This window comes from Pseudomonas sp. 2hn (genome assembly GCF_019646095.1).
GTDB lineage: Bacteria > Pseudomonadota > Gammaproteobacteria > Pseudomonadales > Pseudomonadaceae > Aquipseudomonas > Aquipseudomonas peradeniyensis.
In genome coordinates this window covers 391590-505000 of sequence record NZ_CP081016.1, presented here as the reverse complement: position 1 = coordinate 505000, position 113411 = coordinate 391590, and the positions used below count along the sequence as shown (strand labels likewise).

Sequence of the window (113411 nt, the reverse complement as noted above, 5' to 3'; positions counted from 1 at the left end):
TATAGCTACACCACCAGGCGATCACTCCGCCTTGAGGCTGACCCGGGCAAACGCCTTCTTGCCCGCCTGGCACACATGGGTCGCGCCAATCACGAACATGAAGTCGCGGTCGACCACCGCACCATCCACCTTGACCGCGCCAGCGCCAAGCAGATCCCGCGCCTGCGCCGAGTTCTTCACCAACCCAGCCCGGTTCAGCACTGCGGCGATTGGCAGATCTTCAGCGGCAGCCACTTCGATCTCCGGCAGATCCTCCGGCAACTCGCCTTCCTTCATGCGGTTGCCCGCGGCACGGTGCGCATTGGCCGCAGCCTCTTCACCATGGAAACGAGCCACGATCTCCTCGGCCAGCTTGATCTTGATGTCGCGCGGATTGGCGCCATTCTCGACATCCGCCCGGAACTGATCGATCTCCTCCATCGAACGGAAGCTCAGCAGCTCGAAGTAACGCCACATCAAGGTATCGGGAATCGACACAAGCTTGCTGTACATCACCCCGGGCGCTTCCTGGATGCCGACATAATTACCCAGCGACTTGGACATCTTCTTCACGCCATCCAGCCCTTCGAGCAGCGGCATGGTGACGATGTTCTGCGCCTCCTGACCATAGGCGCGTTGCAGCTCGCGCCCCATCAGCAGGTTGAACTTCTGATCGGTGCCACCCAGCTCGACATCGGCCTTCAAGGCGACGGAGTCGTAGCCCTGCACCAGCGGATAGAGGAACTCATGGATCGCGATCGGCTGGTTGGTGGTGTAGCGCTTGTCGAAGTCGTCGCGCTCGAGCATGCGCGCCACGGTGTACTGCGAGGCCAGGCGAATGAAGTCGGCAGGGGTGAGCTTGTCCATCCAGGTGGAGTTGAACGCCACCTCGGTCTTGGCCGGGTCGAGGATCTTGAACACTTGCTGCTTGTAGGTCTCGGCGTTGTCCAGCACCTGCTCGCGGGTCAGCGGCGGACGGGTGGCGCTCTTGCCGCTCGGGTCGCCGATCATGCCGGTGAAGTCGCCGATCAGGAAGATGACCTGATGCCCCAGCTCCTGGAACTGGCGCAGCTTGTTGATCAGCACCGTGTGCCCCAGGTGCAGGTCGGGCGCGGTTGGATCGAAGCCCGCCTTGATGCGCAGCGGTTGGCCACGCTTGAGCTTCTCCACCAGTTCCGATTCGACCAGTACCTCTTCCGCACCGCGCTTGATAAGCGCCAGCTGCTCTTCAACCGACTTCATAGACAGACCCGCAACGCTAGGATTCAAGGGGAGCCAACCATACAAGATCGGCCATCAAATACAAGTTTCGCAAAGGATTGTGACCCGAACTGCGCACCGCAACGTCTACGCGCCCTTGCGTGAGAATGGATTTGGTTATATTTTATACAGTTATTTCATCTTCATCATGTCATTCATCTTTTCCATTTCACCTTTTTCAAAGTCACCTCACCTATGACCAACGAAACGCCTAAAGCGCCCCCGCTTTATCCGAAAAGCCATCTGTTGGCCGCAAGCGGCATTGCCGCCCTCCTCAGCCTGGCCTTGCTGGTCTTCCCTTCCAGCGAAGTGGAAGCCAAGAAAACCACCCTCAGCCTGGAGCTCGAGAGCCCGGCAGAACAGCTCAAGGACGAGTCCCGCAGCGCCCCCCTGGTAGAGGCCGGGCAAAGCAGCGACTCGCCATTCGCCCAGATCGACGGCGCCGAGCCCGAAACCGCCAAGGCGGAACCGGCGCCGGCCCCCGCCGCCAAGCCGGAAGAGAAAACCCCGGGCCACCGCGAAGTGGTGGTCAGCCGCGGCGATACGCTTTCCACCCTGTTCAACAAGGTCGGCCTGCCGGCCAACGTCGTCCACGACGTGCTGGCGAGCAACAAGCAGGCCAAGCAGTTCAGCCAGCTCAAGCATGGCCAGGTGCTGCAGTTCGAACTGGACAAGGACGGCCAGCTGACCAGCCTGCACAGCAAGGTCAGCACCCTCGAGACCATCCGCCTGAACAGGACCGACAAGGGCTTCGCCTTCGAGCGCGAGGTCAGCAAGCCGGTGGTCCGCACCGCCTACGCCCATGGCGTGATCAAGAGCTCGCTGTCCGCCTCCGCCCAGCGCGCCGGCCTGTCCCACAGCATGACCATGGACATGGCGCGCATCCTCGGCTACGACATCGACTTCGCCCAGGACATTCGCCCTGGCGACGAATTCGACGTGGTCTACGAGCAGAAGATGATGGACGGCAAGGTGGTCGGCACCGGCAACATCCTCTCCGCCCGCTTCACCAACCGCGGCAAGACCTACACCGCCGTGCGCTACACCAACAAGCAGGGCAACACCAACTACTACACCGCCGACGGCAACAGCCTGCGCAAGGCGTTCATCCGCACCCCGGTGGACTTCGCCCGCATCAGCTCGCGCTTCTCCGCCGGGCGCAAGCACCCGATCCTCAACAAGATCCGTGCGCACAAGGGCGTCGACTACGCCGCGCCACGCGGCACACCGATCAAGGCCGCCGGCGATGGCCGCATCGAACTGGCCGGCCGTCGCGGCGGCTACGGCAACACCGTGATCATCGCCCATGGCAATTCGTACAAGACCCTCTACGGCCACATGCAGGGCTTCGCCAAGGGCATCAAGACCGGCTCCAGCGTCAAGCAGGGTCAGATCATCGGCTACATTGGCACCACCGGCCTGTCGACCGGCCCGCACCTGCACTACGAGTTCCAGGTCAACGGTGTCCACGTCGACCCGCTGAGCCAGAAGGTGCCGATGGCCGACCCGATCGCCAAGGCCGAGCGCCAGCGCTTCAACCAGCAGAGCCAGCCCCTGATCGCTCGCATGGATCAGGAAAAGGCCACCCTGCTCGCCGCCAACAAGCGCTGACATGGCGCTCTACCTGGGGGTGATGTCCGGCACCAGCCTTGATGGCCTGGACATCGCCCTGATCGAGCAAGACGAGCAGCTGCGGCTGCTCGCCACCCATTACATCCCCATGCCCGTCGACCTGCGCCAGGACCTGCTCGGCCTCTGCGCCAGCGGCCCCGACGAGATCGCCCGTGCGGCCCTGGCGGAAAACCGCTGGGCCACCCTGGCGGCACAGGGCATCAATCATCTGCTGGCCGCCCAGGGCCTGGCGCCCGACGCCATCCGTGCCATTGGCAGCCACGGCCAGACGGTTCGCCATGAGCCGGCCCGTGGCTTTACCGTGCAGATCGGCAACCCGGCCCTGCTGGCCGAGCTCACCGGTATCTGCGTGGTGGGCGACTTCCGTCGTCGCGACGTGGCGGCGGGCGGCCAGGGCGCGCCCCTGGTACCGGCGTTTCACGAGGCCCTGTTCGGTCATCTCGGCCAGCGCCTGGCGATCCTCAACGTGGGTGGCTTCAGCAACCTGAGCCTGATCGAACGCGAGCAGCCGGTGCATGGCTTCGACTGCGGCCCGGGCAATGTGCTGCTGGATGCCTGGATCGAACGCAAGCAGGGCCAGGCTTTCGATGCCGACGGCGCCTGGGCGGCCAGCGGCAGCGTCCGTCAGGACCTGCTGAGCGCCCTGCTGAGCGATCCGTTCTTCGCCGGCAGCGGCCCGAAGAGCACTGGCCGCGAAGTCTTCAACCTGCCCTGGCTGGACGCCCATCTGGCGCGCCTGCCGGCGTACCGTGACGAAGATGTCCAGGCCACCCTGCTGGAACTGACGGCGCGCAGCATCATCGACTCGCTGCGCCAGGCCCAGGACGACACCGAGGCCCTGCTGGTCTGTGGCGGAGGTGCGCGCAACGGTGCATTGATGGCGCGCCTGGCGGCCCTGCTGCCGGCTGCCAAAGTTGCAAGCACCGCCGCACATGGCGTGGACCCGGATTGGGTCGAGGCCATGGCCTTCGCCTGGCTGGCCCATTGCTGCCTGGAGGGCATCCCGGCCAACCGCCCCAGCGTGACCGCCGCCCGCGGCCTGCGCATCCTCGGCGCGATCTACCCCGCCTGAACACCCGCCAGAATGCAAAACGCCGCGCAATTGCGCGGCGTTTTCACAGCAGGGCCCGGATCAGATCGAGAACGACGAACCGCAACCGCAGGTGGTGGTGGCGTTCGGGTTCTTGATCACGAAGCGCGAACCTTCCAGGCCTTCCTGGTAGTCGACTTCGGCGCCCGCCAGGTACTGGTAGCTCATCGGGTCGACGACCAGCGCAACACCTTCGCGCTCGACGATGGTGTCGTCATCGGCCACGTCTTCATCAAAGGTGAAACCATACTGGAAGCCCGAGCAGCCGCCGCCGGTCACGAACACACGCAGCTTCAGCCGCTCGTTGCCCTCTTCGCTGACCAGGGTTTTCACCTTGTGCGCAGCCCCGGGAGTGAACTCCAAAGCCGTGGGGGTGAAGGTTTCGACGCTCATGTTGATTCTCCCGGCGCAGTGCCGCCATAAAACTCGATGGCGGGTATTATCCGCTTGTCCGAGAAAATCGGTCAAGAATTGTGCGGCTTTAGTCGCCCCCATGAAAAAGGCCCGCGCGAGGCGGGCCCTGGCAACGACCGGCGGCTTACGGCAGCAGCCCGGCGTGGGACAGCCCCATGCGCTCGTCGAGGCCGAACAGGATGTTGAGGTTCTGCACCGCCTGGCCCGAGGCGCCCTTGACCAGGTTGTCGATCACCGACAGCACCACCACCAGGTCACCGCCCTGAGGCCGGTGCACGGCGATACGGCAGACGTTGGCACCGCGCACGCTGCGGGTTTCCGGATGGCTGCCGGCTGGCATCACGTCGACGAACGGTTCGTTGGCGTAGCGTTTCTCGAACAGCGCCTGCAGGTCGACCGAGGTATCGGCGACCGTTGCGTACAGGGTGGCATGGATGCCACGGATCATCGGGGTCAGGTGCGGCACGAAGGTCAGGCCGATGTCCTTGCCCGCCGCCTGGCGCAGACCCTGGCTGATCTCCGGCAGGTGACGGTGGCCCTTGACCGCGTAGGCCTTCATGCTCTCCCCGGCCTCGCAGAACAGCGAGCCCACCGCAGCGCCGCGGCCGGCACCGCTGACGCCCGACTTGCAGTCAGCGATCAACCGCGACGGGTCGGCCAGGCCGGACTCCAGCAATGGCAGCAAGCCCAGCTGGGTGGCGGTCGGGTAGCAACCCGGCACGGCGATCAGGCGCGCCTGACGGATCTTCTCGCGGTTTACTTCGGGCAAGCCGTAGACCGCGTCCTTGAGCAGCTCGGGCGCGCCATGGGGCTGGCCGTACCACTTGCCCCATTCGGCGGCGTCCTGCAGGCGGAAGTCGGCGGACAGGTCGATGACCTTGGTGCCGGCCGCCAGCAACTCACCCGCCAGGGCGTGGGCGACGCCGTGGGGCGTGGCGAAGAACACCACATCGCAGGCCGCCAGGGTCTTGGTGTCCGGCACGCTGAACGCCAGGCCATCGTAATGGCCGCGCAGGTTCGGGTACATGTCGGCAACCGCCACGCCCGCTTCGGAGCGCGAAGTGATGACCGCCACTTCGGCCTGTGGGTGCTGCGCCAGCAGACGCAGCAGTTCGACACCGGTGTAACCCGTGCCGCCGACGATACCGACCTTGATCATGACGCTTGCCCCTTATCAACGAGACCACTGGAAAGCGCACGATAATAGGGGCCAAGGGCGCCTGTAACAACTCTTGGGATGACCCTTCGGGCCCTTGGCCTCTACTATCTGACGACCGTGAAAACCTGAAGGAACTCCCCATGCTCTATCTATGGATCAAGGCGCTGCATATCGTCAGCGTGGTCTGCTGGTTCGCCGGCCTGTTCTACCTGCCACGCCTGTTCGTCTATCACGCCCAGAGCCAGGACAGCATCAGCCTCGAGCGCTTCACCACCATGGAGCGCAAGCTGTACCGGGGCATCATGAACCCGGCGATGATCGCCACCTACGTGTTCGGCGGCTGGATGCTGTACCTGAACCCCGGCTGGCTGAGCCAGGGCTGGCTGCACGCCAAGCTCACCCTGGTAGCCCTGCTCACCGTCTACCATCACATGTGCGGCGCCCAGCGCAAACGCTTCGCCGCCGGCACCAACACCCGCAGCCATGTTTACTACCGCTGGTTCAACGAGGCACCGGTGCTGATGCTGCTGGGCGTCGTAATTCTCGTGGTGGTCAAACCGTTCTGACGATATCCACCCGCCTACAGGAGTTTCGCCATGTCCCTGCCCGCCTCGCTCGAACAACGCCTGCGCCTGCCCCTGGTGGCGGCGCCGATGTTCCTGATCTCCAATCCCCGGCTGGTGCTCGCCTGCTGCGCCAATGGCGTGGTGGGCAGCTTCCCTGCCCTGAACCAGCGTGACAGCGCAGGGTTCAAGGCCTGGCTGGAGGAGATCGAGGCCGGGCTGGCCGAGCTGCAGGCGCCTGCGCCCTATGCGGTCAACCTGATCGTGCACCCGACCAATCCGCGCCTGCAGGCCGACCTGGCACTGTGCGTCGAACATCGCGTGCCCATCGTCATCACCAGCCTCGGCGCGGTGAAGGAGGTGGTCGACGCGGTGCACGGCTATGGTGGCCTGGTGTTCCATGACGTGACCACCCGTCGCTACGCCGAGAAGGCCGCCGAGGCCGGCGTCGACGGGCTGATCGCCGTGGCCGCCGGCGCCGGCGGACATGCCGGAACCTGGAGCCCGTTCGCCCTGGTCGCGGAGATCCGCCAGTTCTTCGACAAGACCCTGCTGCTGGCCGGCTGCCTGAACCATGGCCATGAACTGCTGGCCGCGCAATTGCTGGGGGCCGACCTCGGCTACATGGGCACCCGTTTCATCGCCACCCGTGAGAGCCAGGCCCAGGACGCCTACAAGCAGATGATCCTGGGCGCCGGGGCCGCCGATATCGTGCATACCCCCGCAGTGTCCGGCATCCCGGCAAGCTTCCTGCGCCAGAGCCTGGAACAGGCCGGCTACGACCTGGCAGCGCTGAAGAGTGGCCATGACGCCGGCAAGCTCAAGCCACTGGATGACGAGGCCAAGGCCTGGAAGACGGTCTGGTCGGCCGGCCAGGGTGTCGGCGAGATCCATGACCTGCCCGGCGCCGGCGAGCTGATCGGGCGCCTGCAGGACGAGTACCGGACCGCCCTGGCGCGCAGCCAGCAGCTGCGCAGCAACGCCTTGTAGCAAATCGGCCAGGCTGTACACTAGGCGCCCCTTACGCCCCAGGAGCCTTGCATGACCCGTTACGCCATGATCACCGGAGCTTCCAGCGGCCTGGGCCTGGCCCTGGCGGAAGCCCTGGCACGGCGCGGGCGCAACCTGATCCTGGTGGCGCGCCAGCGCGAGACGCTGGAGCCAGTGGCCATCGAGCTCACCCAACGCTTCGGCGTGGAAGTGCTGTTCCGTGCCTGCGATCTCAGCCAGCCTCTGCGCCTGTCGGGCTTCGTCCTCGAGCTGGAGGAAGGCGAGCGGCGCATCGACCTGCTGGTGAATTGCGCGGGGCAACGCAGCTATGGGCCGTTCCTGGCCCATGAATGGGCCGATGAGCAGGACCTGCTGGAGGTCAATATCCTTGCCCTGAGCCGCCTGTGCCACGCCATTGGCAACCTGATGGCGATCCAGGGTGGCGGGCAGATCCTCAACGTCGCGGGACTGGCCGGGGTCGCACCGGGCCCGTGGATGGCTGCCTACGCGGCGAGCAAGGCCTATGTGCTGAGTTTCTCCGAGGCGCTGCGCGAGGAACTGCGGCGCACCGGAATCAAGGTCTCGGTGCTGTGCCCGGGGCCGGTGCGCTCGGCCAGGCGCCGCATCCCACGCCTCGACGGCAACAGCCGCTGCCTGAGCCCCGAGGAAATCGCCCTGTACACCGTCCGCGCTCTGGACAAGAACCGCGCGCTGATCCTGCCCGGCCGGCGCAACCGCTGGCTGGCCTTCGCCCCGCGCCTGCTGCCGCGCTGGCTGACGCGCAAGCTGGCCGGGCTGATCCATCGCCGCTATTGCCCGATCGGCATGGAATAGCCACTGGGCGAGCGGCGGCGGGCTCAGTACACTCAGCCCGGACACTCACCATGGAGCAAGTGCTGTGGAGACTATCTTCACCAAGATCATCAACCGGGAGATTCCGGCAAAGATCATCTACGAGGACGACCAGGTTCTGGCCTTCCACGATATCGCCCCCCAAGCGCCAGTGCATTTTCTGGTCATTCCGAAAAAGCCCATCCGTACCCTCAACGACCTGACCGAAGAGGACAAAGGCCTGGCCGGCCACATCCTGTTCACCGCCCAGCGCCTGGCCCGGGAGCTCGGCTGCGAAGAGGGCTTCCGCGTGGTGATGAACTGCAACGAGCAGGGCGGCCAGACCGTCTACCACATCCACATGCACGTGCTTGGCCAGCGCCAGATGCACTGGCCGCCGGGCTGATCCAAGGCAAGCCTGCCCAGGGGTATTGAGGTAGACTGTCGGGCATCACTTCAGCGGAGGTGCCCGATGGCTACCGAACGTCACTACTCGCCGCTCGACCGCTTGTTGCTGCAGGCCGATACCGCCATGCGCACCTTGCTGCCCTTCAGCGGCCAACCCGCCCGCCCATCCCCGGCGATCATCCAGCCGGACGCCGAACTCGACGAGCAGCAGACCCGCCATATCGCCGGCCTGATGCGCATCAACCACACCGGCGAAGTCTGCGCCCAGGCGCTGTACCAGGGCCAGGCCCTGACCGCCAAGCTGCCCCAGGTGCGCAAGGCCATGGAGCATGCGGCGGAAGAAGAAATCGACCACCTGGCCTGGTGCGAGCAGCGCATTCGCCAGCTCAACAGCCACCCCAGTGTGCTCAACCCGGTGTTCTACGGCCTGTCGTTCGGCATCGGCGCCCTCGCCGGTCTGGTCAGCGACAAGGTCAGCCTCGGCTTCGTCGCCGCCACCGAGCATCAGGTGTGCAAGCACCTGGACGAACACCTGGAGCAGATCCCCGAGAACGACGGCAAGTCCCGCGCCATCCTCGAACAGATGCGTGTCGACGAGGAACACCACGCCGAGTCCGCGCTGGAAGCCGGCGGCTACCGTTTCCCGGCCCCCGTGCGCTTCGGCATGAGCCTGCTGGCCAAGGTCATGACCAAGAGCACCTACCGAATCTGAGACGCGCACCATGGAACGTTTCGACGCCAGGGACCTGGCACGCGCCGTGAGTGCCGGCGTGCTGCACCCGGGGCAGGACCAGGCCTTGCTGGCCTTCCTGCGCCAGCAGCCGGAAAGCCGCGCCAGCTTCCAGCTGGCCCATGTGGCGTTCTATTTCGGCGCACTGCTGATCATGGGTGCCATGGGCTGGCTGCTCACCGAGGCCTGGATGCGCATAGGCGACGGTGCACTGCTGGCCATCGCCCTGCTCTACATCGCCGGGATCACCCTGTTCGCCCTGTCGCTGCAACGACGCAACCAGCCTGTCGCCGCCGGCGTGCTGGCCGCCGTGGCGGTCAGCATCGTACCGCTGGCGGTGTTCGCCATCGAGCGCCTGGCAGGCTGGTGGCCACTGGACGACGCCCAGGGCGACTACCACCAGTACTACACCTACGTGCAGGGTGGCTGGTTGGCAATGGAGGCGGCGACGGTACTGGCCGGGATGCTGATGCTGCGCCTGATTCCCTTCCCTTTCATCGTCATGCCGATCGCGGTGGCCCTGTGGTTCATGTCCATGGACCTGAGCGAGTGGTTCCATGGCGACCTGTTCAGCTGGGAGCAACGGCGCACGGTCTCGCTGTGGTTCGGCCTGGGCCTGCTGTTGGTGTTCCTGGTGATCGACGGACGCACCCGCCGGGACTATGCCTTCTGGGGCTATCTCGCCGGCCTGGCGGCGTTCTGGGGCGGGCTGACGCTGATGGACAGTGGCAGCGAGTGGGGCAAGGCGCTGTACTGCCTGATCAACCTGGGACTGATGGGCCTGGCCGTCCTGCTGCGCCGCCCCGTGTTCATGGTGTTCGGAGCGATGGGGGTGGCGGCCTATCTGGGGTATCTGTCCTACGAGGTGTTCGCCGATTCCCTGCTGTTCCCGGTCATACTGACCTTGATCGGCCTCGGCGTGATCGGTCTTGGCGTGCTGTACCAGAAGCGACGTGAGGCATTGAGCGAGCAGCTTCGGGCACAGCTACCCGAACGTCTGTTGCAGCTGCTGCCGGCATTGCGTCGCTGAACATGGGACGATCGCTCGCCCGGCTGCTGCAGGGCCTTAGCCTGATCCCGGTCGCCTATCTGTTCGTTTGCCTGATGGTCGCCAGTGTCGGGCAAAGCACTTTCAGCCTGGAACTGCCGACGCTTACCGACCCTGACAGCAACAGCACCGCCGAGCTGATGCTCGGCACACTGCCCGCGCAGTTGCTGTTCCTGCTGCTCAGCGCGTTTTTAGCCAGCCGCCAACTGCTGGTCGGCACGTTCGTGCTCGCTGGCACGTTGGCTGCGTGGCTGCAGTGCCAGGTGTTTGCCGAACACTTCGGCACCACCTGGAGCAGCAGCGAAATCCTCATCCTGCTCGGGGTGAATACGCCCTGGCTGGTGCTTGCGCTGATCCCGGGGCTCGCGTTGCTGCTAGGTGTCGAACGCCTGCACAAGCAAAGCGCCTGACCGGCAGGTGCTGCCTTCGATCAACCGAGTTCGACGATTTCGTAACCGTGCGTGATCTCGACGCCGGCGCGATCCAGCATGATCGAGGCCGAGCAATATTTCTCCGCCGACAGCTCGACCGCACGCTTGACCTGCGCCTCCTTCAACCCGCGGCCCTTGACCACGAAGTTGAGGTGGATCTTGGTGAACACCTTCGGGTCTTCACTGGCGCGTTCGGCTTCCAGGAAGGCCTCGCAGCTTTCCACGGCCTGGCGCGACTTCTTGAGGATGCTGACTACGTCGAAACTGCTGCAGCCACCCAGGCCGAGCAGGAGCATCTCCATCGGGCGCACGCCCAGGTTGCGACCTCCGGCTTCGGGTGGGCCATCCATAACCACGACATGGCCGCTCCCCGACTCACCGAGGAACATCGCTTCACCGGCCCACTGGATGCGTGCCTTCATCTATCCGGACTCCCGATTTCGTAAAAGGGTGTCAGCTTAGACCTTGCGAGGCTGTCGGAAAAGCTCAAGCCGCGTCGCTTTTGTGCCGATTCAAGTTGAAGTGTCTGATAAGCTGGCGCCAAATGACTGGCGCGTGCTGCCAGGCGCCTTTATAAAAAGCCAATGCGTCGTATCGAACAGGATTTCGTGATGGTCTCCTCAGCCCTGCCACCCAAGATCAAGAACATCGACAAGTTGCTGGCCCACTGCCAGCGCCGTCGCTACGCCGCCAAGAGCAACATCATCTGTGCCGGCGACCGGGCCGAGACCTTGTCGTTCATCATCAAGGGCTCGGTGACCATCCTGATCGAGGACGACGACGGCCACGAGATGATCATCGCCTACCTCAACAGCGGTGATTTCTTCGGTGAGCTGGGGCTGTTCGAGCCGGCCGGCCAGGAACATCAGCGCAGCGCCTGGGTGCGCGCCAAGACCGAGTGCGAAGTGGCCGAGATCGGCTACGACAAATTCCGCGAGCTGGTACGCCTGGAGCCGGAAATCCTCTATGCCCTGGGCAGCCAGATGGCCCAGCGCCTGCGCAACACCACCCGCAAGGTCGGTGACCTGGCGTTTTTCGATGTCACCGGGCGGGTCGCCCGCTGCCTGCTCGACCTGTGCAAGCAACCCGACGCCATGACCCACCCCGACGGCATGCAGATCAAGATCACCCGCCAGGAGATCGGTCGTATCGTCGGTTGTTCACGGGAGATGGTCGGCCGCGTCCTCAAGGACCTCGAGGAGCGCAGCCTGGTGCAGGTCAAGGGTAAGACCATGGTGGTCTACGGCACCCGTTAATCCTGTGGCAGCTCCGCCAACACTTGCTCATAGGCCTGGCTCAAGCACTCGAACCAGGGGGCGGCAGGCGCCACCTCGTGCAGGGCGATATGGCTGTCGGCACGGCAGCGCTGCTCCAGCTCGCAGCACTCATTGAAGCGGTTGACCGCCGCGACCATCGATTCGCGTTCGTTGTCCAGCAACAGGGCACCATGCACCAGCACCACCGGGCGCTTGCCCCCCAGCCCCTGGCGCCAGCGCTGGGCCGTGCCGACCAGTTTGCGGCCATTGAGGTTGACGTTGTAGCGGCCATCGCAAAAGGCGCCGTCAATCTCCCCCACCGAGGCAACACCACCCCATTCGCGCAGGACATCGCACAGCGGCAGGCACAGACGCTCGTAGGCATTCTCAATGCGGCCCTGATCACCCTCGCTACGCGGGGCCACATAGACCAGTGCCACGTTGACGGTCGCATGGGATTGCGGCACCGGCTCGCCACCGGTTTCGCGCAGCAGTACTGGCCAGCCGGCGATGGCCAGCTCGGCGCAAGCGGCCTCGAAGTTGTCCAGGCGGCTCATGCGCCGGGGCATGACCAGGGCATGGTCGGTCGGGCGCCAGAACAGCACGCCGGATTCGCGTTCGCCGCGGCAGACGGCGGCCAGCAGGTCCTGTTCGGCGTGCAGGCCCTGTTCGACGGTAAGGGCCAGGGGTTGATCGGTCATTGATCCACCTTTGATGTGATGTTCACCGGCCTCATCGCGGGGCAAGCCCGCTCCCACGTTGGGACTGTCTCACGATGAAGCCCTCGAATAGAAAAAGCCGGCAAACGATGCCGGCTTTCTGTTCGATCAGTCCAGTTGCTGAACGGTCTTCTTCACCTGTTCGGGGAAGAACAGCCGCTGCAGCTCCAACCCTGGCTGCTCGGCGCGCATGAACGCCTCGCCGACCAGGAACGAATACACCTCGTTGATTTCCATCAGCTCGACATCGGCACGGTTGAGAATGCCGCTCTCGGTGATGGCCAGGCGATCGCGGGGGATGCGCGGCAGCAGGTCGAGGGTAGTCTCCAGGCTGACTTCGAAGGTATGCAGGTTGCGGTTGTTGACCCCGACCAACGGTGTGTCGAGGGTCTTCAACGCACGCTCCAGCTCATCGCCGTCATGCACTTCGACCAGCACGTCGAGGCCGACGTCCTTGGCGGTGGCGGCCAGCTCGGCCATCTTCACGTCGTCCAGCGCCGAGACGATCAACAGCACGCAGTCGGCGCCCAGGGCACGGGCTTCGACGATCTGGTACGGATCGACCATGAAGTCCTTGCGGATCACCGGCAGCGAAACGGCGGCACGCGCCTGCTGCAGGTAGACGTCGGCACCCTGGAAGTAGTCCACGTCGGTCAGCACCGACAGGCAGGTCGCCCCACCCTTCTCGTAGCTGACGGCAATCTCCGCCGGCACGAAGTTTTCGCGGATCACGCCCTTGCTTGGCGAGGCCTTCTTGATCTCGGCGATCACCGCCGGCTGCTTGCGCGCAGCCTGCTCGATCAATGCCCTGGCAAAGCCACGGGGCGCATCGGCCGCCTTGGCCAGGCGCTCAAGTTCACCCAGGCTGACCCGCGCGCTGCGCTCGGCCACTTCCTGGAACTTGCGGGCGATGATCCTTTCCAGCACCGTCGGGACACTCATGCTTCGTTCTCCACCTTGAATACCGCGGTAAAGGCGCCCAGCTCCTGCAGTTTCTCCCAGGCCAGGCCGGTGTGCAGCACATCGTGGGCCAGTTCGACACCCTGGGCCAGGGTCATCGCGTGGTCGGCGGCGTACAGCGCTGCGCCAGCGTTAAGAACGATCATCTCGGCGGCCTTCTGGCCGTTCTCGGTCTTGCGTCGTCCCAGGGCGTCACGGATCAGCTCCAGCGAAGCCTGCGGCCCCTCGACCGCCAGGCCGTGCAGGCTCTGGCTCTTCATGCCGAGGTCTTCCGGCTCGACCCAGTACTCGGTGATCTGGTCATTCTTCAGTTCGGCGACGAAGGTCGGCGCGGCCAGGCTGAACTCGTCCAGGCCGTCCTTCGAGTGCACCACCAGCACGTGCTTGCTGCCCAGGCGCTGCAGCACCTCGGCCAACGGGCGGCACAGGGCCTGGGTGAAGACCCCGACCACCTGGTGTTTCACGCCGGCCGGATTCGTAAGCGGGCCGAGCATGTTGAACAAGGTACGCAGCCCCAGGTCGCGACGAGGGCCGGCGGCGTGCTTCATGGCACTGTGATGGGTCTGGGCGAACATGAAGCCGATGCCAAGGCTGTCGATGCAGCGGGCGACCTGCACCGGGGTCAGGTTCAGGTAGATACCGGCGGTTTCCAGCAGGTCGGCGCTGCCGCTCTTGCCGGAGACGGCACGGTTGCCATGCTTGGCCACGGTGCAGCCGGCCGCGGCCAGGACAAAGGCCGAAGCAGTCGACACATTGAAGATGTTGGCGCCATCGCCACCGGTGCCGACGATATCGACCACGCCGTCGAGGGTCTTCAGCTCGACCTTGTCGGCCAGCTCACGCATCACCGACACCGCGCCGACGATCTCGTCGATGCTCTCGCTCTTCATGCGCATGCCCATGAGGAAGGCACCGATCTGCGCCTCACTGCACTGGCCGGTCATGATCTGGCGCATGACGTCACGCATTTCCTCGGTGGACAAATCCAGGTGGCCGACGATACGGCTCAAAGCGGTCTTGATATCCATGATCGGTCCTTAACGGCGTCCGCCGGTCTGCTTGAGGAAATTGGCGAACAGCTCGTGGCCCTGCTCGGTGAGGATGGATTCGGGGTGGAACTGTACCCCTTCGACATTCAGGGTTTTATGACGCAGGCCCATGATTTCGTCGACAGTGCCATCTTCGTGGGCGGTCCAGGCGGTCACTTCCAGGCAGTCGGGCAGGGTTTCGCGCTTGACCACCAGCGAGTGGTAGCGGGTCACGGTGAGCGGATTGTTCAGGCCGGCGAACACCCCCAGGTCACGGTGCAGCACCGGGCTGGTCTTGCCATGCATCACCTGACGAGCGCGCACCACGTCGCCGCCGAAGGCCTGGCCGATGGACTGGTGGCCCAGGCAGACGCCCAGGATCGGCAGTTTGCCGGCAAAGTGCAGGATGGCCTCGATGGAGACCCCGGCTTCGCTCGGCGTGCACGGGCCCGGGGAGACGACGATGCGCTCGGGGTTAAGGGCTTCGATCTGGGCGATGGTCATTTCGTCATTGCGAATGACCTTGACCTCGGCACCCAGCTCGCCAAGGTACTGCACGACGTTGTAGGTGAAGGAGTCGTAGTTGTCGATCATCAGTAACATCTGCAACGAACCTCTTGAATACTGACTTTTGATTCGAGCCTTCCGCTGCCGCTCATGAATGCGGCCGAACCCGCACGGGGCGGTTGACGGAACAAGTGGGGAAGGCAAACGGGGGCGGGCCGGGCGAACCGGCAGGAGAAAAAGTCAGGCGCGCCAACGCCAACGGGCGACGGCCTTGATAACGCGCATCAAGAGTTTGCTGACGATCAACACAGGGTAGGTCTCGTTCATACGTTCCGGGACAGTAACCTACCGGGGCGGCGGGTGCAATATGCCCATAAACACGGGGAAACGAACGCAACGGTAGGCAAAGACCGGGAATTTGCTAAGGTCATCCGGCTTGCCCCGATAAAAACAATGAAAAGGATATCCATGCATGCTCAAGGCTCCCTTCCTGCGCACTTCCCTCGCGACCCTCGTGTTCGCCTGCAGCCAAGCCATCGCGACGCCCTCCCCCTATAGCGCCTTGGTCGTCTTCGGCGACAGCCTCAGCGACGCCGGGCAGTTTCCTGACCTGACCGGCGGCACGCCAGGCATGCGCTTCACCAACCGCGATGCCAATGGTAACTACGCGCCGGTATCGCCGATGATCCTGGGTGGCAGGCTGGGCTTTTCCGGAACCAGCCTGGGCCCCTCGACGTCGCTGACCAACCAGCTGCAAGGCACGCCGGACGGCAACAACTGGGCGGTGGGCGGCTACACCACGCAACAGATCCTCGACTCGATCACCGACACCTCGCAAGCCGTCATCCCACCAGGTCGCCCCGGCGCGGGCACTGTTCTGCGCGAGCGTGACGGCTACCTGGCCAACGGCCTGCGGGCCGATCCCAATGCCCTGTACTACCTGACCGGTGGCGGCAACGATTTCCTCCAGGGCCTGGTCAACAGTCCCGCCGACGCGGCCGCCGCCGGTGCCCGCCTGGCGGCCAGCGCCCAGGCGCTGCAACAGGGCGGCGCGCGCTACATCATGGTCTGGCTGCTGCCGGACCTGGGGCAAACGCCGAACTTCAGCGGCACGCCCCAGCAAGGGCCGCTGTCGCAGCTGTCCGGCGTATTCAACCAGTCGCTGGTCAACCGGCTCGGGCAGATCGACGCCGAGATCATCCCGCTGAATGTCCCGGCACTGCTGCGCGAGGCCCTGGCCAGCCCCGCCCAGTTCGGCCTGGCCGCCGACCAGAACCTGGTCGGCACCTGCTACAGCGGCGACGGCTGCGTGGGCAACCCGGTCTACGGGGCGAACGGCACGACGCCGGACCCGACCCGGCTGCTGTTCAACGACTCGGTGCACCCGACCATCGCCGGCCAGCAACTGATTGCCGACTATGCCTATTCGATCCTCGCCGCGCCCTGGGAGCTGACCCTGCTGCCGGAAATCGCCCACGCCAGCCTCCGCGCCCACCAGGATGAGCTGCGCAACCAGTGGCAGACGCCCTGGCAGGCGGTCGGTCAATGGCAGGCGTTCGTCGCCACCGGCGGTCAGGACCTGGACTTCGGCAGCCAGCGCAGCGCCGCCAGTGGCGACGGGCGCGGCTACAACCTGACCCTCGGCGGCAGCTATCGGCTGGATGACGCCTGGCGCGTGGGGCTGGCGGCGGGCGTGTACCGGCAAAAGCTCGAGGCAGGCCAGGAAGATTCCGACTACAAGCTCGACAGCTACCTGGCCAGCGCCTTCGCCCAGTTCCGCCAGGATCGCTGGTGGGCCGACGCGGCACTGACCGCCGGGCACCTGGACTATCGCGACCTCAAGCGTACCTTCGCCCTGGGCGTTGGTGAGCGCAGCGAGAAAGGCGACAGCGATGGCGAGGCCTGGGCCGTCACCGGCCGGGTGGGCTACAACCTGGCGGCCGAGAGCAGCCGCTGGCAACTGGCGCCGTTCATCAGCGCCGATTATGCGCGGGTCAAGGTCGATGGGTATGACGAGAAAAGCGGCCGCTCCACTGCGCTCGGCTTCGACGATCAGGAGCGCACGTCACGCCGGCTGGGGGCCGGCCTGCTGGGGAGCGTGCAGCTCCTGCCGACGACCAGGCTGTTTGCCGAGGTGGCCCGCGAGCACGAGTTCGAGCACGATCAGCAGGACCTGCGCATGCACCTGACCAGCCTGCCGGCGAACGACTTCACCTTGACCGGGTATACGCCACACAGCAACCTGACCCGCGCCAGCTTGGGGCTGACCCATGAACTGGTGCCAGGGGTGAACCTGCGGGGGAACTACAACTGGCGCAAGAGTGATGAGTTGCGCCAGCAGGGCGTGAGCGTGGCGTTGAGCCTGGACTTCTGAGTTGTCGGGGCCGCGTTGCGACCCCGATCCATTTACTTGGAGGTCTGCTCGGCCAGCGCCACCGCGCGGAACATCGCCCGGCGCTTGTTGATGGTTTCTTCCCACTCCAGCGCCGGCACCGAGTCGGCGACGATGCCGCCACCGGCCTGCACATGCAGTTCACCGTCCTTGATCACCGCAGTGCGGATGGCGATGGCGGTGTCCATGTTGCCGTTCCAGGCAAAGTAGCCCACCGCGCCACCGTAGACGCCGCGCTTGACCGGCTCCAGTTCGTCGATGATCTCCATGGCGCGGATCTTCGGCGCGCCGGAGAGGGTACCGGCCGGCAGGATCGCCCGCAGTGCGTCCATGGCCGTCAGCCCCTCATTCAGCTGGCCGGTGACGTTGGACACGATATGCATGACGTTCGAGTATCGCTCGATCACCATCTTCTCGGTCAGGCGCACACTGCCGGTGGCCGACACCCGGCCCACGTCGTTGCGACCCAGGTCGATGAGCATCAGGTGCTCGGCGATTTCCTTGTCGTCCGACAGCAGGTCGTCTTCCAACGCCCGGTCGGCTTCTTCGGTGGCCCCGCGCGGGCGGGTACCGGCGATCGGGCGCACGGTGACCAGGTTGTCCTCGACCCGCACCAGCACTTCCGGCGAACTGCCGACCACATGGAAGTCGCCGAAGTTGAAGAAGTACATGTACGGCGTCGGGTTGAAGCAGCGCAGCGCCCGGTACAGGTCGATGGGCGCGGCCTTGAAGTCGATGGACATGCGCTGGGACGGCACCACCTGCATGCAGTCGCCGGCCAGGATGTACTCCTTGATGCGGCCCACGGCGCTTTCGTAGTCGGCTTGTGTGTAGCTGGAGCGGAACGCCGGCTCGGCGGCCATCGGCCCGCTCAGGTCCAGGCCACGGCGCGGGGTGATCGGCTGGCGCAGGGTATCCAGAAGCCCCTGCAGGCGGGCCTGCCCTTGTTCGAAGGCCTGCGCCTCGGCCGGGTCGACCAGCACGATGGCGTGCATCTTGCCCGCCAGGTTGTCGAACACCACCACGGCATCGGAGACCATCAGCAGGATATCCGGTACCCCCAGTGGGTCCGGGTTGGGGCTGGCACCCAGGCGTTTTTCCACATAGCGCACGCAGTCGTAGCCGAAATAGCCCACCAGGCCACCGTTGAAACGTGGCAAGCCAGGAATGTCGGCGACCTTGTAGCGATCCTTGAACGCCTCGACAAAGGCCAGCGGATCCTCGACGTCATGGCTTTCCACCTCGACGCCATCCTGCAGGATGCTGACGTGGTAGCCGTGCACGCGCAGCACGGTGCGCGACGGCAGGCCGATCATCGAATAGCGGCCCCACTTCTCGCCGCCCTGCACGGACTCGAGCAGGTAGGAGTTGGGTTGGTCGGCCAGCTTCAGGTAGATCGACAGCGGTGTGTCGAAGTCGGCCAGGGTTTCGCAGGCCAGGGGAATGCGGTTGTAGCCGGCAGCGGCCAGGCGCAGGAATTCTTCGCGGGTCATGTGTAGCCTCGGGGCAAGCAGCAAGGGGGAGCGGGCAAAGGATGTACCGGCAGGCGCCGGTGGGCAGGCGTCAGGCGCGCCAGCGCCAGCGGGCCAGGGCCTTGATGACTTTCATCCAGAATTTGCCGGTAACCACCACGTTGTTGTCTCTGCTTTGCGGGGCTTGAAGGTCCGCCAACGTTATCCCAGTGTCGGTGACTAAGCAACCGGGCAGCAGCAGGCGTAGGTCGTCGATGACCAGGCTGGGCGACTCGTCGTCGATCGGCCGGCCATGGTTGTAGCCGTAGCTCAGGCCGACGCACTGGACGCCGGCGGCCTTGGCGGCCAGCACGTCGCTGCGCGAATCGCCGACGAACAGCGATTGTTCGGCGCTGACGCCGGCCATCTTCATGACGAACAGCAGCGCCGCCGGGTCGGGCTTCTTCTGCGGCAGGGTGTCGCCGCCGATGATCCAGCGGAAATAGCGACCGATCTTCATCTGGTCGAGCAAGGGGGCGACGAAGCGTTCGGGCTTGTTGGTGATCAGCGCCATCTCCACGCCCTGCTTGCGCAGCCAGCGCAGGGTGTCGCGCACGCCGGGGTAGACCACGGTGAGTTCATGGTTGTCGGCATAGGCTTCCATGAACAGCGCCAGCGCGCGTTCGGCCAGCTCGTCGTCCACCGCGGCGTGATCGATATCGCCGGCCAGGGCCCGGCGCACCAGCACCTGGGCGCCGTTGCCAACCCAGTGGCGCACCGCCTCCAGGCCTGCGGGCGGTCGCCCGAGTTCGAGCAGCGTGCGGTCGACGGCTGCGGCCAGGTCGGGTACCGAATCGATCAGGGTGCCATCCAGATCGAACATCACCAGCCTGGGCAGTGTCCCCGGGAACAACTGCTCGAAGCCGCTCATGCGCGTGCCAGCGCCATTTCGGCACGCATCTTGTCGATGACTTCCTTGTAGTCGGGGGCGTTGAAGATCGCCGAGCCGGCCACGAAGGTGTCAGCGCCGGCGGCGGTGATCTCGCGGATGTTGCCTACGTTGACACCGCCGTCGATCTCCAGGCGGATGTCACGGCCACTGGCGTCGATCAGCGCGCGGGCTTCGCGCAGCTTGTCGAGGGTACCGGGGATGAACTTCTGCCCACCGAAGCCTGGGTTGACGCTCATCAGCAGGACCATGTCGACCTTGTCCATCACGTACTTCAGCGCATCGAGGCCGGTGGCCGGGTTGAATACCAGGCCGGCCTTGCAGCCGCCGTCGCGGATCAGTTGCAGCGAGCGGTCGATGTGCTGGCTGGCTTCCGGGTGGAAGGTGATGTAGGTGGCGCCGGCCTCGATGAAGTCGCCGATGATGCGGTCGACCGGGCTGACCATCAGGTGCACGTCGATCGGCGCGGTCACGCCGTACTTGCGCAGGGCGCTGCAGACCATCGGGCCGATGGTCAGGTTGGGCACGTAGTGGTTGTCCATGACATCGAAGTGGACGATGTCGGCCCCGGCGGCGAGGACCTTGTCGACGTCCTCGCCCAGGCGGGCGAAATCGGCGGACAGAATGGAGGGGGCAATAGCGTAGGGCTGCATGGCGCACCTGTTGGGCAGAATCACGGTGGCGCGCATTGTAACTCAGGGAAGCGGATCGGGGCTGATTGGTATCAATCCTGTGCCGGCCCTTCGCGGGTAAACCCGCTCCCACAGGGACTGCACAGTTATAGAGAACTGCACAAATCCTGTGGGAGCGGGTTTACCCGCGAAGTGCCGGTAAAGCAACAAAGAATCAGGCCGGCTGCTGGGTCCTCAGCTTCTCGCTACGCCCGCGCAGCCACTCCAGGGTCAGCAGCAGGATCACCGAGAAGGCAATCAGCAAGGTGGCCGCCGCCGCAATGGTCGGGCTCAGGTTCTCGCGAATGCCGCTGAACATCTGCCGTGGCAGGGTCGCCTGCTCGGGCCCTGCAAGGAACAGGGTCACCACCACCTCATCGAACGATGTGGCGAAGGCAAACAGTGCCCCGGAGATCACCCCGGGGGCGATCAACGGCAAGGTCACCCGACGGAAGGCCAGCAGTGGCGAGGCCCCCAGACTGGCCGCCGCGCGCACCAGGTTGTAGTTGAAACCCTGCAGCGTCGCCGACACGGTAATGATCACGAACGGTACACCCAGCACCGCGTGCACCAGGATCAGCGAGGTGAAGCTGTTGCCCATGCCCAATGGGGCGAAGAACAGGTAGCTGGCCACGCCAATGATCACCACCGGCACCACCATCGGCGAGATCACCAGCGCCATCACCAGCGACTTGCCGGGGAAGTCGCCGCGGGTCAGGCCGATGGCCGCCAGGGTGCCGAACACCATGGCCAGCACCGTGGCCGCCGGGGCGACGATGATGCTGTTCTTCAGGGCGCGCATCCATTCGGCGGAAGCGAAGAAGTCCTGGTACCAGTGCAACGAGAAACCTTGCAGCGGGTACACCAGGAAGCTCCCGCTGTTGAACGACAGCGGGATGATCACCAGTACCGGCAGTACCAGGAATAACAGGATCAGGCCGCACAGGATGCGCAGGCTGTAGAACCACACCCGTTCCACGGGCGACATGTAGGGGCTCAGCATGACAACGCTCCTCAGCTCAGGCGCAGGCGGCTGGCGCCGACCAGCCAGCTATAGATCAGGTACAGCAGCACGGTCGCCAGCAGCAACAGCCCGCCCAGGGCGGTGGCCATGCCCCAGTTGATGCTGGTGTTGGTGTAGAAGGCGACGAAGTAGCTGACCATCTGGTCGTTCGGGCTGCCCAGCAGCGCCGGGGTGATGTAGTAGCCGATGGCCAGGATGAACACCAGCAGGCAGCCGGCGCCGACACCGGCATAGGTCTGTGGGAAGTACACCCGCCAGAAACTGGCGAACGGATGGCAACCCAGGGAAATCGCCGCGCGCATGTAGCTGGGCGAGATGCCCTTCATCACGCTGTACAGTGGCAGGATCATGAACGGCAGCAGGATGTGCACCATCGAGATGTACACGCCGGTGCGGTTGAACACCAGCTCCAACGGTTGGTCGATGATGCCGATGGCCATCAGCGCGCTGTTGATCAGCCCGCCCGACTGCAACAGCACGATCCACGCCGCCACCCGCACCAGGATCGAGGTCCAGAACGGCAGCAGCACCAGGATCATCAGCAGGTTGCTCTGCCGGGTCGGCAAGTTGGCCAGCAGGTACGCCAGCGGGTAGGCCAGCACCAGGCAGATGGCGGTGATCACCACGCCCATCCACAGGGTGCGGGCAAAGATATCCAGGTAGATGGCCTGGTCCGGCGTGGCCTTGGCCAGTTCGCCGAGGTCGTCGATGCGGTGATCGACGGAGGCCAGCAGGTAGAAAGAGGTGACCGTGCTGGTGTTGCGGCGGATCGCCTGCCAGTAGGCCGGGTCGCCCCAACGTTCGTCCAGGGCTTGCAGGGCCTCTTTATAGGACGCGGGCTCGCCCTTGAACGGCAGCGCACGCGCGGTCTTGGCCAGCAGGCTGCGGTAGCCGGCCAGTTCCATGTTCAGGCGCTTGGAAAGGTCGCCCAGGGTCTGGTTCTTGCGCGACTCGGCCAGGTCCTGGCTGAGGGCCTTGTAGACCTCCTCGCCGGGCAGGCTCTTGCCGTCCCACTGCGCCACCGCCTCGACGGTACGCGGCAGGCCGGCGACCACCTCGGGGTTGCCGACGCTCTTGTACAGCAGCGCCGCGATCGGCACCAGGAACACCAGCAGGAGGAACAGCGCCAGCGGCGCGATCAACGCCTGGGCCTTCCAGCGGTTGACCCGCTCGGCATGCTTGAGGCGCTGCTTGAGGCTTTTACCCGCGCCTTCGTTGAGGGGCACTGCAATGGCCATGGCGAACTCCGGGAAATCAGGGAAACATTGAGGCCGCTTCAAAAGGACAGCGGTGATCTCAGGCTTGACGCGCTAACTGTAGGAGCGGCCTTGTGCCGCGAAAGGGCCGCGAAGTGGCCCTGGGATCTCAGCCGTGATGCACAAGATGCTGCGGGCTGCTTTGCAGCCCTTTCGCGGCACGAGGCCGCTCCTACAGGCCTCAGGGATCGTGCCCTTACTTCTTCGCCGCCCAGGCGTTGAAGCGTTGCTCCAGCTGTTCGCTGTTGTCGGCCCAGAAGGCCACGTCGATCTGCACCTGGTTGGCGATGTTCTCAGGCGTGGTCGGCATGTCCTTCTTCACCGCATCGGCCAGCAGCGGGACGGCCTTGGAATTGGCCGGGCCGTAGGCGATGTTCTCGGAGTAGGTCTTCTGCTGCTCGGGCTGGACGGTGTAGGCGATGAATTTCTTCGCCTCTTCCACATCCTTGGCGCCTTTCGGGATGGCCCAGGCGTCGAAGTCATAGATGCCGCCGTTCCATACGACCTTGAGGTTGCTTTCTTTCTGCACTGCGGCTATCCGGCCGTTGTAGGCCGAGCTCATGACCACGTCACCCGAGGCCAGATACTGTGGTGGCTGGGCACCGGCTTCCCACCACTGGATGCTCGGCTTGAGTTCGTCGAGCTTCTTGAACGCGCGGTCCTGGCCTTCCTTGGTGCCGAGCACCTTGTACACCTCTTTCGGTGCGACGCCGTCGGCCATCAGGGCGAACTCGAGGGTGTACTTGGCGCCCTTGCGCAGCCCGCGCTTGCCCGGGAATTTTTTCGTATCCCAGAAATCGGCCCAGCTGGTGGGTGCGCTCTTGAGCTTGTCGGCGTTGTAGGCCAGGACCGTGGACCAGACGAAGAAGCCCACGCCGCACGGCTGGATGGCGCCTTTCACGTAATCACTCTCGTTGCCGAACAGGGCCGGGTCGAGCTCCTCGAACATGCCCTCGTCACAACCACGCGCCAGCTCCGGCGACTCCACCTCCACCAGGTTCCACGACACGCTGTTGGTGTCGACCATGGCTTTGACCTTGGCCATCTCGCCGTTGTACTCCCCGGCGACGATCTTGCCCTTGCCGGCCTTCTCCCATGGCTCGTAGAACGCCTTGACCTGGGCCGCCTTGTTGGCGCCACCGAACGACACCACCGTCAGGTCCGCGGCCAGGGCCTGGCCGGCGGCGAACAGCCCCAGGGCCAGGGCGGTCAGTTTCAACTGCTTGCGCATTATTATTCTCTCCACAGTTCAGGGTTGGTGAAGCAAACCATCAATGGGCTTCGGCAATCGGATCGAGCGCGCGGGCGTGCTCCACTTCCCAGCCCAGTGGGACCACATCGCCCACGGCCAGGGCCGGATCGAGCTCGGCGATCGGCTGCTTGACGAAGAAATCGGCCTTGCCGCAGACCTCCAGGCGCACCCGCACGTGGTCGCCCAGGTAGATGAACTCGGCCACCCGGCCGGAGAAGCGGTTCACGCAGCGTTCGCTGTGACCGTTCAGCCGCACGCGCTCCGGGCGGATCGACAGGGTCACCGGCTCGCCGGCCTGGCCGACATTCACAGCCAGCGCCTCGACCCGCTCGCCCCGGGCCAGCTGCACCTGGCAACGCTTGCCGTCACTGGCCAGCAAGGTGCCGTTGAGGCGGTTGTTCTCGCCGATGAAGTTGGCGACGAAGGTGTTGCGCGGCTCTTCGTAGAGGGTGCGCGGGTCGGCGATCTGCTGGATCTCGCCCTGGTGGAACACCGCCACCCGGTCGGACATGGTCAGCGCCTCGCCCTGGTCGTGGGTCACGTAGACCACGGTCACGCCCAGGCGCTGGTGGATATGCTTGATCTCCATCTGCATGTGTTCGCGCAGTTGCTTGTCCAGGGCGCCGAGCGGTTCGTCCATCAGCACCAGCTGCGGCTCGAAGACCAGGGCACGGGCCAGGGCCACGCGCTGCTGCTGGCCCCCGGAGAGCTGGCCTGGGTAGCGCTTGGCGAAGGCATCGAGCTGGACCATGCCAAGCACGCGCTTGACCCGTTCGCTGATGTCGGTCTTGCTCAGGTTGCGTACGGTCAGCGGGAAGGCCAGGTTCTCGGCCACGGTCATGTGCGGGAACAGCGCGTAGTTCTGGAACACCATGCCGATGTCACGCTTGTGCGGCGGCACATTGTTGATCGAGCGTCCGGCCAGCTGGATTTCACCGGCGGTGGGGGTCTCGAAGCCGGCCAGCATCATCAGGCTGGTGGTCTTGCCCGAGCCGGACGGGCCGAGCAGGGTCAGGAACTCGCCCTTGCGGATGTCCAGGTTGAGGTCCTTGACGATCAGCGATTCGCCGTCGTAGCTCTTCTGCACACCTCGGAAGCTGACCAGCGTCTCGTTCGAATTCGCCTCGCTCATGCCCTGCACCTTCTTGTTGGAATGACTGCGTGGGCACAGCGTAGAAGAGGCGCAAGCGCCCGCAAATCGGGGGGGCTGAGAGATTGCCATCATCCGGATGGAAGACTTGCTGTAGGGATTGCCCTACAAGGATGACGCTTTCAGGACAGACACATCCCTTGTAGGAGCGGCCTTGCGCCGCGAAAGGGCTGCGAAGCAGCCCCGGGTTCAGCTTAAATGCACATATTACTGGGGCTGCTTTGCAGCCCTTTCGCGGCACAAGGCCGCTCCTACAAAGAACCGTGTCAGCTGGGCGCTTGTCGCAATCAGACCAGCTTGTGCTCCATCGCATACTTCACCAACTCCGCCAGCGAGTTGACCTTGAGCTTCTGCATCAACCGCGCCTTGTGGGTGCTGATGGTCTTGTTCGACAGCGCCAGCTGCTGGGCGATGTCGTTGACGTTGGCGCCCTGGGCCAGGCGCTCGAACACCGAGAACTCACGCTCGGACAGCAGCGTGTGCAGCGGCCGGGTTTCGGTCAGCCCCACCTCGAAGACCATGCGGTCGGCCAGGCTCGGGTCGATATAGCGCCCGCCCCCGGCAACCCGGCGAATCGCGGTGAGCAGCAGCGCCGGGTCGCTGTCCTTGGTGGCATAGCCCGCCGCCCCGGCCTTCAGCGCCCGCGCGGCCATCTGCGCCTCGTCGTGCATCGACAGCATCAGGATCGCCGGCGGGTTGTTCAATGCCAGGATCCGCGGGATGGCCTCCAGGCCGTTCACCCCCGGCATGGAGATATCCAGCAGCACCACCTCGCAGGGGGTATGGCGCAGGGTCTCCAGCAACTGCTCGCCGTTGCCCGCCTCGCCGGCGACCTGCATGTCCTTGGCCAGGCCAATCAACTGCTTGATGCCCTCACGGACGATGGTGTGGTCTTCCGCCACCAGCACTCGAATCACGATCGTTCTCTCCTACGCCAAAGGAATCGCCACGCTCAGGCTGGTGCCTTCGCCGGGCTCGCTTTCCAGGGTCATGTCGCCGCCGAGCATCAGCACGCGCTCACGCACCCCCACCAGGCCGAACGAAGTCGGCCGGGCCGCATCGACGGCGAACCCCACGCCATCGTCGATGACCGTCATGCGCAACTGCCCGCCCTCCTCGACCAGGGCGATCTGCACGGTGTGCGCCCGAGCATGGCGCATGACGTTGGTCAGCGCCTCCTGGAGGATGCGGAACAGGCCGATGGCCTTGGCATCGCTCAAGGGCGGCAACTGCTCCGGGACCTCGACCAGGCAGGGGATCTGCGTGCGGGCCTCGAAACGCCGTGCCTGCCACTCGATGGCCGAGGCGATCCCGGCATCGAGAATCGGTGGACGCAACGCGGTGGCCACATCACGCACCAGCTGGAACAACTGGGCGATCAGGCGCTTCATGCTGGCCAGGCGCTCATGCAGCCCGGAATCCAGCTCGGCGTAGGCCAGCTCGCACATCGACACTTCCAGTTTGAGCACCGTGAGCATCTGCCCCAGTTCGTCGTGCACCTCGCGGGCGATGCGCGCCTTTTCCTCCTCGCGCACACTTTCCAGATGCGCCGACAATTCGCGCAGCTGTTCCTGGGAGGCGGCCAGGGCCAGCTCGGCCTGCTTGCCCTGGGTGATGTCCCAGACCACACCATCCCACACCATGCGCCCATCGGCCAGGCGCCGCGTGGTGGCCTTGATGTCGGCCCAACGCTGTTCGCCCTGGCGGGTGAGGATACGGCCTTGCCACGACCAGTCCTGGTCGCTGGCCAGGGCCAGGTCCTGGACCCGGTGATAGTCGGCGCGATCCTCGGGGTGGACCAGGTTGCGCAGACCCATCTGCGGGTGCTGGATCGCCGCCGGGGTATAGCCGACCAGCGCCTCGCTGCCTTCGCTGATATAGGGGAACTCCGGATCACCTTCGGCCGGGTCGCGCTCCAGGCGGAACACCAGCCCCGGCACGTTGCCGGCAATGCCCTTGAGCCGCGCCTCGCTTTCGCGCAACGCGGCCAGGTCGCGCTGGCGCTCGGTGACATCGGCGAGGAACACCACCAGGTACTCCGCATCGCGAAAACGCAGGAACGACAACGACAACTCGACTGGAAACAGGCTGCCTTCGGCGCGTCGACACTGGCTTTCGAACTGCTGTTCACCGCCGTCCCCGGTGCGGGCGCGCTTCCACAGCTCCAGCCAGCGATCCATCTTCAGGTTGGGTTCGATATCGACCAGCGGCCGCTCCAGCAACGCCCCCTCGGAATAGCCCAGCATGCGTTCTGCGGCATGGTTGGCGTAGCGCACATGGCTGTCCCAGTTGACCCAGAGGATGCCCACCGTACTCTGGTCAATGGAGAACTGGCTCAGGCGCAACGCCTCCTCGCGCACCTGACGCTCCACCAGGCTCTCGCGGGCCGCCAGCAAGCCCCGCTCCAGGCCGCGCTGCTGGCGACGCTGCCAGACCAGGGTAGCCAGGGCACACAGCAGCAGCAGGCCGAACAGCAAGGCGAGGTTCTGCCAGAAGCCGGCGGACTCGGAAAAGCGTGGGTATTTGGGCTGCAGCCAGCGCTGATGCATTTGCTCCAAGGTCTTGGCCGGCAGGGCCTGCAAGGCGCGTTCGAGGATATCGGCGAGCACGGGCCAGTCTCGCCGCGAGCCAACCCGCAGCAACTGCGGCAAGCCGATATCACCCACCACCGCCAGGTCGGCGAACTCGCCTTCGCGGGACAGCCGGCTCAGTTGCGCCTCATCCAGCACGGCGAAGCTGGCCTGGCCGCCCAGCACCAGCTGCAGCGCCTCCCGCTCGTTGGGCACGCCCTGCAGGTTGAGATTGCCGTAATTGCTCCGCAGGTAGTCCGCCAGGGCACCTGGCATGCGCACAGCCACCCGCTCGTTGGCGGTCAGTTTCTCCAGGTCCACGGCCACTGCGCCGCTGCGCATGCCCACCACCAGTTGCGGCACACGCATGTAAGGGTCACTGAACAGCCACAGCCGCAGGCTGGTGGGCGTCTGGGTCAGGCCGGGGGCGAAATCGATCTCGCCTGTCTGCAACGCGTGCTCCAGCGCCGCCTGGTCCGGGAAGCCGCGCCAGGTGAGGTCTAGCCGCAGTGCCTGGGACAGCGCGCCCACCAGCTCGACGTTGGCCCCGTAGAACTGCTGCAGACGGCGGTCGAACTGGGCATAGGGTGCCTGCAGCACCAGGCCGACGCGCAGGCCGCGGTGCTCATCCAACCACTGCTGCTGGGCCGGGTCGAGCACCACGGACGGGGGCGCCTCCGGCTTTGCCAGGGCGATCAAGGGTAGACACAACCAGCCGATAACCCACAGGCAACGCACTCGCTTCATCTCTACGCTCGTCTTGGCAATGACGGCCGCCTGGCGTGGCCGTCGCGGGCAAATACCATTAGGCTGCCGGTATGATTCTGGCCTTGGATTGATCGATGTTCACACTTTATCGCACGACGCTGGCAATGTTCTGCCTGGCTTCGCTCCTGCCGCTCGGCGCTCAGGCCGCCGACGCCGAAGCACCGCAGGCCGCCACAGAAGCGGCCACCCCCGTTCCCCGTGCACCGCTGCTCGAACGCAGCCAGGACGACGCCCTGGCCCTCGAGCGCCAGGTGCCCAAGGCCGAGCAACAGACCTTGCAGGCCAATGGCGAGAACTTCCTGGCGCTGTGGAAGCCGGCCAACGACAGCGATCCGCAAGGCGCGGTGATCATCGTTCCCGGTGCTGGCGAAAGTGCCGACTGGCCAACCACCGTCGGGCCGCTGCGCCGTGGCTTCCCCGATGTCGGCTGGAGCACCCTGAGCCTGAGCCTGCCCGACCTGCTGGCAGAACGTCCGCAGGCCCGGGTCGAAGCCAAGCCGGTGGTCGAACCGAAAAAGGAAGAAGGCGAGTCGGCCCCGGCCAAGGACACGCCAGCCGATGCCAACGCCAACGTGGCCCAGGCCACCGCGCCCGAGGCGGACGCGGCCGACAGCACCGATGCGGTCGAGGCCGACGAGCACACCAGCGAGGAGGATGCCGAGCGCATCTTCGCCCGCCTCGACGCCGCCGTGGCCTATGCCCAGCAGCAGAAAGCACGCAGCATCGTGCTGCTGGGCAACGGCAGTGGTGCTTACTGGGCCGCGCGCTACCTCAGCGAGAAGCAGCCGCCCCAGGTACAGAAGCTGGTGATGGTCGCCGCACAGACACCAGCGCGGGTGGAGCACGACCTGCTGAGCCTGACGCCGACCCTGAAAGTACCGACGGCGGATCTTTACTACACAACCCGAACCCAGGATCGACTGGCCGCCCAACAGCGCCTGCAAGCCAGCAAGCGAGAGAAAAACAGCCAGTACCGGCAGCTGTCGCTGATGGTCGTGCCGGGCAACAAGGCCGCCGAGCAGGAGCAATTGCTGCGCAGGGTACGCGGCTGGCTGAAGCCCAAGGAAGAGTGAGGCGTATCGAGGGACAAGCCAACTCCAGCAATCTGGGAGCGGGCTTGCCCCACGCTGGCAAACCTAAAGCCCGCGTCGCTTGCGAATCATGGCATAGGCCTGATGCAACTCGCGGGTATGTTCGGTCGCCTCGCGTACCTTGGCCTCACTGGCGCCACTGCCCACCAGCTTGTCCGGGTGATGTCGGCTGAGCAACCGCCGGTAGGCCTGCTTGACCTTGTCCGCTTCGGTATCCGGCTCCACTCCCAGCAGCCTCAACGCCGCCGCATAGGTCATGGCGCCGCCTTCGATCGCCGATTTGCGCGGTTCATATTCCAGCGACATAGCCTGCACCTGGTTGCGACTGAGCCCCAACTGCTGGCCCCAGCCCAACAACAGGTCGCGCTCCTGGCGACCGGCCTTGCCATCGGCCCAGACCATGCGCCAACAGGCACGCAGGGTACCCTCGGCGCCGTGCGGCTGCAGCTTGATCCGGCGCAGGTAGTGCCCCAGCCGGCCCTTGCCCGATTTGCCGCGGTTGAACGCGGCAATCGCCCGCATCCGCGCAGGCTCCGCCAGGTCCAGCCGTGACATTTCCTGGCGCGCCTGCTGGATATGCCCCTCGACCACTCGGCCGTCGCTCTTGGCCAGGCGTCCGAGCAGGACGAACAACAGTTCCTCGTCACGCAGCGCCGGGCGCCCCCCCAGGCGCTCGCGCACATCCTCCCACCCCTGCAGTCGCAGGCGCCGATCCATGGCCTGTCCCAGCAACGCCCCCAGCAATGCCCCCGGAATGCTGGCCACGGCGAAACCGGCACCGGCACCAATCACTGTGCTCGGCCACCACATGTCAGGCACGCTCGCCGATCAGGCGCTCGACATCGGCCAGGCGCTCGAGGGTACCGACATCGATCCAGTGGCCACGATAGTGCTCGCCGCTCACCCGCCCTTCGGCCATGGCCTTGCGCAACAGGGGCGCCAACTTGAACGCGCCGGACTGGCAGCCTTCGAACAGCGCCGGCGCCAGCACCGAGATACCGCTGAAGGTCAGCGTTCCCGGGGCGTCGTCACCATCGCTCACCTGGCCATCCGCCAGGCGGAAGTCGCCACGGCCGTGATGACCGGGATTGTCCACCAGTACCAGGTGCGCCAGCCCTTGCAGCGGAGCATTCAGGCCAGTGAAGTCGTAGTCGGTCCAGACGTCACCGTTGACCAGCAGGAACGGCGCATCCCCCAGCAGCGGCAACGCCTTGAAGATCCCGCCCCCAGTTTCCAGTGGCTCGCCCTCCGGCGAGTAGCGGATGTGCAGGCCGAAGCGGCTGCCGTCGCCCAGGTGGTCTTCGATCTGCTGGCCGAGCCAGGCGTGATTGATGACCACTTCGCGGATACCGGCGCGGGCCAGCGCCTCCAGGTGGTATTCGATCAGCGGCTTGCCGGCGGCGGGCACCAGCGGCTTGGGCGTATGCAGGGTCAGCGGGCGCATGCGCTCGCCCTTGCCTGCCGCCAGGATCATCGCCTTCATGAACGCGCCTCGCCCTTGAGCTCGGCAATCAGTTGCCCCAGCTCGGCCAGTTCGGGACGGCGGGCGATCACTTCATCTATATAGGCAAAGAAGCGCGGCACGTCGGTGAGATAGCGCGGCTTGCCGTCACGGTGGCAGATGCGGGCAAAGATACCGATAACCTTGAGGTGGCGCTGCACACCCATCAGGTCGCTGGCACGGTGGAACGCCTCGAAGTCAGGCTGAACCGGGATACCGGCGACTCGGGCCTTTTCCCAATAACCACGCAGCCAGCCTTCCACGCGCGGCTGCGGCCAGCTGAGGAAGGCGTCCTTGAACAGGCAGGTGATGTCGTAGGTCACCGGGCCGTAGACGGCATCCTGGAAGTCCAGCACGCCTGGGTTGGGGGCGCTCTGCATCAGGTTGCGCGGCATGTAGTCGCGGTGCACCAGCACCTTGGGCTGAGCCAAGGCGCTGTCGATCAGCACCTGGCTTACCCGTTGCCAGGTGGCCTGCTGCGCTTCGGTGAAGTTCAGGCCAAGCTCGCGGCCCACGTACCACTCGGGGAACAGCTCCACCTCGCGGCGCAACAGGGCAACGTCGTAGCTGGGCAGCGGCGCGTCCATCGGCAGGCGCTGGAACGCCAGCAGCGCATCGATGGCATCGGCGAACAGTGCGTCAGCGTTGTCCGAATCAATGATGTCCAGGTATGTCTGGCGACCCAGATCGCCCAACAACAGGAAACCACGCTCCAGGTCCTGGGCATGAATGACCGGCACGTTCACGCCCGCCGTGGCCAGCAGGTGATCGATATCGACGAACGGACGGCAATTTTCCTGCGGCGGCGGCGCATCCATGATCACGAAGCTGTGGCCGGCGCCCTCCCAGCGGAAATAACGGCGGAAACTCGCATCGCTGCTGGCGGCGGTCAGGCTGCCGGTGGGCACTTCGCCCCAGGCGTTGCTACGGAACAGGCTCTCCAGTTGCCCGGCGAGCCAGGCGGTCAGTTGTTGCAGGCGTACATCGTGATCGGGCATTACGAGGGTTCTCCGACGGCCCTAGCCGTCAAGCGGGTCATGCTTTATTATCCAGCATCTTTTTCAGACCATCGAGAGGCGTGCGGCCCCCACACGCGGGCAGATGGCACGCAGGAAGCCCGGACTAATAAGATGGCATTGAAATCCCCCGCGTTTCGTAGAAAGTTTCCATTGCTGGTGACAGGCGGTCTGCTGGCCCTGCAACCCCTGGCCACGTCGTACGTGGTGGCGGCCGAGCAGTTCGACTGCCAAGTGTCCGCCGCCGGTGGCTGGGACTGCAAGCCCAAGACCTCCGCCAACCTGCCTCCGCGCCCGGTACATCCGGGCGCTGCCGCTGCCAGCTCGGGTGCCGAAGCGCCTGGCGAAGCCGCCGCGACCGAGGCCGAGAAGCCGATGCTGGTCACCGAGGCCAAGGGCCGCGGCCTGAAATCGCGCAGTGAAGACTACAGCCACCTGGACTGGGTCCCGCGCGAGAAGCTCACCGCTGCGCAGCTGGCCGAGACCGGCCCGTATTGCGGCGGCGCCTACATCGAGCCGACCCGCCCGGGCATGAACGACTCCACACCCAAGGACGAGTCGCCCACCTACATCAACGCCAAGGTCTCCAAGTACCAGCAGGAGCAGCAGATCGCCACCCTCGCCGGTGACGTGGTCATGCGCCAGGGCAGCATGCAGGCCGAGGCCGACGAAGCCAACCTGTACCAGGCCGAGAACCGGGGCGAGCTCAAGGGCAACGTCAAGATCCGCGACAACGGCTCGCTGGTGGTCGGCGACGAGGCGCAGATCCAGCTCGACACCGGCGAAGCCCGGGTCGACAACGCCGAATACGTGATGCACAAGTCGCACATCCGCGGCAACGCGCTGTACGCCAAGCGCGCCGAGAACGCCATCATCCGCCTCAAGGACGGTACCTATACCACCTGTGAGCCGGGCAGCAACGCGTGGCAGCTCAAGGGCAACAACATCACCCTTAACCCGGCCACCGGCTTCGGCACCGCGACCAACGTGACGCTGCGGGTCAAGGATTTCCCGGTGTTCTACACACCGTACATCTACTTCCCGATCGACGACCGTCGCCAGTCCGGCTTCCTGCCGCCGTCGTTCAGCTCCAGCAGCGACACCGGCTTCATGCTGGTCACGCCGTACTACTTCAACCTGGCGCCGAACTACGACGCCACGTTGTACCCGCGCTACATGGCCAAGCGCGGCATGCTGATGGAAGGCGAGTTCCGCTACCTGACTAAGTCCAGCGAAGGTCAGTTCGGCGGCGCTTTCCTGAACGATCAGGACGATGACCGCAAGAAGCAGACGGACTACAAGAAAGACCGCTGGATGGTCAACTGGCAGCACAAGGGCGGGTTGGATGAACGCCTGATGGCCGAGGTGGATTACACCGATATCAGTGATCCGTTCTACTTCCAGGACCTGGAAAGCGACCAGATCGGCATCAAGACCCAGGACATCGTGAACCAACAGGGCGCGCTGACCTATCGGGGCGACAGTTATACCGCACGCCTGAATGTGCAGGCCTACGAGATGGCGACCATTTCGCAGATCACCCCGTATAACCGTCTGCCACAACTCAACCTTAACGGGATGCTGCCCTTCCACCCAGGTGGATTGGACTTCAGCTACGAGTCCGAGGCAGTACGTTTTGATCGCGACCTGAAGAATGACTTCGTTCTAGACAAGGACGGCAACCCAGATGCTTCCGCAGGTCTTCCAGGCCGCCGGTTGGACGAAAACGTGTTCGGTATTGCCCGCGCCAACGGCACCCGCCTGAATCTCGCCCCCTCGATGAGTTTGCCTCTCGAGGCCAGCTACGGCTTTTTCAAGCCTAAGCTCAAGTACTCTTATACACATTACGACCTTGACCTCGACAGCAAGGGCAAGAACGACGTAGCCGACAACCCTGGCATGCGCACGCTGTACGGCGACTACAAGAGCAACCAGAACCGCGATATTCCAATTTTCAGTATCGACAGCGGCCTGTACTTCGACCGCAACACCCAGCTGTTCGGAACGAATTATCGCCAGACCTTGGAGCCACGCCTCTTTTATCTCTACGTTCCGTACAAGGATCAAACCGACATCCCGATCTTCGACAGCGGCGAGAATACGTTCAACTATGCCTCTCTGTTCCGGGATAATCGTTTCAGTGGGATCGATAGGATCGGTGACGAGAACAAGCTGTCGCTGGGCGTGACCAACCGCTGGGTCGAAGACAACGGTTTCCAGCGCCAGCGTTTCAGCATCGGCCAGGCACTCTACTTTAAAGATCGCAAGGTACAGTTGCCAGGCATCGACTACCGCACCAGGGCGGACAGCAAGTCGGATGTTTCGCCTTATGCGCTGGAATATGAGTACGCATTCAATCGCGATTGGCGCTTCAACTCGGACTTCAACTGGGATCCGGACTCCCGCAGTACTCGCTCGGGTAGCGCCATGTTCCACTACCAGCCTGAAGACAACCCGAACAAGGTCGTCAATCTCGGCTATCGCTACCGGAACGACCTGATCACCTACGACGCTCAAACCGGTAACTGGCGAGTCGGCGGCGGTGACTATGGCACTCCGGGAACCCCGGGTTACATCAAGGATTACTACAAGATCCAGCAGCACGACTTCTCGGTCATCTGGCCAATCGTGCCGCAATGGAGCGTCATTGCCCGCTGGCAACATGACTACAACCGCAACCGCACCTTGGAAGCGATGGGCGGCTTTGAATATGACAACTGCTGCTGGAAACTGCGTCTGATCAACCGCTACTGGATCGATTATGACGATTTCAGCCAAGCTGTACCGGAAAACGAAAAAGGCGACCACGGGATCTTCTTGCAGATCGTGCTCAAGGGGCTCGGTGGTGTAGTCGGCAACAAGGTCGAATCGTTCCTGGACCAAGGCATTCAAGGTTACCGTACACGTGAAGAGCAAGCTTATTGATCGTCTGCGCCCGCTGATGCTGGGCGCCGCAATGCTGAGTGGCGCGGTGCATGCCGCGGTGCAACCCATCGACCGCATCGTGGCCACCGTCGACAATGACGTGGTCATGCAGAGCCAGCTGGACCAGCGCGTGCGCGAAGTGCAGCAGACCATCGCCAAGCGTGGCGGTGGCGTGCCGCCTGCCGCCGCCCTGCAGCAGCAGGTACTGGAGCGCCTGATCGTCGAGAACCTGCAACTGCAGATCGGCGAGCGCTCGGGTATCCGCATCACCGACGAAGAACTGAACCAGGCCGTCGGCACCATTGCCCAGCGCAATGGCATGTCGCTGGAGCAGTTCCGCGCCGCCCTGGCCCACGACGGCCTGTCGTACGACGATGCCCGCGAGCAGATCAAGCGCGAGATGGTCATCAGCCGCGTGCGCCAGCGTCGCGTGGCCGAGCGTATCCAGGTGTCCGAGCAGGAAGTGAAGAACTTCCTCAACTCGGACCTGGGCAAGATGCAGATGTCGGAAGAGTACCGCCTGGCCAACATCCTCATCCCGACGCCGGAAGGCGCCAACTCGGAAGCCATCCAGGCCGCCGCCCGCCAGGTCGGCGATGTCTACCAGCAACTCCGGCAGGGCAAGGACTTCGGCCAGATGGCCATTGAACGCTCCGCCAGCGAGAACGCCCTGGAAGGCGGCGAGATGGGCTGGCGCAAGGCCGGCCAGTTGCCACCCGACTTCGCCAAGATGCTCAGCAGCATGGCCATTGGCGATATCACCCAGCCGATCCGCATCCCCAACGGCTTCATCATCCTCAAGCTCGAGGAGAAGCGTGGCGGCAGCGAGAGCATCCTGCGCGACGAAGTGCATGTGCGCCACATCCTGATCAAACCGAGCGAGATCCGCAGCGAAGCCGCCACCGAGCAACTGGCCGAGCGCCTGTACGATCGGATCCAGAATGGTGAAGACTTCGCCGAACTGGCGAAGAGCTTCTCGGAAGACCCGGGCTCTGCGCTCAACGGTGGCGACCTCAACTGGGTCGACCCGAACAGCCTGGTGCCGGAGTTCCGCGAGCAGATGGCCAACGCCCAGCAAGGCGTGGTGACCAAGCCGTTCAAGACCCAATACGGCTGGCATGTGCTGGAAGTGCTGGGCCGCCGCGCCACCGACAGCACCGAGCAGGCGCGCGAGCAGCAGGCCATGAACGTCCTGCGCAACCGCAAGTACGACGAAGAGCTGCAGAACTGGCTGCGCCAGATCCGCGACGAAGCCTACGTTGAAATCAAGCTGCCTGGCGCCGACCAGGCCGCCCAGTGAAGCCCCAGCGCTTCGCCGTCACGCCCGGCGAGCCGGCCGGCATAGGTCCCGACCTGTGCCTGCTGCTCGCCGCCGAGGCCCAGCCCCACCCCCTGATCGCCATCACCAGCCGTGACCTGCTCGCCGAGCGGGCCGCGCAGCTGGGGCTGGCCGTCAGCCTGCTGCCCGTCACCCCTGACAGCTTCCCCAGCCTGCCAGCCCCCGCCGGCAGCCTGTACGTCTGGGACACGCCACTGGCCAACCCAGTGGCGGCCGGACAGCTGGACAAGGCCAACGCCGCGTTCGTGCTGGAGACGCTGACCCGGGCCGGCCAGGGCTGCCTCGACGGGCAGTTCGCCGGGATGATCACCGCCCCCGTGCACAAGGGTGTGATCAACGAGAGTGGCATCGCCTTTTCCGGGCACACCGAATTCCTCGCCGACCTCACCCACACCGCGCAAGTGGTGATGATGCTGGCCACCCGAGGATTGCGCGTGGCCCTGGTGACCACCCACCTGCCCCTGCGCGATATCGCCGACGCCATCACCGGCGAACGCCTGGAGCGCGTCACCCGCATCCTGCATGCGGACATGCGCGACAAGTTCGGCATCGCCAGCCCACGCATCCTGGTCTGCGGGCTCAACCCGCATGCCGGAGAAGGCGGCCACCTGGGCCGCGAAGAAATCGACATCATCGAGCCGGCGCTGCAGCGCCTGCGCGCCGAAGGCATGGACCTGCGCGGTCCACTGCCGGCCGATACCCTGTTTACCCCCAAATATCTGGAGCACTGCGACGCGGTGCTGGCGATGTACCACGACCAAGGCCTGCCCGTACTCAAGTACAAGGGCTTCGGCGCTGCGGTCAACGTGACGCTGGGCCTGCCGATCATCCGTACCTCGGTCGACCACGGCACCGCCCTGGACCTGGCCGGCACCGGCAGGATCGACACCGGCAGCCTGCGCGTCGCATTGGAAACCGCCTACCAGATGGCCGAGAACCGACCATGACCGAGCACTACCAACACCGGGCGCGCAAGCGCTTCGGCCAGAACTTCCTGCACGACGCCGGAATCATCGATCGCATCCTGCGGGCGATCAACGCCAAGGCCGGCGAACACCTGCTGGAGATCGGCCCGGGCCAGGGCGCCCTGACCGAGGGCCTGCTGGGCAGCGGCGCACAGCTGGACGTGGTGGAGCTGGACAAGGACCTGGTGCCGATCCTGCAGCACAAGTTCGCCGGGCGCGGCAACTTCCGCCTGCACCAGGGCGATGCCCTGAAGTTCGACTTCAACCAGTTGGGCGTGCCTGAGCGCAGCCTGAAAGTGGTCGGCAACCTGCCCTACAACATCTCCACCCCGCTGATCTTCCACCTGCTCAGCCATGCCGGGCTGATCCGCGACATGCACTTCATGCTGCAAAAGGAAGTGGTCGAGCGCATGGCTGCAGGCCCGGGTGGCGGTGACTGGGGCCGTTTGTCGATCATGGTGCAGTACCACTGCCGGGTCGAGCACCTGTTCAACGTTGGCCCTGGCGCCTTCAACCCGCCGCCGAAAGTGGACTCGGCCATCGTCCGCCTGGTGCCGCACGAAGTGCTGCCACACCCGGCCAAGGACGCGCGACTGCTGGAGCAGGTGGTACGCGAGGCGTTCAACCAGCGCCGCAAGACCCTGCGCAACACCCTGAAAGGCCTGCTCGACAGCGCGGCCATCGAAGCTGCCGGCGTCGATGGCAGCCTACGCCCCGAGCAGCTGGACCTGGCCGCCTTCGTGCGCCTGGCTGACAAACTGGCCGAACAGCAGGCCTGACCAAGTGCCCGCTCCCTCCGTGGGAGCGGGCTTGCCACGCGATCAGGGATAACTGGCCTCCACCCCCGCCAATGGCCTAGACTGCGTTATTGCGTCAGTTCGCCCAAGGCCCTTGCATGTCCGACCCCCGCTATCAGATCGACGTCAGCGTCGTGACCCGCTACCTCAAAGACCAATCCGATCCCGAAAGCAGCCGTTTCGCCTTCGCCTACACCATCACCGTGCAGAACAACGGCACGGTCAAGGCCAAGCTGATGTCCCGCCACTGGCTGATCACCAACGGTGACGGCGAGGTCGAGGAAGTGCGCGGCGCCGGCGTGATCGGCCAACAGCCGCTGATCGAGCCCGGTCAGAGCCACACCTACAGCAGCGGCGCGGTCATCAGCACCCGCGTCGGCACCATGCAGGGCAGCTACCAGATGTTCGCCGAGGACGGCAAGCGCTTCGACGCCACGATCGCCCCGTTCCGCCTGGCCGTGCCCGGGGCCCTGCACTGATGGCCACCTACGCGGTCGGCGACCTGCAAGGCTGCCTGCAACCGCTCAAGTGCCTGCTCGAACGCGTACGCTTCAACCCGGCGGTCGACCGCCTGTGGCTGGTGGGCGATCTGGTCAACCGCGGCCCCGAGTCCCTCGAGACCCTGCGCTACCTGTATTCGATCCGCCATGCGCTGGTCTGCGTGCTGGGCAATCATGACCTGCACCTACTGGCGGCGTGGCACAACGTCGAGCGCCTGAAGAAAAGCGACACCCTGCGCGAGATCATCGAGGCCCCGGACGCCGACCAGCTGTTCGACTGGCTGCGCCAGCAGAAGCTGCTGCACTACGACGAGGCCCGCAGCATCGCCATGGTCCATGCTGGCATTCCACCGCAATGGACCCTGGGCAAGGCGCTGGAGCTCGCTGCAGAGGTCGAGGAAGTACTGCGCGACGACGGCCGCCTGAAGCTGTACCTGGACGGCATGTACGGCAACGAGCCGAACAAGTGGAGCAAGGACCTGGCCGGCGTCGAGCGCCTGCGGGTGATCACCAACTACTTCACCCGCATGCGCTTCTGCACCGCCGCCGGCAAACTCGACCTCAAGACCAAGGAAGGCGCCGACAGCGCCCCCAAGGGCTACAAGCCGTGGTTTGCCCACTCGGACCGCCGCTCGCGCCATGTGAAGATCATCTTCGGCCACTGGGCCGCCCTCGAAGGCCGCGTTGATGTGCCCGGCGTGATCGCCCTGGACACCGGCTGCGTCTGGGGCGGCGCGATGACCCTGTACAATGTCGACAGTGGTGATTTCCACCGCTGCGACTGCACCCGCGAGGGCACCCCGCGCCCGCCGGCTCCACTCAACGAACACCCCTGAAGGAACCGCACCCATGAGCGAATTCAAGCGCATTACCCCCGAGCAAGCCCTCGCCCTGCGTGCGCAAGGTGCAGTCGTGGTCGACATTCGCGACCCGCAAGCCTATGCCGCCGGGCATATTGCCGGCGCCACTCATCTGGATAATCACTCGGTCGCCGATTTCATCCGCAACGCCGACCTGGACGCGCCTACACTGGTTGTCTGCTACCACGGCAATTCCAGCCAGAGCGCCGCCGCCTACCTGGTCGGCCAGGGCTTCTCCAACGTCTACAGCATCGACGGTGGCTTCGAGCTGTGGCGCAACACCTACCCGGCGGAAACCGCCCAGGGCAGCGCCGAATAATTTTTTCATTTTTCCTCCAGCCCGCGCTTGGCGCGGGCTTGCGCCCGACCTGACGAACGGTCGCAGGCGTCTTCTCGGCTCCCCGCCCTTGACCTTGCGTATAACCAACTATCCTTAAGCCCAGGCCATCCAAAAAAGGGGAGAGCCGGTACACCGGCGTGCGGGTCATCGGTAGCGTTCCAAGGTGTTCTGGGGGGTATACAGCAATCGGCGAGCCCGGTTGCATGCCAGCATCAGCTGACTGATCCGGCGTCGTCTCCACGTATCGAGCGAGGTGACGTCATGAGCATTTTTAGCCACTTCCAACAACGTTTCGAGTCCACCCGCCAGGAAGAACTTTCGCTGCAGGAGTACCTCGAGCTGTGCAAAGAGGATCGCAGCGCCTATGCCTCGGCGGCCGAGCGGCTGTTGCTGGCCATCGGCGAACCAGAGCTGATCGACACCTCAAGCAACTCCAGGCTGTCGCGGATCTTCTCCAACAAGGTGATCCGCCGCTATCCGGCCTTTGCCGACTTCCATGGCATGGAAGAGTGCATCGACCAGATCGTCTCCTACTTCCGCCACGCCGCCCAAGGCCTGGAAGAGAAGAAACAGATCCTCTACCTGCTGGGCCCGGTGGGCGGCGGTAAATCGTCGCTGGCCGAGAAACTCAAGCAACTGATGGAAAAGGTGCCGTTCTACGCCATCAAGGGCTCGCCGGTGTTCGAATCGCCCCTGGGCCTGTTCAACGCCGCCGAGGACGGCCAGATCCTCGAAGAGGAATACGGCATCTCGCGCCGCTACCTCAATACCATCATGTCGCCCTGGGCCACCAAGCGCCTGCAGGAGTTCGGCGGCGACATCAGCAAGTTCAGGGTGGTCAAGCTCTACCCGTCCATCCTCAACCAGATCGCCATCGCCAAGACCGAGCCGGGCGACGAGAACAACCAGGACATCTCGGCCCTGGTGGGCAAAGTGGATATCCGCAAGCTCGAGGAATTCCCGCAGAACGACGCCGACGCGTACAGCTATTCGGGCGCGCTGTGCCGGGCCAACCAGGGCCTGATGGAATTCGTCGAGATGTTCAAGGCGCCGATCAAGGTCCTGCACCCGTTGCTCACCGCCACCCAGGAAGGCAACTACAACAGCACCGAGGGGCTGGGCGCGATCCCCTACTCCGGGATCCTGCTGGCCCACTCCAACGAATCGGAGTGGCACACCTTCCGCAACAACAAGAACAACGAGGCCTTCATCGACCGGATCTACATCGTCAAGGTGCCGTACTGCCTGCGCGTCAGCGACGAGATCAAGATCTATGACAAGCTGCTGATCAACAGCTCCCTGGCCAAGGCGCACTGCGCGCCTGACACGCTGAAGATGCTGGCCCAGTTCACCGTGCTCTCACGCCTGAAAGAGCCCGAGAACTCCAACATCTACTCGAAGATGCGCGTGTACGACGGCGAGAACCTCAAGGACACCGACCCGAAAGCCAAGTCGATCCAGGAGTACCGCGACGCCGCGGGCGTCGACGAGGGCATGAACGGCCTGTCGACCCGCTTCGCCTTCAAGATCCTCTCCAAGGTGTTCAACTTCGACCCTCACGAAGTGGCGGCCAACCCGGTGCACCTGTTGTATGTGCTGGAGCAGCAGATCGAGCAGGAGCAGTTCCCGGCCGAGGTGCGCGAGCGCTACCTGCGCTACCTGAAGGAATACCTGGCGCCGCGCTACATCGAGTTCATCGGCAAGGAGATCCAGACCGCCTACCTGGAGTCCTACAGCGAATACGGCCAGAACATCTTCGACCGCTATGTGCTGTACGCCGACTTCTGGATCCAGGACCAGGAATACCGCGACCCGGAAACCGGCGAGATCCTCAACCGCATCGCCCTCAACGAGGAGCTGGAGAAGATCGAGAAGCCGGCCGGCATCAGCAATCCGAAGGACTTCCGCAACGAGATCGTCAACTTCGTGCTGCGCGCCCGGGCCAACAACAACGGCAAGAACCCCAGCTGGCTCAGCTACGAGAAGCTGCGGGTGGTGATCGAGAAGAAGATGTTCTCCAACACCGAGGACCTGCTGCCGGTCATCAGCTTTAACGCCAAGGCCAGCAAGGAGGATCAACAGAAGCACAACGACTTCGTCACCCGGATGGTGGAGCGTGGCTACACCGACAAGCAGGTTCGACTGCTGTCGGAATGGTACCTGCGGGTCAGGAAATCGCAATAAGGCGACACGCTACACGCCGTGCGTCCGAGGCTGGCATTGCCGGCCCGGACGGCGGCGGCTGCTTTTACGTGCAGCTCGTAGCTTGAAGCGTGCAGCTGTTCCCAGCTACCGGAGGGACCATGAGCTACGTAATCGACCGACGCCTGAACGGCAAGAACAAGAGCACGGTCAACCGCCAGCGCTTCCTGCGGCGTTACCGTGAACACATCAAGAAGGCCGTCGAAGAGGCCGTGAGCCGCCGCTCCATCATGGACATGGAGCATGGCGAACAGATCAGCATCCCGGGTCGCGACATCGACGAACCCGTGCTGCACCACGGTCGCGGCGGCAAGCAGACCATCGTCCACCCCGGCAACAAGGAATTCACCGCCGGCGAACACATCGCCCGGCCACAAGGTGGCGGCGGTGGCGGTGGCCGCGGCAAGGCCGGCAACTCCGGCGAGGGCATGGACGACTTCGTGTTCCAGATCACCCAGGAAGAATTCCTCGAGTTCATGTTCGAGGACCTGGAGCTGCCCAACCTGGTCAAGCGTCACCTGACCGGGGCCGACACCTTCAAGACCGTGCGCGCAGGCATTGCCAACGAGGGCAACCCGTCGCGCATCAACATCGTCCGCACCCTGCGCTCGGCCCATGCCCGGCGCATCGCCCTGACCGGCAGCAGCCGTGCCCTGTTGCGCGAGGCGCAGAAGGAGCTGGACCGGCTCAAGGTCGAGGAACCGGACAACTTCACCGACATCCAGGACACCGAGACCGAGATCGAACGCCTCAAGGCGCGCATCAACCGCCTGCCGTTCCTCGACACCTTCGACCTGAAGTACAACCTGCTGGTCAAGCAGCCCAATCCCAGCTCCAAGGCAGTGATGTTCTGCCTGATGGACGTGTCCGGCTCCATGACCCAGGCCACCAAGGACATCGCCAAGCGCTTCTTCATCCTGCTGTACCTGTTCCTCAAACGGAACTACGACCGCATCGAGGTGGTGTTCATCCGCCACCACACCAGCGCCCGCGAAGTGGACGAGGAAGAGTTCTTCTACTCCCGCGAAACCGGCGGCACCATTGTCTCCAGCGCGCTCAAGCTGATGCAGGAGATCATGGCCGAGCGCTACCCGGCCAGCGACTGGAACATCTACGCCGCCCAGGCCTCGGATGGCGACAACTGGAACGACGACTCGCCGATCTGCCGCGACATCCTCGCCAACCAGATCATGCAGCACGTGCAGTACTACACTTACGTCGAGATCACCCCACGCGAGCACCAGGCGCTGTGGTACGAATACGAGCGCATCGGCGAGGCGTTCCCCGACACCTTCGCCCAGCAGCAGTTGGTATCGGCCGGCGACATCTACCCGGTCTTCCGTGAACTCTTCCAGCGCAGGTTAGCCACATGACCGCCAGAGAGCAGAGACGCCAGCCCATTTCCACCGGCTCCGAATGGACGTTCGAGCTGATCCAGACCTACGACCGCGAGATCAGTCGCCTGGCCGCCCGCTACGCCCTGGACACCTACCCCAACCAGATCGAAGTGATCACCGCCGAGCAGATGATGGACGCCTACGCCTCGGTGGGCATGCCGCTGGGCTATCACCACTGGTCCTACGGCAAGCAGTTCCTCAGTACCGAGAAGTCCTACAGCCGTGGCCAGATGGGCCTGGCCTACGAGATCGTGATCAACTCCGATCCGTGCATCGCCTACCTGATGGAAGAGAACACCATGTGCATGCAGGCACTGGTGATCGCCCACGCCTGTTACGGCCACAACAGCTTCTTCAAGGGCAACTACCTGTTCCGCACCTGGACCGATGCCAGCTCGATCATCGACTACCTGGTGTTTGCCAAGCAGTACATCGCCCAATGCGAGGAGCGCCACGGCATCGATGCCGTCGAGGACCTGATCGACTCCTGCCACGCCCTGATGAACTACGGCGTGGACCGCTACAAGCGCCCCTACCCCATATCCGCCGAGGAAGAGCGGCGTCGGCAGAAGGAGCGCGAGGAGCACCTGCAACGGCAGATCAACGACCTCTGGCGCACCATCCCCAAGGGCGCCGAAAAAGGCGGCGAGAGAGACGACGCGCGCTTCCCGGCCGAGCCCCAGGAGAACATCCTCTACTTCATCGAGAAGCACGCCCCGCTGCTGGAGCCCTGGCAGCGCGAAGTGGTGCGCATCGTGCGCAAGATCGCCCAGTATTTCTACCCGCAGCGCCAGACCCAGGTGATGAACGAAGGCTGGGCGACGTTCTGGCACTACACCCTGATGAACGACCTGTACGACGAGGGGCTGATCACCGAAGGCTTCATGATGGAGTTTTTGCAGTCGCACACCAGCGTGGTGTTCCAGCCAGGCTTCGACAGCCCGTACTACAGCGGCATCAACCCCTATGCCCTGGGCTTTGCCATGTACACCGACATCCGCCGCATGTGCGAGCACCCCACCGAGGAGGATCGCCGCTGGTTCCCGGATATCGCCGGCAGCGACTGGCTGTCGACGATCAAGTTCGCCATGAGCAGCTTCAAGGATGAAAGCTTCATCCTGCAGTACCTGTCACCCAAGGTGATGCGCGACCTCAAGCTGTTCAGCATCCTCGACGACGACCAGCGCGACGACCTGCTGGTGCCGGCGATCCATGACGAGGACGGCTACCGCACCATCCGCGAGCAGCTGGCCGCGCAGTACAACCTGGGCAACCGCGAGCCCAACGTGCAGATCTGGAGCATCGACCGGCGCGGCGACCGCTCGCTGACCCTGCGTCACCAGCAGCACAACCGCAAACCCCTGGGCGACTCCACCGAGGAGGTGCTCAAGCACCTGCACCGCCTGTGGGGCTTCGACATCCACCTGGAGACCGTGCAGGGCGACCAAGTGATGAAGACCCATCACATGCCACCGCGCAGCGAGCACAGCGAGACCGGCGACTACGGACGCATGGACCTGGCCGTGGTACACCACCTGTAGCCAGCAACCTCCATTTTTGCCGACAAGGTATCCTGTCGGCAGAAATGGAGGTTTCACATGCAGATCTACAAGGTTGGCGGCGCCGTGCGCGACCGCCTGCTGGGCCGTCCGGTCAGCGACGTCGACTGGCTGGTGGTTGGCGCCACCGTCGAACAGATGCAGGCCCAGGGATTTCGCCCGGTCGGGGCCGATTTCCCGGTGTTCCTGCACCCAAAGACCGGTGAGGAATATGCCCTGGCCCGTACCGAGCGCAAAAGCGGTCGTGGTTATGGCGGTTTCACCTTTCATGCCAGCCCCGAAGTCACCCTCGAAGAAGACCTGGTGCGTCGCGACCTGACCATCAATGCCATGGCCGAGGACGAACACGGCGCGCTGCACGATCCCTATCACGGCAAGGTCGATCTCGAACAACGGATCCTGCGCCATGTTTCCCCGGCATTCGCCGAAGATCCTTTGCGAGTGCTGCGTGTTGCCCGCTTTGCGGCGCGCTATGCACCTCTGGGTTTCGAGGTTGCCGATGAAACCCTGGCCCTCATGCGCCAGATCGCCGAGTCGGGCGAACTGCAGGCGCTTACTGCCGAACGCAGCTGGAAGGAGATCGAGCGGGCATTGATGGAAAGCGAGCCCCAGGTGTTCATCGAGGTGCTGCGCAGTTGCGGCGCGCTGAACGAGCTGATGCCAGAGCTGGCGCACGGCGCCGATACACTGGCTGCGCTGCACCAGGCGGCCAGCCACCAGCAATCACTGCCGGTGCGCTGGGCATGCCTGCTGCGCGGATTGGAGCCAACGGCGATCAAGGCACTCAACCAGCGCTTCAAGGTCCCACGCGAATGCCAGGAACTGGCGGTGCTGGTGGGAGAGTTCGCCGAATGCGCCGATGAAGCCTGGGCACTGGAGCCGTCGAGCCTGCTGGAGCTGCTGCAGAAGTTCGATGTGTATCGACGACCGCAACGTTTCGAGGAGTTCATCGCCGCGTGCGAGATGGCTGCACCAGACTCGGATTACCCTCAGGGCATTTACCTGCGGGGAGCTGCTGAAGCAGCGCGGGCTGTGGAAGTGAAGTCACTGGTAGAGAAAGGACTGACCGGAAAGGCCTTGGGAGACGCACTAAAAGACAAACGGCTGAAGGCGCTCGAAGCATACAAATCAGCTTGATCTGCCGCCGCCATTCGCGGGTAAACCCGCTCCCACAGGTTTTCACCGCCTTCAACAGCGGCGCGATACCTGTGGGAGCGGGTTTACCCGCGAAGAAGGCGGTACCGGCTTACATCAGGGTCAGCTGCAAGCCCCGCCATTCGAACGGCACTGGCGCCAGTACCTGTTCAATGCTCGCCTCGCGCCACAGCTGCCCCACGGACTTGCCCACGCCCGGATGCACCAGCTCCGGCGCCAGCAACGACAACGGCCAGAGCACGAAGGCGTTCTTCAAGATCTCCGCCCGCGGCAACACCAGACCATTGAACGTGCCACACAGGTCATCGAACATCAGTACATCGATATCCAGCGGCAGCCCCTTGCGATCCGGGGCGTAGCGGCCGTTTTCGGCCTCGATGAACTTGAGCCGGCGGTCGAGTTCCAGCAGTGGCAGGTCGGTGCGTCCGCGCACCACCAGGTTGTAGAACGGGCCGCTCTTGATTCCCACGGCCTGGCTCTCGAACACTGCGGAGCAGTGCATGTCACTGAGCATGCCAGCCAACGCATCAAGCCCCGCACACAAGTGCCGCTCGCGGTCGATGTTGCTGCCCAGCCCGAGATAGACGGTACTCAAAGACATCCGCGCTCGATCTCCACGCCTACACCGCCACGGGCCGCAGGCACCGCACCCGGCTTGGTCAGCTTCAGGCGCACCCACGGGATGTTGAACTCGTCCATCAGCACCGCCACCAGACGCTCGGCGAAAGTCTCCACCAGCTCGAAGCGCGCCTGCTCGGCGAAGGCCTGGACCCGCGCCGAGACACTGGCGTAGTCCAGCGCCAGCGACAGGTCGTCACCGGCCGCCGCCGGGCGGTTGTCCCAGGCGAAACTCAGGTCCAGGCGCAGGCACTGGCGAATATCCCGCTCCCAGTCATAGGCACCGATGACGGTATCGACTTCCAGGCCTTCGATGAACACTCTGTCCAAGCACTTCTCTCCACAGCACGACAAGGGCGACGGGCGCCGTTAGAATCAGGGCGTCCTCGCCCGGAATAGTTAGCATGTTTTGGTCACTGGCGCTGCTTGCCTACCTGCTCGGCTCTCTGTCCTTCGCCATCGTCCTGAGCCGCCTCAGCGGCAGCCCCGACCCGCGCTCCAGCGGCTCGGGCAATGCCGGCGCGACCAACATGCTACGCCTGGCCGGCCGCAAACTGGCGATCCTGACGCTGCTCGGCGACCTGTGCAAGGGCATGTTGCCAGTACTGCTGGCACGCCTGGCCGGGCTCGACCAGCAGGAGCAGGCCTGGGTCGGCATCTGCGCGGTGCTTGGCCACCTGTTCCCGGTGTACTTCCGCTTCCAGGGCGGCAAGGGCGTGGCCACTGCCGCCGGCATGCTCATGGCGTTGTACTTCCCCGCCGCGCTCCTGGCCATCGGCGCCTGGCTGCTGACCTTCTACCTCACTCGCACCAGCTCGCTGGCGGCGCTGATCGCCACGCCATTGACGCTGCCGCTGCTGGCCTGGCGCGAACCCGAAGCACTGCTGCCGATGACTGTGTTGACGATCCTGATCGTCTGGCGCCACCGCAACAACCTGCGCGACCTGTTCGCCGGGCGCGAACGCCATTTCTGAGGCGTGGGCATAAGCCCGGCGCCTCTCACACCGCAGGCAACTGCTCCATCGGCCAGCGCGCCTGCACGCTGATGGCCAGGTCCTGCTGCTGCCCGGCCAACAGGCGCTGGCAACCGGCGTAGGCGATCATCGCACCGTTATCGGTGCAGAACCGTGGACGTGCGTAATAGACGTTGCCCTTGAGGCTGGCCAGCATCTCTTCCAGCGAAACACGCAAGGCCTTGTTGGCGCTCACGCCACCGGCGATGACCAGGCGCTTGAGGCCGGTCTGCTTGAGCGCGCGCTTGCACTTGATGGTCAGAGTCTCCACCACCGCCTGCTGGAACGCCAGCGACACGTCGCAACGGGTTTGCTCGTTGTCGTCCCCAGCGTCGCGGCATTGCTGCCAGGTGTTCAGGGCGAAGGTCTTGAGGCCGCTGAAGCTGAACTGCAGGCCCGGCCGGTCGCACATCGGCCGCGGGAACACGAACCGCCCGGGCGTGCCTTGCTCGGCCAGGCGGGCGATCTCGGGGCCACCCGGATAATTGAGGCCGATCAGCTTGGCGGTCTTGTCGAAAGCTTCGCCAGCGGCGTCGTCCAGGCTCTCGCCCAGCAGCGCGTACTGGCCGATGCCATCGACGCGCACCAGCTGGGTATGCCCACCGGACACCAACAAAGCGACGAACGGAAATTCCGGCGGCTGCTCCTCGAGCATCGGCGCCAATAGGTGGCCTTCCATATGGTGCACGCCGATCGCCGGGATATCCCAGGCGAACGCCAGCGCCTGGGCGCAGGAAGCACCCACCAGCAGTGCACCCACCAGGCCAGGACCCGCGGTGTAGGCGATCGCGTCGATCTCGGTGGCGACGCAGTCGGCTTCCTGCAGCACCTGGCGGATCAGCGGCAGCATGCGCTTGACGTGATCGCGCGAGGCGAGCTCGGGCACCACGCCGCCATAGACGCGGTGCAGGTCGATCTGGCTGAACAGCGCGTCGGCCGCCAGGCCGCGCTCACTGTCGTATAATGCGACGCCAGTTTCGTCGCAGGATGTTTCCAATCCCAGTACTAGCATGGGTCCGTGCCTTGTCGAGGCTGAATTCGAAGGCGCGCATGATAGTCCCCGTGTCCGGTGCCGACCAGCGGTTTTCGATCAGAGGCTTTGCATTCCGGCCAGCTAAGGGTTAACATCCGCAACCCTTGAAAACCGACGTTCTCCAGCACACCTTATGTTTTGCCAGGAGCACGTCTACCCCGGTAATGAATTAAGGTAGCCCTGGATGCCAGCCGTCAAAGTTAAAGAGAACGAACCCTTCGACGTAGCTCTGCGTCGTTTCAAGCGCTCCTGCGAAAAAGCCGGTGTACTGGCTGAAGTTCGTAGCCGCGAGTTTTACGAGAAGCCGACCGCCGAGCGCAAGCGCAAAGCCGCTGCCGCTGTAAAGCGTCACGCCAAGAAGGTTCAGCGCGAACAGCGCCGCGCCGTTCGTCTGTACTAAGTACAGCCGTTCTACGCAAAGCTTCTGCCATGCCCGGCCTCGTGCCGGGCTGATGGCAGCGGTCGCTTCAAACCCTTGGCCATGCGCCTTGGGCGCCCCGGCAAAAGCCATGGGCAACCCGCATCAACGCGTCAGAACTGGTCCCCGACCAGGCGTGCACGTCCTTTCTGACGAGCCCTTCATGGGCTGGTGACGAGCACACTCCTCTTCCTGCGAGATACCCCACGCCAAACCCGCGCACAAGCGTTTAGACTTGCCAGCTGCCAGATGACGAGACTGCCATGGCCGGGCTGATTCCCCAGAGCTTCATCGATGACCTTCTCAACCGCACCGACATCGTCGATGTGGTGAGTTCGCGCGTCCAGCTGAAGAAGACCGGCAAGAATCTCTCCGCCTGCTGCCCGTTCCACAAGGAAAAGAGCCCCTCCTTCACCGTCAGCCCCGACAAGCAATTCTACTATTGCTTTGGCTGCGGCGCCGGCGGCAACGCGCTTGGCTTCATCATGGACCACGACAACCTGGACTTTCCCCAGGCGGTCGAGGAACTGGCCCGCGCAGCCGGCATGGAAGTACCCCGGGAAGAAGGCCGCCGCGGACAGAAGCCACGCCAGCCAACCGATTCACCGCTGTACCCGCTGCTGGAGGCAGCCAGCGAGTTCTACCGCCAGGCCCTGCGCGGCCATGCCACCCGCAAGGCGGCGGTGGACTACCTCAAGGGTCGAGGCCTGTCCGGCGAGATCGCCCGCGACTTCGGCCTGGGCTTCGCCCCGCCGGGTTGGGACAACCTGCTCAAGCACCTGGGCGCCGACTCGCTGCAGCAGAAAGTGATGATCGACGCAGGCCTGCTGATCGAGAACGCCGAGAGCGGCAAGCGCTACGACCGCTTCCGCGACCGGGTGATGTTCCCGATCCGCGACAGCCGTGGCCGGGTCATCGCCTTCGGCGGCCGCGTGCTGGGCGACGACAAGCCCAAGTACCTGAACTCCCCGGAAACCCCGGTGTTCCACAAGGGCCAGGAGCTGTACGGCCTGTACGAGGCGCGCAAGCACAACCGCAACCTTGACGAGATCATCGTGGTCGAAGGCTACATGGACGTCATCGCCCTGGCCCAGCAGGGCCTGCGTAACGCGGTGGCCACCCTCGGTACGTCCACCAGCGAAGAGCACCTCAAGCGCCTGTTCCGCGTGGTGCCCAGCGTGCTGTTCTGCTTCGACGGCGACCAGGCCGGGCGCAAGGCCGCCTGGCGCGCCCTGGAGGCGACCCTGTCGAGCCTGCAGGACGGCCGCCGCGCGCGCTTCCTGTTCCTGCCCGAGGGTGAAGACCCGGACAGCCTGGTGCGCGCCGAAGGCACCGACGCCTTCCAGGCCCGCCTCAACCAGCACGCCCAACCGCTTGCCGACTACTTCTTCGAGCAGCTGAGCAACGAGGCCGACCCGCGCTCGCTGGAAGGCAAGGCGCACATGGTCACCCTGGCCGCACCGCTGATCGAAAAAGTGCCGGGCGCCAACCTGCGCCAGCTGATGCGCAACCGCCTGAAGGACATCACCGGGCTCGACCCGCAGCAAATGGAACAGCTGGCGCAGAGCGTGCCGACGCCCAGCGTGCCGGACTACGACCCCGGTTACGACTACGACGCCATGGCCAGCTACACGCCGGACCATGGCGACCTGCACTACCAGCCCGAGTATGCCCCGCAGCAGCAGGAGCAACGCCCCTGGACGCCGAACAAGGGCGGCGGCAAGAAGCAGTGGGACGGCAAGCCGTGGGATAAAAAAGGCGGCAAGCCCTGGCAGCGCGACGGCCAGCGCGGCGAAGCCCCGCCACGGGTGCCGGCGCCAGTCGAGCCGCCGACGCTCTCGGCCCTGCGCACCCTGCTGCACCACCCATTGCTGGCCGGCAAGGTCGAGGACGCCAGCCACTTCGCCGACGAAGAGCAGCTGTACAGCCAGCTGCTGGTGGCGCTGATCGAGGCCGCGCAAAAGAATCCTAAGCTAAGCTCTATGCAGTTGATCGCACGCTGGCACGGCACCGAACAGGGCCGCCTGCTGCGCGCCCTGGCGGAAAAGGAATGGCTGATCGATGCCGATAACCTTGAACAACAGTTTTTCGACACTATAACTAGTTTGTCCGCCCGCCAACGCGAGCGCAGCCTGGAACATCTGCTCAGGAAAGCACGTCTAAGTGAACTGAGCACAGAGGAGAAATCTCAGCTGCTCGCCCTGCTGAGCCGCAATGTTCCCGCACAAAACCCGACCTCATCTGGCGCGTGAGGTCCAGGTTCGGGTATAATCCTCGGCTTGTTTTTTGCCCGCCAAGACCTTCAGTGGATAGGGTGTTATGTCCGGAAAAGCGCAACAGCAATCTCGTATCAAAGAGTTGATCACCCGCGGTCGTGAGCAGGGCTACCTGACTTACGCGGAGGTCAACGACCACCTGCCTGAGGATATTTCAGATCCGGAACAGGTGGAAGACATCATCCGCATGATCAACGACATGGGGATCAACGTATTCGAGAGTGCTCCGGATGCGGATGCCCTGTTGTTGGCGGAAGCCGACACCGACGAAGCCGCAGCCGAAGAAGCCGCCGCAGCGTTGGCGGCAGTAGAGACCGATATCGGCCGCACGACCGACCCGGTGCGCATGTACATGCGCGAAATGGGTACCGTCGAGCTGCTGACCCGCGAAGGCGAGATCGAAATCGCCAAGCGTATCGAGGAAGGCATCCGTGAAGTCATGGGCGCCATCGCTCACTTCCCGGGCACTGTCGACTACATCCTCGGCGAATACGATCGCGTCACCAGCGAAGGTGGCCGTCTGTCCGACGTTCTCAGCGGTTACATCGACCCTGACGACAACATCGCCGCGCCGACCGAAGAAGTGCCGATTCCAGGCGCGAAGGCCGCTGCTGCGAAGGAAGAGGAAGACGAAGAAGACGAAGAAAACGCCGACGGCGATGACGAGGAAGAGGCCGAGAGCGGCCCGGATCCGGTCGTTGCCGCGCAGCGTTTCGGTGCGGTCAAGGATCAGCTGACCGACACCCTCAAAGTGTTGAAGAAGCACGGTCGAGTCCACAAGGACAGCATCGTCGCCATGCAGGCCCTGGCTGACCTGTTCATGCCGATCAAGCTGGTACCGAAACAGTTCGACGTACTGGTCGAGCGTGTACGCGGCGCCCTTGACCGCCTGCGCCAGCAAGAACGCGCCATCATGCAGCTGTGCGTGCGTGACGCCCGCATGCCGCGCGCCGACTTCCTGCGCCTGTTCCCGAGCAACGAGACCGACCAGACCTGGTCCGGTGACCTGGCCAAGCGCAACACCAAGTGGGCCGCCGCCCTGGGTGAAAAGGACGCCGCCATCGTCGCCTGCCAGCAGAAGCTGATCGACCTCGAGACCGAGACCGGCCTGACCGTCGCCGAGATCAAGGACATCAACCGTCGCATGTCCATCGGCGAAGCCAAGGCCCGCCGCGCCAAGAAGGAAATGGTCGAGGCCAACCTGCGTCTGGTGATCTCGATCGCCAAGAAGTACACCAACCGCGGCCTGCAGTTCCTCGACCTGATCCAGGAAGGCAACATCGGCCTGATGAAGGCGGTGGACAAGTTCGAATACCGTCGCGGCTACAAGTTCTCGACCTACGCCACCTGGTGGATCCGCCAGGCGATCACCCGTTCGATCGCCGACCAGGCGCGCACCATCCGTATCCCGGTGCACATGATCGAGACGATCAACAAGCTCAACCGTATTTCCCGGCAGATGCTGCAGGAAATGGGTCGCGAACCGACCCCGGAAGAGCTGGGCGAGCGCATGGAGATGCCTGAGGACAAGATCCGCAAGGTGTTGAAGATCGCCAAGGAGCCGATCTCCATGGAGACCCCGATCGGTGACGACGAAGATTCGCACCTGGGCGACTTCATCGAGGACTCGACCATGCAGTCCCCGATCGACGTGGCCACGGTCGAAAGCCTCAAGGAAGCGACCCGTGACGTGCTCTCGGGCCTGACCGCGCGCGAAGCCAAGGTGCTGCGCATGCGTTTCGGCATCGACATGAACACCGACCACACCCTCGAAGAGGTAGGCAAGCAGTTCGACGTGACCCGCGAGCGGATCCGTCAGATCGAAGCCAAGGCGCTGCGCAAGCTGCGCCACCCGACGCGAAGCGAGCACCTGCGCTCCTTCCTCGACGAGTAAAGAAGAACCCCGGCCCAGGCCGGGGTTTTTCTTATGTGACAGAAGGTCGTTGCCACTGTCTACCCAGCGGGCGAGATGCCCGTCTACACTCGAATCAGTCCCCCTGATCGAGAGGCCGCTATGCCCATGATGCCGGCCTTCCTGTTGCTGCTCCTGCTCGCCTGGAACACAACGGCCGGCGCCCTGACCCTGACCGACGAGGAACAAGCCTGGCTCAGCGCCCACCCGCAGCTGCGCCTGGGCGTCGATGCTTCATGGCCGCCGTTCGAATTTCGCGACCAGGAAGGTCGCTACCAGGGATTGGCCGCCGATTACATCGCCCTGATCCAGGAACGCCTGGGAATCACTCTCAAGCCGATCGAGCCCAGCAGCTGGACCGAAGTGCTCGCACAGGCACGCAGCAACCGTCTCGACTTGCTTCCCGGGATCATGTCCACCCCGGAGCGCCAGAACTACCTGGCCTTCACCCGCCCCTACCTGGACTTCCCGATCGTCATCCTCGCCCACTCCGGCGGCGCGCAACCGCGCAATCTCAAGGACCTCTACGGGCTGAAGATCGCCGTGGTGGAGAACTACGCGCCCCACGAACTGCTGCGCACCCACCACCCGGACCTCAACCTGGTGGCCATGCCCAACGTCAGCTCGACCCTGCAGGCCCTGGCCACCGACGAGGTGGACGCGGTGGTCGGCGACCTCGCCTCGAGCATCTGGAGCCTGCGCCAGCTCAAGCTGGACGGCCTGTACGTCAGCGGCGAAACGCCCTACCGCTACCAGCTGGCCATGGCCGTGCCCCGCCAGCAGAAGGTGCTGGTCGGCATCCTCGACAAGGTGATGGCCGACATGAGCAGCAGCGAAGTCAGCCGAATCCAGCAACGCTGGGTGGGCAACGTCGTCGATCAGCGGACCTTCTGGCACGATGTCCTGCTCTATGGCCTGCCGGCGGTGCTGGTGCTGATGGCCATCCTGGCGGTGGTGATCCGCATCAACCGCCGCCTGAGCTCGGAGATTTCCCGGCGCATCGCCCTGGAGCAGGAACTGCGCAGCAGCGAGTATCACTACCGTGGCCTGGTCGAGAGCCTGTCGGCGGTGGCCTGGGAGGCCGACGCCAACGACTTCAGCTACAGCTATGTCTCGCCCCACGCCGAGGACCTGCTCGGCTACCCCACGGCTGAATGGCTCAAGCCCGGCTTCTGGCGCAGCATCTTGCACCCGGAGGATGCCCTCTGGGCGCAAGCCTACTGTGATAGCGAAACGGCGGCCGGGCGCGACCACAGCCTCGATTACCGGGTGATCCGCGCCGACGGCCATACCCTGTGGGTACGCAACATCGTCAGCATGATCGAGCACGGCCACAAGCCGCTGATGCGCGGGCTGATGATCGACATCAGCGAAACCAAGCACACCGAGGATGCCCTGCGCCTGTCGGAGCAGAAGTTCGCCTCGGTGTTCCAGCAATGCCCGGACATCCTGGTCATTGCCCGGCACAGCGATGGCTGCCTGCTGGAGGTCAACGAAGCCTTCGAGGAGCTGATCGGCCTGAATCCCACCCAGGTGATCGGCCGCACCGCCACCGAGCTCGGCCTGTGGGGCGTGGCCGGCACGGGCCCGGCCCTGCTCGAACGCCTGCACCGCGGCGGTATCCGCAACCTGGAAATGACCTTCCGCCGTAGCAACGGCGAACTGTTCACCGGCCTGACCTCGGCCGAAACCTTCGAACTGGACAACATGCCGGCACTGGTGGTGGCAATCCGCGACATCAGCCAGCTCAAGGAAACCCAGCAGCAGTTGCAGACCTCCGAGGAGAAGTTCGCCAAGGCCTTCCACGCCTCCCCCGACGGCCTGCTGCTCTCGCGCCAGAGCGACGGCCTGCTGCTGGAGGTCAACGAAGGTTTCTGCCGCCTGACCGGCTACGACATCAGCACCACGGTCGACCAGACCTCGCTGGACCTGGGCATCTGGGTCGACCTCAACGAGCGCCAGCGCCTGGTCGATCAACTGCAGCGCGACGGTTTCGTGCGCGACTTCAGCTGCCATATCCGCCGCAGCGACGGGCAGATCCGTCTCTGCGAGCTGTCCGCCCGGCCGCTGCCGATCGGCGGCGTCGACTGCATGCTGACCATCGCCCGCGACATCACCGAGCGCCACCTGATGCAGGAGAAGCTGCAACTGGCCGCCACGGTGTTCGAGAACACCGCCGAGGGCGTGCTGATCACCGACACCGACCAGCGCATCAGTGCGGTCAACCGCGCCTTCAGCGAGATCACCGGCTACAGCGAGATCGAAGCCCTCGGCCAGACCCCGCGCCTGCTCGCCTCCGGCCAGCACGACAGCGCCTTCTACGCCGCCATGTGGCACCAGCTGACCGCCGAGGGGCACTGGCAGGGCGAGATCTTCAACAAACGCAAGAACGGCGAGTTGTACCCCGGCTGGCTGACCATCAGCGCCGTGCGCAACCACGAGCGCGAGATCACTCACTTCGTCGCCGTGTTCGCCGACATCTCCAGCCTCAAGCACGCCCAGGCCAAGCTCGACTACCAGGCCCACCACGACCCGCTCACCGGCCTGCCCAACCGCGCCCTGTTCGAAAGCCGCCTGCAGGCCGCGCTGAACTGCGCGCAGATATCCAACCGCCAGGGCGCGGTGCTGTTCCTCGACCTCGACCGCTTCAAGCACATCAACGACAGCCTCGGCCACCCGGTGGGCGACCTGCTGCTCAAAGGCATCGCCCAGCGCCTCAAGGAGCAGGTGCGCGACGTGGACACCGTGGCCCGCCTCGGCGGCGACGAGTTCATCATTCTCCTGCCCGGCCTGCACAAGCCCAGCGATGCCAGCGCCATCGCCAACAAGCTGCTGGCCGGCTTCCACGCACCGTTCCAGGCCGGCGAGCACGAGTTCTTCACCAGCGCCAGCATCGGTATCAGCTTGTACCCGCAGGACGGCACCGATGTCGCCAGCCTGATCCGCAACGCCGACGCCGCGATGTACCGTTCCAAGGCCAAGGGTCGCAACCGCGTCGAGGCCTACACCCGCGAGCTCACCACCCAGGCCAGCGAACGCATTGCCCTGGAACACGAGCTGCGCCGCGCCATCGAGCGCAACGAGCTGAGCCTGTGCTATCAGCCCAAGTTCAGCCTCAAGACCCAGAGCCTGGTCGGCGCAGAGGCGCTGGTCCGCTGGACCCATCCCACTTTCGGCGAAGTGCCGCCCGAGCAGTTCATCCACTTGGCCGAGGAGAACGGCACCATCCTGCAGCTCGGCGACTGGGTGCTGGAGCAGGCCTGCCGGCAGATGCACGCCTGGAAGAAGGCCTACCATGCCTTTGGCCCGCTCTCGATCAACCTGGCCGGCGCCCAGTTGCGCCAGCCCAGCCTGGCCCGGCGCATCGAACAGTTGCTGCGCAGCTACCAGCTCAAGGCCGGCGACCTGCAGCTGGAGATCACCGAGAACTTCATCATGAGCCAGGCCGAGGAAGCGCTGAGCGTGCTGCATCAGCTCAAGCTGCTGGGCGTGCAACTGGCCATCGACGACTTCGGCACCGGCTACTCGTCGCTCAGCTACCTCAAGCGCCTGCCGCTGGACATCCTCAAGATCGACCAGTCGTTCATCCGCGGCCTGCCCGATGACCCCCACGACGCCGCCATTGCCCGCGCCATCATCGCCCTGGGCCGCAGCATGCAGCTGACGATCATTGCCGAAGGCGTGGAAAACCAGGCGCAGCAACGCTTCCTGGCCGCCGAAGGCTGCGAGCAGATCCAGGGCTACATCGTCAGCCTGCCACTGCCGCCGGACGAGTTCGCGGCGACCTTTCTTCGCATAGCACAAACGGATCTTTCGGATGGCACGCTATCGAAACCCTCGTTATAATCCTGCGCACCTGCTGAGGGCCTATAGCTCAGTTGGTTAGAGCAGAGGACTCATAATCCTTTGGTCCACGGTTCGAGTCCGTGTGGGCCCACCAACAAAATCAATGGTTTACGCCTAATAAGCGTAGGCCATTTGTGTTTTTAGGGCATAAATTTTCCCCGTTTCGTCCACACCGTCGCGCAACTGACGCGCTCCCCGGCGCAAAGTGCAGGGGCCAAGGCCAGGTATCAGCCCAGATTTCACGTAGCGGCGCGCTCCCCGTCCACGCCCAGCGCACTAGATGAGTCAACGCCTCACTGGTCGTTTACGTTGTGCCGATAACGGCAGACAAACGTCTATCGTGCCGTGACTTCCTCGGTGGCCCCCAGAAGCTGAGAGCAATGCAAACCGAATTCCACGCAAAGGTTGGTTAGCAGCGCGGCCTGGAGCGCGGTGTGGAGGGCTCCAAGGCAAAACATGAGGCGGTGTCGGCGTTCTATTCGACCCTGGCTGCTGCGGATGAAGCGCCAATGCCCATGGCGCAGCCCGTCATGCACGCTCAAAACAGGCAGCGCTATCGCGCACCAGAGCAGCGAAGAAAGCAACCGCCCTGGTGGCGGATCGGCAGCGTGCAGTTGAACGACAAGAGCAGCAACTGCGCAGCGGAGCGCAGGATATGGATCAACGCACCAGGAACTTAGATGGCCTGAGGAATCGGCTCAGGGAGGCGGAGCATAAGGCGGCGCTGCTCGCTGCTGAAAAAGCCGCTCTGGAGCACAGGGTAGAGCTGCTTGAGCGCAGCCTGAACAATGAGAAACCGCCGACGCGATGGACTGGCGACGACCTGGAACTAACACTGACCTGAAGTCCCAGCATTGGGTGTAGACTCTGCAGACGTTGAAGCGTCCTGTGAGAACAGCAGGCCAGCCACTATCCGGCTGCGCTTACAGAAAAACCGCCCTACCAAGGCGGTTTTTTTTACTGCTTCAGTGCGGCAAGGACATTAGCCGGGTCGTTATGGATGGCCCGGAGCAAAGCCCTGGCAGGCCCTTCAGGGTCTCGACGCCCCTGCTCCCAATTGCGCAAAGTACCCACGGCAACGTCAATCGTTTCGGCAAAGGCAATCTGCGACAACCCTGTAGCCTTGCGAATGTTTTTGACTTGTACGGCGTCTACGTGAAATTCACGGGACGGTTGACGCTCGCCCCGATCAATCTCGTTCATCTGCGTCATGCTTTCTTTCAGGCGATTGAACAGACCCTTTTCCATCATTGCCACCCTTCGTTCAGTTTGCGCAGCTCTTTCCTCTCGTCTTCTGAGAGGTCGTCTTTCACGCCCTTCCGGTAGATCACCAGTAGCCGAATCTGCGCAGCTGCGGTGATGTAGTAGTAGATCACTCGAACTCCACCACGCTTGCCCTTGCCGTTTGCAGCCCAGCGAATCTTGCGAAGCCCGCCAGTGTGCTGGATCACATCCCCAGCGGTCGGGTTCACAGCCAAATGCTGCTGGAAAGCCCTGTATTCATCATCACTCAGCAGCTCATGCAAGTCCTCAGTGAAGATCGACGTCTCGACGAAAATCATTGCTTCCCTTGCGCGCCCTTATGCGTCATTGGCGTAGCTGCACTATAGGCCAGCGTGCGGCTTTCTTCAACCCTGCCCAAGCCGGGCGAAAATCCGGCGCGAAAAAAAATCCGGTCAGAAAATCACTTATCCCCCTCTCGCCGACGCGCTTTGCGTCGCAAAAAAGTGCAAAGGCCGTGGGTAGTGCAACTGAATGCCCGGCCCAGGCCCGCTGCGGGCTCTGGCAGCTGAACGGCCATTGCACTAAGTGCAAAGTTTTGCAAAGGAATGCAAAGCCATTGCACGAGAAACTGGCAGATTGTGGCCGCGCTCTGCGGCACCAGACCCAATGGCAATAGGGGTGCGCCCGGATTTTTTCAACATGCACCGCTCAGTTTTGACGGTGCTATTTCTGCTCCATTGGACGCAGGAATAGAGCCTTGCTCCCAGCAATCGCAAGGCTTTCAGGCTTTCAGGCTTGATAGAGAGGCTTTGGAGGTTGCCCTCAACTGCACCGCAGAGCTGATTACGGGGCAGCTGAATGTGGATCAAAGGACGCTGCGAAAAATCCTCAAACCCACCGAGGCCGATTGCCCAGCCCCGGCAGATACCGCATGAGCCGCTTTGCGAACCGACTGGCTCCGACTTTCTGGTCTTGCCCGCGCCTTTGTGTTTTTGGCGGGGTCGCCTCAGATACGGAATGCTCATTTGCAACGCGTAAACCCGACTGCAAGCCGGGTCCTTTCCTCATCCGTTTTTGTGGAGCCGGCATCGTCTACACCGCCCGGCCTGACTTTTGCTCGACGACTATTCGCACACAATCTACTCGTCGGCCGGCTCGAAGCGCTCGCCACGAAACACCCGAAGGGGATTGCCACGCTCGATGCGGTGATGGAACAACCGCCGCTCCGCGCGCAGTTCGCTGTCGACCTGCTCTGCCTGCTGCGCCAGGCGTTGACCGATGAGCAGCAGCGCCAAGCGTTTGTTGGCGTGCTGGCTACGCTCGCTCTGTACCTTGACGCTGACGCCGCTGGCCAGGTGCGTGGCGCGCACTGCCGAGTCGGTGGTGTTGACATGCTGGCCACCCGGCCCGGACGAACGCAAGGTCTCGAAGTGGATCTCGCTCGCCAGTTCCGGTGCCGGTGGCGCAAACCGTGCGCCCCCAAAGAACCAGTTCTTGCGCGCATGCCCAGGCCGGTACGGACTGCTGCACGTCCATTGCAGCGAGCCCGTCCAGTGATCCGCCAGGCGCTCGGCCTGCTCACCATCCAGTGCCAGCAACACCGAGCGCAAGGTACCGCGCCGCGGCCCCGATTCTTCTTCGAGTATCCGTACCGCCACGGCCTGGGCATCCGCTTCGGCCTGCAGCCTGAGCAATGCCTTGGCCACTGCCAGGGCACATTCTTCCGGCCCCTGAGCCGCCGAGAGTTGCAGTAGGATCATCAGCAGCACCCTCCGCGCGTCTTGTAGGTGAGCACCGGTTTCAGTCGTGCCAGCACGCGAACCAACCCCGCTTCACGCAAGGCACCCACCACCGAGTCGATAGCCTTGTAGGCCTCCGGCGCTTCCTCGTAGATCAGCGCCCGGTCGGCGCAGATCACGCGGCTGCCTAGTGCCGTACGACTCAGTTGCTCGACGCTGTAGCGCGAGGCGAGGCGGTCCTTGCACTCGCTGCGCATCCATTTGCGTCCGGCGCCATGGGCCAGGGACAACAGGCTGCGCTCGTCGGCGATCGGCTGTACCAAGTAGCTGTAGTCGCCGCGCGAACCAGGGATCACCACCGCCCCCTGATCCGACGGTGTGGCGCCTTTGCGATGCAGCCAACCATCGAGCCCGTCGACCTGCGCTGGCGACACCAGGTTGTGGTTGATGTCGAGCAGTACATCGCCATCGGCACGCAAGCGGTCGAGCATGCGCCGGGCAATCAACTGACGGTTGGCTTCGGCAAAACGCAGCGCGCCGTCGTGCCGGCCCAGGTAATGAGTGCTGGCCTCGCTGCCCGCCTCCAGTCCGTGATGACCGAACAGGTCGACCTGCTCACGCAAGATCGCCTCGCCCAAACCACGCGAGCCGCTGTGCACCAGCAACAGCAGGTGTTTGCGCTCGATGCCCAAGGCTGCCAGGGCCGTATCGTCGTAGCTTTCATCGAGTTGCTGCAGCTCGGCGAAGTGGTTACCACCACCAATGGTGCCTAGAGAACGCTCGTGCCCCGTGGCAGGCAAACCGAAGCTGGCGACGGCCTCCTGCCACGTCTCGTCGAGCGGCAGGTCGAGGTTGCCAAGGCGTTTCTCCAGCTTGTCCAGATGCAGCTTGGCGGTCGGGATGTCCGTGCGCCACAGCGCCATGCCACAGCCGATGTCATTGCCGACCAGCGCCGGGTACAAACGCCCCACGGAAAAGAATGCCGCGCCGACCGGATAGCCACGCCCCGGATGCAGGTCCGGCATGCCGGCCACCCGATGCATGCCCCCTAGGCGAGCGGTGGTTTCGAGTTGTTGGATCGCTTTTCCTTCGATCCAGGTGTCGTCCGCGGCGACCAATACGGCGCCGTCGGACAAATTGCGAATGCAAGTGCCCATAGTCCAATCCTGATGGGTTGAAACAAAAAGATGTTCGGATTGGCAGGCCAGAGGCCGGGCGTTGCGGTACCGCTAACGAGTAGCGGCGAATGCGTTCAAGCCAGGCGCGACCTGCAAAGGGTGATCAACTGTTGCATGATGTACCTCCTTTGCTGTCGGGTGAGAGAAGGCGGGGATCTTAGGTATGTAATTGCCACCTTGCAACAACCTTGATCACATTTTCACCAGGAGAACAACGTCATGGCCGAAAAACCTGGCCGCTCCGCGGTACAAAAAACAATACACGGGCGGTACAGTGCCCAGCTTCCCCTGGATTTGTAGCTCGGGTCGCGCTGACCAGCGGCAAAGTGCCTTTAGCACACCCGTTCTATTTCGCCATTACTGCCGCGTTTCTAGAATCCCTCCATCGCTTCGGCACCGGGTCGGAGCCCAGTGATCGAGGGAACGTCACATGAACATCCAAGGAACGCTTGGGGCCCTGCTCGTTGTACCGATGCTGGCCACGCTCGCAGGTTGCGTGGCACCGGGCTCCTACAACCAGGGCCAGCAGCCCAGCCAGATGGCCGGCGGCAACGCCCCGTGCACGCCCAGTGCGACCGACAACCTGATCTCCACCGGCCGCAGCCTGCTCAGCATCGCCAACTCCGTGCTCGAAACCAAGAACAGCATGAATGGCACTTCAGCCACCTATGACCAACGCATGCAGCTTGCGGAGAACGCGCAGAAGGTCAACAAGGGCAACCAGATGCTCGACAACGTCGAGAGCATGACTGCTGGCCTGAAGTCGCCTTGCGCCACGGCGCAGACCAGTGCGTCACGTTGATCAAATCCGATCAGGGCTGCGCAGCAGCCCCGGTCGTGACAGATTCTCGGCAATTCAAGCCGACGTCAGCACCTTGCAGCCACGCCGCGAAATCTCGATCCTCGCGTAACTTGCCTCACCGAGCCCGCTGATCCGATCAAGACAGGCGGCAGGGTCGTGCAGCGGCAGCTCCAGCAACTGCCGGGTATCGCGCTCCCACCAGCGCGATGCGAGCAAGCGCTCGATCATCGCTTCCGGGTATCGATAACGCACGACCTTGGCTGGAAAGCCCGCCACCACGGCATAGGGCGGCACGTCCCGGGTGACCAGGGCGCGGGTGGCGATGATCGCGCCCGTGCCCACCTCGACGCCTTCCATGATCATCGCGCCCTCGCCGATCCACACGTCGTGGCCGATCCGCGCCGGTGTGCTCGGCGGTTCGTATTGCCACTGGGTGCCGGTGAACTGGAAAGGGTGCGAACTCAGCCAGTCGGTCGGGTGAGCGTATTTTTCCTGGCCGATGACCACTGCACTGCCAATGGAGCAGTAACGCCCGATCGATTCGACCACCTGCAGCGAACCGCCGCTGCGGATATAGGTATGAGCCCCGATCGAGACGTCGAGGGTGGCGGCGCTGACCGCCACATCGCCAATGCGCACTTCGGCCTCGAGCGCCAGCTTTGCCCGCTTGCCAAACTTGGAAATGCCTGTGCTCACCTTGCAACCGTGTTGGCGAATCCATCGCCGCCAGTACCAGTCCTTGAACTTCATGGGTCAATCACTCCTGCCATGGTCCAGGCTGCCCGATGGCAGCGGCCTGCCATCGTACCGCCTTGTCGGCGCAATGCCAGCCCCGGACGCCTCTGTGCGCCTTGCGCGAAGCGGTCGCGCTTGCATAGGCTAGCAGCTCGACAAAAGAGACCTACCATGCCGGCCACCTCCTCCATCGCCCTTGACGCCATCGATCGCCAGTTGATCGCGCTGCTGCAGATCAATGCCCGCGAAAGTGTCGCCACCCTCGCCCGCCAACTGGGCATCGCCCGCACCACGGTGAACTCGCGGCTCGAGCGCCTGGAGCGCAACAAGGTGATCACCGGCTATGGCGTGCGCCTGGGGCAGCGCCTGATCGGCGGCGGCCTGCAGGCATACGTGGGGATCAAGGCACAGCCACGCTCGGGCAAAGACATCGTGCGCCACCTCAGCGCCATGGGGCAGGTCCAGCAACTGTGCGCGGTCAGTGGCGAATTCGACTACGTGGCCTGGCTGCTCAGCGACTCGCCGGAGCAACTGGACCAGTTGCTCGACCTGATCGGCAGCCTCGACGGGGTGGAGAAGACCACCACGTCGATCATCCTCAGCAGCAAAGTGGACCGCGGCCAGCCGAGCTGACCGCGGCCCCCGGCCCTCAGGCCTCCATCGCGTCGAGCAGCCCTTCCAGCAGCGCGCGCACCGTTTCCGCCGAATGCAGGATCGACCAGATCATCGCCCGCCCCGCCTCGGGAGCATGATGCTGGGCGTATTCATCGGCGATTTCCTGGATGGCCCGGGCCAGCATGCTGGCGTGGACCAGGGCGTCGGCGGCATCGACGCCGGGGCGCACGGTGAAGATGGGGGGATGGCTGGACTGGCAGGAGCAGAAGGACTGCTCGGTGGTCGGGTTCAGGGCGAGGGGTGGGTCGGGGACGATCTTTTTCATAGCGCAGTATCCAAGTTGAGCCAGGAATTACTGCCATCGGCATCCTTCTCACGGGAATTGGGTGGCAGCCGTACGCGGGGTGAGAATCCGGCCAACTTGGAAACCGGCCAGGCAAAAGCCTGCCCGCGCAAGGCTGCCATAACGCATGCCTCGGCGCTCAAAGTTGGAAGAGGGTTCTCACGCCCGCTCACCGAATAGGCGGTGACCGGCTGAAGTTAACCGCGAAGGGTTCTCCCAAACTGCCAGACCGAGGCTACATGGCTCGTAGGATACTTCCTGTTATTACATGTCTCTGTAGGACCAAGCTGATTCTCGTCAGAAAGACGCGGTCGCTATCGGGGCGCGCAGGAAACAAAGTTGCAAGCATCACCAGCGTGGGGGCGGCGGTGCGCCGATGCGACTTGCCCAGCGATGCGGTGTATGGCACCGGCTCCGCCGGTGATCGCGGGTCAAGCCCGCTCCCACGAAGGGTGCAGCTTACACCGAGGAATAATCGTCATTTTTTGCAAAATACAGAACACTATGACTAAACAAAGCACATAACGACGCCAATCTGCACCTTAATTACGAACACCCCACTTCATAAAATGGCCACCAGGCATTCTCTATACTCAGGCTCCGCCCCCTGCGCAGCCCCTGGCAAGGTCATTACATGAACAAGAAAAACCGCCACCCCGCCGACGGCAAGAAACCCATCACCATCTTCGGTCCCGACTTCCCGTTCGCCTTCGACGACTGGCTGGAACACCCGGCCGGCCTGGGCAGCATTCCCAAGGAGCGCCATGGCGAAGAGGTGGCGATCGTCGGTGGCGGCATCGCCGGGCTGGTGGCGGCCTACGAGCTGATGAAGCTGGGCCTCAAGCCGGTGGTGTACGAGGCCTCCAAGCTGGGTGGCCGGCTGCGCTCGCAGGCGTTCAACGGCACCGACGGCATCGTCGCCGAACTGGGCGGCATGCGCTTCCCGGTGTCGTCCACGGCGTTCTACCACTACGTCGACAAGCTGGGCCTGGAGACCAAGCCTTTCCCCAACCCGCTGACCCCGGCTTCGGGCAGCACGGTCATCGACCTGGAAGGTCAGACCTACTACGCCGAAAAATCCGCCGACCTGCCGCAGCTGTTCCACGAAGTGGCCGACGCCTGGGCCGACGCCCTGGAGAGCGGCGCGCAGTTCGGCGATATCCAGCAGGCCATTCGCGACCGCGACGTGCCGCGCCTGAAGGACCTGTGGAACAAGCTCGTGCCACTGTGGGACGACCGCACCTTCTATGACTTCGTCGCCACCTCGCGCTCGTTCGCCAAGCTGAGCTTCCAGCACCGCGAAGTGTTCGGCCAGGTCGGCTTCGGCACCGGCGGCTGGGACTCGGACTTCCCCAACTCGATGCTGGAAATCTTCCGCGTGGTGATGACCAACTGCGACGATCACCAGCACCTGGTGGTCGGCGGCGTCGAGCAGGTGCCGCAGGGCATCTGGCGCCATGTACCGGAACGTTGCGCCCACTGGCCGGCCGGCACCAGCCTCAGCGGCCTGCACGGCGGCGCGCCGCGTACCGGGGTCAAGCGCATCGCCCGGGCCAGCGATGGTCGCCTGGCGGTCACCGACAACTACGGTGACGTGCGCCACTACGCGGCAGTGCTCACCACCTGCCAGAGCTGGCTGCTGACCACCCAGATCGACTGCGAGGAGTCGCTGTTCTCGCAGAAGATGTGGATGGCCCTGGACCGTACCCGCTACATGCAGTCGTCGAAGACCTTCGTCATGGTCGACCGGCCGTTCTGGAAGGACAAGGACCCGGAAACCGGCCGCGACCTGATGAGCATGACCCTCACCGATCGCCTGACCCGCGGCACCTACCTGTTCGACAACGGCGACGATAAGCCGGGGGTGATCTGCCTGTCCTACGCGTGGATGAGCGACGCCCTGAAGATGCTGCCGCACCCGACCGAAAAACGCGTGCAGCTGGCCCTCGACGCACTGAAGAAGATCTACCCCAAGACCGATATCGCCGGGCATATCATCGGCGACCCGATCACCATCTCGTGGGAGGCCGACCCGCACTTCCTCGGCGCCTTCAAGGGCGCGCTGCCGGGCCACTACCGCTACAACCAGCGCATGTACGCGCACTTCATGCAGCAGGACATGCCCGCCGAACAGCGCGGCATCTTCATCGCCGGTGACGACGTGTCGTGGACCCCGGCCTGGGTGGAAGGCGCGGTGCAGACTTCGCTCAATGCGGTGTGGGGTATCATGAACCACTTCGGTGGCCAGACCCACCCGGACAACCCCGGCCCGGGCGATGTGTTCCACGAGATCGGCCCGATCGCCCTGGCCGACTGAGCGTAGGAGTAGCGCCATGCGCATCGCCCTGTTCCAGGGCACGCCCAAGCCGTTGGACGTGCCCGGCAATCTCGAGCGCCTGCAACACCAGGCCCAGCAGGCCGCCGCTCAAGGCGCGCAGTTGCTGGTGTGCCCGGAGATGTTCCTCAGCGGCTACAACATCGGCCTGGACCAGGTGGAACGACTGGCCGAGGCCGAGGACGGTCCCTCGGCCATGAGCGTCGTCGAGATCGCCCAGGCGCACCGGATCGCCATCGTCTACGGCTATCCGGAACGGGCCGAGGACGGGTCGATCCACAACAGCGTGCAACTGATCGACGCCCATGGCCGCAGCCTGTGCAACTACCGCAAGACCCACCTGTTCGGTGAGCTGGACCGCTCGATGTTCAGCCCGGGCGCCGATCACTTCCCGGTGGTCGAGCTGGACGGCTGGAAGGTCGGGCTGCTGATCTGCTACGACATCGAATTCCCGGAGAACGCCCGGCGCCTGGCGCTGAACGGCGCCGAGCTGATCCTGGTGCCGACGGCGAACATGGCACCTTACGACTTCGTCTGCCAGGTGACCGTGCGCTCGCGGGCGCAGGAGAACCAGTGTTATCTGGTGTACGCCAACTACTGCGGCAGCGAGGGCGAGATCCGGTATTGCGGGCAGAGCAGCATCGTCGGGCCGGATGGCGATGTGCTGGTGATGGCCGGGGACGAAGAGGGGCTGTTGCTGGCGGACCTGCAACGCGAGCGGGTATTGAAAGGGCGGGAGGCGTTTCCCTACCTGGCTGACCTGCGTCGGGATCTGCATTAACAGTCGGCCCTTTCAAGGTATTGAGAATTGGCGCTCGGCTTGGATTTGCCGGAGCTGCTTTGCAGCCCTTTCGCGACACAAGGCCGCTCCTACAGGGGGGCGCGGTCGCCTGTAGGAGCGGCCTTGTGCCGCGAAAAGGCCAGAACAGACAACCTCGGCATTGCGCGCTAGCATGGCGTCATGTCCGACGCCATTCGCCACCTCACCCTCGCCAACGGCCTGCACCTGACCCTGCGCCACGCGCCACGCCTCAAGCGTGCGGCGGCGGCGTTGCGGGTGCATGCCGGCAGCCATGACGCACCCGCGCGCTGGCCGGGCCTGGCGCACTTTCTCGAACACCTGTTCTTCCTCGGAAACAGGCGTTTTCCGCTGGACGACGGCCTGATGCGCTACGTTCAGGGCCTGGGCGGCCAGGTCAACGCCAGCACCCGCGAACGCACCACCGACTTCTTCTTCGAAGTGCCCCCCGCGGCGCTGGCCGGTGGGCTGGAGCGTCTGTGCCAGATGCTCGCCGAGCCGGACTTCGCCATCGAACGCCAGCGCCGCGAGCGCGAGGTGATCCATGCCGAGTTCATCGCCTGGTCGCGCAACCCCGAGGCCCAGCGCCAGTTCGCCTTGCTGCAGGCGGTGTCGGCACGCCATCCGCTGAGCGGCTTCCACGCCGGCAACCGCCACAGCCTGCCGCTGGAAAGCCAGGCGTTCCAGCAAGGGCTGAGGCAGTTCCACCACGACTTCTACCAGGGCGGGCAACTCACCCTGAGCCTGGCCGGCCCGCAGCCGCTGGATGAACTGGCGCACCTGGGCAGGCAGTTCGGCGGGCTGTTCGCCAAGGGCGAAAGCGTCACCCGGCAACGGCCACCCGCCTTGCTCGACGCGCCACTGCACCAACCAGACGCCTGGGGCAACCGCCGCGACCTGCTGTTCGCCCATGACGGACTGCCGGATGGCGCGGAACAGGCGCTCGAGCTGCTGCTGGCCCAGCTCACCGACAGCCGGCCCGGCGGTTGGCTCGACGCCTTGCGCCGACGCGGCTGGCTGCAGGACTGCAAGGCGCAACAGCTCCACGCCCATGCCGGGCAGTTGCTCTGGCATGTCCAGTTGCAGCTGTCGGACCAGGCTTGTCCGGACAAGACCCGGGAGCTGCTGCACGGCTGGCTGGGTTTTCTGCGCCAACAGGACCACAAGCCGCTGAACGACCGCTTCGTCCGCCTGCAGCAACGCCACGAACAGGCCGCCAGCGCAATGGAACTGGCCCAGCGCGACAGTGCCGGCCGGCCTTTCGCAGGGCTGGGGACAAAAGGCCTGGAAGCCTTCGCTGCACTGCTGTTGGACCTGCCTTCCACGGATGCCGGAGACTGGCAATTGCCCCCCGATGAAGCGCTGCTGGCAACCGAACTTCCCATGATCGACACGCCGTTGCCGGCAGGACTTGGTCTCGGTGACTGCCTGCCGCCCTCTCGTCAGTTTGCGAGCCTCGACCTGCGTTGGCACATTCCTTCACCGCTGCGTCAGCGCATGCAGGTCGTTCTGCAACATAGTCTGCAACCCCTGCGCGAGCGTGCCGACCAGGCAGCGTTGCGACTGGGCTTCGAGGCCATTGGCGATTACTGGCAGTTGCGCCTCGCGGGGCACCCGCTGGCCGTGATCAATGCCACGCACGAGGCCCTGACCTTGCTGCGCACGCCAGCCCAGGAGCATTGGTACTCGCCAGCGGCAGCCGAAGCGCCGCTGATACCGATCCGTGCGCTGCTGAAGGCACTGCCGGACGCTTTACTGATGGGTGAAGAGCAACCGCAGCCGGCCTGCACCCTGGACCAGCCGCGGCTCGACGCACTCTGGCAGCACGCCCGCTGGCAGGGTTTGGCACAAGGGTTCGCCCCCGCCCAACAGGGCGCCTTGGGCACGGCACTGCAAGGCCTCATGGGACAACCGATCGCCCCCTCGCCAGCGCGCCCGATCCTCGGACGCCACTGGCGGCAGATACCGACCTCGGGCAGCGAGCCTGCGCTGTTGCTGTTCTGTCCGCTGCCGACTGACCTGCAGGCCGCCGGTCGACTGCTCGCCCACGTGTTGCAAGGCCCGTTCTACCAGCGCCTGCGCGTCGAGCTGCAGCTGGGTTACGCCGTGTTCAGCGCCTTTCGTCAGATCGAAGGCTACGGCGGGCTGCTGTTTGGCGTGCAATCACCACACGCCAGCCACGCGCAGATCCTTGACCACCTGCTGGACCTGCTGCACCAAGGCGTCGCGCTGGCCCCAGCGGCGCGAGCGCAGCTGGCCGACCAGTTCGACGAGACCGCGATGGCCAACACCGATGTCACGCAATGGGCCTGGCAGGCACATATCGCGACACACAATGCCGACCTATCGCGTATGCGAAGGTCTATCCTCAATGTCGAACAAGGCCAGTTGGATGCGTTGCTCCAGCAGTTGCTCGATGCAAGGCACGGTTGGTTGTGCCTGGCCAACGCCACTGCCCCGGACGCCGAATGGCTATGAAAAAGTGGCGGGATTGTTACCGCAAATGCAATGGCGCTTTTCGAAGAATTAACCTTTCGGTACAAATTTTTCTTGTAAGATAGCGCAATCTCGGCCAATGGAACCTCTCTCTGCGGGGAGTACCCAATAGTGAGCCGACCACCCCAAACCCCATCCGGAAGGAGCAAGCCCATGTGGACCAAACCTGCATACACTGACCTGCGTATCGGCTTCGAAGTGACCATGTATTTCGCCAACCGTTAAGCGGCTGCGCGGCTCGACGCCCCGGCCCGCCGGGGCGTTTGCGTTTTTCCGATACGGCTTTCGGGCTAACCTTTGCGGCTAGAGAGTACCCATGTACATCCAGATCCTCGGTTCCGCCGCCGGTGGCGGGTTCCCCCAGTGGAACTGCAACTGCGCCAACTGCAAGGGCTACCGTGACGGTACCCTGCGCGCCACGGCGCGCACCCAGTCGTCCATCGCCCTGTCTGACGACGGCGAGCACTGGATCCTGTGCAACGCCTCGCCGGACATCCGCGCCCAGCTCCAGGCGTTCGCGCCGATGCAGCCGGCCCGCGCCCTGCGCGACACCGGTATCGACGCCATCGTCCTGCTCGACAGCCAGATCGACCACACCACCGGCCTGCTCAGCCTGCGCGAGGGCTGCCCGCACCAGGTGTGGTGCACCGACATGGTTCACCAGGACCTGACTACCGGCTTCCCGCTGTTCAACATGCTCAGCCACTGGAACGGCGGCCTGGTGTGGAACCGCATCGAGCTCGAAGGCAGCTTCGTCATCGACGCCTGCCCGAACCTGCGCTTCACCCCCTTCCCGCTGCGCAGCGCCGCTCCACCCTACTCCCCGCACCGCTTCGACCCGCACCCGGGCGACAACCTCGGGCTGCTGGTGGAGGACACCCGCACTGGCGGCAAGCTGTTCTATGCGCCGGGCCTGGGCCAGGTCGACACCAAGCTGCTGGAGATGATGCACGGCGCCGACTGCCTGCTGGTCGACGGCACCCTGTGGGAGGATGATGAAATGCAGCGCCGCGGCGTCGGCACCCGCACCGGCCGCGAGATGGGCCACCTGGCGCAGAACGGCGCGGGCGGCATGCTCGAGGTGCTGGACGGCTTCGCGCGCCAGCGCAAGGTGCTTATCCACATCAACAACACCAACCCGATTCTCGATGAAGACTCGCCCGAACGCGCAGAAGTGCAGCGCCGGGGCGTGGAAGTCGCCTTCGATGGCATGAGCATCGTGTTGTAAGGGCAGCCCTTGCACAACGTGGGAGCGGGCTTGCCCCGCGATAGCGATGGTGAGGCTGACGCCGCCATCGCGGGTCAAGCCCGCTCCCACGTACAACGAACCATCACAGGAGCCCTCCATGAGCGATGCAATGCCCCTGTCCCCTGCCGAGTTCGAGCAGGCCCTGCGCGCCAAGGGCGCCTACTACCACATCCATCACCCCTACCATGTGGCGATGTATGAAGGCCGCGCCAGCCGCGAGCAGATCCAGGGCTGGGTGGCCAACCGCTTTTACTACCAGGTCAACATCCCGATGAAGGATGCGGCGATCCTGGCCAACTGCCCAGACCGCGAAGTGCGCCGCGAGTGGATCCAGCGCCTGCTCGACCACGATGGCGCCCCCGGCGAGGACGGCGGCATCGAGGCCTGGTTGCGCCTCGGCCAGGCCGTGGGCCTGGACCCTGACCAGCTGCGCAGCCAGGAACTGGTGCTGCCCGGCGTGCGCTTCGCCGTCGATGCCTACGTCAACTTCGCCCGTCGCGCCAGTTGGCAGGAAGCGGCCAGCAGCTCGCTGACCGAACTGTTCGCCCCGCAGATCCACCAGTCGCGCCTGGACAGCTGGCCGCAGCACTATCCGTGGATCGACCCGGCCGGCTACGAATACTTCCGCACCCGCCTGGGCCAGGCCCGGCGCGATGTGGAGCACGGCCTGGCAATCACCCTGCAGCACTACACCACCCGCGAGGGGCAGGAACGCATGCTGGAGATCCTGCAGTTCAAGCTGGATATCCTGTGGAGCATGCTCGACGCCATGAGCATGGCCTATGAACTGAACCGCCCGCCCTATCACAGCGTCACAAGTGAGCGGGTCTGGCACAAGGGGATCGCCCTATGAGTTTCGACCGTCAACAGGTGCCCGCCTGGCGCCCCGGCTACCGTTTCCAGTACGAGCCGGCGCAGAAGGGCCATGTGCTGCTGTACCCCGAGGGGATGATCAAGCTCAACGACAGCGCTGGGCTGATCGGCGGGCTCATCGATGGCCAGCGCGATGTCGCGGCGATCATCGCCGAACTCGAGCGGCAATTCCCCGGTGTGCCCGAAGTCGCCGACGACATCGAGCAATTCATGGAGGTGGCCCGTGCCGAACACTGGATCACCCTCGCCTGAGGTACCAGTAGGCCTGCCGCTGTGGCTGCTGGCCGAACTCACCTACCGCTGCCCGCTGCAGTGCCCGTACTGCTCCAACCCGCTGGACTTCGCCGAGCAGGGCAAGGAGCTGAGCACCGAGCAGTGGTTCAAGGTGATGGCCGAAGCCCGCGAGATGGGCGCGGCGCAGATCGGCTTCTCCGGTGGCGAGCCGCTGGTGCGCCAGGACCTCGCCGAGCTGATCGGCGAAGCCCGGCGCCTGGGCTACTACACCAACCTGATCACCTCCGGCATCGGCCTGACCGAGCAGAAGATCGCCGCGTTCAAGCAGGCCGGGCTGGACCATATCCAGATCAGCTTCCAGGCCAGCGACGAGCAGGTCAACAACCTGCTGGCCGGCTCGAAGAAAGCCTTTGCGCAGAAGTTGGAGATGGCCCGGGCGGTGAAGGCCCATGGCTACCCGATGGTGCTCAACTTCGTCACCCATCGGCACAATATCGACAAGATCGACCGCATCATCGAGCTGTGCCTGGCCCTGGAGGCCGACTTCGTCGAACTCGCCACCTGCCAGTTCTACGGCTGGGCGCACCTCAACCGCCTGGGCCTGCTGCCGACCCGCGCCCAGCTGGAGCGGGCCGAGCGCATCACCAACGAGTACCGCGACAAGCTCAAGGCCGAAGGCAAGCCGTGCAAGCTGATCTTCGTCACCCCGGACTACTACGAAGAGCGCCCCAAGGCCTGCATGAACGGCTGGGGCAGCCTGTTCCTGACCATCACCCCGGATGGCACCGCCTTGCCCTGCCATGGCGCGCGCCAGCTGCCGGTGCAGTTCCCCAATGTGCGTGACCACGACCTGCGGCATATCTGGTACGACTCGTTCGGTTTCAACCGCTTCCGCGGCTATGACTGGATGCCCGAACCGTGCCGCTCGTGCGACGAGAAGGAGAAGGACTTCGGCGGCTGCCGTTGCCAGGCCTTCATGCTCACCGGCGACGCCAGCAAGGCGGACCCGGTGTGCGGCAAGTCGCCGGACCATGGCATCATCCTCAAGGCCCGCGAGGAGGCCGAACACGCAACGCTGGAGATCGAACAGATGACCTTCCGCAATGAGCGCAATTCCCATGTCATCGCCCGTGGCTGAGTTCAGCGCCGCCCAGGCGGTGGCCGCCGGCACCGATTTCGCCGAGCTCAAAGTCGGCGCGCAAGGTGTGTTCTGGAACGAGTTCCGCCCCGCCGATGGCGCCTGCCGGGTCTGGCACTGGCGCAATCAGCAGGCCCGCTGCCTGACCCCGGACGGGTTCAGTGTGCGCAGCCGGGTCTATGAGTACGGTGGCGGCAGCTTCTGCCTGTGCGACAACGGGCTGGTGTTCGTCAACGAAAAGGACCAGCAGGTCTACCTGCAGGCCCTGGATGGCAGCCCACCACGCCCGCTTACCCACGCCGACGACTGCCGCTATGGTGATGTGCAGTGGCAGGCCGGCCAGGTGCTGGCCGTCGAAGAGCAGCATGGCGAACAGGTGTTGCATCGCCTGGTGAGTCTCTCGACGGAGAATCGACAGGTCCTGGCCGAAGGGGCCGACTTCTACGCCTCCCCCACGCTGAGCCACGATGGGGAACGCCTGGCCTGGATCGAGTGGGACCGCCCGGCCCAACCCTGGACCGTCACCCGCCTGATGTGCCGGCAACGCGAACCTTCTGGCGCCTGGGGCCCGGCACGCTGCATCGCCGGGCAGGACGAGTCGCTGCAACAGCCGCGCTTCGATGAGCAAGGCCGCTTGTACTGCCTGTCCGACCGCGACGGTTTCTGGCAGCCCTGGGGCGAACTCGACGGCCACTGGCAACGCCTACCCGCCGCGCCCGCCGACCATGCCGCCGCCCCCTGGCAACTGGGCGCCAGCACCTGGCTGGCCCTTGGCCCCGCCAGCTACCTGGCCACCTGGTTCGAGGACGGTTTCGGGCAACTGGGGCTGCGCCGCGCCGATGGCGAGGTGGAGCGTTACGCCAGTGCGTACACGCGTTTTCGCAGCCTGGCGCTGGATGACGGACAGCTCTATGCCGTAGCCGCTTCACCGATCAGCCCACCGGCCGTGATCGCCATCGACCGGCGCAGCCACGAGGTCCAGGTGCTGGCAGGTGGCGCCGAGGTGCTGCCTGCCGAGGACATCAGCCTCCCACAGCCGATTCGTTACGCCAGTGGCGAAGGCACCGCCCACGGGTTCTTCTACCCCGCCATGCAAGGCACGGGCGGGCCATCGCCGCTGGTGGTGTTCATTCACGGCGGTCCGACTTCGGCCTGCTACCCGGTGCTCGACCCGCGCATCCAGTACTGGAGCCAGCGCGGCTTTGCCGTCGCCGACCTCAACTACAGGGGCAGCAGCGGCTATGGTCGCGCCTACCGCCAGGCACTGCACCTGAACTGGGGAGCGAGTGATGTGGAAGATGCCTGCGCGGCAGTCGCCCACCTCGCCGGCCAGGGCCTGATCGACCCCGACCAGGCCTTCATTCGTGGCGGCAGCGCCGGCGGTTACACCACCCTGTGCGCCCTGGCCTTCCGCGACGTCTTCCGCGGCGGCGCCAGCCTGTACGGTGTCAGCGACCCCGAGGCGCTGGGCCGGGCCACCCACAAGTTCGAAGGCGACTATCTGGACTGGCTGATCGGCGACCCCCGGCGCGATGCCGAGCGTTATCGCCAGCGCACGCCGCTGTTGCACGCCGGGCGGATCAAGGTGCCGGTGATCTTCTTCCAGGGTGAGCTGGACGCGGTGGTGGTGCCGGAGCAGACCCGCAGCATGCTTGAAGCGCTCGAGGCCAATGGTATCGAGGCCGAGGGGCATTTCTACGCGGGCGAGCGGCATGGTTTTCGCCAGGCGGTGAACCTGGCGCATGCGCTCGAGGAAGAGTGGAAGTTCTACTGCCGGTTGCTTGGCAAGGCCCCTTCAAACCATACGCAACCCCTGTAGGAGCGGCCTTGTGCCGCGAAAGGGCCGCGAAGCGGCCCCGGCGATCTCTGCTTTGTCGCAGAGATCCTGGGGCTGCTTTGCAGCCCTTTCGCGGCACAAGGCCGCTCCTACAGGGGCCGCGTGTCCCCTAGCGCTTGGCGATGATGTACACCGCATGCACGATCCCGGGGATATAACCCAGCAAGGTCAGCAGGATATTCAGCCAGAACGCCCCGCCGAACCCCACCTGGAGGAACACGCCCAGCGGCGGCAGGATGATGGCGATGATGATGCGGATGAAGTCCATGTGCTGCGCTCCTTGAGGGTGTATCAACACAGACTAGCCGTGCCTCGCAGAGGTTCCACCGGGCAAAAAAAACGCCCCGGGCCATGTATTTCAGGCCAGGGGCGATGCGCAGGAACGCCAGACGGTTCGTTGAAATTCTGTTCGCCGAGGCAACCGGTCAGGCCGGCACTTCGCGGCGGTTGTGCTGTTGGGCGTGCAGGCGGGCGAACGCTCGGGCCAGGCGCAGGAGCATCTCGTCGATATTGCCCTTGCTCACGGTCAGCGCCGGCGAGAACCGCACCACGTCGGCCTGCGGCGCATTGATCAGCAAGCCCTCCTGCAGCGCGGCCTCGACCAGTTGCTCCGCGCTGTCTTCACGCAGTTGCAGCCCCCACAGCAGCCCTTGGCCACGCACCTCGCCCTGGCCGTAGCGACCCGCCAGGCGGCTCAGGCCATCGCGCAGGTGCCGGCCACTGTCCAGCACCTGCTCGAAGAAGCCCGCCTCCAGCACGGTCTGCAATACGGCCAGTCCGGCGGCGCTCATCAGCGCGTTGCCATGGTGGCTGCCTTCCAGCTCGCCCGGCTCGGCGCAGCAGGCGCGGCCACGGGCCAGCAGCGCCGCCAGCGGCACGCCACCGCCCAGGCCTTTGCCGAGGGTGATGATGTCGGCCCGTACGCCGTAGGATTCTTCTGCCAATAAGGCGCCACAGCGTCCTACACCGGTCTGTACTTCATCGAGGATCAGCAGAATCCCCAGTTCACGGCACAGGCGCTCGACACCCTGGAGGTAATCACGGGTGGCCGGGATCACGCCGGCTTCGCCCTGGATCGGCTCGAGCATGATCGCCACGGTGCGCGAGTCGACCGCCGCGTGCAGCGCCGCCAGGTCGTTGAACGGCACCTTGCTGAAGCCCGGCAAGCCGGGCTCGCAGCGGTTGCACGGCAGCGGATCGGAAGCCGACAAGGCCCCCAGGGTGCGGCCATGGCAACCCTGGCTGGCGGTGATGATGTGATAGGCGCCGTTGCGGTGCAGCTGGCCCCACTTGCGCGCCAGCTTGATCGCGCCCTCACAGGCTTCGGCACCGCTGTTGAGCAGGTAGGCCTGGTCGCTGCCGGTGCGCTGGCACAATAGCTCGACCAGGCTCAGCAGGCCGCGGCTGTGATAGCCCGCACCGGGATTGATCAGCGCCTGGGCCTGGTTGCCCAGCGCCTTGACCAGCACGCTCGGGCTGTGGCCCAGGCTGTTGACCGCGCAACCCTGGGTGAAGTCCAGGTAGGCGTGCCCCTCGCTGTCCCACAACCAGGAACCCTGGCCACGCACGAACACCTGCGGTGCACGCTCGGTGCTGGGCATCAGCCGCTCGCGGGAGAGCTGCGCGCCGGCCGGCTCGATCACCGGAGCAGGCTTGGGCTCGGCGACGGCTGGCGCCGAGCGGCGCAGGTTGAACAGGTTCATCGGGGCTCCGGCCAATCACGGGTGGGCGGTCAAGGTTCCGGTCTGGCGCCGGAATCGGATATTTTGCCTTGCCTATCAAAAGTGTTTTTCATCCGGGGTAACAATCGCCTTTATGACCGCTGTAACCCGTTGGAATACGGCGATAGACTAGGCTTCCGGCCGATTCCCGGCCATTTCGTTTTTCCAGCTTTTTCGATAAGTATTACTTATGGATTTTCGCCAACTGCGTTACTTCGTCGCGGTCTACGAAGAAGGCCATGTGGGCCGTGCCGCCGAGCGTCTGTCACTGTCGCAGCCGGCACTGTCGCAGCAGATCCGCCAGCTGGAGCACAGCCTCGACCTGAGCCTGTTCGAGCGCAGCAACAAGCGCCTGCTGCCCACGCTGGCCGCTCACACGCTGTACAACCACGCCGTGCCCCTGCTCGACGGCCTGCAACGGGCCCACGAGGCCATGGGCAACTTCAAGGGCCAGTCGCTGCGCACCCTGGCCATCGGCGTGCTGCAGACCGTGCGGCCGAGCCTGGTGCCGCAGTTGCTGGAGCGGGTGCGCAAGGCCCAGCCGCATCTGGTGGTGCAGATCTATGAACTGTCGGGGTCGGAGATCGAGCGGCGCCTGCTCAATGGCGGCCTGGACATCGGCATCAGCTACCTGCCGCCGCGCCAGCCCGGGCTGCACGGCCTGCTGCTGTACGAGGACGAACTGCAGCTGGTGATCCCCAGGACCCACCCGCTGAAAGACTTCAAGAAGGTCTCGATCCGCCAGGCGGCGGAGCTGCCGATGCTGATGCTCGGCGAGGAGTTCCAGATCCGCCAGATCTGGAAGGCGCAGCTGGCCAGCCAGGGCCGCAGGCCCCAGGTGCAGGCCGAGATGAACAACATGGCGGGGATCCTCGACAGCCTGGCGCACACGGCGCTGGCGACCATCCTGCCGGGCCGGGCCAAGGATGCCGCGCAGGACGAGCAGGAACTGCTGTGGAAGCCCCTGAGCGAGCCGCGGGTTCCGCTCAAGGTCGGCCTGGTGTTCCGCGATGCCCAGCGCCAGCAGGCGTCGGTGGAGCTGCTGCGGACCTTGCTGGAAGAGGAAGCCGACCCGCGTCAGCTGGGTGTCTCGCCACTGGACGTGCTCGGCTGAAAAACACGCGCACAAAGAAAACCCCGCCTAAGCGGGGTTTTCCAGACTGTTTCCCTTCGACATCCCTATCATCCCGCCATCCTGGCAGGAAATCCTTCGTGTCCCTGTTCTATCTTTTCGCGCTTCCTGCGCTACTTCCGTGTAAGGCGTCCTGCTCTGTCCATTGCGCGTCCTGCGCTACGTCCATGTAAGAAAGAGTAACCGTGGATCCAATCTTAGGAAAGAGGCGAAACGTCACCACGTCGTGTAAGCCAAAGCTTACAAAAGCAGCCCATTCGCAAACACGCCGCCCTGACAAAACAAAAGGCCGCCCCTACAGACGGATTGCATCCCCCTTGTAGGAGCGGCCTTGTGCCGCGATGGGCTGCAAAGCAGCCCCAAATATGGTCAGAACTGCGCGGCGTCCAGCAGGTACAGCGACTCGCTCCCCGCCTTCACCGATGCCACCAGCGAGTGAAGCCGTGGCAGCAGGCGTGCGAAGTAGAAGCGCGCCGTGCCCAGCTTGGCGCCGTAGAAGTCGGCATCCCCTTCACCGGCCTTGGCCGCACGCGCCATCAGTGCCCACATGTAGGCATAGGCGACATAGCCGAACGCGTGCAGGTACTCGACCGAGGCCGCGCCGATTTCGTTGGGGTTGCCCTTGGCCTGGTCCAGCACCCAGGCGGTCAGCTCGTCGAGCTGGTCAAGGGATGCCGCCAGCGGCTTGGTGAATTCACCCAGCTCGCCGCCGGCGGTGGCGATGAACTGGCGGATCTCGTCGGCGAACAGCGTGTAGTAGGCGCCGCCGCTGGCCACCACCTTGCGACCTACCAGGTCCAGGGCCTGGATACCGTTGGTGCCTTCGTAGATCTGGGTGATGCGCACATCACGCACCAGCTGCTCCTGGCCCCACTCGCGGATGTAGCCATGGCCGCCGAAGACCTGCTGGCCATGCACGGTGCACTCCAGGCCCAGGTCGGTGAGGAAGGCCTTGGCCACCGGGGTCAGCAGCGCCACCAGCTCCTCGCTGCGCTTGCGGACCGCGACGTCTTCGCTGTACTTGGCGCTGTCGAGCTGCATCGCCACATAGGTGGAGAACGCGCGACCGCCTTCGGTCAGCGCCTTCATGGTCAGCAGCATGCGGCGCACGTCCGGGTGGACGATGATCGGGTCGGCCACCTTGTCCTTGGCCTGCGGGCCGGTCGGGGCACGGCTCTGCAGACGGTCGCGGGCGTACTCCACGGCGTTCTGGTAGGAGCGCTCGGCCGAAGCCAGGCCCTGGATACCGACCCCCAGGCGCTCGTAGTTCATCATGGTGAACATCGCCGCCAGGCCCTTGTTCGGCTCACCAACGATGTAGCCGACCGCTTCGTCGAAGTTCATCACGCAGGTGGCCGAGCCCTGGATACCCATCTTGTGCTCGATCGAGCCGCAGGTGGCCGGGTTGCGTGCGCCGAGGCTGCCATCTTCATTGACCAGGAACTTGGGCACCAGGAACAGCGAGATGCCTTTCGGACCCGCCGGGGCATCCGGCAGCTTGGCCAGCACCAGGTGGATGATGTTCTCGGTGAGGTCGTGCTCACCGCCGGTGATGAAGATCTTGGTGCCGCTGACCTTGTAGCTGCCATCGGCCTGCGGTTCGGCCTTGGTGCGGATGATGCCCAGGTCGGTACCGGCGTGAGGCTCGGTAAGGCACATGGAACCGGCCCAGACGCCGGCGTACATGTTCGGCAGGTACTTTTCCTTGAGCGCTTCACTGGCGTGGGCGTTGATCGACAGGCAGGCGCCGGCGGTCAGCATCGGGTACAGGCCGAAGGCCAGGCTCGAGGCGTTGACCATCTCCTCGACCTGGGCCGAGACGACCTTGGGCATGCCCATGCCACCGAAGAGCGGATCACCACCAACGCCGACCCAGCCCCCTTCGGCGTAAGTCTGGTAGGCCTCGATGAAGCCCGCCGGGGTACGCACCGAACCGTTGTCCCAGTGGCAACCCTCTTCGTCGGCGGCGCGGCTCAGCGGCGCGATGGTCTTGCCGGTGACCTTGCCGGCCTCCTCCAGCACGGCCATGGCCGTGTCCGCATCGACGGCCTCGGCCAGACCGGGCAGTTGCGACCAGAGCGTGGCCACGTCGAAGACTTCATTGAGGACGAAGCGCATATCGCGCAGGGGCGCTTTATATTCAGCCATGACAACCTCTCGCTATCGGGGTCGGGGCGGCCCGTCGGGGCCGCGGCACTGGGATGACCGCAGTGTAACCGAACAACTTTTACGAGACATAGGGTCATCATGCGACCGAATAGTCTTACATGGTCACACGATAATTCACGCCATGCGCACGGCCCCGCGCCGCGATTGCTGGCCGAAGGTCATGACACAGTTGCGCCCCGCGCCCTTGGCGCTGTACAGCGCCTGGTCGGCGGACTTGAGCACTTCGTCGGGATTGCGGTGCTCGACCTGGCGCTCGGCGACGCCGATGCTGATGGTCACCGACACCGTGGTATTGGCCCCTGCGCCACGACGCTGGCGCCCGGTGGAATCATCCTGCGGACGGCTGTTCTGGTCACGCAGCTGGATGGCGTAGTTGGCGATCATCTCGCGCACCGACTCCAGGTGCGGCAGGCACTCTTCGGCAGTCTTGCCGGCGAACACCAGGGCGAACTCCTCGCCGCCGTAGCGATAGGCGCGCCCGCCACCGGTCACCTTGGACAGGCGGCTGGCGACCAGGCGCAATACCTGGTCACCGACGTCGTGGCCGTGGGTGTCGTTGAATTTCTTGAAGTGGTCGACGTCGGTCATGGCGATCACATAGTTGCGCCCCAGGCGCTGCATGCGCTCGTTCAGGGCGCGCCGCCCGGGCAGGCCGGTCAGCTCGTCGCGGAAGGCCATCTGGTAGGCCTCGTGGGACACCGCGGCGGCGATCATCAACATCACCTGGCTGCACATGATGTTCAGGGTGAACGGCAGGATGAAGGTCTTGGGCAACATCCAGAAGATGCCGATCAGGCCGATGATCTGCGCGGCATGCAAGGGTCTGGGCTCACGCAGGTACTGCACCACCAGCAGGATGAACACCGCCAGGAACAGGGCGTAGGCCAGCTGGATCAGGCTCATCCACTGGCCATGCAGCGCGGGCCAGCGGATCTCGGCCAGCCAGCCCAGCAGTGCCTCGGGGAAACTCTGCTCCAGCGCCACCGCCACGCTGCTCACCGCGAACAGTACGGCGAAGCGTGCCAGCAGGTCCTGGGCCAGGTGGGTGCGTTCCTGCCACGCCCCGTACAGGCCGAACAGCGCCGGCAGCAGCAGGCACACCAGGTGGAAGATCACCGCCGCATCCTCGCGGACCCGGCCGTTGTCGCGGTAGAAATCGGTCTGGGTATCGAGCAGGAAATAGGCGATGTACACCGTGACCATCAGGAACAGCTCGCGCTGGCGGCGGTACACGGCGCAGTAGGCGCCACCCAGCAGCAGCACCAAGGTGGGTAGAACGTTGAACAGCGATGTGAAGAAGACGCTGAGGTCCCTCACATAGGCTGCCGCAAGCCCTGCCAGCAATAGAATCAGCGAAGGCAGGAAGTGGCTCGCGCGTACAGCGGATAGACGAAACAAGGGTAATCTCCGACCCGGCAGATCAATAATGGCATTGTGCCCCTACTTCATCGGCAGTGCACATGAATAGATGAATACAGATGCCCGCTTTAACGGCAGATCAGGGGCCAAGCTTGAGACTTTCTCGTTACTGGATGCGACATTCCTGATTTCGCCCGATCCCTGTAGGAGCGGCCTTGTGTCGCGAAAGGGCTGCAGAGCAGCCCCGGCGATCTTTGCATCAATGCTGAAATCCTGGGGCTGCTGCGCAGCCCTTTCGCGGCACAAGGCCGCTCCTACAGAGGGCACGCGTTAAAGTCCGGGCGAAAAAAAACCGCCTGCCGGTAAGGGCAGGCGGTTTTTCGTACAACCAACCGGCTTAGATGGACAGACCGAAGTCTTCTTCCTTCATCGCCATCAGGTTGTTGGCACCGGACAGGATCGCCGCCACGTGCGAGCGGGTACGCGGCAGGATGCGCTGGAAGTAGAAGCGCGCAGTCTGCAGCTTGGCGGTGTAGAACGCCTCTTCGCTGGTACCGGCTGCCAGTTTCTCGGCGGCCAGGCGGGCGATGTCGGCCCAGAAGTAGGCCAGGCACGCGTAGCCGGAGTACATCAGGTAGTCCACCGAAGCAGCACCCACTTCCTCGCGGTCCTTCATCGCGGCCATGCCGATCTTCATGGTCAGCTCGCCCCACTCCTTGTTGATCGCCGCCAACGGCTCGACGAACTCCTTGGTGGCGGCGTTGCCTTCCTGCCCCTGGCAGAACTTGTGGACGATCTTGGTGAAGCCCTTGAGCGCCTCGCCCTGGGTCATCAGCACTTTACGGCCGAGCAGGTCGAGGGCCTGGATGCCGGTGGTGCCTTCGTACAGCATGGAGATACGGCTGTCGCGCACGTTCTGCTCCATGCCCCACTCGGCGATGAAGCCATGGCCGCCGTAGATCTGGACGCCGTGGTTGGCGGCCTCGAAGCCGACTTCGGTCATGAACGCCTTGGCGATCGGGGTCAGGAAGGCCAGCAGGGCGTCGGCCTTCTTGCGCTCTTCCTCGTCCTGGCTGTACTTGACGATGTCCACCTGCTTGGCGGTGAAGTACACCATCGCGCGGTTGCCTTCGGCGAAGGCCTTCATGGTCAGCAGCATGCGACGCACGTCCGGGTGGACGATGATCGGGTCAGCGGCCTTGTCCGGTGCTTTCGGACCGGTCAGCGAGCGCATCTGCAGGCGGTCACGGGCGTACTTCAGGCCACCCTGGAACGCCACCTCGGCGTGGGCCAGGCCTTGCAGCGCGGTACCCAGGCGAGCGGTGTTCATGAAGGTGAACATGCAGTTCAGGCCTTTGTTGGCCGGGCCGATCAGGTAGCCGGTGGCGCCGTCGAAGTTCATCACACAGGTGGCGTTGCCGTGGATGCCCATCTTGTGCTCGAGGGAGCCACAGCTCACGCCGTTGCGCTCGCCCGCGCCGCCTTCGGCGTTGGGCAGGAACTTCGGCACGATGAACAGCGAGATACCCTTGGTGCCGGCCGGAGCGTCGGGCAGGCGGGCCAGGACGATGTGGACGATGTTGTCGGCCATGTCGTGCTCACCGGCCGAGATGAAGATCTTGGTGCCGGAAACCTTGTAGCTGCCGTCGGCCTGAGGTTCGGCCTTGGTGCGCAGCATGCCCAGGTCGGTGCCGCAGTGTGGCTCGGTCAGGCACATGGTGCCGGTCCACTCACCGGACACCAGCTTGGTCAGGTAGGTGTGCTGCTGCTCGGGGGTGCCATGGGCGGAGATGGTGTTCATCGCGCCATGGGACAGGCCCGGGTACATGCCCCACGACCAGTTCGACTCACCGACCATTTCGCTCAGGGCCAGGCCCAGCGACTCGGGCAGGCCCTGGCCGCCGTGCTCGACATCGTGGGCCAGGCTCGGCCAGCCGCCTTCGACGAACTGCTGGTAGGCTTCCTTGAAGCCGGTCGGGGTCTTCACACCCGACTCGCTCCAGGTGCAGCCTTCCAGGTCGCCGACGCGGTTCAGCGGGGCCAGCACCTCTTCACAGAACTTCGCGCCTTCTTCCAGGATCGCGTCGACCATGTCGGGCGTGGCGTCCTGGCAGCCCGGCAGGCTCTGATAGTGCGCCTCATAGCCGAGCAGCTCGTCGCGGACGAAGCGGATATCACGCAAGGGGGCTTTGTAATCAGGCATTGCGATGAACCTCTGTGATGAGTTCGGTGGGGAGACCGCGGATACCGACCAGCTCTTGGCGGCTTTCGGTCAAACAGTTGTTTGAAACTTACGTTTAGGTGGCCTCGCTGTCAAGGTGGGCTAACAATGGCATTTACGCCGCCGAATATGACATTTACGCCAAGCACCCTCAAACGCATCGCGGGGCAAGCCCGCTCCCACGAATGGAAGCGGGCTTGCCCCGCGAAGTAAGCGAATGTGTTTCAGCGGGTCAGACGTAGGTGTCGATGAACCGACCGAGCATTTCATCGGAAGCCTTGGCGACTTTGGCACCGAGTTCGACTTCGTGCTTGCCCAGGGCCAGTTGCACGGTACTGGTGGCCAGGTCCAGTTGCTGGCTGCGGTCGACACCACGCAGGCGCTCGGCCTGGTATTCGGTGGACTGCCCGCTGGTGCCACGCTCGACAGCGCCGCTGGCGATCTGCTGGGCGGCCTGGTCGACACGGTTCTGGCCGTTCTGGATGGCACCCAGGCCCGCGTAGAAGGCGGAGCTCGCATTGATTTCCATGTCAGGACTCCATGACGCTGGATGAGGAACAGGCCTTATTAAAGCAGCACATCGGGAAAAAGGCCCGTTTAAATCCCTAATAGCCTAGTGCCAGCTAATAGGCAAAGGCCTAATCCAGCAGGTCCAGCTGCAAATGCGCAGCCACCGCGTCCGCGCCAGCCTGCTTCAACCACGGCACCCGTCCCAGGCATGGCGCGGGCAGGCGCTCGGCCAGGCTGGACAGGTTTTCTTCCAGGCGCGATGTACGCGGATCGACGATGTTCGCCACCCATCCCGCCAGTTGCAGGCCGTCCCGGGCGATCGCCTCGGCGCTCAGCAAGGCGTGGTTGATGCACCCCAGGCGCACCCCCACCACCAGGATCACCGGTAGCTTCAAGGCGATGGCCAAGTCCGACAGGTTGGCATGGTCGGACAGCGGCACGCGCCAGCCACCGGCGCCTTCGATCAAGGTGAAGTCGGCGTGCTGCGCCAGCACCTGCTGCATGGCATCGCGCAGCGCCGGCACGCTCAGCGCCACCCCGGCCTCGCGGGCCGCCACATGCGGGGCGATGGCCGGCTCGAAGGCGAAGGGATTGACCGCTTCATAGGGCAGCTTGACCGAGCTTTCGTCGATCAGCGCCAAGGCGTCGCTGTTGCGCAGCCCCTTGGCCGTCACCACGCACCCGGACGCCACCGGCTTGGCCGCCAGGGTGCTCAACCCCAGCTGCCGCGCTGCATGCAGCAAACCTGCGGCGATGGTGGTCTTGCCGACATCGGTGTCGGTGCCGGCAATGAAATAGGCCTGGCTCATGTCACTGCTCCCCGTCCAACGGCTTGCGCAGGACGCCGTAGACCACCTGGTAGGTGGCCGGCAGGCCTTGCGCCTGGCGGTACTGTTCGTAGGCCTGCAACAGCCCCTGCATCCGCGCCCGACCGGTGAGCCCCGACGGACGCCCCGGGTTGAGGTTGTGCGCACCCAGCGCCTTGAGTTCATGGGTCAGGCTGCGCACGTCGGGATAATGCAGCACGTGGGGGCGCCGCTCCAGGTCGATCAGCTCCAGCCCGCTGTCACCGCACAGGCGCTGGTAATCCTCGAAACGCCGGAAGCGATTGACGTGCACCATGCCATCCACGGCCTGCCAGCTGGCGCGCAACTCATCCAGGGTACCCACGCACAGGCTGCTGAAGGCCAGCACACCGCCTGGGCGCAGCACCCGCCGCGCCTCGCCCAGCACGCTGGCGAACTGACCGCACCACTGCACCGCCAGGCTGCTGAACAACAGGTCGACACAACCATCGCGCAACGGCAGGCGCTCGGCGTCACCCGCCACATGGTGCCGGGCGCCGCCCTGCTCACGGGCATGGCGCAACATGCCTTCGGCGATATCCACCGCCACGCCACTCGATTGCGCGAAACGCTCGGTCAGCACCCGGCTGAAATGGCCGGTGCCGCTGCCCATGTCCAGCCAGCGCGCAGGCGCAAGGTCGCTGGGCAGCTTTTCCAGCAGCGCCATGCCTACCGCGCGCTGCAAGGCCGCGACGCTGTCATAGCTGGACGCGGCGCGGGAAAACGAAGCCGCCACCTGGCGCTTGTCCGGCAAGGTGCCGGGCAGGGTGGGCTGGGAAAGGTCAGTCATCGCCACTCTCATGCAGGAAACTCTTGATGCCCGCCGCCAGCTCCTGGGGATACTCCAGCAGGAAGGCGTGGGAACTGTCTTCGACCAGGCCGACTTCCACGTCGGGCAGCAGGTCGCTCAGGGCCTTGGCTGCTTCCACCGGCACCAGCGCGTCACTGCCGGCGAACAGGTGCAGCTGCGGGCCGCCGTATTGCTCCAGGGCGGTGCGGGTATCGAGGCTGGCCAGCACTTCCAGTCCGGTGGCCAGGTACAGCGGATCGGTGTCGGGCACGCCCACCCCCAGCTGCCGCAGCAAGGTGCGGGGTTGCTGCGCGCCCTCGCTGCACAGGGTGCGGAAGCGCTTGAGGGTGACATGGGTGTGGCTGCGGCAGCCGTCGAGGAAGGTGCCGAAGGTGTCGGCGGGCATGCCGTGCGGCCAGTCCGGCCGGGCCACGAAGCTGGGGTTGCTGGCCAGGGTGAGCAAGCCGCAGCAGTGGTCGCCGCGCTGGTGCGCCAGGGCGCTGGCAAGCATGCCGCCGAGCGACCAGCCGCCCAGCCACACGTCGGTCGGCAGCTTGCGGTCGAGATGGTCGACCCAGGCCTGGACATCGCTGTGGGCCAGTTCCGGCAGCGGCATCAACTCGACCTGCAGGCGTGGATCCTGGGCGCGCAGGCTGGCGGCCAGCGGCTCCAGTGAAGCGGTGCCCAGGCCCCAGCCGGGCAGGAGGATCAGTCGGTTACGCATCGGCGGACTCCAGCTGTGGATAACACTCGGCCAATGCATTCAACAATAGCTGCACCTGCGCCTCACTGTGGGCAGCGCTCAGGGTCACCCGCAGGCGGGCGCTGCCGGCGGGCACGGTGGGCGGGCGAATCGCCGTGACCAGCAGCCCGCGCTCGCGCAGCAAACGGGACAATGCCAGCGCCCGCCCCGCATCGCCGATCAGGATCGGCTGGATCGCGGTGTAGCTGTCCATCAGGGTCAGGCCTATCTGCTCGGCGCCCGTGCGGAACTGCCGGATCAGCGCGGCCAGGTGTTCGCGCCGCCAGTGTTCGCGACGCAGCAAGTCCAGGGCCTTGAGCGTGGCGCAGGCCAGTGCCGGTGGCTGGCTGGTGGTGTAGATGTAGGGCCGTGCGAACTGCACCAGCGCCTCGATCAGCTCCTCGCTGCCGGCGACGAAGGCGCCGGAGGTACCGCAGGCCTTGCCCAGCGTGCCGATCAGCACCGGCACGTCCTCGACACCCAGGCCGCAATGCTCGACCAGGCCACCGCCATTGGCGCCCAAGGTTCCCAGGCCATGAGCGTCATCGACCATCAGCCAGGCACCGCGTGCGCGGGCCTCCTTGGCCAGGGCCGGCAGGTCGGCGCAGTCGCCATCCATGCTGAACACGCCGTCGGTGACAACCAGGGTGTTGCCGCTGGCCTTGTCCAGGCGGCTGGCCAGGCTGGCCGGGTCGTTGTGCAGGTAGCGGCTGAAGCGGGCGCCACTGAGCAGTCCACCGTCGAGCAGGGAGGCGTGGTTGAGGCGGTCCTGCAGCACCGTGTCGCCCTGCCCGACCAGCGCGGTGATCGCGCCGAGGTTGGCCATGTAGCCGGTGGAGAACAGCAGCGCGCGCGGCCGGCCCGTCAGCTCGGCCAGCGCCTCCTCCACCTGATGGTGCGGGGTGCTGTGGCCGATCACCAGGTGCGAGGCACCGCCGCCGACACCCCAGCGTTCGGCGCCGTCGCGCCAGGCCTTGATCACCTCGGGGTGATTGGCCAGGCCCAGGTAGTCGTTACTGCAGAAGGCCAGCAGCGGCTGGCCATCGACCACCACCTGCGGCCCCTGCGGGCTTTCAAGCAGCGGTCGCTGGCGATACAGGTCGGCGGCACGCCGTTCGGCCAGCCGCGCGGCGAGATCGAAGGCCATGCTCAGGCCGAGGCTGCGTCGTAGAACAACTCGCTGCTGCGCTGCTCGACCAGCGCCTGCTCGATGGCGGCCTGGTGCACTTCGTCAGCGTGCTCCTCACGGGCTTCCGGCTGGATACCGAGGCGGGCAAACAGCTGCATGTCCTTGTCGGCCTGCGGGTTGCCGGTGGTCAGCAGTTTCTCGCCGTAGAAGATCGAGTTGGCGCCGGCCATGAACGCCAGGGCCTGCATCTGCTCGTTCATCTGCTCGCGACCGGCCGACAGGCGCACATGGGACTTGGGCATGAGGATCCGGGCCACGGCCAGCATGCGGATGAAATCGAACGGATCGACGTCCTCTTCATCGGCCAGCGGCGTGCCGGCGACCTTGACCAGCATGTTGATCGGCACCGATTCCGGGTGCTCGGGCAGGTTGGCCAGCTGGATCAAGAGGCCGGCGCGGTCGTCCAGAGACTCGCCCATACCGAGGATGCCGCCGGAGCAGATCTTCATGCCGGCATCGCGCACATAGGCCAGGGTCTGCAGGCGCTCGCTGTAGGTGCGGGTGGTGATGATGCTGCCGTAGAACTCCGGCGAGGTGTCGAGGTTGTGGTTGTAGTAGTCCAGGCCGGCCTGGGCCAGGGCCTGGGTCTGCTCCTGGTCGAGCTTGCCGAGGGTCATGCAGGTTTCCAGGCCCATGGCCTTGACCCCTTTGACCATCTCCAGCACGTAGGGCATGTCCTTGGCCGACGGGTGCTTCCACGCCGCGCCCATGCAGAAGCGGGTCGAACCGATGGCCTTGGCCCGGGCGGCCTCTTCCAGCACTTTCTGCACTTCCATCAGCTTCTGTTTTTCCAGCCCGGTGTTGTAGTGGCCGGACTGCGGACAATATTTGCAATCTTCCGGGCAGGCGCCGGTCTTGATCGACAGCAGCGTGGAAACCTGCACGCGATTGGGGTCGAAGTGCGCGCGGTGCATGGTCTGGGCCTGGAACAGCAGGTCGTTGAACGGCTGCTGGAACAGGGCCTTGACCTCGGCCAGGGACCAGTCGTGACGTGTGGTTGCAATTGCGCTGGCGCTCATCGGCGTTTCCTTATCTATGGTCTGACTGACGCCGGGACAGGAAAACCCACCAGCGCATCACGGATAGCTCGCATAGTTACGGAAGGCCTCATGCACTGTCAACCAATCAAGAACCCGCTGGTTTACATCTGTACAAATAACGACCAGATCTGTTTGCTCTGCGACGAGCCTGCCGAGCAGCCCTATCCCTTGTGCAGCGCCTGCGAACAGGCACTGCCATGGCTGGACGAGCAGTGCCGCCGCTGCGCGTTGCCCCTACCCATCGACGGCCTTCTCTGCGGTGGCTGCAGCCGCCGCCCTCCCGCATTCAGCCGAGTGATCGCGCCCTGGCATTACGGTTTTCCCATCGACACCCTGGTCAGCCGTTTCAAGCACAACAGCCAGTGGCCGCTGGGGCGGTTGCTGGCGCAGTTGCTCGGGCACAGCCTGACGCACCGCTACAACGAAGGTCTGCCACGGCCGGACCGCCTGTTGCCGGTGCCGCTGGCCAGGCGTCGACTGCGCCAGCGCGGCTTCAACCAGGCGGCGATGCTCGCCCGCTGGCTCGCCGGGCAACTGCGCCTGCCCTGTGACGAGGGCCTGCTCCAGCGTGTGCGCGATACCCCGGCGCAGCAGGCCCTCGGCGCCCGGGCCCGGCAACGCAACCTGCGTCAGGCCTTCGCCCTTGCCCCCGGCTGCGAGCTAGACGGCCTGCACCTGGCAATGGTCGATGACGTGCTGACCACCGGGGCGACCGCCCAGGCCATCGCCCGGCTGCTGCGCCAGGCCGGCGCCCGGCGGGTCGACATCTACTGCCTGGCGCGCACGCCCAGGCCGGGCCAGGCTTGACTTGCCCCGGTGACGGCGGCAACGTCGCGGGACCTACACCACACCCGATGCCCACCCATGTCCCTGCCTGCCCTGCTCACCCAGCACATCGTCCGTCGTCCACAGCGCATCGCCCTGTTGCAGCATGTCGCCGAACAGGGCTCGATCACCCGCGCCGCCAAGGCCGCGGGCATCAGCTACAAAGCCGCCTGGGACGCCATCGACGAACTCAACAACCTGGCGGCGCAGCCCCTGGTGGAACGCAGCACCGGCGGTCGCGGCGGCGGTGGCGCACGGCTGTCCGCCGAAGGCGAGCGGGTATTGCGCCTGTACCAGCGCCTGCAGGCGCTGCAGGCGGAGATTCTCGAATCCGCCGAGGACAGCAGCGACCTCGACCTGCTCGGCCGCCTGATGCTGCGCACCAGTGCGCGCAACCAGTTGCAGGGACGGATCAGCGGGCTGCGCCGCGAAGGCCGGCATGACCGCGTCAGCCTGGACCTGGGTGGCGGGCTGGAGATCGAGGCCTTGATCACCCGGGGCAGTACCGAGCGGCTGGAACTGGCGTGGGGGGGGACGGTGGTGGCGCTGCTCAAGGCCGGATGGGTGCGGTTGCTGGGCGCGGATGAGACGCCGGAGCCTGGGAGCAACTGCCTGAAGGCCAAGGTCGAGGAGGTGCTGATCGAAGAAGGCGGGCCGGGCGAAGTGCGCCTGGCGCTGGGCAATGGCCAGACCTTGTGCGCCATCGCCGAGGCGGCCTGGCTGGAGCTGCAGCAGGTCCAGCCGGGGAGCGCCCTGCGGGTACAGTTTCATCCGTCGTTCGTGTTGCTGGGGGTGCCGGTCTAGTCTGGCCGTGCGCTACGCGCCCGGATCGCGGGGCAAGCCCGCTCCCACGCTGTTGATGGTCGCAACCTGGCGCCCTGTGCGACCGCGCAGCCCAAAAGGGCTGGGTGATCTCCCATGCCTGCATCGACTCATGAGCGGGCCAGCCTTGGGATTGGGGTAACATGCAGGCCGCAGTCCCAGCGACCGGAGCCTTTCATGTCCCACCCCTTCGACACCCTCACCCCCGACCTCGTGCTGGACGCCGTGGAAAGCCTCGGTTTTCTCAGCGACGCCCGGGTGCTGGCGCTCAACAGCTACGAGAACCGCGTCTACCAGGTGGGCATCGAGGACGCGCAGCCGCTGATCGCCAAGTTCTATCGCCCTGGGCGCTGGAGCGACGCGGCGATCCTCGAGGAACACGCCTTCACCCGCGAGCTGGCCGAGTGCGAAGTGCCGGTGGTGGCGCCACTGCTGCACGAAGACCGCTCCCTGTTCGAGCACCAGGGTTTTCGCTTCACCCTGTTCCCGCGCCGTGGCGGCCATGCCCCGGAGCCGGGCAACCTCGACCAGCTCTATCGCCTCGGGCAGCTGCTCGGGCGACTGCACGCGGTAGGTGCGAGCAAACCCTTCGAGCACCGTGAAGCCCTGGCTGTGGACAACTTTGGCCACGCCTCGCTCAAGACCTTGCTCGACGGCAATTTCGTGCCCCGCGAGTTGCTGCCGGCCTATGAATCGGTGGCCCGCGACCTGCTCAAGCGGATCGAGGATATCTACGCCCGCACCCCGCACCAGCTGATCCGCCTGCACGGCGACCTGCACCCCGGCAACCTGATGCACCGTGACGACGTCTACCACGTGGTCGACCTCGACGACTGCAGCATGGGCCCGGCCGTCCAGGACCTGTGGATGATGCTCGCCGGCGGCCGCGAAGAGCGGCTCGGCCAACTGGCCGAACTGATCGACGGCTACAACGAGTTCCACGACTTCGACCCGCGTGAGCTGGCCCTGATCGAGCCACTGCGCGCCCTGCGCCAGTTGCACTACAGCGCCTGGCTGGCGCGGCGCTGGGACGATCCGGCGTTCCCGCCGAGCTTCCCCTGGTTCGGCCAGCCGCGCTACTGGGGCGACCAGATACTCGCCCTGCGCGAACAGATCGCCGCGCTCGATGAACAACCGTTGAAATTGTTCTAGGTCTACGCCGCGCTCTGTCTACAATAGGCGTCGCTTTATTTAGCTACCTAAGCAAGGATTCTGCATGCACGCCGCCAACCCGCGCCGCGGGTACCTCCTGGGCCTCGGCGCCTACATCATCTGGGGCCTGTTCCCCCTGTACTTCAAAGCGATCCAGAGCGTTCCGGCGGTGGAGATCATCGTCCACCGCGTGCTCTGGTCGGCCCTGTTCGGCTCGCTCCTGCTGCTGGTGTGGAAACACCCCGGCTGGTGGCGCGAACTGCGCGACAACCCGCGGCGCCTGGCGATCCTCGCGCTCAGCGGCGCGCTGATCGCCGGCAACTGGCTGACCTACGTATGGGCGGTGAACAATGGGCGCATGCTCGAGGCCAGCCTGGGCTACTACATCAACCCGCTGATCAACGTGCTGCTGGGCATGCTGCTGCTCGGCGAACGCCTGCGCCGCCTGCAATGGCTGGCGGTGGCCCTCGCGGCCCTGGGCGTAGCGCAGCAGGTGTGGCAGGTCGGCAGCCTGCCCTGGGTGTCGCTGGCGTTGGCGCTGTCGTTCGGCTTCTATGGCTTGATACGCAAACAGGCACCGGTGGCGGCGCTGCCGGGGCTGGTGGTCGAGACCTGGATGCTGGTGCCCATTGCCATCGGCTGGTTGCTGCTGCACCCGACGGCCAGCAGCGCCAGCCCTGAGTTCTTCAGCAGCAGCGAAGCGCTGTGGCTGATCGCCGCCGGCCCGGTGACCCTGGTGCCGCTGGTGTGCTTCAACGCCGCTGCCCGCCACCTGCCCTATACCACGCTGGGCTTCCTGCAATACCTGGCACCGACCCTGGTGCTGCTGCAGGCAGTGTTGCTGTTCGACGAACACCTGTCGTCGAGCACCTTGATGGCGTTCGCCTTTATCTGGGCAGGGCTGGCTGTCTACAGCGTCGATGCCTGGCTGAGTTTGCGCAAGCGCGCCTGATCAAAAAATGATCATATTGCTGCAGACCACGGGGGACGTGGGCTGCAGCAAGCGCTCCAAAGGTTATCCACACCCTCGTCCACGGCGTTTGTGCACAAGCTACTGAATAGTGGACGTTTTTTGCTCAAATCTCGCCAGGCCTCGTGATTGTTGGGCTGGCGGGGAGCGCCCCCAGGTTATCCACAGGGTCTCCCCCGATAAATAGGGATAACCACCGAGGGGCGCTGCGCACCCCGTTCGCGGCACAAGGCCGCTCCTACAGTTGATCGCGTTCCCTTGTAGGAGCGGCCTTGTGCCGCGAAAGGGCTGCAAAGCAGCCCCGGCGTTCCTAAATCACTCCTCCGGCCGCAACCGCAACTCCACCATCAGATCATCCGCCAGGCTCTCCAGCCGCGCCTGCAGATCGTCCAACGACAAGGTCAACGGCAATGCCAGCAACGCATCGGCATGGAACAGCGGCTCGCTGCTCATCGGCGCCGGCCGCACCTCGGTGCTCAGGCGCTCGACGTTCACCCCTTGCTCGGCCAGCAAGCGGGTGATATCACGGACGATACCCGGCCGGTCGTTGCCCACCAGTTCCATGGCGATCGGCTTCCAGGTGCAGGACGGCTCGATCCCGCTTTCGGCAATGAGTACACGGATACCGTGGTCACCCAGTTTCTGCAGCGACTCGACCAGTTCGGCGTAGTTCTCCGCTGGCACCGCCACCCGCAGGATCCCGGCGAACTGCCCGGCCATGCGCGACATGCGGCTTTCCAGCCAGTTGCCATTGTGATCGGCGATGCACTGGGCGATACGCTCGACCTGCCCGGCCTTGTCCGGGGCGATCACGGTGAGTACGAGATGGTCCACGGGCCACTCCTTCATTCGTCTGCGAAGGCCGCCCCAGGCGACCGAAATACGGGGATCGAATCAGTATAGGCAAGGCGCGGCAACCTGCCGCAGGACAGTCACGGCAATCAATCGTGTACTGTTTCAAGATTTATCTGGAACAATCCACCTGTTTTTTGCGAACATGTCGTCTCCCAGCGTGACCCCATGCGACCAATCGGTCGCAGAGCGACGCTTTTAGTCTGATGTTCACCTGCCTGCTGCTTCATGTAGTATGCGTCGACGCGGACTACAAAACGTCGTTTCGATGTCTGCCAAGGCGCCTGTGAAAATACGCCAACCGCCCGCCGGCCCGTCTGGCGAGCCGCACCCAGCCGCCCCCGGAGCACGCGGGCATGCACTGGTGCCGTGTTTAGAGAAGCGCTACAGGCTTAATACAGAAGAGCGAAAGCGAAATAGCTGAGCAGAGGTGAGGCAAGCAATGACTGGATACGTTCAAGTCGGTGGCCTTCAGGTCGCCAAGGTCCTGTTCGACTTCGTCAACAACGAAGCCATTCCGGGGACCGGCATCAACGCCGAGCAGTTCTGGGCCGGTGCCGAGAAGATCATCAACGACCTCGCTCCCAAGAACAAAGCCCTGCTCGCCAAGCGCGACGAGCTCCAAGCGAAGATCGACGCCTGGCACCAGGCACGCAAGGGCCAGCCCCACGACGCCGCGGCGTACAAGGCGTTCCTCGGGGAAATCGGCTACCTGCTGCCGCAGGCCGAGGACTTCCAGGCCACCACCCAGAACGTCGATGAAGAAATCGCCGTCATGGCCGGCCCGCAGCTGGTGGTGCCGGTGATGAACGCCCGCTTCGCCCTGAACGCCGCCAACGCTCGCTGGGGTTCGCTGTATGACGCCCTCTACGGCACCGATGTCATCAGCGATGAGGGCGGCGCCGAGAAAGGCCAGGGTTACAACAAGCTGCGCGGCGACAAGGTCATCGCCTTCGCCCGCGCCTTCCTCGACGAAGCCGCGCCACTGGCCGCCGGCTCCCACGTCGACTCCACCGGCTACCGCATCGAAGGCGGCAAGCTCGTTGTCGCCCTCAAGGGCGGCAGCAACAGCGGCCTGCGCGACGACGCCCAGCTGATCGGCTTCCATGGCGACGCCAAGGCGCCGACCGCCGTGCTGCTCAAGCACAACGGCCTGCACTTCGAGATCCAGGTCGACGCCAGCACCCCGGTCGGCAGCACCGACGCCGCCGGCGTGAAGGACATCCTGATGGAATCGGCGCTGACCACCATCATGGACTGCGAGGACTCGGTCGCCGCTGTCGACGCCGACGACAAGGTGATCGTCTACCGCAACTGGCTGGGCCTGATGAAAGGCGACCTGGCCGAGAGCGTCAGCAAGGGCGGCAAGACCTTCACCCGCACCATGAACCCGGACCGCGAGTACGCCGCCCCCAACGGTGGCAGCGTCACCCTGCACGGTCGCTCGCTGCTGTTCGTGCGCAACGTCGGTCACCTGATGACCAACCCGGCGATCCTCGACGCCCAGGGCAACGAGATCCCCGAGGGCATCCAGGACGGCCTGTTCACCAACCTGATCGCCCTGCACAACCTCAACGGCAACACCAGCCGCAAGAACACCCGCAGCGGCAGCGTGTACATCGTCAAGCCGAAGATGCACGGCCCGGAGGAAGTGGCCTTCGCCGCCGAGATCTTCAGCCGCGTCGAAGACCTGCTGGGCATGCAGCGCAACACCGTCAAGGTCGGCATCATGGACGAGGAGCGCCGCACCACGGTCAACCTCAAGTCCTGCATCAAGGCGGCCGCCGAGCGCGTGGTGTTCATCAACACCGGCTTCCTCGACCGCACCGGTGACGAGATCCACACCTCCATGGAAGCCGGCGCCGTGGTGCGCAAGGGCGCCATGAAGAACGAGAAATGGATCGGCGCCTACGAGAACAACAACGTCGACGTCGGCCTGGCCACCGGCCTGCAGGGCCGCGCGCAGATCGGCAAGGGCATGTGGGCCATGCCCGACCTGATGGCTGCCATGCTCGAGCAGAAGATCGCCCACCCACTGGCCGGCGCCAACACCGCCTGGGTACCGTCACCGACCGCCGCCACCCTGCATGCCCTGCACTACCACAAGGTCGATGTGCAGGCGCGCCAGCGCGAGCTGGCTTCGCGCACCCCGGCCTCGGTCGATGACATCCTGACCATCCCGCTGGCCGCCGACACCAACTGGTCGGCCGACGAGATCCGCAACGAGCTGGACAACAATGCCCAGGGCATTCTCGGCTACGTGGTGCGTTGGATCGACCAGGGCGTGGGTTGCTCGAAAGTGCCGGACATCAACGATGTCGGTCTGATGGAAGACCGCGCCACCCTGCGCATCTCGGCCCAGTTGCTGGCCAACTGGTTGCGCCATGGCGTGGTCACCCAGGAGCAGGTGCTGGAAAGCCTCAAGCGCATGGCCGCGGTGGTCGACAAGCAGAACGCCGGTGACGCCCTGTACCGCCCGATGGCGCCGAACTTCGATGACAACATCGCGTTCCAGGCCGCCGTGGAGCTGGTAGTCGAAGGCGCCAAGCAGCCGAACGGCTACACCGAGCCGGTGCTGCACCGTCGTCGTCGCGAGTTCAAGGCCCGCAACGGGCTGTAAGCCGCCAGCAACGCATCGCGGGGCAAGCCCGCTCCCACGCCAGATGCCAACCGGCGTGGGAGCGGGCTTGCCCCGCGATCGTTTTCAGCCCTGATCCATTCTCAACTCACGTCGCACCAGCTCCAGAAGCTTCCCCAGGTCCACCGGCTTGAGCAGGAAATCCACAACCCCCAGGTGCATCACGTCCACCGCCTCTTTCACATCGGTGTCGCCCGACACCACGATGATCGACAGCGCCGCCCGCTCCGACTCACGAACCTGGCGGATCAGTTCCAGGCCATCCTTGGGCTCCATGCGCAGGTCGGTGATCATCAGGGCGATACGCGGCTCATAGTGCAGCTTCAACATCGCCTCCTGCGCACCGTCGGCCGTCATGCAGGCGATGCCCCGGCTCTTCAGGTACAGGCTTAGCGCTTCGCTGTTCACCGGGTTGTCGTCCACCACCAGTACCACGGGTTTGGGCGCGACGGGTGCACTCACCACGGCCAACGCCTCTCGCTCGGCGTCGCTCAGGATGTCGTCATGCTCTGCCATGGTCGTCTCGTCAAAAAAACCCCGTTATTCAAGTTCAGACCGCAAAGCCCCCGCATGCAAACTGCCTTTCGTCGGCTATTTGACACCCGGGACAAGCAGCGAAACGCTCGTCTCGCCTTATAGACTTACGTCCAATGGGCACCGCAGAGCCGTCGTCCGACCATGGAGCCCTAGAACAACAAGGTCTGCGCTACATATGCAGACATACTTATCGCGGTCGGTTCCATGAGCAAAAAGGACGCCTACAGCCAGGCGGGCAGAACAGCAGTGCTGCAAAACATCCAGGGCACCCTGCAATTCCTGCAGCGTTTCCCGCCATTCAACCAGATGGAACACAACCACCTGGCCTACCTGGTGGAGCAGTGCCAGCTGCGTTTCTACGCGGCCGGCGAAAGCATCATCAAGCCTGCCGACGGCCCGGTCGAGCACTTCTACATCGTCAAGCAGGGCCGCGTGGTCGGCGAGCGCCACCATGTCACCAAGCCGGGCACCGAGACCACCTTCGAGATCGCCAGCGGCGAATGCTTCCCGCTGGCCGCGTTACTCGGCGAGCGGGCCACCCGCACCGAGCACCTGGCCGGCGAGGACACCTTCTGCCTGCAACTGGACAAGGCCGCGTTCATTCGCGTGTTCTCCATGTCCGAGGTGTTCCGCGACTTCGCCCTGCGCGGGGTCAGCAGCCTGCTCGACCAGGTCAACCAGCAGGTGCGCCAGCGCGCCGTGGAAACCCTGGGCACCCAGTACTCGCTGAACACCCCGCTGGGCGAACTGGCGCTGCGCCATCCGGTGGTGTGCGCGCCGGACACGCCGCTGCGCGAGGCGGTGGGGCTGATGCACGAGCAGCAGGTCGGCAGCATCATCATCGTCGATGGCCAACGCCATCCCCTCGGCATCTTCACCCTGCGCGACCTGCGCCAGGTGGTGGCCGACGCCAGTGCCGAGCTGACCGCGCCGATCGAACGCTACATGACCGCCCGGCCGTTCCACCTCAGCCCCCAGGCTAGCGCCTTCGATGCCGCCATGGCCATGACCGAGCGGCACATCGCCCACGTCTGCCTGGTGGACAACCAGCGCCTGTGCGGGGTGATCTCCGAACGCGACCTGTTCTCCCTGCAGCGCGTCGACCTGGTGCACCTGGCCCGCACCATCCGCCATGCGCCACGCCTGGACAGCCTGGTGTCACTGCGCGGCGAGATCGGCCAGCTGGTCGAGCGCATGCTCGCCCACGGCGCGTCCTCGACCCAGATCACCCAGATCATCACCCTGCTCAACGACCATACCGTGTGCCGGGTGATCGAGCTGGCCATCGCCGAACGCGGCGACCCGGGCGTGCCATTCAGCTGGCTGTGCTTCGGCAGCGAAGGCCGCCGCGAGCAGACGCTGCACACCGACCAGGACAACGGCATCCTCTTCGAGGCCCGCGACGCCGTCGAGGCCGAGGCCATCCGCGCCCGGCTGCTGCCGCTGGCCCAACAGGTCAACCACAACCTGGCCCAGTGCGGCTTCACCCTGTGCAAGGGCAATGTGATGGCCGGCAACCCCGAGCTGTGCCTGTCGCGCAGCGAATGGGCACGACGCTTCGCCGGCTTCGTGCGCGAGGCGAGCCCAGAGAACCTGCTGGGTTCGAGCATCTACTTCGACCTGCGCGTGGTCTGGGGCGACGAGCAAGGCTGCGAACAGCTGCGCCAGGGACTGCTGGAGCAGGTCGCCGACAACCGCATCTTCCAGCGCATGCTGGCCGACAACGCGCTGCGCCAACGGCCACCGGTCGGGCGCCTGCGCGAGTTCGTGCTGACCCGCCAGGGGGACGACAAGGCCGCCACCCTCGACCTCAAGGTGCAGGGCCTGACTCCGTTCGTCGATGGCGCCAGGCTGCTGGCCCTGGCCCACGGCATCAGCGCCTGCAACACCCTGGAGCGCCTGCGCCAGCTGATCGCCAAGGGCATCATCGACCCGCTCGACGGCGCCGCCTATGAAGAGGCCTACCACTTCATCCAGCAGACCCGCATGCAGCAGCACCAGCGCCAGACCCGCGAGAACCAGCCCTACTCCAACCGGCTCGACCCGGACAGCCTCAACCACCTGGACCGGCGCATCCTGCGCGAGTCCCTGCGTCAGGCCCAGCGCCTGCAAAGCAGCCTGGCCCTGCGGTACCAGCTATGAACCTGTTCGCCTGGTGGCGCCCCGCCGCCCCCGAACTCGACGCCCCGCTGCGTCGGCGCCTGGCCATGCTGCCAGGGCCGGCGCCGCTGGGCGTGTGCTCGTTGCGTGAACAGCGCTGGGTGGTGCTGGACCTGGAAACCAGCGGCCTGAACCTCAACCGCGACCAGGTGCTGTCGATCGGCGCAGTGGCCATCGAGGACGGCGCCATCGCCCTGGGTCGCCCGTTCGAACGCACCCTGCACCGGCCCTCGCAGAAGACCAATGCCAGCGTGCTGATCCACGGCCTGGGCCCCAGCGCCCTGGCCGCAGGCTGCGACCCGGCCGAGGCGCTGCTCGACCTGATGGACTTCATTGGCGACAGCCCGGTACTGGCGTTCCACGCCCCGTTCGACCAGCGCATGCTGGCCCGGGCGGTGAAGGACAGCCTGGGCCTGCGCCTGCAGCATCCGTTCCTCGATGTGGCGGAACTGGCGCCGATGCTCAACCCCGACACCGTGTTGCGCGAAGCCGGCCTGGATGACTGGATCGCCCGCTTCGGCCTCGAAGTCCAGGCTCGCCACCATGCCAGCGCCGATGCCCAGGTGACCGCGGAGCTGGCGCTGATCCTGTTCAGCCAGGCCCGGCGCCAGCAACTGGACAGCCCGTTGCAGCTGGAGCAGCGGGTGCGCCAGTGGCGACGGCGTAAAGTCCAGAGTCACGGCCTCTGACCCATACATCGCCCCTGTAGGAGCGGCCTCGTGCCGCGAATGGGCTGCGCAGCAGCCCCTCTCCCGGTGAGCGCTTAGACCGCCGGGGCCGCTTTGCGACCCTTTCGCGGCACAAGGCCGCTCCTACAGTGGCAGGTGCGAGCCAGATCATCATGCTGGCAATCCGATAAGCGTCAATTGCGCCACCACCCCCGCCTCTGCCACAATCGCGAATAATTATCGTTAGTTAACGCATTCTTCCCCGGGGATCGCTTCTTGACGCCTGCGCACAGTCCACATGCCGAGCTGGTCGGAGCGCTGTATCGCGACCATCGCACCTGGCTGCTGGCCTGGTTGCAGCGCAGCACCGCCTGCCGTCAGCGCGCCGAGGACCTGAGCCAGGACACCTTCGTGCGCCTGCTCGGTCGCGAGCGCCTGGACGCCCCCCGCGAACCCCGCGCGTTCCTGGTCGCCGTGGCCAAGGGCCTGTTGTTCGACCACTTCCGCCGCGCCGCCCTCGAGCAGGCCTACCTCGCGGAACTGGCCCTGCTGCCCGAGGCCGAACACCCGTCGCCCGAGCAGCAGCACCTGATCCTCGAGGACCTCAAGGCCATCGACCGGCTGCTGGGCAAGCTGTCGAGCAAGGCCCGTACGGCCTTCCTGTACAACCGCCTGGACGGCCTGGGCCACGCCGAAATCGCCGAGCGCCTCGGAGTGTCGGTGTCGCGCGTGCGCCAATACCTCGCCCAGGGCCTGCGCCAGTGCTATGTCGCCCTTTACGGAGAGCCGACATGAACCACGCCCCGGTCTCCAGCCAGGTACTGGAGGCGGCCATTGCCTGGAAGCTGTGCCTGGACGAAGGTAGCGGTACCCCGGACGAACGCAACGAATTCATGCGCTGGCACGCCGCCCACGAGGAGCACGCCCGCGCCTGGCTGCAACTGGGCATGCTCGACCAGCGCGTCGGCGCCGCCGCCGGCCCGGTACGCCACACCCTGCTGCAGTCACGGGCCGGGCTGCGCCAGCGCCTTGGCGGCCTGGCCGGCATGCTGCTGCTCGGCGGGCTGCTCGCCTGGGCCGCAGCGCCGACCCTGTCACCAACCTACTGGCTGGCCGACCAGCGCACCGGCACCGGCGAGCTGCGCACCCTGCGCCTTGAGGACGGCACCTTGCTGAGCCTGAACAGCCAGAGCGCGGTGGATATCGACTTCCGCGGCGAGCAGCGGCTGATCGTGCTGCATCGTGGCGAGATCTCGGTGGAGACCGGCCACAAGGACAGCCGTCCGCTGCTGGTGCGCACCGAGGATGGCCGCCTGCGCCCGCTGGGCACGCGCTTCCTGGTCAAGCGTGAGGAGGCCGGCACGCGCCTGGAGGTGCTGCAGGCCTCGGTGGCCGCCAAGCCGCAGAACAGTGGCGACGAACAGGTGCTGCGCGAAGGCCAGCAGGTGCTGATGAGCGCCGACGGCCTGGGCCGGGTCGGCTCCGTGGCGGTCGGCAGCGATGCCTGGACCCGCGGCATGCTGGTGGTGGACAACGTGCGCCTGGCCGACCTGGTGGCAGCGCTCGGACAGTACCGCAGCGGCCACCTGGGTGTCAGCGACGAAGTCGCCGACCTGCGCGTGAGCGGCAGCTTCCCGCTGACCGACACCGACCTGGCCCTGGCCTCGCTGCAGCCGGCGCTGCCGGTGAAGATCGAGCGGCATACGCCGTGGTGGGTCACCGTTACCGCCAGATAAGCGTCGCGTGCCGCCCTTCGCGGGTAAACCCGCTCCCACAGGTTTGGTGCATTCCCTGTGGGAGCGGGTTTACCCGCGAAGAAGCCAAGGCGATTCAGCCCTGAGCGCCGCTCGTGCCAACCCTGTCAGATTTTTTTCAAAAGACCCTGTCACTTTCCCAATCTCGCTCGGCAAGGAAGCAGTCAGCACTATTTCGTCGAGGAGCCGCTGCATGTCCCGTGCCGTTGATGCTTTGCTTCGCCCCAGCCTGATGGCCCTGGCCATCGGCCTGGCCGCCCCGTTGGTCAGCACCACCCTGTTCGCCGCCGAACAGGCCGCCCCGCGTGCCTACGACCTGCCCAGCGCGCCGCTGGCCAGCACCCTGAACCAGATCGCCAGCCAGGCCGGGATCGCCCTGGCGCTGGATCCGGCACTGGTCAGCGGGCGCAACTCGGCGCCGGTCAGTGGCCAGTACGATGCGGTCGGCGCCCTGCAGGCCGCCCTGCGCGGTACCGGCCTGCAGCTGCAGCAGAGCAGCGCCGGCAGCTACAGCCTGGTGGCGGTGAGCGAAGGCACCCTGGCGCTGCCGGAAACCAACATCAATGCCAACAGCAGCTACGAAAGTGCCTGGGGCCCGGTGGAAGGCTACACCGCCAAGCGCACCGCCGCCGGCACCAAGACCGACACCGCGCTGGTCGAGGTCCCTCGCTCCATTTCCGTCGCCACCCGCCAGCAGATGAGCGACCGCGGCGTGCAAAGCCTGGACGACGCGGTGAAGTACATGCCGGGCATCGTCTCGGCCAGTTTCGGCAGCGACACCCGCTATGACTGGATGCGCGTGCGCGGCTTCGAGCCGACCCAGTTCCTCGACGGCCTGCCCCTGCCCCGCGGCGTGTATGCCAACCCGAAAGCCGAAACCTGGAACCTCGACCGCCTTGCGCTGCTGCGTGGCCCAGCCTCGTCGGTATATGGCCAAACCCCGCCCGGCGGTCTGCTGGACATGGTCAGCCGCCGCCCCCAGGCCGAGAGCAGCCACGAGATCCAACTGCAGTACGGCAGCGACAACCACCGCCAGATCAATTTCGCCAGCACCGGCAAGCTCGATGAGCAGGGCCAGTTCCTCTATGGCGTCAGCGGCGTGGTGCGCGACAGCGGCACGCAGATCGACCATATCGATAACAAGCGCTACAACATCGCCCCGAGCCTGACCTGGAACATCGACGAAGACACCTCGCTGACCTTCCTCAGCCAGTTCACCCGCGACGACACCGGTGCCACCAGCCAGTTCTACCCGATCCAAGGCACCAAGATCGACATGCCGTTCGGCAAGGTCTCCCGCCACAAGAACCTGGGTGACCCGGATTACGACTACTACGACCGCACCTATTACGCGCTGGGCTATGCCTTCGAACATCGTTTCAACGATGTCTGGCAGTTCCGCCAGAACGTGCGCTACACCAAGTCGGAGCTTTCGTTCCAGACCATTACGGTAAGCAGCTACAACAAAGACTTCCCCCCGGTCACCGATGACGGCATTGCCAACCGCATGTCCACCAACACCGAGGAAAACATCGGCCAGTTCGCGGTCGACAACAACTTCCAGGCCGACTTCGCCACCGGTGCCGTCAGCCATACCGTGTTGATTGGCCTGGATCACCAGCGCACCAATCACGACTACCTGGCGATCTATGGTTTCGACGTGCCGCCGATCGACGTCAACAACCCGGCCCATGGTCTGCCGATCACCCGCCCCCCTCGCTCATCGGCCTATTACGATTACAACCAGAAGACGGTGCAGACCGGCCTCTATATCCAGGACCAGATGGCACTCGACAACTGGCGCCTGACCCTGGGCGGGCGACAGGACTGGGTCCACACCGGCACCAAGTTCTTCAACAAGGGTGATGCCACCAACACCCAGCGCGACAGCAAGTTCAGTGGCAACGCGGCGATCAGCTACGTCTTCGACTCCGGCCTGGTGCCCTACCTGTCCTATGCAGAATCCTTCCAGCCGGCCAGCAGCGCGGACGCGGACCCGGAAAAGACGTTCAAGCCGACCGAAGGCGAGCAATGGGAGCTGGGCATCAAGTACCAGCCACCGGGCTCCAACACCCTGCTCTCTGCCGCGGTGTACGACCTGACCCAGAAGAACGTCCAGGTCACCAACAACATCGGTGGCACGCCGGTCACCAGCCAGACCGGTGAAGTGAAAGTCCATGGCCTGGAGCTTGAGGCTGTCTCCGACGTCACCGACAACCTGAAGGTGATCGCCGCCTATACCCTGGCCAAGTCCGAAGTCCAGAAAGGGCCGTACAAAGGCAACCGCCTGCAACAGATGCCCAACCAGCAGGCCTCCCTGTGGACCGACTACACCTGGCATACCGGTGTGCTTGACGGCTTCGGCATTGGCCTGGGCGCACGCTACACCGGCAACCGCTACGGTGACGAAGCCAACACCTGGCTCGGCAAGAGCAAGGCCTACACGGTGTTCGACGCCGCCGTGCACTACGACCTGGGCCGCCTGGACAACAGCCTCAAGGGCGCATCGGTGGCGATCAACGCCAGCAACCTGCTGAACAAGGACTACCTCTCGACCTGCGACGGCTACTACTGCTACTACGGCGACCAGCGCAGCGTCGTCGCCAGCGCCACCTACAAGTGGTAAACACCCATCGCGGGGCAAGCCCGCTCCCACGCCGAGACAGAACGGCGTGGGAGCGGGCTTGCCCCGCGATGGCGTAAGGAGCCGTGATGAAAAGCCAAACCATCCGCCGCTGGTCAGCGATCCACACCTGGAGCAGCCTCGTCTGTACGCTGTTCCTGCTGCTGCTCGCCCTCACCGGCCTGCCGCTGATCTTCCACCACGAGCTGGAGCACCTGCTCGGCGATGCGCCAGAGCTGCGCGAGATGCCCGCCGACACCCCGCACCTGGACCTGCAGCAGCTGGTGCTCAAGGCCGAACAGCACCGTCCCGGCGAGGTGATGCAGTACTTCGGCTACGAAGAAGACGAGCCCAACGGCGTGGTGGCGATCATGGCCGCCACCGCCGGCACCCACCCCGACGATTCGCACACCTTCATGCTCGACGCCCGCACCGGCGAGGCCGTGGCCATGCCGGCGGCCAACGGCGGTTTCATGATGCTGATGCTGCGCCTGCACGTGGACATGTTCGCCGGGCTGCCCGGCAAACTGCTGCTGGCGTTCATGGGGGTGCTGTTCATTGTCGCCATCGTCTCCGGCACCGTGCTCTACGCGCCGTTCATGCGTCGCCTGCGCTTCGCCACGGTCCGCCACGACAAGTCGCGGCGCTTGCGCTGGCTGGACCTGCACAACCTGATCGGCGTGGTCACCCTGACCTGGGCCCTGGTGGTCGGCGTCACCGGGGTGATCAGCGCCCTGTCCGACCTGGTGATCGCCGCCTGGCGCAACGACAGCCTGGCGGCGATGGTGGCGCCCTACCGCGACGCCCCGCCGCTCACCGAGCGCGCTCCAGCCACGCAGTTGCTGAAGATCGCCGAACAGGCCGCGCCCGGCATGCGCCCGGACTTCATCGCCTTCCCCGGCACGCGCTTCTCCAGCGAGCACCACTACGCGGTGTTCATGAATGGCGCCACGAACCTGACCTCGCACCTGTTCACGCCGATCCTGATCGACGCGCGCACCCTGGAGGTGACCGCCGTTGGCGAGCGCCCGTGGTACATGGACGCCATGGGCCTGTCGCAGCCCCTGCACTTCGGCGACTACGGCGGCCGGCCGATGCAGATCCTCTGGGCCTTGCTCGATGTGCTGACCATCATCGTGCTGGGCAGCGGCCTGTACCTGTGGTGGGGCAAGCAACGCAAACCGCGGGAGGGGCGGGCATGAGCCACAAGTCGCAAAGCACCCGCTGGATCTTCGCCTGGCCGGCGTTGATCGCCGTGCTCAGTGCGGCCGGGCTTTTTGCCGCACTGCTCGGGGATGGGATGTGGGATGTGCTGGCCTGGGTGGGGCTGGGCCTATCAGCCGGCCTGGGCTTGAGTGGGTTCAGGCGGCGGTAGGCAGCTCTCATGGAACTGCGCATGACTAATTGATTTAGCAGGGACCTGTAGGAGCGGCCTCGTGCCGCGAAAGGGCTGCGAAGCAGCCCCGGCGATCTTTGCCACAATGCTGAAATCCCGGGGCTGCTTCGCAGCCCTTTCGCGGCACAAGGCCGCTCCTACAGGGATCGCTTCAACTGATCATTCAATCAGCCAACCGCGGCAACACCTGGTCCAAGCGCTGATGCAGCGCGCTGTCCCTCGGCCAGTTGCGCAGCAGCCGCGCCCGGTCCCGGGCGAAGGCCGGGGCGAAGCTGAGCTGGGTGGCATGCTGGCACATGGCATCGAGGTCGATCAGCGACCACTGGCCGTCCTGCCAGAACAGGTTGTGGCCCTTGAAGTCGCCATGGCTGATGCGCTCGCGGATCAGCTGCTGCATCACCCGCGCCAGGGCTTCGACCTGCTCGTCGGGCGCCTCGCCGCTCTCCACGAAGGGCGCGAAGCATTCGATCAGGTCCGGCCCGTCGGCGTACTCGGTCACCAGGTAGGCCGTGCTGCGCAGCCCCATCACCCGCTGCTCCAGCACCGCCAGGGGCCGAGGTGTGGCGATGTCGAGAAACGCCAGGCGGTGGCCTTCGATCCACGAATGCCAGGCGCGGCTCGGGCGCCAGAAGCGCTTGAACCAGTGGGCGGTGTTCTTGATGTTGTAGCGCTTGAGCACCAACTTGCGCCCGGCCACCTCGATACGCGCCACGCTGGCCGCGCCACCGGTCTTGTACAGGTGGCCCTGATCGATCAGCGCATCGGCCTGCTCCAGCACCGGACGCATCGCTTCGACCTCGTTGCGGCGGATGGCCCGCAGCCCGGACAGGTTGCGCTCGACGCTGAACAGCGTGCATTCGCGACCGGCCTTGTCCAGGTAGTCCTTCAGGCGCCAGGCGCGCACCTTGTCCACCTGCTTGTGCAGCGCTTCCAGCGGCAGCGCGTGCTCGGCGTTGGCCAGCACGTAGTGCACCAGCGCCTCCTCGATGAACGGCTCCAGGCGCTTGGGCAACTGGGCGAAGAACACCCCGAGGTTTTCCAGCACGCGCTGGCGCGACAGCTGCTGGCCGGGGGTCTCGGCCTTGATGCCGGCACCGTCGATCAGGTACAGCCGGCCGTCCTGGCGCAGCAGGTTGTCCAGGTGCAGGTCTTCCTGCCACAGGCCCTTGGCGTGCATCTGCGCCACGGCGGTGAGGGCCTCGCCCAGCACCAGGTGCTGCTCGTCGGCCAGCATCGGCAACTGCTCCACCCGGGCCCAGGCGTCACCCAGGCTCTCGGCGTGGTCGAGGTATTCGAACAACAGCCAGCCGCCCTCGCCTTCCTTGAGGCCATCGGCCAGCAGACGCGGCGTGGTCAGGCCTTGCTCGGCCATCAGCAGGGCGCCATCGCGCTCACGCTGGAAGTGCCGGGCGGCATTGCCACCGACCAGCAACTTGGCCAGCACCTTGGTGCCACGCCAGATACCCGCGCCGACATAACGCTGGCCCGGCAGCACGCGCAACAGGCTGAGCAGCTGCAGGTCGGCGCTGCCCGCGGCGTCGGCGAGGGTGACGGTCAGCGGCAGGCTCGGGCTGCGCCCGGCCTCCTTCAATTCGGACAGGCGCATCAGCGGGCCTCTTTGTGGCGACGGCGTTGGGTCAGGCGTTGCAGCCAGGTGGATACCAGGGCGCTGTCCGCCGGCTGCTCCAGGTAGGCCGCCAGCAGCACGCGCACGTCCGCTTCATCCCAGGCCCGGGCGCGGCGCAGCAGCGGCTCCAGGTCCTTGACCCGGTCACGCATGCCGAACAGCAGCGGACGGGTCTTTTCCAGGTCGATCAGCTGGGCCTGCCAGCCCTCGCGCCGCTCGCGCAGGAAGATGTGCTTGGGGTAGAAGCAGCCGTGCATCTGCCCGGCGCCGTGCAGGGTGCGGGCCAGCCGCCCACAGGCCTGGAGGATCGCCTGGCGCTGCGCTGCATCCATCTGCGGCCAGCGGCCGAGCAGTTGTTCGAGGTCGGTCCACTCGTCCAGCGCCCGGGTCATGAGAATCGCCCGGTGCTCGCCACCCTGCTTGCGCTCGCCATAGAACACCGCCTGCAGGGCGGGGATGTCGAGCTTCTGGTAGCGGCTGATGTTGCGAAACTCGCGGGCGAAGGTCGGCTCGCCGAAGGGCCGCTGCAGGCTGCGGGTGAAGTAGTCGCTCTGGCGCTTGAGGTAGAACCCCTTGCCCTCGAGCTCCAGGCGGAACACGCTGCTCCAGCCGCCACGGCCGGTGTTGGGTTCGTCCACGGCGTCCAGCTGCAGGGCCCACAGCGCGTCGAAGTCGCTCAGCCCGTGCCGTTGCAGCAGCGCCTGGTCGGCACTGGCCAGGTAATCGGTCATTCCCTTCCCTCGAAAAAGCTCAGCACCTGGCGAATGCGCTTCTTGTCACGGGCGTTCAGACGCGCGTGTCCGCGGTATTGCAGGTAGAAGCGCAGGCGCTGGGTCGCCGACAGGTGGTACTTGGCCACCTTGTCCAGGCACGCCAGGTCCTTGATCAGCCTGTGGCGCAGCATGAAACCACGCCAGAAGTCGCCGGTCGGGCAATCGATGAAGAATAGCGTGCCCTGGTCGTCGACCAGCAGGTTGCGCCACTTAAGGTCGTTGTGGGCGAAGTGGTGATCGTGCATCACCCGGGTGTGGCGTGCCAGCTGGCGGCTGACGTGATCGACCCAGGCGGCGTCGCGCAGGCGCGGATCATTGCGTTCGGCCAGCGCCGAGAGGTCTTCGGTGCGCGGCAGCTCGCGGGTAATCATCGCCCCGCGGCCAAAGGCCAGGCCCTGCCGCTCGAGCCCCCAGGCGACCACATCGGCGGTGGGGATGCCCCACTTGGCGAACTGCTTGAGGTTCTGCCACTCGGCCTTGACCCGCGGCCGGCCCAGGTAGCGGCGCATGTGCTTGCCGGCGCCGGTGTAGCGCTTGACGTAGTAGTTGACGCCATCGCGCTCGATGCGGATGACCTCGCTCAGCGGGTCGCGGGTCAGGCGCTCGCCCTGAATGGCGAACACCGCGTCGATACTGCCGAAATCGGCCGCCAGGTGCGCATACTCGGGCGCCAGGTTCCAGCTCGCCATCAGAGTGCGTCCCCGTAACGTTGCTTGCGGTCGTAGAGTTTCTGCGCCTTGCGCTCCAGCCAGGCGAGCAGTGCGGCTTCGTCCTTGAGCACCTGGCGCAACGGACGCTGGAAGTAGCCGCGCAGGAAGCGCAGCTTGTCGCGGCGGGTCAGGCCGATGTCCAGCGCCGAGAAGTACAGGGCGGCCAGGTCCTTGTCACGCCAGCGACGGGTGATCTTCGCCCGGGTCTGGGCGCGGTGCAGGTCGATCACCGACAGTTTGAAGTCTTCCGGCGTCACCGGGCGGTCGGTGTGCAGCAGGAAGTGGCAGATATAGCAGTCGCGGTGGTTGACTCCGGCGCGATGCATGCCACCGGTCATCTTCGCCACTTCGGCGATCAGCGCGCGCTTCAGGCGCGGCGCTGGCGGCTGCTTCACCCAGTCGATGCTGAAGTCTTCCAGGCTGACAGTGGGCGCCAGTTCCTCGGTGACGATGAACGAGTGCTGGGTGGCCGGGTTGCTGCCACGCTCGCCGTAGGCCACTGCGGTCATGGTCGGCACACCGGCTTCATGCAGGCGCTGGATGGCCCGCCATTCCTGGCCGGCGCCGAGCACTGGCAGTTTGGCGCTGAACAGGTTCTTGAAGATCTCGCCCCAGCCGATGCCGCGGTGGATCTTGACGAAGAAGCCCGCGCCATCGACCTCGGTGCGCAGGGTGCGGCGGCCTTCCAGCTCGCGGTACACCTCGCCCTGCAGGGCCTCGACGGCCTCGAAGGGGTCGCGCCCGGCCCACAGGCGCTTGAACGGTTCGGCCAGTATCAGCTTCATGCGGTCTCCTGACCGAGGATCACGTCGGCGGCATGCTGCGGCATGCTGTACAGGTCGGCGGTCTCGGCGAAGGCCACACCGTTGTCCGACCAGGCCGCACGGGCCCCGGCGTCTTCGAGCATGCGTTGCAGGTAACGGTTCAACTGCTCCTGCTCGAACGGCTCGTCCAGCACCAGGCCGCTGTCGGCCTCGGCGATGTAGTGGGCATAGCCGCAGACCTTGGACACCAGCACCGGCAGGCCGGCGACCAGCGCTTCAAGCAGCACGGTGCCGGTGTTCTCGTTGTAGGCCGGGTGGATCAGCAGGTCGGCACCGAGCAGGAAACGCGGAATGTCGCTGCGGCCCTTGAGGAACTGCACCTGCTCGCCCAGGCCGAGCGCCGTGCTCTGCACCTGGAACAGCTTGGGGTCGTCCTGGCCGATGACCATCAGCCTGGTACGCTTGCGCAGGGCCGACGGCAACGCCGCCAGGGCCTTGAGGCTGCGGTCCACGCCCTTGGTCTTGAAGCCCGAGCCGATCTGCACCAGCAGCAGTTCGTCGTCGGCCACGCCGAACTCCTGACGGAAATCGGCGCGGATGGCCGCGGCGTCGGCCGGGCGGCGGCGGTCCTGGGAAATGCCCGGCGGCAGCAGGTGGAAGCGCGCCTCGGGGGTACCGTAGTGCTTGATGAACAGCGGCTGCTGCACCTCGGAGATCATCAGGATCTCGGTGCGCGCGTCCCTGGCGAACACCGCCCGCTCGTATTCGGCGAAATGGCGGTAGCGACCCCAGCGGCGGTACAGGCCGCCGCGCAGGGTCTGGGCCTTGTCCTCGAAACAGCCGTCGGCGGCGTAGTAGACGTCCAGGCCGGGCATCTTGTTGAAGCCGATCAGGCGATCGACCGGGCGCTTGGCCAGGTCGGCTTCCATCCAGGCGCTGAGCTTCTCGTTGCGGCGGTGGTTGAACAGCGCCTTGACCGGCGCCACCAGCACCTCGAAGCCCGGTGGAATATCACCTTCCCAGATCAGCGTGTACACGCGGATCTGATGGCCCCGTTTCTGGCACTCGAGGGCGATGCGCATGAAATCGCGCTGCAGCCCGCCAAAGGGGAAATACTTGTAGAGCACAAAAGCCAGTTGCATCAACGAACATCCTCAGCCAGCAGCAGCGCGCTCAAGCGGCCCGCCACATGCTCGGGATTCAGGCGAGTGAAGCACAGCGGCCACTCGCGTTTGAGATCGAACCGACGCAGGTCCTCGGCGCTCGGTTTGTAGGTGCACTTCTTCTGCAGGCACGGGGCGCAGGGGAAGTCGCTCGCCTGGTGGATCTGGGCGCGTCCGTAGGCGCCAGTCAGACCAGGGTTGGTCGGGCCGAACAGCGAGATGGTCGGCACATCCAGGGCAGCGGCCAGGTGACCGAGGCCGGTGTCCACCGCCACGCAGGCCTTGGCCGCCGCCAGCACGCGGGCAACGCCGGCCAGGTTCAACTTGGGGAGCACCTGGCAGTTGTTCAAGCCTTGGGCAATGCGCTCGGCGCGGGCCTTTTCCGCCGGGTTGCCCCACGGCAGCATCACCTGCAGCTTGCGCCGGCCCATGCGCTCGGCCAGCTCGCGCCAGTAGGCCTCCGGCCAGTGCTTGGTGGCCCAGGTGGTGCCGTGCAGGAACACCACGTAGGGTGCGGCCGGCGGCAGTTGCAGGCGGTTGAGGTCCAGGCCATAGTCGCCCAGCCCTTCCGGCAGGTCGTAGGCCAGGGCCAGGGCGAACAGCTGGCGCACGCGCTCCACGGCGTGCTGGCCGACAGCGACCGACAGACGCCGGTCGTAGAAGCGGCTGGCCCAGCCCTCGCGGGCCGAGTAACGGTCCAGGCCGGCCACCGGCGCTTTCACGTAGCGCGTCAGCCAGGCCGACTTGACCAGGCCCTGGGCGTCGATCACCAGGTCGTACTTGTGTTCGCGCAGGCGTTGCTTGAACGCCTTCCACTCGCCGCTCTTGAGCGTCTGCCAGAGATTCTTGCGCCAGCGGCGGATCGCCACCGGGATCACCCGGTCAACTGCCGGATGCCAGCTGGGAATCTCGGCGAAGCCTTCTTCCACCACCCAGTCGAAACGGATGCCGGGGATGGCGTGGGCGGCGTCGGTAAGCGCCGGCAGGGTGTGGATGACATCGCCCAGCGACGAGGTCTTGATGATCAGTACCCGCACTCAGTCGACCTCGACCACGGTATCGATCAGGTTCGGCCCGCCCAGGCCCTGCAGCGCGGCGATGACCTTGGCCGGCTCCAGCAGGCGCAGGCAGTTGTAGTGGCCGAAGCGGCAGGTGCGCTCGAAGCACGGGCTGCACTCGATACCGGTGCGCACCACCTCCACCTGGTCGGCCAGCGGCGGGGTGAAGCCCGGCGAGGTCGAGCCGTACACCGCCACCAGGGGGCGGTTGAGGGCGGCGGCCACATGCATAAGGCCGGAGTCGTTGGACACCACCGCATCGGCGCAGGACATCAGGTCGATGGCCTCGGCCAGTGAGGTTTCACCCGCCAGGTTGCAGGATTCCTCGCGCAGCCCCGGGATCAGCCGGTCGCGAATCTGCTCGCCCACCGGGTGGTCGTTCTTCGAGCCGAACAGCCACACCTGCCAGCCCTGGCGGATCATCGCGTCGGCCACCTCGGCGTAATGCTCGGCCGGCCAGCGCTTGGCCTCGCCGAACTCGGCGCCCGGACACAGCGCCAGCACCGGACGGTCCAGCGCCAGGCCGAACTTGGCCAGGGCGGCTTCGCGGCTGGCGGCTTCGATCTGCAGGCTCGGACGCGGGTAAGGCTTGGGCAGCTCGGCATCCGCTGCGTAGGCCAGGGCCATGAAGCGCTCGATCATCAGCGGATAGCGGGCCTTGTCCAGCTTGCGCACGTCGTTGAGCAGCAGGTAGCGCATCTCGCCGCGCCAGCCGGTGCGTTTGGGGATACCGGCGAAATACGGCACCAGCGCCGACTTGAGCGAGTTGGGCAGCAGGATCGCCTGGTCGTACTGACCGGCCAGCGACTTGCCGATGCGCCGGCGCGTGGCCAGCTCCAGCGCGCCGTGGCCGAGCGGGAAGCTCAAGGCCTGGCGCACCTCGGGCATGCGCTCGAGGATCGGCCGGCTCCACTCGGGGGCCAGGACGTCGATCACGCAGTCGGGGTGCTGCTGTTTGAGGCACTGGAACAGGGTCTGCGCCATCACCATGTCGCCGACCCAGCTGGGGCCAATGATCAGTATTCTCATGCTTTATCCAGAAACATTCGGGGAGGCTGCAGGCTGCGCTACAACCTGGCCTCCCCTCTTTATATTCAGGCTATGTGGCGGACAGTGTACCACCGGTGGCACTCGCTCGTGATCGAGGCCCCTGTGGGAGCGGGTTTACCCGCGAACACGGGCGTAGCCCGTGCCAGCCACCGCGGCGCTTTCTTCGCGGGTAAACCCGCTCCCACAGGGACGGCACCAACCTCAGGCCAGGCCCAACTGCCCCCAGATCCGCCTTACCTCACGACGCTCATCGACAAACTGCGCCGCATCGATCACCCCGGCCTGCTTCTGCAAGGCCTGGCGGTGCGACGCCGAGCGGAACGCCTTGTACACCTCGCGCAGCAGCACGGCGTCGGCGGCGGGCATCAGCCCGGCCTGCTCCAGCTCTTCGAGGATGCGGATGTTGTCGGTCCAGCGCAGTATGGCCGGGTGGTCGTGGGACCAGGCCAAAGCGGCGTATTGCACCATAAATTCGATATCCACGATACCGCCGGCATCCTGCTTGATATCGAACGGCTGGCCGGCCTCGAAGGCGTTGCCCGCGGTGCCGGCGGCAGTGGCCTTGGTGCCCAGGTTGTCGCGCATCTTGGCGCGCATCTCGCTGACTTCGACGCGCAGCTTGTCGAGGTCGCGGGGCTGGCCGAGGACCTGCGCCCGCACTGCCTCGAAAGCCGTCGCCACCTGCTTGCAACCCACCAATACGCGGGCCCGCACCAAGGCCTGGTGCTCCCAGGTCCAGGCCTCGTTCTGCTGATAGCGCTCGAAGGCGCCCAGCGAGCTGACCAGCAGCCCCGAGGCGCCGGACGGACGCAGGCGCATGTCCACGTCGTAAAGCTGGCCGGAGTTGGTCTGGGTGGTCAGCAGGTGGATGATGCGCTGGCCCAGGCGGGTGTAGAACTGCGCGCTGTCGATGGGTTTCGCGCCGTCGGTTTCGGCATTCGGGTCGCCATCGTGGATGAACACCAGGTCCAGGTCCGAACCGTGACCCAGCTCCAGGCCACCGACCTTGCCATAGCCGACAATGATGAAGCCCGGGTCGCACAGGCTGCCGTCGCTGCGTTTTGGCTGGCCATGGCGCGCCACGGTCTGGCGCCAGGCCAGGGCCAGCACCTGGTCGAGAATCGCCTCGGCCAGCCAGGTCAGATAATCGCTGACCTTCATCAACGGCAGGTTGCCGCTGATCTCCGAGGCGGCCACGCGCAGGCTGTGGGCCAGCTTGAAGTGACGCAGGGCCTCCATCTGCTGTTCCAGGTCGTCCTCGGGGATGCGTGTCAGGCGCTCGCGCAGCTCCGCGGCCAGCTCT

At 65.1% G+C, this 113411-nt stretch carries 104 protein-coding genes and 1 tRNA gene (1 of these 105 only partly in view); 54 read left to right on the top strand and 51 right to left on the bottom strand.

From position 1 onward, the window contains the following. Positions 1 to 21 precede the first annotated feature (21 nt). A complete protein-coding gene (gene tyrS, locus K2O50_RS02345; RefSeq protein WP_050703547.1) occupies positions 22 to 1221 on the bottom strand; it encodes a tyrosine--tRNA ligase in 1200 nt (399 codons plus the stop codon). 213 nt (positions 1222 to 1434) lie between these two features. On the opposite strand from tyrS, the gene K2O50_RS02340 reads away from it, so the two are divergent. After that, positions 1435 to 2850, top strand: coding sequence for a peptidoglycan DD-metalloendopeptidase family protein (locus K2O50_RS02340; protein ID WP_050703546.1), 1416 nt, complete (start codon positions 1435 to 1437; stop codon positions 2848 to 2850). 1 nt (position 2851) lies between these two features. Then, the gene (locus K2O50_RS02335; RefSeq protein WP_050703545.1) at positions 2852 to 3943 is read left to right on the top strand and encodes an anhydro-N-acetylmuramic acid kinase; all 1092 of its coding nucleotides are present in this window, start codon (positions 2852 to 2854) and stop codon (positions 3941 to 3943) included. Between the two features lie 60 nt (positions 3944 to 4003). Here the strand turns inward: K2O50_RS02335 and erpA are convergent, their stop codons facing one another. After that, on the bottom strand, positions 4004 to 4354 hold the full coding sequence (gene erpA / locus K2O50_RS02330) for an iron-sulfur cluster insertion protein ErpA (RefSeq protein WP_050703544.1): 351 nt from the start codon (positions 4352 to 4354) through the stop codon (positions 4004 to 4006). Positions 4355 to 4499: 145 nt separating this feature from the next. Beyond that, positions 4500 to 5534 (bottom strand): N-acetyl-gamma-glutamyl-phosphate reductase, encoded by a 1035-nt coding sequence (gene argC, locus K2O50_RS02325; RefSeq protein ID WP_050703543.1) that lies wholly within the window; start codon positions 5532 to 5534, stop codon positions 4500 to 4502. A gap of 140 nt (positions 5535 to 5674) precedes the next feature. Here argC and hemJ point away from each other — a divergent pair, with 140 nt between their 5' ends. From hemJ to K2O50_RS02290, 7 genes are all read left to right on the top strand, one after another. Further along, a complete protein-coding gene (gene hemJ, locus K2O50_RS02320; protein ID WP_050703542.1) occupies positions 5675 to 6100 on the top strand; it encodes a protoporphyrinogen oxidase HemJ in 426 nt (141 codons plus the stop codon). A 30-nt stretch (positions 6101 to 6130) separates the two neighbouring features. Next, positions 6131 to 7087, top strand: coding sequence for a nitronate monooxygenase family protein (locus tag K2O50_RS02315; RefSeq protein ID WP_050703541.1), 957 nt, complete (start codon positions 6131 to 6133; stop codon positions 7085 to 7087). A 51-nt stretch (positions 7088 to 7138) separates the two neighbouring features. Beyond that, a complete protein-coding gene (locus K2O50_RS02310; RefSeq protein ID WP_050703540.1) occupies positions 7139 to 7921 on the top strand; it encodes an SDR family oxidoreductase in 783 nt (260 codons plus the stop codon). A 64-nt stretch (positions 7922 to 7985) separates the two neighbouring features. Beyond that, positions 7986 to 8324: a histidine triad nucleotide-binding protein gene (locus K2O50_RS02305; RefSeq protein WP_028689005.1), complete on the top strand. Its 339-nt coding sequence runs from the start codon at positions 7986 to 7988 to the stop codon at positions 8322 to 8324. Between the two features lie 66 nt (positions 8325 to 8390). Continuing rightward, positions 8391 to 9038 carry a 2-polyprenyl-3-methyl-6-methoxy-1,4-benzoquinone monooxygenase gene (gene coq7, locus K2O50_RS02300; protein WP_110734634.1) on the top strand — a complete coding sequence of 216 codons (648 nt, stop codon included), beginning with the start codon at positions 8391 to 8393 and terminating at the stop codon, positions 9036 to 9038. A 10-nt stretch (positions 9039 to 9048) separates the two neighbouring features. Continuing rightward, positions 9049 to 10086, top strand: a complete 1038-nt coding sequence (locus K2O50_RS02295) for a hypothetical protein (RefSeq protein WP_050703534.1) — start codon at positions 9049 to 9051, stop codon at positions 10084 to 10086. Positions 10087 to 10088: 2 nt separating this feature from the next. After that, complete coding sequence (locus tag K2O50_RS02290; protein WP_050703533.1) at positions 10089 to 10514, top strand: hypothetical protein; 426 nt, start codon at positions 10089 to 10091, stop codon at positions 10512 to 10514. A gap of 20 nt (positions 10515 to 10534) precedes the next feature. Here the strand turns inward: K2O50_RS02290 and K2O50_RS02285 are convergent, their stop codons facing one another. Further along, complete coding sequence (locus tag K2O50_RS02285) at positions 10535 to 10957, bottom strand: OsmC family protein (RefSeq protein WP_028689009.1); 423 nt, start codon at positions 10955 to 10957, stop codon at positions 10535 to 10537. 189 nt (positions 10958 to 11146) lie between these two features. Between K2O50_RS02285 and crp the strand changes: the two genes are divergently transcribed. Next, positions 11147 to 11791, top strand: coding sequence for a cAMP-activated global transcriptional regulator CRP (crp, locus tag K2O50_RS02280; protein WP_050703538.1), 645 nt, complete (start codon positions 11147 to 11149; stop codon positions 11789 to 11791). On the opposite strand, the gene K2O50_RS02275 is transcribed toward crp, so the two are convergent. From K2O50_RS02275 to K2O50_RS02260, 4 genes are all read right to left on the bottom strand, one after another. Further along, on the bottom strand, positions 11788 to 12492 hold the full coding sequence (locus K2O50_RS02275) for a lipoyl protein ligase domain-containing protein (protein WP_050703532.1): 705 nt from the start codon (positions 12490 to 12492) through the stop codon (positions 11788 to 11790). The genes crp and K2O50_RS02275 overlap by 4 nt on opposite strands. Positions 12493 to 12618: 126 nt before the next feature. After that, positions 12619 to 13452, bottom strand: a complete 834-nt coding sequence (gene trpC, locus K2O50_RS02270) for an indole-3-glycerol phosphate synthase TrpC (RefSeq protein WP_050703531.1) — start codon at positions 13450 to 13452, stop codon at positions 12619 to 12621. Beyond that, the gene (trpD, locus tag K2O50_RS02265; RefSeq protein WP_050703530.1) at positions 13449 to 14498 is read right to left on the bottom strand and encodes an anthranilate phosphoribosyltransferase; all 1050 of its coding nucleotides are present in this window, start codon (positions 14496 to 14498) and stop codon (positions 13449 to 13451) included. The genes trpC and trpD overlap by 4 nt, the downstream gene beginning before the upstream one ends. A 9-nt stretch (positions 14499 to 14507) precedes the next feature. Continuing rightward, a complete protein-coding gene (locus tag K2O50_RS02260) occupies positions 14508 to 15101 on the bottom strand; it encodes an aminodeoxychorismate/anthranilate synthase component II (protein ID WP_028689014.1) in 594 nt (197 codons plus the stop codon). Between the two features lie 376 nt (positions 15102 to 15477). Here K2O50_RS02260 and estP point away from each other — a divergent pair, with 376 nt between their 5' ends. After that, positions 15478 to 17379: an esterase EstP gene (gene estP / locus K2O50_RS02255; RefSeq protein ID WP_050703529.1), complete on the top strand. Its 1902-nt coding sequence runs from the start codon at positions 15478 to 15480 to the stop codon at positions 17377 to 17379. A 32-nt stretch (positions 17380 to 17411) separates the two neighbouring features. Here the strand turns inward: estP and trpE are convergent, their stop codons facing one another. The 9 genes from trpE to K2O50_RS02210 all read right to left on the bottom strand — a co-directional run bounded on the left by trpE (position 17412) and on the right by K2O50_RS02210 (position 28467). After that, positions 17412 to 18890 carry an anthranilate synthase component I gene (gene trpE / locus K2O50_RS02250; RefSeq protein ID WP_050703528.1) on the bottom strand — a complete coding sequence of 493 codons (1479 nt, stop codon included), beginning with the start codon at positions 18888 to 18890 and terminating at the stop codon, positions 17412 to 17414. Positions 18891 to 18960: 70 nt separating this feature from the next. Then, the gene (locus tag K2O50_RS02245; protein ID WP_050703527.1) at positions 18961 to 19779 is read right to left on the bottom strand and encodes a phosphoglycolate phosphatase; all 819 of its coding nucleotides are present in this window, start codon (positions 19777 to 19779) and stop codon (positions 18961 to 18963) included. Then, a complete protein-coding gene (gene rpe / locus K2O50_RS02240) occupies positions 19776 to 20450 on the bottom strand; it encodes a ribulose-phosphate 3-epimerase (protein WP_028689018.1) in 675 nt (224 codons plus the stop codon). The genes K2O50_RS02245 and rpe overlap by 4 nt, the downstream gene beginning before the upstream one ends. A 193-nt stretch (positions 20451 to 20643) precedes the next feature. Beyond that, the gene (locus tag K2O50_RS02235) at positions 20644 to 21471 is read right to left on the bottom strand and encodes an ABC transporter permease (protein WP_028689019.1); all 828 of its coding nucleotides are present in this window, start codon (positions 21469 to 21471) and stop codon (positions 20644 to 20646) included. An 11-nt stretch (positions 21472 to 21482) separates the two neighbouring features. Further along, positions 21483 to 22730, bottom strand: coding sequence for an ABC transporter permease (locus K2O50_RS02230; RefSeq protein WP_050703526.1), 1248 nt, complete (start codon positions 22728 to 22730; stop codon positions 21483 to 21485). Between the two features lie 214 nt (positions 22731 to 22944). Beyond that, the gene (locus tag K2O50_RS02225; RefSeq protein WP_050703525.1) at positions 22945 to 23979 is read right to left on the bottom strand and encodes an ABC transporter substrate-binding protein; all 1035 of its coding nucleotides are present in this window, start codon (positions 23977 to 23979) and stop codon (positions 22945 to 22947) included. Positions 23980 to 24019: 40 nt separating this feature from the next. Further along, on the bottom strand, positions 24020 to 25132 hold the full coding sequence (locus K2O50_RS02220) for an ABC transporter ATP-binding protein (RefSeq protein ID WP_050703524.1): 1113 nt from the start codon (positions 25130 to 25132) through the stop codon (positions 24020 to 24022). A gap of 305 nt (positions 25133 to 25437) precedes the next feature. Then, positions 25438 to 26070 (bottom strand): response regulator transcription factor, encoded by a 633-nt coding sequence (locus tag K2O50_RS02215; protein ID WP_175406173.1) that lies wholly within the window; start codon positions 26068 to 26070, stop codon positions 25438 to 25440. Between the two features lie 9 nt (positions 26071 to 26079). After that, on the bottom strand, positions 26080 to 28467 hold the full coding sequence (locus K2O50_RS02210; protein WP_050703523.1) for a PAS domain S-box protein: 2388 nt from the start codon (positions 28465 to 28467) through the stop codon (positions 26080 to 26082). A 95-nt stretch (positions 28468 to 28562) separates the two neighbouring features. Here K2O50_RS02210 and K2O50_RS02205 point away from each other — a divergent pair, with 95 nt between their 5' ends. Then, positions 28563 to 29561: an alpha/beta hydrolase family protein gene (locus tag K2O50_RS02205; RefSeq protein ID WP_050703522.1), complete on the top strand. Its 999-nt coding sequence runs from the start codon at positions 28563 to 28565 to the stop codon at positions 29559 to 29561. A gap of 63 nt (positions 29562 to 29624) precedes the next feature. Here K2O50_RS02205 and K2O50_RS02200 read toward each other — a convergent pair whose 3' ends face one another. Genes K2O50_RS02200 through K2O50_RS02190 form a run of 3 tightly spaced genes read right to left on the bottom strand, consistent with a single transcriptional unit; the run spans position 29625 to position 32078 of the window. Next, complete coding sequence (locus tag K2O50_RS02200; RefSeq protein ID WP_050703521.1) at positions 29625 to 30389, bottom strand: TerB family tellurite resistance protein; 765 nt, start codon at positions 30387 to 30389, stop codon at positions 29625 to 29627. A gap of 1 nt (position 30390) precedes the next feature. Next, a complete protein-coding gene (gene murU, locus K2O50_RS02195; RefSeq protein WP_050703520.1) occupies positions 30391 to 31062 on the bottom strand; it encodes an N-acetylmuramate alpha-1-phosphate uridylyltransferase MurU in 672 nt (223 codons plus the stop codon). After that, on the bottom strand, positions 31059 to 32078 hold the full coding sequence (locus tag K2O50_RS02190; protein ID WP_050703519.1) for an aminoglycoside phosphotransferase family protein: 1020 nt from the start codon (positions 32076 to 32078) through the stop codon (positions 31059 to 31061). The genes murU and K2O50_RS02190 overlap by 4 nt, the downstream gene beginning before the upstream one ends. Positions 32079 to 32210: 132 nt before the next feature. Between K2O50_RS02190 and K2O50_RS02185 the strand changes: the two genes are divergently transcribed. From K2O50_RS02185 to K2O50_RS02135, 11 genes are all read left to right on the top strand, one after another. Next, positions 32211 to 35021, top strand: a complete 2811-nt coding sequence (locus K2O50_RS02185) for an LPS-assembly protein LptD (RefSeq protein ID WP_050703518.1) — start codon at positions 32211 to 32213, stop codon at positions 35019 to 35021. Further along, complete coding sequence (locus K2O50_RS02180) at positions 35002 to 36321, top strand: peptidylprolyl isomerase (protein WP_052896494.1); 1320 nt, start codon at positions 35002 to 35004, stop codon at positions 36319 to 36321. The genes K2O50_RS02185 and K2O50_RS02180 overlap by 20 nt, the downstream gene beginning before the upstream one ends. Continuing rightward, entirely contained in the window at positions 36318 to 37307 is a 990-nt protein-coding gene (gene pdxA, locus K2O50_RS02175) for a 4-hydroxythreonine-4-phosphate dehydrogenase PdxA (protein ID WP_050703516.1), read from the top strand. The genes K2O50_RS02180 and pdxA overlap by 4 nt, the downstream gene beginning before the upstream one ends. Beyond that, the gene (gene rsmA / locus K2O50_RS02170; protein WP_050703515.1) at positions 37304 to 38104 is read left to right on the top strand and encodes a 16S rRNA (adenine(1518)-N(6)/adenine(1519)-N(6))-dimethyltransferase RsmA; all 801 of its coding nucleotides are present in this window, start codon (positions 37304 to 37306) and stop codon (positions 38102 to 38104) included. Before pdxA ends, rsmA begins: the two co-directional genes overlap by 4 nt. Before the next feature lie 116 nt (positions 38105 to 38220). Next, the gene (gene apaG / locus K2O50_RS02165) at positions 38221 to 38601 is read left to right on the top strand and encodes a Co2+/Mg2+ efflux protein ApaG (RefSeq protein WP_050703514.1); all 381 of its coding nucleotides are present in this window, start codon (positions 38221 to 38223) and stop codon (positions 38599 to 38601) included. Next, the gene (locus K2O50_RS02160) at positions 38601 to 39458 is read left to right on the top strand and encodes a symmetrical bis(5'-nucleosyl)-tetraphosphatase (protein WP_050703513.1); all 858 of its coding nucleotides are present in this window, start codon (positions 38601 to 38603) and stop codon (positions 39456 to 39458) included. Before apaG ends, K2O50_RS02160 begins: the two co-directional genes overlap by 1 nt. Positions 39459 to 39471: 13 nt before the next feature. After that, a complete protein-coding gene (gene glpE, locus K2O50_RS02155) occupies positions 39472 to 39801 on the top strand; it encodes a thiosulfate sulfurtransferase GlpE (protein WP_050703512.1) in 330 nt (109 codons plus the stop codon). Positions 39802 to 40083: 282 nt separating this feature from the next. After that, positions 40084 to 42006: a PrkA family serine protein kinase gene (locus tag K2O50_RS02150; RefSeq protein WP_050703511.1), complete on the top strand. Its 1923-nt coding sequence runs from the start codon at positions 40084 to 40086 to the stop codon at positions 42004 to 42006. A gap of 119 nt (positions 42007 to 42125) precedes the next feature. Beyond that, entirely contained in the window at positions 42126 to 43397 is a 1272-nt protein-coding gene (locus K2O50_RS02145) for a YeaH/YhbH family protein (protein ID WP_050703510.1), read from the top strand. After that, the gene (locus tag K2O50_RS02140; RefSeq protein ID WP_050703509.1) at positions 43394 to 44962 is read left to right on the top strand and encodes a SpoVR family protein; all 1569 of its coding nucleotides are present in this window, start codon (positions 43394 to 43396) and stop codon (positions 44960 to 44962) included. Before K2O50_RS02145 ends, K2O50_RS02140 begins: the two co-directional genes overlap by 4 nt. Positions 44963 to 45019: 57 nt before the next feature. Continuing rightward, entirely contained in the window at positions 45020 to 46117 is a 1098-nt protein-coding gene (locus tag K2O50_RS02135; protein ID WP_050703508.1) for a hypothetical protein, read from the top strand. A gap of 109 nt (positions 46118 to 46226) precedes the next feature. On the opposite strand, the gene folK is transcribed toward K2O50_RS02135, so the two are convergent. Both folK and folB read right to left on the bottom strand, forming a co-directional pair. Continuing rightward, complete coding sequence (folK, locus tag K2O50_RS02130) at positions 46227 to 46736, bottom strand: 2-amino-4-hydroxy-6-hydroxymethyldihydropteridine diphosphokinase (protein WP_050703507.1); 510 nt, start codon at positions 46734 to 46736, stop codon at positions 46227 to 46229. Beyond that, the gene (folB, locus tag K2O50_RS02125; RefSeq protein WP_050703506.1) at positions 46727 to 47083 is read right to left on the bottom strand and encodes a dihydroneopterin aldolase; all 357 of its coding nucleotides are present in this window, start codon (positions 47081 to 47083) and stop codon (positions 46727 to 46729) included. Before folB ends, folK begins: the two co-directional genes overlap by 10 nt. Positions 47084 to 47157: 74 nt before the next feature. On the opposite strand from folB, the gene plsY reads away from it, so the two are divergent. Then, positions 47158 to 47727, top strand: coding sequence for a glycerol-3-phosphate 1-O-acyltransferase PlsY (gene plsY / locus K2O50_RS02120; RefSeq protein ID WP_050703505.1), 570 nt, complete (start codon positions 47158 to 47160; stop codon positions 47725 to 47727). Positions 47728 to 47752: 25 nt separating this feature from the next. Here the strand turns inward: plsY and tsaD are convergent, their stop codons facing one another. Continuing rightward, on the bottom strand, positions 47753 to 48778 hold the full coding sequence (tsaD, locus tag K2O50_RS02115; RefSeq protein ID WP_050703504.1) for a tRNA (adenosine(37)-N6)-threonylcarbamoyltransferase complex transferase subunit TsaD: 1026 nt from the start codon (positions 48776 to 48778) through the stop codon (positions 47753 to 47755). A gap of 205 nt (positions 48779 to 48983) precedes the next feature. Between tsaD and rpsU the strand changes: the two genes are divergently transcribed. The 6 genes from rpsU to K2O50_RS02085 all read left to right on the top strand — a co-directional run bounded on the left by rpsU (position 48984) and on the right by K2O50_RS02085 (position 58095). Continuing rightward, positions 48984 to 49199: a 30S ribosomal protein S21 gene (gene rpsU, locus K2O50_RS02110; RefSeq protein ID WP_003255575.1), complete on the top strand. Its 216-nt coding sequence runs from the start codon at positions 48984 to 48986 to the stop codon at positions 49197 to 49199. 281 nt (positions 49200 to 49480) lie between these two features. Beyond that, positions 49481 to 51469, top strand: coding sequence for a DNA primase (dnaG, locus tag K2O50_RS02105; RefSeq protein WP_050703503.1), 1989 nt, complete (start codon positions 49481 to 49483; stop codon positions 51467 to 51469). A gap of 67 nt (positions 51470 to 51536) precedes the next feature. Next, on the top strand, positions 51537 to 53387 hold the full coding sequence (gene rpoD / locus K2O50_RS02100; RefSeq protein WP_050703502.1) for an RNA polymerase sigma factor RpoD: 1851 nt from the start codon (positions 51537 to 51539) through the stop codon (positions 53385 to 53387). Between the two features lie 120 nt (positions 53388 to 53507). Then, positions 53508 to 57251: a bifunctional diguanylate cyclase/phosphodiesterase gene (locus K2O50_RS02095; protein ID WP_050703501.1), complete on the top strand. Its 3744-nt coding sequence runs from the start codon at positions 53508 to 53510 to the stop codon at positions 57249 to 57251. Between the two features lie 17 nt (positions 57252 to 57268). After that, positions 57269 to 57345 (top strand) — tRNA-Ile (locus K2O50_RS02090). 561 nt (positions 57346 to 57906) lie between these two features. Beyond that, positions 57907 to 58095, top strand: a complete 189-nt coding sequence (locus tag K2O50_RS02085; protein ID WP_050703500.1) for a hypothetical protein — start codon at positions 57907 to 57909, stop codon at positions 58093 to 58095. Positions 58096 to 58208: 113 nt separating this feature from the next. On the opposite strand, the gene K2O50_RS02080 is transcribed toward K2O50_RS02085, so the two are convergent. The 5 genes from K2O50_RS02080 to K2O50_RS02060 all read right to left on the bottom strand — a co-directional run bounded on the left by K2O50_RS02080 (position 58209) and on the right by K2O50_RS02060 (position 61371). Further along, on the bottom strand, positions 58209 to 58499 hold the full coding sequence (locus K2O50_RS02080; RefSeq protein ID WP_050703537.1) for a DNA-binding transcriptional regulator: 291 nt from the start codon (positions 58497 to 58499) through the stop codon (positions 58209 to 58211). After that, entirely contained in the window at positions 58499 to 58813 is a 315-nt protein-coding gene (locus tag K2O50_RS02075) for a type II toxin-antitoxin system RelE/ParE family toxin (protein ID WP_050703499.1), read from the bottom strand. Before K2O50_RS02075 ends, K2O50_RS02080 begins: the two co-directional genes overlap by 1 nt. Positions 58814 to 59056: 243 nt before the next feature. Further along, complete coding sequence (locus tag K2O50_RS02070; RefSeq protein WP_156329572.1) at positions 59057 to 59500, bottom strand: hypothetical protein; 444 nt, start codon at positions 59498 to 59500, stop codon at positions 59057 to 59059. A gap of 114 nt (positions 59501 to 59614) precedes the next feature. Beyond that, on the bottom strand, positions 59615 to 60235 hold the full coding sequence (prfH, locus tag K2O50_RS02065) for a peptide chain release factor H (protein WP_050703536.1): 621 nt from the start codon (positions 60233 to 60235) through the stop codon (positions 59615 to 59617). Then, on the bottom strand, positions 60235 to 61371 hold the full coding sequence (locus K2O50_RS02060) for an RNA ligase RtcB family protein (RefSeq protein WP_050703498.1): 1137 nt from the start codon (positions 61369 to 61371) through the stop codon (positions 60235 to 60237). The genes prfH and K2O50_RS02060 overlap by 1 nt, the downstream gene beginning before the upstream one ends. Before the next feature lie 451 nt (positions 61372 to 61822). Between K2O50_RS02060 and K2O50_RS02055 the strand changes: the two genes are divergently transcribed. After that, complete coding sequence (locus K2O50_RS02055) at positions 61823 to 62194, top strand: hypothetical protein (RefSeq protein WP_046857393.1); 372 nt, start codon at positions 61823 to 61825, stop codon at positions 62192 to 62194. A gap of 54 nt (positions 62195 to 62248) precedes the next feature. On the opposite strand, the gene K2O50_RS02050 is transcribed toward K2O50_RS02055, so the two are convergent. Then, positions 62249 to 62944: a CatB-related O-acetyltransferase gene (locus K2O50_RS02050; RefSeq protein ID WP_050703497.1), complete on the bottom strand. Its 696-nt coding sequence runs from the start codon at positions 62942 to 62944 to the stop codon at positions 62249 to 62251. Between the two features lie 156 nt (positions 62945 to 63100). On the opposite strand from K2O50_RS02050, the gene K2O50_RS02045 reads away from it, so the two are divergent. After that, entirely contained in the window at positions 63101 to 63562 is a 462-nt protein-coding gene (locus tag K2O50_RS02045) for an Lrp/AsnC family transcriptional regulator (protein ID WP_050703496.1), read from the top strand. 16 nt (positions 63563 to 63578) lie between these two features. Here K2O50_RS02045 and K2O50_RS02040 read toward each other — a convergent pair whose 3' ends face one another. After that, complete coding sequence (locus K2O50_RS02040) at positions 63579 to 63869, bottom strand: DUF3077 domain-containing protein (RefSeq protein ID WP_050703495.1); 291 nt, start codon at positions 63867 to 63869, stop codon at positions 63579 to 63581. A 652-nt stretch (positions 63870 to 64521) separates the two neighbouring features. Here K2O50_RS02040 and K2O50_RS02035 point away from each other — a divergent pair. From K2O50_RS02035 to K2O50_RS01995, 9 genes are all read left to right on the top strand, one after another. Next, positions 64522 to 66204: an NAD(P)/FAD-dependent oxidoreductase gene (locus K2O50_RS02035; RefSeq protein ID WP_050703494.1), complete on the top strand. Its 1683-nt coding sequence runs from the start codon at positions 64522 to 64524 to the stop codon at positions 66202 to 66204. A gap of 16 nt (positions 66205 to 66220) precedes the next feature. Next, the gene (locus K2O50_RS02030; protein WP_050703493.1) at positions 66221 to 67003 is read left to right on the top strand and encodes a carbon-nitrogen hydrolase family protein; all 783 of its coding nucleotides are present in this window, start codon (positions 66221 to 66223) and stop codon (positions 67001 to 67003) included. 180 nt (positions 67004 to 67183) lie between these two features. Beyond that, on the top strand, positions 67184 to 69499 hold the full coding sequence (gene pqqF / locus K2O50_RS02025) for a pyrroloquinoline quinone biosynthesis protein PqqF (protein ID WP_050703492.1): 2316 nt from the start codon (positions 67184 to 67186) through the stop codon (positions 69497 to 69499). 171 nt (positions 69500 to 69670) lie between these two features. Then, positions 69671 to 69742 carry a pyrroloquinoline quinone precursor peptide PqqA gene (pqqA, locus tag K2O50_RS02020; RefSeq protein ID WP_003243383.1) on the top strand — a complete coding sequence of 24 codons (72 nt, stop codon included), beginning with the start codon at positions 69671 to 69673 and terminating at the stop codon, positions 69740 to 69742. Between the two features lie 91 nt (positions 69743 to 69833). Then, positions 69834 to 70745 carry a pyrroloquinoline quinone biosynthesis protein PqqB gene (gene pqqB / locus K2O50_RS02015; protein WP_050703491.1) on the top strand — a complete coding sequence of 304 codons (912 nt, stop codon included), beginning with the start codon at positions 69834 to 69836 and terminating at the stop codon, positions 70743 to 70745. A 118-nt stretch (positions 70746 to 70863) separates the two neighbouring features. Beyond that, positions 70864 to 71619: a pyrroloquinoline-quinone synthase PqqC gene (gene pqqC, locus K2O50_RS02010; RefSeq protein WP_050703490.1), complete on the top strand. Its 756-nt coding sequence runs from the start codon at positions 70864 to 70866 to the stop codon at positions 71617 to 71619. Further along, the gene (gene pqqD / locus K2O50_RS02005) at positions 71616 to 71891 is read left to right on the top strand and encodes a pyrroloquinoline quinone biosynthesis peptide chaperone PqqD (protein WP_050703489.1); all 276 of its coding nucleotides are present in this window, start codon (positions 71616 to 71618) and stop codon (positions 71889 to 71891) included. Before pqqC ends, pqqD begins: the two co-directional genes overlap by 4 nt. Then, positions 71863 to 73011, top strand: a complete 1149-nt coding sequence (gene pqqE, locus K2O50_RS02000) for a pyrroloquinoline quinone biosynthesis protein PqqE (RefSeq protein ID WP_050703488.1) — start codon at positions 71863 to 71865, stop codon at positions 73009 to 73011. Before pqqD ends, pqqE begins: the two co-directional genes overlap by 29 nt. Beyond that, positions 72977 to 74830 carry a S9 family peptidase gene (locus tag K2O50_RS01995; protein WP_050703487.1) on the top strand — a complete coding sequence of 618 codons (1854 nt, stop codon included), beginning with the start codon at positions 72977 to 72979 and terminating at the stop codon, positions 74828 to 74830. Before pqqE ends, K2O50_RS01995 begins: the two co-directional genes overlap by 35 nt. Positions 74831 to 74957: 127 nt before the next feature. Here the strand turns inward: K2O50_RS01995 and K2O50_RS01990 are convergent, their stop codons facing one another. Then, complete coding sequence (locus K2O50_RS01990) at positions 74958 to 75116, bottom strand: YqaE/Pmp3 family membrane protein (RefSeq protein WP_009681539.1); 159 nt, start codon at positions 75114 to 75116, stop codon at positions 74958 to 74960. 157 nt (positions 75117 to 75273) lie between these two features. Beyond that, positions 75274 to 76551, bottom strand: a complete 1278-nt coding sequence (locus tag K2O50_RS01985; protein WP_050703486.1) for an aspartate aminotransferase family protein — start codon at positions 76549 to 76551, stop codon at positions 75274 to 75276. 208 nt (positions 76552 to 76759) lie between these two features. Here K2O50_RS01985 and K2O50_RS01980 point away from each other — a divergent pair, with 208 nt between their 5' ends. Next, positions 76760 to 77683 carry a LysR family transcriptional regulator gene (locus K2O50_RS01980; protein WP_050703485.1) on the top strand — a complete coding sequence of 308 codons (924 nt, stop codon included), beginning with the start codon at positions 76760 to 76762 and terminating at the stop codon, positions 77681 to 77683. 387 nt (positions 77684 to 78070) lie between these two features. Here K2O50_RS01980 and K2O50_RS01975 read toward each other — a convergent pair whose 3' ends face one another. The 9 genes from K2O50_RS01975 to bioB all read right to left on the bottom strand — a co-directional run bounded on the left by K2O50_RS01975 (position 78071) and on the right by bioB (position 88545). Beyond that, the gene (locus K2O50_RS01975; protein WP_050703484.1) at positions 78071 to 79849 is read right to left on the bottom strand and encodes an acyl-CoA dehydrogenase C-terminal domain-containing protein; all 1779 of its coding nucleotides are present in this window, start codon (positions 79847 to 79849) and stop codon (positions 78071 to 78073) included. A 135-nt stretch (positions 79850 to 79984) separates the two neighbouring features. Further along, entirely contained in the window at positions 79985 to 81268 is a 1284-nt protein-coding gene (locus K2O50_RS01970) for a diguanylate cyclase (RefSeq protein ID WP_050703483.1), read from the bottom strand. Positions 81269 to 81626: 358 nt separating this feature from the next. Next, on the bottom strand, positions 81627 to 83432 hold the full coding sequence (locus K2O50_RS01965) for a phenylacyl-CoA dehydrogenase (protein ID WP_050703482.1): 1806 nt from the start codon (positions 83430 to 83432) through the stop codon (positions 81627 to 81629). A 250-nt stretch (positions 83433 to 83682) separates the two neighbouring features. After that, the gene (locus K2O50_RS01960) at positions 83683 to 83979 is read right to left on the bottom strand and encodes a hypothetical protein (protein WP_050703481.1); all 297 of its coding nucleotides are present in this window, start codon (positions 83977 to 83979) and stop codon (positions 83683 to 83685) included. Positions 83980 to 84088: 109 nt separating this feature from the next. Continuing rightward, on the bottom strand, positions 84089 to 84769 hold the full coding sequence (gene bioD, locus K2O50_RS01955; RefSeq protein ID WP_028689066.1) for a dethiobiotin synthase: 681 nt from the start codon (positions 84767 to 84769) through the stop codon (positions 84089 to 84091). Position 84770: 1 nt separating this feature from the next. Next, positions 84771 to 85595, bottom strand: coding sequence for a malonyl-ACP O-methyltransferase BioC (gene bioC / locus K2O50_RS01950; protein WP_220689965.1), 825 nt, complete (start codon positions 85593 to 85595; stop codon positions 84771 to 84773). Next, positions 85588 to 86319 (bottom strand): alpha/beta fold hydrolase, encoded by a 732-nt coding sequence (locus K2O50_RS01945; RefSeq protein WP_050703480.1) that lies wholly within the window; start codon positions 86317 to 86319, stop codon positions 85588 to 85590. Before K2O50_RS01945 ends, bioC begins: the two co-directional genes overlap by 8 nt. Beyond that, positions 86312 to 87484: an 8-amino-7-oxononanoate synthase gene (gene bioF / locus K2O50_RS01940; protein ID WP_050703479.1), complete on the bottom strand. Its 1173-nt coding sequence runs from the start codon at positions 87482 to 87484 to the stop codon at positions 86312 to 86314. Before bioF ends, K2O50_RS01945 begins: the two co-directional genes overlap by 8 nt. A gap of 2 nt (positions 87485 to 87486) precedes the next feature. After that, positions 87487 to 88545 (bottom strand): biotin synthase BioB, encoded by a 1059-nt coding sequence (bioB, locus tag K2O50_RS01935; RefSeq protein WP_050703478.1) that lies wholly within the window; start codon positions 88543 to 88545, stop codon positions 87487 to 87489. Between the two features lie 90 nt (positions 88546 to 88635). Here bioB and K2O50_RS01930 point away from each other — a divergent pair, with 90 nt between their 5' ends. The 4 genes from K2O50_RS01930 (at position 88636) to rarD (ending at position 92317) form a co-directional block, all read left to right on the top strand. After that, entirely contained in the window at positions 88636 to 89373 is a 738-nt protein-coding gene (locus K2O50_RS01930) for a ComF family protein (RefSeq protein WP_050703477.1), read from the top strand. Positions 89374 to 89430: 57 nt separating this feature from the next. Then, complete coding sequence (locus tag K2O50_RS01925; protein WP_050703476.1) at positions 89431 to 90195, top strand: TOBE domain-containing protein; 765 nt, start codon at positions 89431 to 89433, stop codon at positions 90193 to 90195. A 195-nt stretch (positions 90196 to 90390) separates the two neighbouring features. Further along, entirely contained in the window at positions 90391 to 91365 is a 975-nt protein-coding gene (locus K2O50_RS01920) for a serine/threonine protein kinase (protein WP_050703475.1), read from the top strand. Positions 91366 to 91429: 64 nt separating this feature from the next. Continuing rightward, complete coding sequence (gene rarD / locus K2O50_RS01915; RefSeq protein ID WP_050703474.1) at positions 91430 to 92317, top strand: EamA family transporter RarD; 888 nt, start codon at positions 91430 to 91432, stop codon at positions 92315 to 92317. Between the two features lie 333 nt (positions 92318 to 92650). On the opposite strand, the gene K2O50_RS01910 is transcribed toward rarD, so the two are convergent. After that, entirely contained in the window at positions 92651 to 93169 is a 519-nt protein-coding gene (locus K2O50_RS01910) for a glycine cleavage system protein R (protein WP_050703473.1), read from the bottom strand. Positions 93170 to 93629: 460 nt separating this feature from the next. On the opposite strand from K2O50_RS01910, the gene K2O50_RS01905 reads away from it, so the two are divergent. After that, positions 93630 to 95807 carry a malate synthase G gene (locus tag K2O50_RS01905; RefSeq protein ID WP_050703472.1) on the top strand — a complete coding sequence of 726 codons (2178 nt, stop codon included), beginning with the start codon at positions 93630 to 93632 and terminating at the stop codon, positions 95805 to 95807. Between the two features lie 84 nt (positions 95808 to 95891). Here K2O50_RS01905 and K2O50_RS01900 read toward each other — a convergent pair whose 3' ends face one another. Next, positions 95892 to 96341 carry a response regulator gene (locus K2O50_RS01900; RefSeq protein WP_050703471.1) on the bottom strand — a complete coding sequence of 150 codons (450 nt, stop codon included), beginning with the start codon at positions 96339 to 96341 and terminating at the stop codon, positions 95892 to 95894. A 225-nt stretch (positions 96342 to 96566) separates the two neighbouring features. Between K2O50_RS01900 and K2O50_RS01895 the strand changes: the two genes are divergently transcribed. From K2O50_RS01895 to K2O50_RS01865, 7 genes are all read left to right on the top strand, one after another. Further along, on the top strand, positions 96567 to 98504 hold the full coding sequence (locus K2O50_RS01895) for a putative nucleotidyltransferase substrate binding domain-containing protein (protein ID WP_050703470.1): 1938 nt from the start codon (positions 96567 to 96569) through the stop codon (positions 98502 to 98504). Then, positions 98501 to 99211 (top strand): PolC-type DNA polymerase III, encoded by a 711-nt coding sequence (locus K2O50_RS01890; protein ID WP_050703469.1) that lies wholly within the window; start codon positions 98501 to 98503, stop codon positions 99209 to 99211. Before K2O50_RS01895 ends, K2O50_RS01890 begins: the two co-directional genes overlap by 4 nt. Positions 99212 to 99466: 255 nt before the next feature. Next, a complete protein-coding gene (locus tag K2O50_RS01885; RefSeq protein WP_050703468.1) occupies positions 99467 to 99985 on the top strand; it encodes an RNA polymerase sigma factor in 519 nt (172 codons plus the stop codon). Further along, a complete protein-coding gene (locus K2O50_RS01880) occupies positions 99982 to 100926 on the top strand; it encodes a FecR domain-containing protein (RefSeq protein WP_050703467.1) in 945 nt (314 codons plus the stop codon). Before K2O50_RS01885 ends, K2O50_RS01880 begins: the two co-directional genes overlap by 4 nt. A 211-nt stretch (positions 100927 to 101137) precedes the next feature. Further along, a complete protein-coding gene (locus tag K2O50_RS01875; protein ID WP_050703466.1) occupies positions 101138 to 103570 on the top strand; it encodes a TonB-dependent siderophore receptor in 2433 nt (810 codons plus the stop codon). Between the two features lie 86 nt (positions 103571 to 103656). Next, entirely contained in the window at positions 103657 to 104769 is a 1113-nt protein-coding gene (locus K2O50_RS01870; protein WP_050703465.1) for a PepSY domain-containing protein, read from the top strand. After that, positions 104766 to 104942: a hypothetical protein gene (locus tag K2O50_RS01865; protein ID WP_177330815.1), complete on the top strand. Its 177-nt coding sequence runs from the start codon at positions 104766 to 104768 to the stop codon at positions 104940 to 104942. Before K2O50_RS01870 ends, K2O50_RS01865 begins: the two co-directional genes overlap by 4 nt. A gap of 184 nt (positions 104943 to 105126) precedes the next feature. Here K2O50_RS01865 and K2O50_RS01860 read toward each other — a convergent pair whose 3' ends face one another. From K2O50_RS01860 to glnE, 8 genes are all read right to left on the bottom strand, one after another. Beyond that, positions 105127 to 106569, bottom strand: a complete 1443-nt coding sequence (locus tag K2O50_RS01860; RefSeq protein ID WP_050703464.1) for a lipopolysaccharide kinase InaA family protein — start codon at positions 106567 to 106569, stop codon at positions 105127 to 105129. Next, positions 106569 to 107321, bottom strand: a complete 753-nt coding sequence (locus tag K2O50_RS01855) for a lipopolysaccharide kinase InaA family protein (protein ID WP_050703463.1) — start codon at positions 107319 to 107321, stop codon at positions 106569 to 106571. Before K2O50_RS01855 ends, K2O50_RS01860 begins: the two co-directional genes overlap by 1 nt. Beyond that, positions 107318 to 108052 carry a lipopolysaccharide kinase InaA family protein gene (locus K2O50_RS01850; protein ID WP_050703462.1) on the bottom strand — a complete coding sequence of 245 codons (735 nt, stop codon included), beginning with the start codon at positions 108050 to 108052 and terminating at the stop codon, positions 107318 to 107320. The genes K2O50_RS01855 and K2O50_RS01850 overlap by 4 nt, the downstream gene beginning before the upstream one ends. Further along, positions 108052 to 108858: a lipopolysaccharide core heptose(I) kinase RfaP gene (rfaP, locus tag K2O50_RS01845; RefSeq protein ID WP_050703461.1), complete on the bottom strand. Its 807-nt coding sequence runs from the start codon at positions 108856 to 108858 to the stop codon at positions 108052 to 108054. The genes K2O50_RS01850 and rfaP overlap by 1 nt, the downstream gene beginning before the upstream one ends. After that, positions 108855 to 109979, bottom strand: coding sequence for a glycosyltransferase family 4 protein (locus tag K2O50_RS01840; protein ID WP_050703460.1), 1125 nt, complete (start codon positions 109977 to 109979; stop codon positions 108855 to 108857). Before K2O50_RS01840 ends, rfaP begins: the two co-directional genes overlap by 4 nt. After that, positions 109979 to 111037: a lipopolysaccharide heptosyltransferase I gene (waaC, locus tag K2O50_RS01835; protein WP_028689090.1), complete on the bottom strand. Its 1059-nt coding sequence runs from the start codon at positions 111035 to 111037 to the stop codon at positions 109979 to 109981. Before waaC ends, K2O50_RS01840 begins: the two co-directional genes overlap by 1 nt. Beyond that, entirely contained in the window at positions 111038 to 112087 is a 1050-nt protein-coding gene (gene waaF, locus K2O50_RS01830; protein ID WP_050703459.1) for a lipopolysaccharide heptosyltransferase II, read from the bottom strand. Between the two features lie 222 nt (positions 112088 to 112309). After that, on the bottom strand, positions 112310 to 113411 hold the 3' end of the coding sequence (gene glnE, locus K2O50_RS01825; protein WP_050703458.1) for a bifunctional [glutamate--ammonia ligase]-adenylyl-L-tyrosine phosphorylase/[glutamate--ammonia-ligase] adenylyltransferase. 1832 nt of this gene lie beyond the right edge of the window; the window shows 1102 of its 2934 coding nt (coding positions 1833–2934); the start codon falls outside the window, past its right edge; the stop codon is at positions 112310 to 112312.

What these genes read in the sequence shown, in the direction of transcription:
- K2O50_RS02140 (WP_050703509.1), top strand. Translation starts at nt 43,394, where the DNA reads ATGACCGCCAGAGAGCAGAGACGCCAGCCCATTTCCACCGGCTCCGAA.
- K2O50_RS01865 (WP_177330815.1), top strand. Translation starts at nt 104,766, where the DNA reads ATGAGCCACAAGTCGCAAAGCACCCGCTGGATCTTCGCCTGGCCGGCG.
- K2O50_RS01965 (WP_050703482.1), bottom strand. Translation starts at nt 83,432, where the DNA reads ATGCCTGATTACAAAGCCCCCTTGCGTGATATCCGCTTCGTCCGCGAC.
- K2O50_RS01985 (WP_050703486.1), bottom strand. Translation starts at nt 76,551, where the DNA reads ATGAACCTGTTCAACCTGCGCCGCTCGGCGCCAGCCGTCGCCGAGCCC.
- K2O50_RS02075 (WP_050703499.1), bottom strand. Translation starts at nt 58,813, where the DNA reads ATGATTTTCGTCGAGACGTCGATCTTCACTGAGGACTTGCATGAGCTG.
- K2O50_RS02295 (WP_050703534.1), top strand. Translation starts at nt 9,049, where the DNA reads ATGGAACGTTTCGACGCCAGGGACCTGGCACGCGCCGTGAGTGCCGGC.
- K2O50_RS02315 (WP_050703541.1), top strand. Translation starts at nt 6,131, where the DNA reads ATGTCCCTGCCCGCCTCGCTCGAACAACGCCTGCGCCTGCCCCTGGTG.
- hemJ (WP_050703542.1), top strand. Translation starts at nt 5,675, where the DNA reads ATGCTCTATCTATGGATCAAGGCGCTGCATATCGTCAGCGTGGTCTGC.
- rfaP (WP_050703461.1), bottom strand. Translation starts at nt 108,858, where the DNA reads ATGAAGCTGATACTGGCCGAACCGTTCAAGCGCCTGTGGGCCGGGCGC.
- bioB (WP_050703478.1), bottom strand. Translation starts at nt 88,545, where the DNA reads ATGAGCGCCAGCGCAATTGCAACCACACGTCACGACTGGTCCCTGGCC.
- K2O50_RS01945 (WP_050703480.1), bottom strand. Translation starts at nt 86,319, where the DNA reads ATGCGTAACCGACTGATCCTCCTGCCCGGCTGGGGCCTGGGCACCGCT.
- K2O50_RS02135 (WP_050703508.1), top strand. Translation starts at nt 45,020, where the DNA reads ATGCAGATCTACAAGGTTGGCGGCGCCGTGCGCGACCGCCTGCTGGGC.
- K2O50_RS01875 (WP_050703466.1), top strand. Translation starts at nt 101,138, where the DNA reads ATGTCCCGTGCCGTTGATGCTTTGCTTCGCCCCAGCCTGATGGCCCTG.
- K2O50_RS02310 (WP_050703540.1), top strand. Translation starts at nt 7,139, where the DNA reads ATGACCCGTTACGCCATGATCACCGGAGCTTCCAGCGGCCTGGGCCTG.
- K2O50_RS02145 (WP_050703510.1), top strand. Translation starts at nt 42,126, where the DNA reads ATGAGCTACGTAATCGACCGACGCCTGAACGGCAAGAACAAGAGCACG.
- K2O50_RS01975 (WP_050703484.1), bottom strand. Translation starts at nt 79,849, where the DNA reads ATGGCTGAATATAAAGCGCCCCTGCGCGATATGCGCTTCGTCCTCAAT.
- erpA (WP_050703544.1), bottom strand. Translation starts at nt 4,354, where the DNA reads ATGAGCGTCGAAACCTTCACCCCCACGGCTTTGGAGTTCACTCCCGGG.
- K2O50_RS02190 (WP_050703519.1), bottom strand. Translation starts at nt 32,078, where the DNA reads ATGCCCGATCACGATGTACGCCTGCAACAACTGACCGCCTGGCTCGCC.
- glpE (WP_050703512.1), top strand. Translation starts at nt 39,472, where the DNA reads ATGAGCGAATTCAAGCGCATTACCCCCGAGCAAGCCCTCGCCCTGCGT.
- trpD (WP_050703530.1), bottom strand. Translation starts at nt 14,498, where the DNA reads ATGGATATCAAGACCGCTTTGAGCCGTATCGTCGGCCACCTGGATTTG.
- K2O50_RS01980 (WP_050703485.1), top strand. Translation starts at nt 76,760, where the DNA reads ATGGATTTTCGCCAACTGCGTTACTTCGTCGCGGTCTACGAAGAAGGC.
- rarD (WP_050703474.1), top strand. Translation starts at nt 91,430, where the DNA reads ATGCACGCCGCCAACCCGCGCCGCGGGTACCTCCTGGGCCTCGGCGCC.
- K2O50_RS01895 (WP_050703470.1), top strand. Translation starts at nt 96,567, where the DNA reads ATGAGCAAAAAGGACGCCTACAGCCAGGCGGGCAGAACAGCAGTGCTG.
- argC (WP_050703543.1), bottom strand. Translation starts at nt 5,534, where the DNA reads ATGATCAAGGTCGGTATCGTCGGCGGCACGGGTTACACCGGTGTCGAA.
- K2O50_RS02275 (WP_050703532.1), bottom strand. Translation starts at nt 12,492, where the DNA reads ATGACCGATCAACCCCTGGCCCTTACCGTCGAACAGGGCCTGCACGCC.
- K2O50_RS01925 (WP_050703476.1), top strand. Translation starts at nt 89,431, where the DNA reads ATGTCCCTGCCTGCCCTGCTCACCCAGCACATCGTCCGTCGTCCACAG.
- rpe (WP_028689018.1), bottom strand. Translation starts at nt 20,450, where the DNA reads ATGCAGCCCTACGCTATTGCCCCCTCCATTCTGTCCGCCGATTTCGCC.
- K2O50_RS02340 (WP_050703546.1), top strand. Translation starts at nt 1,435, where the DNA reads ATGACCAACGAAACGCCTAAAGCGCCCCCGCTTTATCCGAAAAGCCAT.
- K2O50_RS02040 (WP_050703495.1), bottom strand. Translation starts at nt 63,869, where the DNA reads ATGAAAAAGATCGTCCCCGACCCACCCCTCGCCCTGAACCCGACCACC.
- K2O50_RS02200 (WP_050703521.1), bottom strand. Translation starts at nt 30,389, where the DNA reads ATGTGGTGGCCGAGCACAGTGATTGGTGCCGGTGCCGGTTTCGCCGTG.
- folK (WP_050703507.1), bottom strand. Translation starts at nt 46,736, where the DNA reads ATGTCTTTGAGTACCGTCTATCTCGGGCTGGGCAGCAACATCGACCGC.
- rsmA (WP_050703515.1), top strand. Translation starts at nt 37,304, where the DNA reads ATGACCGAGCACTACCAACACCGGGCGCGCAAGCGCTTCGGCCAGAAC.
- rpoD (WP_050703502.1), top strand. Translation starts at nt 51,537, where the DNA reads ATGTCCGGAAAAGCGCAACAGCAATCTCGTATCAAAGAGTTGATCACC.
- K2O50_RS01890 (WP_050703469.1), top strand. Translation starts at nt 98,501, where the DNA reads ATGAACCTGTTCGCCTGGTGGCGCCCCGCCGCCCCCGAACTCGACGCC.
- crp (WP_050703538.1), top strand. Translation starts at nt 11,147, where the DNA reads ATGGTCTCCTCAGCCCTGCCACCCAAGATCAAGAACATCGACAAGTTG.
- K2O50_RS01960 (WP_050703481.1), bottom strand. Translation starts at nt 83,979, where the DNA reads ATGGAAATCAATGCGAGCTCCGCCTTCTACGCGGGCCTGGGTGCCATC.
- K2O50_RS01840 (WP_050703460.1), bottom strand. Translation starts at nt 109,979, where the DNA reads ATGCAACTGGCTTTTGTGCTCTACAAGTATTTCCCCTTTGGCGGGCTG.
- prfH (WP_050703536.1), bottom strand. Translation starts at nt 60,235, where the DNA reads ATGATCCTACTGCAACTCTCGGCGGCTCAGGGGCCGGAAGAATGTGCC.
- tsaD (WP_050703504.1), bottom strand. Translation starts at nt 48,778, where the DNA reads ATGCTAGTACTGGGATTGGAAACATCCTGCGACGAAACTGGCGTCGCA.
- K2O50_RS02080 (WP_050703537.1), bottom strand. Translation starts at nt 58,499, where the DNA reads ATGGAAAAGGGTCTGTTCAATCGCCTGAAAGAAAGCATGACGCAGATG.
- K2O50_RS02225 (WP_050703525.1), bottom strand. Translation starts at nt 23,979, where the DNA reads ATGCGCAAGCAGTTGAAACTGACCGCCCTGGCCCTGGGGCTGTTCGCC.
- pqqC (WP_050703490.1), top strand. Translation starts at nt 70,864, where the DNA reads ATGAGCGATGCAATGCCCCTGTCCCCTGCCGAGTTCGAGCAGGCCCTG.
- K2O50_RS02095 (WP_050703501.1), top strand. Translation starts at nt 53,508, where the DNA reads ATGCCCATGATGCCGGCCTTCCTGTTGCTGCTCCTGCTCGCCTGGAAC.
- K2O50_RS01995 (WP_050703487.1), top strand. Translation starts at nt 72,977, where the DNA reads ATGAGCGCAATTCCCATGTCATCGCCCGTGGCTGAGTTCAGCGCCGCC.
- K2O50_RS01850 (WP_050703462.1), bottom strand. Translation starts at nt 108,052, where the DNA reads ATGGCGAGCTGGAACCTGGCGCCCGAGTATGCGCACCTGGCGGCCGAT.
- coq7 (WP_110734634.1), top strand. Translation starts at nt 8,391, where the DNA reads ATGGCTACCGAACGTCACTACTCGCCGCTCGACCGCTTGTTGCTGCAG.
- K2O50_RS02050 (WP_050703497.1), bottom strand. Translation starts at nt 62,944, where the DNA reads ATGAAGTTCAAGGACTGGTACTGGCGGCGATGGATTCGCCAACACGGT.
- bioD (WP_028689066.1), bottom strand. Translation starts at nt 84,769, where the DNA reads ATGAGCCAGGCCTATTTCATTGCCGGCACCGACACCGATGTCGGCAAG.
- K2O50_RS02045 (WP_050703496.1), top strand. Translation starts at nt 63,101, where the DNA reads ATGCCGGCCACCTCCTCCATCGCCCTTGACGCCATCGATCGCCAGTTG.
- pqqF (WP_050703492.1), top strand. Translation starts at nt 67,184, where the DNA reads ATGTCCGACGCCATTCGCCACCTCACCCTCGCCAACGGCCTGCACCTG.
- K2O50_RS02070 (WP_156329572.1), bottom strand. Translation starts at nt 59,500, where the DNA reads ATGAGCATTCCGTATCTGAGGCGACCCCGCCAAAAACACAAAGGCGCG.
- bioF (WP_050703479.1), bottom strand. Translation starts at nt 87,484, where the DNA reads ATGGCCTTCGATCTCGCCGCGCGGCTGGCCGAACGGCGTGCCGCCGAC.
- K2O50_RS02230 (WP_050703526.1), bottom strand. Translation starts at nt 22,730, where the DNA reads ATGGCCATTGCAGTGCCCCTCAACGAAGGCGCGGGTAAAAGCCTCAAG.
- K2O50_RS02285 (WP_028689009.1), bottom strand. Translation starts at nt 10,957, where the DNA reads ATGAAGGCACGCATCCAGTGGGCCGGTGAAGCGATGTTCCTCGGTGAG.
- dnaG (WP_050703503.1), top strand. Translation starts at nt 49,481, where the DNA reads ATGGCCGGGCTGATTCCCCAGAGCTTCATCGATGACCTTCTCAACCGC.
- K2O50_RS02185 (WP_050703518.1), top strand. Translation starts at nt 32,211, where the DNA reads ATGGCATTGAAATCCCCCGCGTTTCGTAGAAAGTTTCCATTGCTGGTG.
- rpsU (WP_003255575.1), top strand. Translation starts at nt 48,984, where the DNA reads ATGCCAGCCGTCAAAGTTAAAGAGAACGAACCCTTCGACGTAGCTCTG.
- K2O50_RS01860 (WP_050703464.1), bottom strand. Translation starts at nt 106,569, where the DNA reads ATGCGCCTGTCCGAATTGAAGGAGGCCGGGCGCAGCCCGAGCCTGCCG.
- K2O50_RS02035 (WP_050703494.1), top strand. Translation starts at nt 64,522, where the DNA reads ATGAACAAGAAAAACCGCCACCCCGCCGACGGCAAGAAACCCATCACC.
- K2O50_RS02030 (WP_050703493.1), top strand. Translation starts at nt 66,221, where the DNA reads ATGCGCATCGCCCTGTTCCAGGGCACGCCCAAGCCGTTGGACGTGCCC.
- murU (WP_050703520.1), bottom strand. Translation starts at nt 31,062, where the DNA reads ATGAAGGCGATGATCCTGGCGGCAGGCAAGGGCGAGCGCATGCGCCCG.
- K2O50_RS02210 (WP_050703523.1), bottom strand. Translation starts at nt 28,467, where the DNA reads ATGAAGCGAGTGCGTTGCCTGTGGGTTATCGGCTGGTTGTGTCTACCC.
- K2O50_RS02150 (WP_050703511.1), top strand. Translation starts at nt 40,084, where the DNA reads ATGAGCATTTTTAGCCACTTCCAACAACGTTTCGAGTCCACCCGCCAG.
- K2O50_RS01920 (WP_050703475.1), top strand. Translation starts at nt 90,391, where the DNA reads ATGTCCCACCCCTTCGACACCCTCACCCCCGACCTCGTGCTGGACGCC.
- K2O50_RS02085 (WP_050703500.1), top strand. Translation starts at nt 57,907, where the DNA reads ATGGATCAACGCACCAGGAACTTAGATGGCCTGAGGAATCGGCTCAGG.
- K2O50_RS02235 (WP_028689019.1), bottom strand. Translation starts at nt 21,471, where the DNA reads ATGCTGAGCCCCTACATGTCGCCCGTGGAACGGGTGTGGTTCTACAGC.
- pqqB (WP_050703491.1), top strand. Translation starts at nt 69,834, where the DNA reads ATGTACATCCAGATCCTCGGTTCCGCCGCCGGTGGCGGGTTCCCCCAG.
- K2O50_RS02060 (WP_050703498.1), bottom strand. Translation starts at nt 61,371, where the DNA reads ATGGGCACTTGCATTCGCAATTTGTCCGACGGCGCCGTATTGGTCGCC.
- bioC (WP_220689965.1), bottom strand. Translation starts at nt 85,595, where the DNA reads ATGACTGACCTTTCCCAGCCCACCCTGCCCGGCACCTTGCCGGACAAG.
- plsY (WP_050703505.1), top strand. Translation starts at nt 47,158, where the DNA reads ATGTTTTGGTCACTGGCGCTGCTTGCCTACCTGCTCGGCTCTCTGTCC.
- pqqD (WP_050703489.1), top strand. Translation starts at nt 71,616, where the DNA reads ATGAGTTTCGACCGTCAACAGGTGCCCGCCTGGCGCCCCGGCTACCGT.
- tyrS (WP_050703547.1), bottom strand. Translation starts at nt 1,221, where the DNA reads ATGAAGTCGGTTGAAGAGCAGCTGGCGCTTATCAAGCGCGGTGCGGAA.
- K2O50_RS02205 (WP_050703522.1), top strand. Translation starts at nt 28,563, where the DNA reads ATGTTCACACTTTATCGCACGACGCTGGCAATGTTCTGCCTGGCTTCG.
- K2O50_RS02290 (WP_050703533.1), top strand. Translation starts at nt 10,089, where the DNA reads ATGGGACGATCGCTCGCCCGGCTGCTGCAGGGCCTTAGCCTGATCCCG.
- waaF (WP_050703459.1), bottom strand. Translation starts at nt 112,087, where the DNA reads ATGAGAATACTGATCATTGGCCCCAGCTGGGTCGGCGACATGGTGATG.
- K2O50_RS02055 (WP_046857393.1), top strand. Translation starts at nt 61,823, where the DNA reads ATGAACATCCAAGGAACGCTTGGGGCCCTGCTCGTTGTACCGATGCTG.
- K2O50_RS01930 (WP_050703477.1), top strand. Translation starts at nt 88,636, where the DNA reads ATGCACTGTCAACCAATCAAGAACCCGCTGGTTTACATCTGTACAAAT.
- K2O50_RS01905 (WP_050703472.1), top strand. Translation starts at nt 93,630, where the DNA reads ATGACTGGATACGTTCAAGTCGGTGGCCTTCAGGTCGCCAAGGTCCTG.
- K2O50_RS01855 (WP_050703463.1), bottom strand. Translation starts at nt 107,321, where the DNA reads ATGACCGATTACCTGGCCAGTGCCGACCAGGCGCTGCTGCAACGGCAC.
- trpC (WP_050703531.1), bottom strand. Translation starts at nt 13,452, where the DNA reads ATGAGTGTCCCGACGGTGCTGGAAAGGATCATCGCCCGCAAGTTCCAG.
- K2O50_RS01880 (WP_050703467.1), top strand. Translation starts at nt 99,982, where the DNA reads ATGAACCACGCCCCGGTCTCCAGCCAGGTACTGGAGGCGGCCATTGCC.
- K2O50_RS01900 (WP_050703471.1), bottom strand. Translation starts at nt 96,341, where the DNA reads ATGGCAGAGCATGACGACATCCTGAGCGACGCCGAGCGAGAGGCGTTG.
- trpE (WP_050703528.1), bottom strand. Translation starts at nt 18,890, where the DNA reads ATGACCCGCGAAGAATTCCTGCGCCTGGCCGCTGCCGGCTACAACCGC.
- K2O50_RS02220 (WP_050703524.1), bottom strand. Translation starts at nt 25,132, where the DNA reads ATGAGCGAGGCGAATTCGAACGAGACGCTGGTCAGCTTCCGAGGTGTG.
- K2O50_RS02245 (WP_050703527.1), bottom strand. Translation starts at nt 19,779, where the DNA reads ATGAGCGGCTTCGAGCAGTTGTTCCCGGGGACACTGCCCAGGCTGGTG.
- K2O50_RS02260 (WP_028689014.1), bottom strand. Translation starts at nt 15,101, where the DNA reads ATGTTACTGATGATCGACAACTACGACTCCTTCACCTACAACGTCGTG.
- apaG (WP_050703514.1), top strand. Translation starts at nt 38,221, where the DNA reads ATGTCCGACCCCCGCTATCAGATCGACGTCAGCGTCGTGACCCGCTAC.
- K2O50_RS02160 (WP_050703513.1), top strand. Translation starts at nt 38,601, where the DNA reads ATGGCCACCTACGCGGTCGGCGACCTGCAAGGCTGCCTGCAACCGCTC.
- K2O50_RS02335 (WP_050703545.1), top strand. Translation starts at nt 2,852, where the DNA reads ATGGCGCTCTACCTGGGGGTGATGTCCGGCACCAGCCTTGATGGCCTG.
- estP (WP_050703529.1), top strand. Translation starts at nt 15,478, where the DNA reads ATGCTCAAGGCTCCCTTCCTGCGCACTTCCCTCGCGACCCTCGTGTTC.
- K2O50_RS01990 (WP_009681539.1), bottom strand. Translation starts at nt 75,116, where the DNA reads ATGGACTTCATCCGCATCATCATCGCCATCATCCTGCCGCCGCTGGGC.
- K2O50_RS01870 (WP_050703465.1), top strand. Translation starts at nt 103,657, where the DNA reads ATGAAAAGCCAAACCATCCGCCGCTGGTCAGCGATCCACACCTGGAGC.